At 66.6% G+C, this 83,626-nt stretch carries 85 protein-coding genes, 2 pseudogenes and 2 riboswitches; of the genes and pseudogenes, 53 read left to right on the top strand and 34 right to left on the bottom strand.

Going from position 1 to position 83,626, the window contains the following annotated elements:
- Both ACNJ7E_RS15780 and ACNJ7E_RS15775 read right to left on the bottom strand, forming a co-directional pair.
- Positions 1–936: IS701 family transposase (locus ACNJ7E_RS15780; RefSeq protein ID WP_418338726.1), on the bottom strand; the 936-nt coding region annotated here is incomplete at its 3' end.
- A gap of 43 nt (positions 937–979) precedes the next feature.
- Complete coding sequence (locus tag ACNJ7E_RS15775) at positions 980–2,461, bottom strand: purine-cytosine permease family protein (RefSeq protein ID WP_280779136.1); 1,482 nt, start codon at positions 2,459–2,461, stop codon at positions 980–982.
- A 296-nt stretch (positions 2,462–2,757) separates the two neighbouring features.
- Here ACNJ7E_RS15775 and ACNJ7E_RS15770 point away from each other — a divergent pair, with 296 nt between their 5' ends.
- The 4 genes from ACNJ7E_RS15770 (at position 2,758) to ACNJ7E_RS15755 (ending at position 6,320) form a co-directional block, all read left to right on the top strand.
- Positions 2,758–4,005 carry an MlaD family protein gene (locus tag ACNJ7E_RS15770; protein ID WP_418340338.1) on the top strand — a complete coding sequence of 416 codons (1,248 nt, stop codon included), beginning with the start codon at positions 2,758–2,760 and terminating at the stop codon, positions 4,003–4,005.
- Between the two features lie 80 nt (positions 4,006–4,085).
- Positions 4,086–4,200: riboswitch (SAM riboswitch) on the top strand.
- Positions 4,201–4,251: 51 nt separating this feature from the next.
- Complete coding sequence (locus ACNJ7E_RS15765; RefSeq protein WP_280779134.1) at positions 4,252–5,547, top strand: aminotransferase class V-fold PLP-dependent enzyme; 1,296 nt, start codon at positions 4,252–4,254, stop codon at positions 5,545–5,547.
- A 4-nt stretch (positions 5,548–5,551) separates the two neighbouring features.
- Positions 5,552–5,644 carry a putative leader peptide gene (locus ACNJ7E_RS15760; protein WP_368680942.1) on the top strand — a complete coding sequence of 31 codons (93 nt, stop codon included), beginning with the start codon at positions 5,552–5,554 and terminating at the stop codon, positions 5,642–5,644.
- A gap of 49 nt (positions 5,645–5,693) precedes the next feature.
- Complete coding sequence (locus ACNJ7E_RS15755; RefSeq protein ID WP_105419518.1) at positions 5,694–6,320, top strand: LLM class oxidoreductase; 627 nt, start codon at positions 5,694–5,696, stop codon at positions 6,318–6,320.
- A gap of 5 nt (positions 6,321–6,325) precedes the next feature.
- Here ACNJ7E_RS15755 and ACNJ7E_RS15750 read toward each other — a convergent pair whose 3' ends face one another.
- The 3 genes from ACNJ7E_RS15750 to ACNJ7E_RS15740 all read right to left on the bottom strand — a co-directional run bounded on the left by ACNJ7E_RS15750 (position 6,326) and on the right by ACNJ7E_RS15740 (position 8,599).
- The gene (locus tag ACNJ7E_RS15750) at positions 6,326–6,835 is read right to left on the bottom strand and encodes a flavin reductase family protein (RefSeq protein ID WP_342365522.1); all 510 of its coding nucleotides are present in this window, start codon (positions 6,833–6,835) and stop codon (positions 6,326–6,328) included.
- Between the two features lie 164 nt (positions 6,836–6,999).
- Positions 7,000–7,473 (bottom strand): YbaK/EbsC family protein, encoded by a 474-nt coding sequence (locus ACNJ7E_RS15745; RefSeq protein ID WP_005244991.1) that lies wholly within the window; start codon positions 7,471–7,473, stop codon positions 7,000–7,002.
- A gap of 34 nt (positions 7,474–7,507) precedes the next feature.
- Positions 7,508–8,599, bottom strand: coding sequence for an ABC-2 transporter permease (locus ACNJ7E_RS15740; protein WP_280779132.1), 1,092 nt, complete (start codon positions 8,597–8,599; stop codon positions 7,508–7,510).
- Here ACNJ7E_RS15740 and ACNJ7E_RS15735 point away from each other — a divergent pair.
- Positions 8,592–9,302, top strand: a complete 711-nt coding sequence (locus ACNJ7E_RS15735) for a TetR/AcrR family transcriptional regulator (RefSeq protein ID WP_418340337.1) — start codon at positions 8,592–8,594, stop codon at positions 9,300–9,302. The two genes, ACNJ7E_RS15740 and ACNJ7E_RS15735, sit on opposite strands and share 8 nt — an antisense overlap.
- A gap of 2 nt (positions 9,303–9,304) precedes the next feature.
- Here ACNJ7E_RS15735 and ACNJ7E_RS15730 read toward each other — a convergent pair whose 3' ends face one another.
- Positions 9,305–10,372 (bottom strand): alpha/beta fold hydrolase, encoded by a 1,068-nt coding sequence (locus ACNJ7E_RS15730; RefSeq protein WP_418340336.1) that lies wholly within the window; start codon positions 10,370–10,372, stop codon positions 9,305–9,307.
- Positions 10,373–10,447: 75 nt separating this feature from the next.
- On the bottom strand, positions 10,448–11,767 hold the full coding sequence (locus ACNJ7E_RS15725; RefSeq protein WP_280779130.1) for a monooxygenase: 1,320 nt from the start codon (positions 11,765–11,767) through the stop codon (positions 10,448–10,450).
- 82 nt (positions 11,768–11,849) lie between these two features.
- Between ACNJ7E_RS15725 and ACNJ7E_RS15720 the strand changes: the two genes are divergently transcribed.
- Positions 11,850–12,680, top strand: coding sequence for a crotonase/enoyl-CoA hydratase family protein (locus ACNJ7E_RS15720; protein WP_280779129.1), 831 nt, complete (start codon positions 11,850–11,852; stop codon positions 12,678–12,680).
- A gap of 114 nt (positions 12,681–12,794) precedes the next feature.
- Entirely contained in the window at positions 12,795–14,492 is a 1,698-nt protein-coding gene (locus ACNJ7E_RS15715; RefSeq protein ID WP_280779128.1) for an MDR family MFS transporter, read from the top strand.
- A gap of 85 nt (positions 14,493–14,577) precedes the next feature.
- On the opposite strand, the gene ACNJ7E_RS15710 is transcribed toward ACNJ7E_RS15715, so the two are convergent.
- The gene (locus tag ACNJ7E_RS15710) at positions 14,578–15,069 is read right to left on the bottom strand and encodes an inorganic diphosphatase (protein ID WP_418340335.1); all 492 of its coding nucleotides are present in this window, start codon (positions 15,067–15,069) and stop codon (positions 14,578–14,580) included.
- A gap of 131 nt (positions 15,070–15,200) precedes the next feature.
- Here ACNJ7E_RS15710 and dacB point away from each other — a divergent pair, with 131 nt between their 5' ends.
- The 4 genes from dacB to hpt are packed head-to-tail and all read left to right on the top strand — an operon-like array spanning position 15,201 to position 19,191.
- A complete protein-coding gene (gene dacB, locus ACNJ7E_RS15705; protein ID WP_283336393.1) occupies positions 15,201–16,586 on the top strand; it encodes a D-alanyl-D-alanine carboxypeptidase/D-alanyl-D-alanine endopeptidase in 1,386 nt (461 codons plus the stop codon).
- Positions 16,586–17,632, top strand: coding sequence for a zinc-dependent metalloprotease (locus ACNJ7E_RS15700; RefSeq protein WP_418340334.1), 1,047 nt, complete (start codon positions 16,586–16,588; stop codon positions 17,630–17,632). The genes dacB and ACNJ7E_RS15700 overlap by 1 nt, the downstream gene beginning before the upstream one ends.
- Before the next feature lie 22 nt (positions 17,633–17,654).
- Positions 17,655–18,632, top strand: coding sequence for a tRNA lysidine(34) synthetase TilS (gene tilS, locus ACNJ7E_RS15695; RefSeq protein WP_105419496.1), 978 nt, complete (start codon positions 17,655–17,657; stop codon positions 18,630–18,632).
- A gap of 4 nt (positions 18,633–18,636) precedes the next feature.
- Positions 18,637–19,191: a hypoxanthine phosphoribosyltransferase gene (gene hpt, locus ACNJ7E_RS15690; RefSeq protein ID WP_005244976.1), complete on the top strand. Its 555-nt coding sequence runs from the start codon at positions 18,637–18,639 to the stop codon at positions 19,189–19,191.
- A 15-nt stretch (positions 19,192–19,206) separates the two neighbouring features.
- Here hpt and ACNJ7E_RS15685 read toward each other — a convergent pair whose 3' ends face one another.
- A complete protein-coding gene (locus ACNJ7E_RS15685) occupies positions 19,207–21,345 on the bottom strand; it encodes a protein kinase domain-containing protein (protein ID WP_105419494.1) in 2,139 nt (712 codons plus the stop codon).
- 164 nt (positions 21,346–21,509) lie between these two features.
- Between ACNJ7E_RS15685 and ACNJ7E_RS15680 the strand changes: the two genes are divergently transcribed.
- The 18 genes from ACNJ7E_RS15680 to ACNJ7E_RS15595 all read left to right on the top strand — a co-directional run bounded on the left by ACNJ7E_RS15680 (position 21,510) and on the right by ACNJ7E_RS15595 (position 39,857).
- Positions 21,510–22,856: an amidase gene (locus ACNJ7E_RS15680; RefSeq protein WP_280779123.1), complete on the top strand. Its 1,347-nt coding sequence runs from the start codon at positions 21,510–21,512 to the stop codon at positions 22,854–22,856.
- Between the two features lie 211 nt (positions 22,857–23,067).
- Positions 23,068–25,341, top strand: coding sequence for an ATP-dependent zinc metalloprotease FtsH (ftsH, locus tag ACNJ7E_RS15675; RefSeq protein ID WP_105419490.1), 2,274 nt, complete (start codon positions 23,068–23,070; stop codon positions 25,339–25,341).
- 60 nt (positions 25,342–25,401) lie between these two features.
- Entirely contained in the window at positions 25,402–26,019 is a 618-nt protein-coding gene (gene folE / locus ACNJ7E_RS15670; RefSeq protein ID WP_025431746.1) for a GTP cyclohydrolase I FolE, read from the top strand.
- Entirely contained in the window at positions 26,016–26,873 is an 858-nt protein-coding gene (gene folP, locus ACNJ7E_RS15665) for a dihydropteroate synthase (protein WP_011596822.1), read from the top strand. Before folE ends, folP begins: the two co-directional genes overlap by 4 nt.
- Positions 26,866–27,228 carry a dihydroneopterin aldolase gene (folB, locus tag ACNJ7E_RS15660; protein ID WP_280779122.1) on the top strand — a complete coding sequence of 121 codons (363 nt, stop codon included), beginning with the start codon at positions 26,866–26,868 and terminating at the stop codon, positions 27,226–27,228. The genes folP and folB overlap by 8 nt, the downstream gene beginning before the upstream one ends.
- Positions 27,225–27,737: a 2-amino-4-hydroxy-6-hydroxymethyldihydropteridine diphosphokinase gene (gene folK / locus ACNJ7E_RS15655; protein ID WP_418340333.1), complete on the top strand. Its 513-nt coding sequence runs from the start codon at positions 27,225–27,227 to the stop codon at positions 27,735–27,737. The genes folB and folK overlap by 4 nt, the downstream gene beginning before the upstream one ends.
- A gap of 20 nt (positions 27,738–27,757) precedes the next feature.
- On the top strand, positions 27,758–28,225 hold the full coding sequence (locus ACNJ7E_RS15650; protein WP_192817860.1) for a DUF3180 domain-containing protein: 468 nt from the start codon (positions 27,758–27,760) through the stop codon (positions 28,223–28,225).
- A 70-nt stretch (positions 28,226–28,295) separates the two neighbouring features.
- Complete coding sequence (locus tag ACNJ7E_RS15645) at positions 28,296–29,252, top strand: DUF6779 domain-containing protein (RefSeq protein ID WP_280779120.1); 957 nt, start codon at positions 28,296–28,298, stop codon at positions 29,250–29,252.
- Positions 29,253–29,399: 147 nt separating this feature from the next.
- Positions 29,400–30,326 (top strand): Rossmann-like and DUF2520 domain-containing protein, encoded by a 927-nt coding sequence (locus ACNJ7E_RS15640; protein WP_418340332.1) that lies wholly within the window; start codon positions 29,400–29,402, stop codon positions 30,324–30,326.
- Between the two features lie 5 nt (positions 30,327–30,331).
- Complete coding sequence (panC, locus tag ACNJ7E_RS15635) at positions 30,332–31,270, top strand: pantoate--beta-alanine ligase (RefSeq protein ID WP_009477484.1); 939 nt, start codon at positions 30,332–30,334, stop codon at positions 31,268–31,270.
- A gap of 18 nt (positions 31,271–31,288) precedes the next feature.
- Entirely contained in the window at positions 31,289–31,735 is a 447-nt protein-coding gene (gene panD, locus ACNJ7E_RS15630) for an aspartate 1-decarboxylase (protein WP_005262154.1), read from the top strand.
- A gap of 3 nt (positions 31,736–31,738) precedes the next feature.
- On the top strand, positions 31,739–32,554 hold the full coding sequence (locus ACNJ7E_RS15625; protein WP_009477485.1) for a type III pantothenate kinase: 816 nt from the start codon (positions 31,739–31,741) through the stop codon (positions 32,552–32,554).
- A 122-nt stretch (positions 32,555–32,676) separates the two neighbouring features.
- The gene (locus ACNJ7E_RS15620) at positions 32,677–33,210 is read left to right on the top strand and encodes a cysteine dioxygenase (RefSeq protein ID WP_280779119.1); all 534 of its coding nucleotides are present in this window, start codon (positions 32,677–32,679) and stop codon (positions 33,208–33,210) included.
- Positions 33,207–33,629: a rhodanese-like domain-containing protein gene (locus tag ACNJ7E_RS15615; protein ID WP_005244960.1), complete on the top strand. Its 423-nt coding sequence runs from the start codon at positions 33,207–33,209 to the stop codon at positions 33,627–33,629. Before ACNJ7E_RS15620 ends, ACNJ7E_RS15615 begins: the two co-directional genes overlap by 4 nt.
- A 45-nt stretch (positions 33,630–33,674) precedes the next feature.
- Positions 33,675–35,186, top strand: coding sequence for a lysine--tRNA ligase (gene lysS, locus ACNJ7E_RS15610; protein ID WP_280779118.1), 1,512 nt, complete (start codon positions 33,675–33,677; stop codon positions 35,184–35,186).
- 138 nt (positions 35,187–35,324) lie between these two features.
- Positions 35,325–35,675, top strand: a complete 351-nt coding sequence (locus ACNJ7E_RS15605) for a histone-like nucleoid-structuring protein Lsr2 (RefSeq protein WP_005244957.1) — start codon at positions 35,325–35,327, stop codon at positions 35,673–35,675.
- A 102-nt stretch (positions 35,676–35,777) separates the two neighbouring features.
- Complete coding sequence (locus ACNJ7E_RS15600; protein WP_271209511.1) at positions 35,778–36,713, top strand: esterase/lipase family protein; 936 nt, start codon at positions 35,778–35,780, stop codon at positions 36,711–36,713.
- 606 nt (positions 36,714–37,319) lie between these two features.
- Entirely contained in the window at positions 37,320–39,857 is a 2,538-nt protein-coding gene (locus ACNJ7E_RS15595) for an ATP-dependent Clp protease ATP-binding subunit (protein WP_005244954.1), read from the top strand.
- A gap of 68 nt (positions 39,858–39,925) precedes the next feature.
- Here the strand turns inward: ACNJ7E_RS15595 and ACNJ7E_RS15590 are convergent, their stop codons facing one another.
- Positions 39,926–40,534 (bottom strand): TIGR03086 family metal-binding protein, encoded by a 609-nt coding sequence (locus ACNJ7E_RS15590; protein WP_411194636.1) that lies wholly within the window; start codon positions 40,532–40,534, stop codon positions 39,926–39,928.
- A 37-nt stretch (positions 40,535–40,571) separates the two neighbouring features.
- Here ACNJ7E_RS15590 and ACNJ7E_RS15585 point away from each other — a divergent pair, with 37 nt between their 5' ends.
- The gene (locus ACNJ7E_RS15585; protein WP_280779116.1) at positions 40,572–41,522 is read left to right on the top strand and encodes a helix-turn-helix transcriptional regulator; all 951 of its coding nucleotides are present in this window, start codon (positions 40,572–40,574) and stop codon (positions 41,520–41,522) included.
- A 39-nt stretch (positions 41,523–41,561) separates the two neighbouring features.
- Positions 41,562–41,999: an OsmC family protein gene (locus tag ACNJ7E_RS15580; protein WP_005244949.1), complete on the top strand. Its 438-nt coding sequence runs from the start codon at positions 41,562–41,564 to the stop codon at positions 41,997–41,999.
- 10 nt (positions 42,000–42,009) lie between these two features.
- Here the strand turns inward: ACNJ7E_RS15580 and ACNJ7E_RS15575 are convergent, their stop codons facing one another.
- From ACNJ7E_RS15575 to ACNJ7E_RS15555, 5 genes are read right to left on the bottom strand one after another with little or no spacing between them, the layout of a single operon-like run.
- Entirely contained in the window at positions 42,010–42,345 is a 336-nt protein-coding gene (locus tag ACNJ7E_RS15575; RefSeq protein ID WP_009477493.1) for an SH3-like domain-containing protein, read from the bottom strand.
- Positions 42,342–43,031 (bottom strand): thiocyanate hydrolase subunit gamma, encoded by a 690-nt coding sequence (gene scnC / locus ACNJ7E_RS15570; protein WP_005244945.1) that lies wholly within the window; start codon positions 43,029–43,031, stop codon positions 42,342–42,344. Before scnC ends, ACNJ7E_RS15575 begins: the two co-directional genes overlap by 4 nt.
- Entirely contained in the window at positions 43,028–43,327 is a 300-nt protein-coding gene (locus ACNJ7E_RS15565; protein ID WP_009477495.1) for an SH3-like domain-containing protein, read from the bottom strand. Before ACNJ7E_RS15565 ends, scnC begins: the two co-directional genes overlap by 4 nt.
- Positions 43,324–43,767 carry an SH3-like domain-containing protein gene (locus ACNJ7E_RS15560; protein ID WP_105419464.1) on the bottom strand — a complete coding sequence of 148 codons (444 nt, stop codon included), beginning with the start codon at positions 43,765–43,767 and terminating at the stop codon, positions 43,324–43,326. Before ACNJ7E_RS15560 ends, ACNJ7E_RS15565 begins: the two co-directional genes overlap by 4 nt.
- Positions 43,768–43,789: 22 nt before the next feature.
- On the bottom strand, positions 43,790–43,984 hold the full coding sequence (locus ACNJ7E_RS15555; protein ID WP_005244942.1) for a CbtB domain-containing protein: 195 nt from the start codon (positions 43,982–43,984) through the stop codon (positions 43,790–43,792).
- Between the two features lie 252 nt (positions 43,985–44,236).
- Here ACNJ7E_RS15555 and ACNJ7E_RS15550 point away from each other — a divergent pair, with 252 nt between their 5' ends.
- The gene (locus tag ACNJ7E_RS15550) at positions 44,237–44,902 is read left to right on the top strand and encodes a DsbA family oxidoreductase (RefSeq protein ID WP_280779115.1); all 666 of its coding nucleotides are present in this window, start codon (positions 44,237–44,239) and stop codon (positions 44,900–44,902) included.
- Here ACNJ7E_RS15550 and ACNJ7E_RS15545 read toward each other — a convergent pair.
- Positions 44,899–45,354 carry a hypothetical protein gene (locus tag ACNJ7E_RS15545; RefSeq protein ID WP_418340331.1) on the bottom strand — a complete coding sequence of 152 codons (456 nt, stop codon included), beginning with the start codon at positions 45,352–45,354 and terminating at the stop codon, positions 44,899–44,901. The genes ACNJ7E_RS15550 and ACNJ7E_RS15545 overlap by 4 nt on opposite strands.
- A 142-nt stretch (positions 45,355–45,496) precedes the next feature.
- Between ACNJ7E_RS15545 and ACNJ7E_RS15540 the strand changes: the two genes are divergently transcribed.
- Positions 45,497–46,438: a DUF5996 family protein gene (locus ACNJ7E_RS15540; RefSeq protein ID WP_418340330.1), complete on the top strand. Its 942-nt coding sequence runs from the start codon at positions 45,497–45,499 to the stop codon at positions 46,436–46,438.
- An 11-nt stretch (positions 46,439–46,449) separates the two neighbouring features.
- On the opposite strand, the gene ACNJ7E_RS15535 is transcribed toward ACNJ7E_RS15540, so the two are convergent.
- The 3 genes from ACNJ7E_RS15535 to ACNJ7E_RS15525 form a co-directional block, all read right to left on the bottom strand.
- On the bottom strand, positions 46,450–47,244 hold the full coding sequence (locus tag ACNJ7E_RS15535; RefSeq protein WP_418340329.1) for a CbtA family protein: 795 nt from the start codon (positions 47,242–47,244) through the stop codon (positions 46,450–46,452).
- Positions 47,235–47,429 (bottom strand): CbtB domain-containing protein, encoded by a 195-nt coding sequence (locus ACNJ7E_RS15530; protein WP_005244930.1) that lies wholly within the window; start codon positions 47,427–47,429, stop codon positions 47,235–47,237. Before ACNJ7E_RS15530 ends, ACNJ7E_RS15535 begins: the two co-directional genes overlap by 10 nt.
- A 23-nt stretch (positions 47,430–47,452) precedes the next feature.
- Positions 47,453–47,585, bottom strand: a riboswitch (cobalamin riboswitch).
- Positions 47,586–47,636: 51 nt separating this feature from the next.
- Complete coding sequence (locus ACNJ7E_RS15525; protein ID WP_005262175.1) at positions 47,637–47,951, bottom strand: antibiotic biosynthesis monooxygenase family protein; 315 nt, start codon at positions 47,949–47,951, stop codon at positions 47,637–47,639.
- A 32-nt stretch (positions 47,952–47,983) separates the two neighbouring features.
- Between ACNJ7E_RS15525 and ACNJ7E_RS15520 the strand changes: the two genes are divergently transcribed.
- The 6 genes and pseudogenes from ACNJ7E_RS15520 to ACNJ7E_RS15495 all read left to right on the top strand — a co-directional run bounded on the left by ACNJ7E_RS15520 (position 47,984) and on the right by ACNJ7E_RS15495 (position 52,348).
- The gene (locus tag ACNJ7E_RS15520; protein WP_280779112.1) at positions 47,984–48,739 is read left to right on the top strand and encodes an alpha/beta fold hydrolase; all 756 of its coding nucleotides are present in this window, start codon (positions 47,984–47,986) and stop codon (positions 48,737–48,739) included.
- A 72-nt stretch (positions 48,740–48,811) separates the two neighbouring features.
- A pseudogene (locus tag ACNJ7E_RS15515) lies at positions 48,812–49,235 on the top strand (helix-turn-helix domain-containing protein); the annotation flags it as partial.
- A 41-nt stretch (positions 49,236–49,276) separates the two neighbouring features.
- Positions 49,277–49,606, top strand: coding sequence for a hypothetical protein (locus ACNJ7E_RS15510; RefSeq protein ID WP_280779111.1), 330 nt, complete (start codon positions 49,277–49,279; stop codon positions 49,604–49,606).
- The gene (locus ACNJ7E_RS15505; RefSeq protein ID WP_280779110.1) at positions 49,603–49,932 is read left to right on the top strand and encodes a hypothetical protein; all 330 of its coding nucleotides are present in this window, start codon (positions 49,603–49,605) and stop codon (positions 49,930–49,932) included. Before ACNJ7E_RS15510 ends, ACNJ7E_RS15505 begins: the two co-directional genes overlap by 4 nt.
- Before the next feature lie 144 nt (positions 49,933–50,076).
- Positions 50,077–51,096 (top strand): methyltransferase, encoded by a 1,020-nt coding sequence (locus tag ACNJ7E_RS15500; protein WP_418340328.1) that lies wholly within the window; start codon positions 50,077–50,079, stop codon positions 51,094–51,096.
- A 58-nt stretch (positions 51,097–51,154) separates the two neighbouring features.
- Positions 51,155–52,348, top strand: coding sequence for an ATP-grasp domain-containing protein (locus tag ACNJ7E_RS15495; RefSeq protein ID WP_418340327.1), 1,194 nt, complete (start codon positions 51,155–51,157; stop codon positions 52,346–52,348).
- 25 nt (positions 52,349–52,373) lie between these two features.
- On the opposite strand, the gene ACNJ7E_RS15490 is transcribed toward ACNJ7E_RS15495, so the two are convergent.
- The 5 genes from ACNJ7E_RS15490 to ACNJ7E_RS15470 form a co-directional block, all read right to left on the bottom strand.
- Positions 52,374–53,633, bottom strand: coding sequence for an ATP-grasp domain-containing protein (locus tag ACNJ7E_RS15490; RefSeq protein WP_418340326.1), 1,260 nt, complete (start codon positions 53,631–53,633; stop codon positions 52,374–52,376).
- Between the two features lie 125 nt (positions 53,634–53,758).
- Entirely contained in the window at positions 53,759–54,577 is an 819-nt protein-coding gene (locus ACNJ7E_RS15485) for an aminotransferase class IV (RefSeq protein WP_418340325.1), read from the bottom strand.
- A 37-nt stretch (positions 54,578–54,614) separates the two neighbouring features.
- Positions 54,615–55,541: a hypothetical protein gene (locus tag ACNJ7E_RS15480; protein WP_280779105.1), complete on the bottom strand. Its 927-nt coding sequence runs from the start codon at positions 55,539–55,541 to the stop codon at positions 54,615–54,617.
- Positions 55,507–58,950, bottom strand: coding sequence for an ATP-binding cassette domain-containing protein (locus tag ACNJ7E_RS15475; RefSeq protein WP_418340324.1), 3,444 nt, complete (start codon positions 58,948–58,950; stop codon positions 55,507–55,509). The genes ACNJ7E_RS15480 and ACNJ7E_RS15475 overlap by 35 nt, the downstream gene beginning before the upstream one ends.
- Complete coding sequence (locus ACNJ7E_RS15470; protein WP_280779103.1) at positions 58,944–59,996, bottom strand: cupin domain-containing protein; 1,053 nt, start codon at positions 59,994–59,996, stop codon at positions 58,944–58,946. Before ACNJ7E_RS15470 ends, ACNJ7E_RS15475 begins: the two co-directional genes overlap by 7 nt.
- A gap of 217 nt (positions 59,997–60,213) precedes the next feature.
- Here ACNJ7E_RS15470 and ACNJ7E_RS15465 point away from each other — a divergent pair, with 217 nt between their 5' ends.
- The 3 genes and pseudogenes from ACNJ7E_RS15465 (at position 60,214) to ACNJ7E_RS15455 (ending at position 62,468) form a co-directional block, all read left to right on the top strand.
- Positions 60,214–61,470, top strand: coding sequence for a tryptophan 2,3-dioxygenase (locus tag ACNJ7E_RS15465; RefSeq protein WP_280779102.1), 1,257 nt, complete (start codon positions 60,214–60,216; stop codon positions 61,468–61,470).
- Positions 61,471–61,472: 2 nt separating this feature from the next.
- Positions 61,473–61,664: pseudogene (locus ACNJ7E_RS15460) on the top strand (methyltransferase family protein); the annotation flags it as partial.
- 102 nt (positions 61,665–61,766) lie between these two features.
- Positions 61,767–62,468, top strand: a complete 702-nt coding sequence (locus ACNJ7E_RS15455) for a methyltransferase (protein ID WP_418340339.1) — start codon at positions 61,767–61,769, stop codon at positions 62,466–62,468.
- A 1-nt stretch (position 62,469) separates the two neighbouring features.
- On the opposite strand, the gene ACNJ7E_RS15450 is transcribed toward ACNJ7E_RS15455, so the two are convergent.
- Positions 62,470–63,348 carry an HhH-GPD family protein gene (locus ACNJ7E_RS15450; protein WP_280779100.1) on the bottom strand — a complete coding sequence of 293 codons (879 nt, stop codon included), beginning with the start codon at positions 63,346–63,348 and terminating at the stop codon, positions 62,470–62,472.
- Between the two features lie 100 nt (positions 63,349–63,448).
- Here ACNJ7E_RS15450 and ACNJ7E_RS15445 point away from each other — a divergent pair, with 100 nt between their 5' ends.
- Positions 63,449–64,075: a carbonic anhydrase gene (locus ACNJ7E_RS15445; protein WP_005244926.1), complete on the top strand. Its 627-nt coding sequence runs from the start codon at positions 63,449–63,451 to the stop codon at positions 64,073–64,075.
- A 59-nt stretch (positions 64,076–64,134) separates the two neighbouring features.
- Positions 64,135–64,899 carry a hypothetical protein gene (locus ACNJ7E_RS15440; RefSeq protein ID WP_283334946.1) on the top strand — a complete coding sequence of 255 codons (765 nt, stop codon included), beginning with the start codon at positions 64,135–64,137 and terminating at the stop codon, positions 64,897–64,899.
- Here the strand turns inward: ACNJ7E_RS15440 and ACNJ7E_RS15435 are convergent.
- The 3 genes from ACNJ7E_RS15435 to ACNJ7E_RS15425 are packed head-to-tail and all read right to left on the bottom strand — an operon-like array spanning position 64,892 to position 68,760.
- Positions 64,892–65,854 (bottom strand): asparaginase, encoded by a 963-nt coding sequence (locus tag ACNJ7E_RS15435; protein WP_280779098.1) that lies wholly within the window; start codon positions 65,852–65,854, stop codon positions 64,892–64,894. The two genes, ACNJ7E_RS15440 and ACNJ7E_RS15435, sit on opposite strands and share 8 nt — an antisense overlap.
- A 15-nt stretch (positions 65,855–65,869) precedes the next feature.
- Positions 65,870–67,315, bottom strand: coding sequence for an amino acid permease (locus ACNJ7E_RS15430; protein ID WP_418340323.1), 1,446 nt, complete (start codon positions 67,313–67,315; stop codon positions 65,870–65,872).
- Positions 67,312–68,760, bottom strand: coding sequence for an aspartate ammonia-lyase (locus ACNJ7E_RS15425; protein WP_280779096.1), 1,449 nt, complete (start codon positions 68,758–68,760; stop codon positions 67,312–67,314). Before ACNJ7E_RS15425 ends, ACNJ7E_RS15430 begins: the two co-directional genes overlap by 4 nt.
- Before the next feature lie 220 nt (positions 68,761–68,980).
- Here ACNJ7E_RS15425 and ACNJ7E_RS15420 point away from each other — a divergent pair, with 220 nt between their 5' ends.
- The gene (locus ACNJ7E_RS15420; RefSeq protein ID WP_418340322.1) at positions 68,981–69,700 is read left to right on the top strand and encodes a FadR/GntR family transcriptional regulator; all 720 of its coding nucleotides are present in this window, start codon (positions 68,981–68,983) and stop codon (positions 69,698–69,700) included.
- A gap of 15 nt (positions 69,701–69,715) precedes the next feature.
- Here ACNJ7E_RS15420 and disA read toward each other — a convergent pair whose 3' ends face one another.
- Positions 69,716–70,801 (bottom strand): DNA integrity scanning diadenylate cyclase DisA, encoded by a 1,086-nt coding sequence (gene disA, locus ACNJ7E_RS15415; RefSeq protein ID WP_009477522.1) that lies wholly within the window; start codon positions 70,799–70,801, stop codon positions 69,716–69,718.
- Positions 70,802–70,886: 85 nt separating this feature from the next.
- Between disA and ACNJ7E_RS15410 the strand changes: the two genes are divergently transcribed.
- On the top strand, positions 70,887–71,450 hold the full coding sequence (locus ACNJ7E_RS15410; RefSeq protein WP_037179973.1) for a PaaI family thioesterase: 564 nt from the start codon (positions 70,887–70,889) through the stop codon (positions 71,448–71,450).
- A gap of 20 nt (positions 71,451–71,470) precedes the next feature.
- Here the strand turns inward: ACNJ7E_RS15410 and radA are convergent, their stop codons facing one another.
- Together radA and ACNJ7E_RS15400 are read right to left on the bottom strand one after the other, a co-directional pair.
- Positions 71,471–72,853 carry a DNA repair protein RadA gene (radA, locus tag ACNJ7E_RS15405; protein WP_280779094.1) on the bottom strand — a complete coding sequence of 461 codons (1,383 nt, stop codon included), beginning with the start codon at positions 72,851–72,853 and terminating at the stop codon, positions 71,471–71,473.
- A gap of 46 nt (positions 72,854–72,899) precedes the next feature.
- Complete coding sequence (locus tag ACNJ7E_RS15400; RefSeq protein WP_280779093.1) at positions 72,900–73,532, bottom strand: copper chaperone PCu(A)C domain-containing protein; 633 nt, start codon at positions 73,530–73,532, stop codon at positions 72,900–72,902.
- Between the two features lie 263 nt (positions 73,533–73,795).
- Between ACNJ7E_RS15400 and carD the strand changes: the two genes are divergently transcribed.
- The 6 genes from carD (at position 73,796) to ACNJ7E_RS15370 (ending at position 79,205) form a co-directional block, all read left to right on the top strand.
- Complete coding sequence (carD, locus tag ACNJ7E_RS15395) at positions 73,796–74,284, top strand: RNA polymerase-binding transcription factor CarD (protein WP_005262216.1); 489 nt, start codon at positions 73,796–73,798, stop codon at positions 74,282–74,284.
- An 18-nt stretch (positions 74,285–74,302) separates the two neighbouring features.
- On the top strand, positions 74,303–74,983 hold the full coding sequence (gene ispD / locus ACNJ7E_RS15390; protein ID WP_418340321.1) for a 2-C-methyl-D-erythritol 4-phosphate cytidylyltransferase: 681 nt from the start codon (positions 74,303–74,305) through the stop codon (positions 74,981–74,983).
- Positions 74,983–75,459 carry a 2-C-methyl-D-erythritol 2,4-cyclodiphosphate synthase gene (ispF, locus tag ACNJ7E_RS15385; protein WP_105419436.1) on the top strand — a complete coding sequence of 159 codons (477 nt, stop codon included), beginning with the start codon at positions 74,983–74,985 and terminating at the stop codon, positions 75,457–75,459. The genes ispD and ispF overlap by 1 nt, the downstream gene beginning before the upstream one ends.
- Positions 75,460–75,470: 11 nt before the next feature.
- Complete coding sequence (gene cysS / locus ACNJ7E_RS15380; RefSeq protein WP_280779089.1) at positions 75,471–76,865, top strand: cysteine--tRNA ligase; 1,395 nt, start codon at positions 75,471–75,473, stop codon at positions 76,863–76,865.
- A gap of 2 nt (positions 76,866–76,867) precedes the next feature.
- Entirely contained in the window at positions 76,868–77,836 is a 969-nt protein-coding gene (gene rlmB / locus ACNJ7E_RS15375; RefSeq protein WP_280779088.1) for a 23S rRNA (guanosine(2251)-2'-O)-methyltransferase RlmB, read from the top strand.
- A gap of 172 nt (positions 77,837–78,008) precedes the next feature.
- The gene (locus ACNJ7E_RS15370) at positions 78,009–79,205 is read left to right on the top strand and encodes a fatty acid desaturase family protein (RefSeq protein ID WP_418340320.1); all 1,197 of its coding nucleotides are present in this window, start codon (positions 78,009–78,011) and stop codon (positions 79,203–79,205) included.
- Positions 79,206–79,209: 4 nt separating this feature from the next.
- Here ACNJ7E_RS15370 and ACNJ7E_RS15365 read toward each other — a convergent pair whose 3' ends face one another.
- The 3 genes from ACNJ7E_RS15365 to ACNJ7E_RS15355 all read right to left on the bottom strand — a co-directional run bounded on the left by ACNJ7E_RS15365 (position 79,210) and on the right by ACNJ7E_RS15355 (position 83,069).
- A complete protein-coding gene (locus ACNJ7E_RS15365; RefSeq protein ID WP_418340319.1) occupies positions 79,210–80,091 on the bottom strand; it encodes a 5-oxoprolinase subunit C family protein in 882 nt (293 codons plus the stop codon).
- Positions 80,092–80,148: 57 nt separating this feature from the next.
- Entirely contained in the window at positions 80,149–81,246 is a 1,098-nt protein-coding gene (gene ald / locus ACNJ7E_RS15360; protein WP_280779085.1) for an alanine dehydrogenase, read from the bottom strand.
- Positions 81,247–81,461: 215 nt separating this feature from the next.
- On the bottom strand, positions 81,462–83,069 hold the full coding sequence (locus ACNJ7E_RS15355; protein ID WP_418340318.1) for a PucR family transcriptional regulator: 1,608 nt from the start codon (positions 83,067–83,069) through the stop codon (positions 81,462–81,464).
- Between the two features lie 132 nt (positions 83,070–83,201).
- Here ACNJ7E_RS15355 and ACNJ7E_RS15350 point away from each other — a divergent pair.
- Positions 83,202–83,626 (top strand): aldehyde dehydrogenase family protein (locus tag ACNJ7E_RS15350; RefSeq protein WP_418340317.1); only part of this gene is annotated, 425 nt, incomplete at its 3' end.

Here is an 83,626-nt window from a genome sequence, read left to right as displayed (position 1 = left end):
GGCGAGTTCGGTGAGCGTGGTGCGGCGGGGTCCGGCGCAGATGTAGTACGCGATCTCGGTCGGATCGGAGAGGGATCGGCGGGCGAGCAGCCAGTGCCCGCGCCCGGGTGCCCAGGCGATCCGGATCGGGATCCGCACCCAGGAGTATTCGCGCCGGCCGTGCGCGCCGTCGCCGACGGAGATCCGGCGCCACTGCTTCGCCGGGACCGCGGCGATCATCTCGTCGGCGCGACCGGCGCGACCGTGCGGGGTGAACACGTCGTCGTTGCAGCGCGTGGCCAGGACGTAGGAAATATCGCGTTCCTCGAGCCAGACCCGCAGGTACTTCACCTGCCCGTAGGCCTCGTCCGCGGTGACCCAGGAGAACGGGACCTGTGCGTCGAGGGCGCGTTCGATCATGTGTTGTGCCAGTCTCGGTTTGGTCGCGAACTCGATGTCGTCAGTGATGCCGGCGGCGCGGCACCGGTCGCGGTCGGAGGTCCAGGATTCGGGCAAGTACAGCTCCCGGTCGATCAAGGCGTGGCCGGCGCCGCTGGCGTAGGCGAGGAAGACGCCGATCTGGCAGTTTTCCACCCGTCCGGCGGTGCCCGAGTACTGGCGTTGCACCCCGGCCGAGCGGGTGCCTTTCTTGAGGAATCCGGTGTCGTCGACGATCAGTACACCGGCCGGATCGCCGAGGCGTTCGACCACGTAGTCACGGACGTCGTCGCGGACGCCGTCGACGTCCCAGTCCGCGCGCCGCAGCAACCGTTGCATCCCGTCCGGGCTGATCTCGCCGGCGCGCTCGGCGAGGGTCCACCCGTTCTTGCGTTCCAGACCTGCAACCAAACCCGTCACATATTCACGGACTCGGGACCGCGGCTCCGACCGGGCGAACCGACCGGAGATCCGCTCATGCAACGCTTCCAACTCGGCAGCAACCAGATCGAGGACCACACAATCAGTATCGTCTACCTGTCAAGCAAGTGCCGTTGCAGTACTAGGACCTCGGCGCCTCGACCGGGGCCACATGTTCGGGCCACAGTCGCAGCGCGACGAGGTAGCCGGCCACGGCGATGGCCGACGATCCGACAAGACTGACATCGACACCGTGCGCGATGTCGGCAAGGGGCCCGGAGTACAGCGACGTGTCGACGGCGAGGACGCCGAACACGGATCCGGCCGCCCACGGGATGACGGCGCGCAGGTTCCACCCGCCGGTGAACCAGTAGCGCCCACCCCTGCGGCCCAGATTGAAGACCTGGAGGTCGACGGCGTCGTACTGCCCTCGCCGCGCAACCAGGAAGCCGGCGACGTTGATCGCCACCCACGGCGCGGCGAAACCGTTGAGCACCAAGGTCATCGCGGTGATCGAATCGACGGCGTCGACGACGAACACGCCGATGTAGAGCAGGGCGACCGCGAGCGCCGACGTGATCAGCGTGGTGTGGACGCGGCGCAACCGGGGGATCAGCGCTTCCAGATCGAGACCGCTGGCGTAGACGTTGAGGACGCCCTGGCCGAGTCCTCCTGCGAGGGCGACGAGGACGATCGGCAGCACGTACCAACCGGGCGCCTCCGCCACCAGGTCGGCAACGTAGGAGTCGCTCAGCGTGGTGAACGTCGACGCGGTGAACGATCCGAAAGCCGCGGTCAGGAACAGCCCGAAGAAGATGCCTGCCATGGTGGCCGCGACGATCGTACGGTCGCTGAACCGCACCCGGGAGATCCGCCTGCTGTAGTCGCCGAGCGTCGGGGCGTACGACAGCGGACCGCCGACGGCGAGCACCACGGCCAGAATCCAGGTGGGCCAGAACCCGCCGAGGAGATAGTCGCCGCTGCCCGACCCGCCGTCGAAGCGACCCCCGAACGCGAACACACCGAGCAGGAGCAGCGCGGCGACGACGGGCAGCACGAACTTTTGGAGCGCGACCACCGTGCCGTGGCCGAACAGCGCGACGGCCACGATCTCGGCGGCGATGATGCCGTAGCCGAGGGCGAGCATGCCGTTGTCGACCGGTGTGCCGAGCAGGCGGTGGGCGGCGGCGATCAGCGCGTCACCCGAGGTCCAGACCGCGATCGCGGCGTACGCGAGGGCGAAGAGCAGGGTGAGCCCCGAGCCGATCATCCGTCCGCTCACTCCGAAGTGCGCACCACTCGACACGGTGTTGTTCGTGCCGGTGCGCGGGCCCAGGAGTGACAGGGGAGCGATGAGGAGCGTGCCGAGTCCGATGCCGACCGCGCTGGCCGCGATCGCGCTGCCGAACCCGAGTCCGAACGTGATGGGGAGCCAGCCGAACACGATCACCGAGAACGCCAGGTTGCCGCCGAAGAACACGGCGAGCATGTTGAGCGGTCGCGAATCGCGTTCCGATTCGGGGATGTATTCCACGCCGATCGTCTCGACGTGTCCGAAGCGGTCCTCCGGCGGGGAGGGGGCGTCGTCGTCGAGGGGCGTCGTCGGGTCGAGATTCGTGGACACTGCGGACCTCACATTCCGGGTCGGAGGTGACTGTCATCACGTCCTGTTGGGAACCGAAGATATTCCAAACTGAAAATTCAGTCAAGACCGGCGAGTGACGTGCGCCACCGAGGGTGGTTCGGAGTTTGCGCTGATACGGCGACCGGACTAGATATATGTGTGACCGCTTGTCTCATGTATCCCTCTGTCATCGGAGTGCCTGTGTCTGCCGCCGCCATCAACAGTCGTTTCGCGAACCGGTGCCGGCTCGCCGCAGCGGGGACGGCGTTCGGGCGACGCGACATCGAGGGTCGACGGTGAGGTCGCCGCTCGTCCGGTGGCAGCTGATCGGCTTCGTTCTCGTGGCCCTCACGGGCCTCGTCTACGTGGGTGCCAACTACGTGCGTCTCGACAATCTCCTCGGGTTCGGCGAATACACCGTGCACCTCGAATCGGAGACGTCGGGCGGCATCTTCACCAATGCGGAAGTCACGTACCGCGGCGTGCCGGTCGGCCGCGTCGGGGACATGTCCCTGACCCCGGACGGCGTCGTCGTCGAACTGAGGATCGACACGAGCGCGCCCGACATTCCCGCGTCCGCGAAAGCCGTCGTGGCCAACAGGTCGGCGATCGGCGAGCAGTACGTCGACCTTCGGCCCGCCACCGATCGCGGGCCGTACCTGACGGACGGGTCCCGAATCGCCGCCGCCGACACCTCGACGCCGGTGCCCGTCGAAGAATTGCTCGCCAGCACACAGGGATTGACGAAATCCGTGCCGATCGACGCGCTCCACACCGTCGTGACGGAACTCGGTGCGGCGTTCGACGGCAAGGGCGAAGACCTTCAGTCGCTCGCGGACTCGTTGTCCGGGCTGTCGGCGTCGGGATCCGAATCGCTCGACCGGACACTGGCTTTGGTGCGCGACGGTCGAACTGTACTGGATACGCAGTCCGAACAGTCGTCGGCGATCAAGGATTTCAGTGCCGACCTGGACTCGCTCGCGGATCGTCTGCGCAGCAGCGACCCGGACGTCCGGCGGCTGATCGACAACGGAAATCCGGCGAGCGATCAACTGGGGCAACTTGTCTCGGAGACCGGACCCGGTGCCACGACGAACCTCGCCAACCTGTCCGCCACGGCGAAGGTGATCTCGGTGCAGGCCACCGCCCTGCAGACGCTGTTCGTGTATCTGCCCGGCGTGGCGGCCGCGTCTTCGACCATTGCGCCCGACGACGGAACCGTTCACCTGGGTCTGGTGGCAGAGACCAACAATCCGCCGTCGTGCACCGTCGGCTACGAGGGCACCCAGGCGATCCTCCAGGAGATGAAGCGGAACGACCCGAACTTCGACGACACGCAGCAGGACTTCCCGCAGAACACTGCCGCGTCCTGCGAAGCCCCGCAGGGCAGTCTCACCGGCGTCCGCAGTGCGAACCGGATCGTGTTCGGCGACCCCGCCACCGTTCAGCCGTGGGACTCCACGCCCAAGAAGGACCCGAACAGGCTGGACCTCAACCCGATTGCGAATCAGCTCGCCCCGCTCCTCGGGGTGACTCTCAACTGACGCGAGTTCTCGGTCCCGGATCCGGGACCCTCCGGGTTTCGGGTTGACAACTGCGCGCCGATCCTGCAATCTTCGAAACAGGTCACGAGTACCAGCGTCAAGCCCCGGCTAGCTGGTCGGCAACCCTCCACCGCGGCGGGGTGCTCCGGGTGACGACCAGGCTGAGGTCCATACCGGACCCGGCAAGCGCGGACTCCGAGAGGGCACCGACCCTGCGACGAGTCCCTGACTACGAGGGATGTCGTGATGACTGCTGTACTGACCGCTGACGTGTGTGTTGCCCCCCTGGCCCAGGTTTCGGGCTCCGACCTGCGGGTTCCGCTCGTTCAGGGCGGCGACTGTGCCTACGTCAACTTCGACTACGCCGCCAGTGCGCCGGCGTTGGCGCAGGTGACCGACCGGATCGGGGCACTGCTACCGACGTACTCCAGCGTGCACCGCGGCGCCGGCTACGCGTCGCGGGTCTCGACCGAGTGCTACGAGAAGGCCCGCGACTCTGTCGCCCGGTTCGTCGGAGCGGGGGAGGACCAGGTGGTGGTCTTCACCCGGAACACGACCGACTCGCTGAATCTGCTGGCCGGCTGCGTCCCCGGCAGCACCGTCGTCCTCGACATCGAGCACCATGCGAACCTGCTGCCGTGGAAGAACTCTCGCGTCGTGAGGGCGGCGGACACGCTGGAGGAGACGGTCCGCCTGCTCGTCGCAGAACTGTGCTCCAAGCCCACCGCCCTGCTCGCGGTGACGGGTGCATCCAACGTGACCGGCGAGGTTCTGCCGATCGCCGCCCTCGCCGAGGTGGCGCATCGTTGCGGCGCACGGATTCTCGTCGACGCCGCTCAGCTCGCGCCGCACCGGCGCATCGACGTCGAGGAGTGGGGCGTCGACTACCTCGCGTTCTCCGGGCACAAGCTGTATGCCCCCTTCGGCGCCGGTGTGCTGGTGGGCCGCCGGGACTGGCTGGACGCCGCCGAGCCCTATCTCGCAGGCGGCGGGGCGGTCCGGAACGTGACCGTCGAATCGACCCAGTGGGCGCCCGCCCCTGCCCGGCACGAGGCCGGAACCCCCAACGTGCTCGGCGCGGCGGCGCTCGCCGCCGCGTGCGATGCACTGTCCGAGCTGGACTTCGGCACGGTGGCCGCACACGAGGCGGCACTCACCGGCCGGCTCCTGGACGGCCTCGGCTCCGTCGACGGCCTGGACTTCCTGCGGCTGTGGTCGGACGCCCCCGACACCGTGGGGATCGTGACATTCACGATCGACGGGTTCGAGCCGGGAGAGATCGCCGCCTACCTCTCCGCCGAACATGGAATCGGAGTTCGCGACGGGCGGTTCTGCGCCCATCCTCTGCTGGGCCGCCTTGGCAGGCCTGACGGCGCCGTGCGGGTGAGTGTGGGTCTCGGAAGCTGCTCCGAGGACGTGGATCGGCTGGTCGACGCGGTGCGCACCCTGGTGGCGGGCCGCCGGAGCTGGACCTACGCCAAGGAGAGCGGCCAGTGGAATCCGGTGCCGGAGACGCGTTTTTCGCGGGACGCGCTAGTATGACCGCATGGCATCGCAGGCTGGGAGCACAATGATTGCTCACTGGTGCCGTCGGCATGTCGATCTGTGCCGAACCGCCTCGGGTATGTGTTCGAGCTGACCGTTCTTCCAGCTCCGTTTCATTCACACGTCATTCCCGAGGAACCCCTATGTCTCGAGACAATGCCTTCGTATCCCGTCCCCTTCGCGTCGCCGTCGAACTGACCGGCTCCGGCCACCACCCGGCGGCCGAGGGCGCCACCGGCACGCGGCCGATCAACGGCGCGGACTACTGGGTGGACCTGACCGCCGATTCGACGGATCAGCTCGACCTCACGTCGTTCCCGCCGAACGTCGTCCGGATCCGGGCGTCCGATCTGCGTGAGGCGCAGCAGGAACGCGCACGGATCCGCGCCGAACTCGTCGCCGACGGTCGCGACCCCGACAGCGTCACCGTCCTGGTGGACCTCGAGGTGCTCATCGCCGGGGAGGCCCGCGCCGCCCGCAAGGAGCTGGCCCTCCTCGACAGCGCCCTGGCGACGCCGCGTGCTCCGGTGTCGTTGCAGTACATCGGAACTCCGGTCGGCCTCGCCGGACTCATCGCCGACATCCAGGCGGCAGGCGTCGCCGACGGTGTGACCGTGCTGCCGCTGTCGCTGCCCAGGGTCCTGGAGCAGCTCGTCGACGGCACCCTCCCGTGGCTGGAGGAGCGAGGTCTCGTCACCTCCGCCGACGCCGTCGACGAGGCGCTGCGTCGCTTCGACCTCCCCCTCCGCGAGCGGGTACTGGCGTCCTGAACTGGTCAGTTGCCGTTGTTCGCTGAACCGAGCGGAGTGGGCCGGTAGTACCGGCCCTCGTGATACAGCAGGGGAGCCGAAGCGGAGTCGTCGTCTGCCTCGGCATGAACGCGGGTGACGAGGCCGATGACGAGCGTGTGATCGCCGACGGGAATCAGCTGGTCCACGATCACCCGCAACCAGCTGGGAGTTCCGTGGAGGACCGGTTCGCCGGTGTCGAGTCGCGCCCAGAGCGACTCGTCGGAGAACCGCTGGTCGGCGCTTCGGGAGAATCGCTGAGCCAGGTGCTGCTGGTGCTCGCCGAGGAGGTGAATCACCAGCGAATCCGCGGAATGAAGTGCATCGATGCTGGACGACGTGTTCGCGATGTTGAACGACACCAACGGCGGGTCCAGTGAAACCGAGGAGAACGAGGACGCGGTGAAGCCGACCGGGCCGGACCCCGAATCGAGGGTCACGATGGTGACGCCCGCCGGGTGCCGACGCAGGGCTGCGCGGTAATCCTCGGCGCAGATTCCGGGGGCGAGTCGATGGTCGCGTGGGAGGTCCGAACCATCGACGGTTTCGGCGTTCTCGGCTCTGTCGGACAAATCATTCTCCGGGTCGGCCCGTGCGGGCACTGTGTCATTCTCGTTCACGAGATCTGACGTCAACTATAGGGGCGTCAACCGCCCGGGATTCAGTCGACGTCGATCGCCAGGCCCGCGGTGATCCGCACCAACTCGGAGAACGACGTGCGGAAGACCGTGTCCGGGTGCCCGGCGGCCGCCCACAGTTCCGCGTACTCCGACAGGGCGTTGTCGACGTACGTCGGAAGGTTCGTGGGATGTCCGAGCGGGGCAATACCCCCGATCGGCTGTCCGGTCGCGATCCGCACCATGTCGAGGGGTGCCCGGGTCAGATTTCCCTGCAGTCGTTTGCCCGTGTTCGCCAGATCCACCTCGTGCGCCCCCGACACGAGGAGCAGGATCGGATCGTCGTCCAGGAGGAACACCAGCGACTTGGTGATGGCACCGATATCGACCCCCAGAGACTCCGCCGCCTCGGCCGCGGAGTGGGTGGAGTCGGGCTGGGTCACGATCACCCCATGGTGTCCTCGCGCGATCAGAGTCTCGGCGACATGCGCGGCGTGGGGGTGCAGGGGCGTCGGCATGAACCAAGAGTAGGTCCATTCCTCCGGTACGACATCAAGAAGCGTCGTCCGACACGACATCGGAACGGGGCGTAGTCGATTCCGGCTTCCGGAGGCGCCGGGCGGTGAACCCGAACAGCAGTCCGAGCCCGACCACGGAATAGAGCGCGAGGGCGAGCGCGGGCTGTCCGAGCCCCACGTCGTCGAAGTACACGATGCTTCGAATTCCCTCGGTGCCGGCGCCCGGGGTGATCCAGCGTCCGATGGCCGCGTAGAAGGCGGGAATGACGTTCGAACCGAACGCACCGCCGGCGCTGGGATTGCCGAGAATGACGAAGACGGCGATCGCGAGGGGCACCGCAAGGATGCCGACCGAGGCGCGCAACCCCAGCGTGAACACGGCGGTGCCGAAGACGACACCTGTTCCGAGTAGCCACAGCGGGAACCAATGGCCTGCGAACGTGCCGAGCACGTGAGTGGTGATCAGGGCGCCGAGGGCGCCGGACACCACGGCGTAGCCGAACAGGACAGCCGTGTGCACGGTCGCCTGGCGGAGGCTTCGCGGGGCGCCGATGAACAGGCCGATCGCCGCCGCGAGCAGGTAGCCGCCGACCACCCACCCGACCGCGAGATAGAAGCCGGACAGTCCGCGGTTGTCGTGTGCGCCGACCGGAATTTCGTCGCGGACCGTGAACTGGCGACCCTGGCTGTTCTCCACCTGGGCGAAGACCGATTCGAGCGCGCTGGAGATGGAGCTGCCGCCCGCGCTCGCCGTGATCAGGGTGTCGGGGCCGACGGGGTTCATGACGAACGCACCCTGGATCTCGCGGTCGTGGAGGAGCCGCCGGGCTTCCGCGGTGTCCGAGACGACACGGGCGCGCAGCGGCCTGTCGTCGATCGCATCGAGCCGGTCGGCGACCTGCTGGTCCGTGCCTGCGGGCAGTCCCTCCGCCGCGACGACGCCGATCTCGATGTCGCGGGGCGTGGGCTGATGGAACGCGGCCACGTAGCTGAGGATGAAGCCGAGCTGGAGGAGGAGAACGCCGAAGACCAGCGCGACCATCACCTTGGGTGCGCCGTACTTCGAGACCGGGCTGTCGTGGTGCACGGGAGCCGGGGTGGTGGATTCGCTGTCGGTCATGGTCATCGGACGTCCTCGATCCTTGTCAATACCGTGGGTATTGAATACCCTAGGTATCGTGACTGCAGATCGTCAACCGGACAGTCGTCACACCGAATGGGCGCCCACGACGCGTCCCGGTCGTGACGTCGTGCGTCAGCGCCTCCTCGACGCCGCGGCGGAGGAATTCGCCGAGCGCGGCTTCAGTGCGGCCAGGCTCGCCGAGGTGGCCCGCCGGGCCGGATTCACCAAGGGGGCGGTCTACTCGAACTTCGAGTCGAAGCAGGACCTGTTCGCCGAACTTTTCGCCGCGCGCTCACTCGAACTGGCGGGACGGGTCCTCGCCGAGATCGCCGGCATGAACCCCTCGGATGCCGCGGGCAAAGGCGGCGAGGCGATCGCGTCGTGGATGGTGCGCGAGCCGGGATGGTCGCTGCTGGTACTCGAATTCGGCGTACTCGCGGCACGTGACCCGCAGATCGCGCAGGCCTACCTGCGGGAGCGGCGGCAACTGCGGGGAAAGCTCGTCGAACTGATCGGTGAACGCGCGCGGGAGTGGGGGGTCGACGACACGTTCGACGTCCGCACCACGGCCATCTCGCTGATGGCGCTCATCTCCGGTCTCGTGCTCGAGCACTCCGTGGACCCCGAGGAAGTGGATCAGGCGACGATGGGCGCCGCGGTCACCGCACTGTTCGCGGGCGCAGTCGCGAGGGCCGGGCTGACCTGATCTCAGGCGGTGTGCGCGACGACCCCGTCGAGGAATCCGTCGATGTGGGCCCACGTGGAGTCCTTGGCCTTCGGGCCCGCGACGAGCCCGAGGTGGCTGCCCGGCGCGGACTCGAACCGCACCGACGGAGAACCGGTGAACACGTCCGTCGCCGCCCGGACCGACGGGATCGGGGCGATGACGTCCTCGGTGCCGCCGATCGCGAGAACCGGCACCGCGAGATCGGCCGGCGCGATCGCGCCGTTCCGGGTCTGGAAACTTCCCGCGGCGAGCGCGTTCCCGAGGATCAGCTGGGTGCAGACCTGGCGGAAGAACCGGGCCGGATAACCCGGCATGTCGGACATGAACCGGTCGATGGACTCCATGCGCGCGAGGGTCTCGGTGTCGTGCAGGTTCCGGGCGATGAACCACGGCTTGGTGAGCTCGCGCTGAAGCGCGGTGAAGCGGTAGCTCGCCTGGACCAGCGGCGCGGGGAGTCCGCCCATCGCCGAAGTCGCGGTGGTGAGGGGGCGATCGCCGGTGAACCGGCCGACCATCCGCAGCGGCGCGATCATGGTCACCGACTCGTAGTCGATCGGCGTGCCGATCGCCGTCACGGAACCGATCGGCAGATAGTTCCGGCCCGCCGCCGTGAGCAGCGACATCGTTCCCCCGAGGCTCCAGCCGATCAGGTCGACGGGTGCACCGCCGTGGAGTCGGGACACCCGCTCGACCGCCGCCGGGATGAAGTCGTCGATCCAGTCCTCGAACCCGAGGCCGCGGTCGGAATAGCCCATGGTGCCGTAGTCGACGAGATACGCCGCCTTGCCGGAACCGGCCAGGTGCGCGGCAAGGCTCTGGCCCGGCCGGAGGTCGAAGCAGTGTGCGGGCGCCGCGAGCGGGGGCACGAGAAGGACGGGCCGGCCGCCGTCGGTCTCGGTGGTGTCGAACCGGTACAGGTCTTGATGGGGCGCCTCGTGGATGCGCGTCGACGGGGTTCGCTGGACCGGCGCGATTCCGCCGCCGAAGGACAGCCGCCAGGCGTTGCGGGTCAGCGTGTTCAGCGTCGGGTTCCAGGCGATGTCGAGCACGGATTTCCTCTCGTGGCGGCGCAGATCCTCCAGGTATCTGTGACGTCAACATACAGGTAATCTCGCGGTCGCCCGTCAGCGGGAGGCGAGCAGAACCCGCAACACGGTCGCCGGCCGGAGCAGCGTCCCCGGACGGTCGAGAAGATGCGTCACCCGGAGGAACGCGGACCCCACGGCCGGGTCGACGGACGCCGCCCGATCGAGCCGGGAGGTGTACGCATTGACCAACCGCACTCGCGCCGACCGTCGACCGGGCACGGCCGGGATCCGCAGGTCGTTGTCGACGGTGAGCGTCCACGCGGCATCGATACACCGGTTCGCCCCACGGAGGAACCGGCGACCGAGATGCGTCCGCTCCGACCGCAGGCAGTCCCGCAGGATCGTCGCCTCCACCGCGGCGACGCTCATGCCCTGACCGTAGATCGGGTTGAACGAGCAGATGGCGTCCGCGAACGGCAGGTAATTCGACGGTAGATCGTCTGCGGAATAGTGCCGCCGGACGGTCGTCGGGATCCGGTAGCGCACGCCGTCGTCCACCGGCTCGGCCGTGCGCAGTGCGTCGTACATGTCGGGGGCGGGAAACGACTTCACGAAGTCGAGGAAGCCGTCCGGATCCAGTGGCGGCACGTCGTCCCCGTACCCGGCGAGAGTGACGATCCAGGTGCCGTCCTCCTGCACGCCCATGAATCCGCTGCGCGGACTCGACGGTCCCGGCGCCATCCCGATGCCGGAATCCCCGTCCAGATGCGGCGGGTCGAGCCGGAAGTGCCGCGTCGCGTAGCTGACGTCCACGGCCAGCTGCGTCTCGGCCGGCGGCGCGAACCCCAGCTCGCCGAGCCGGGCGACAGTCTGCGAACTGCGGCCGGACGAGTCCACGACGAGATCGGTCTCGACGACCTCCGGCGGGACGCCGCCCCGGTGCTGCACGGTCACGCCGGTCACCTGTCCGCCGTCGACGGTGAGACCCGTGACGTCGGAGCGGTCCCGTATCCGCACGTTCGGCAGGGCCTCGACCCGGTTGCGCATCTGCCACTCGACGAGCGGTCTGCTCGCGAGAATACCGGGGACGCCACTGATCTCGCGCGCCATCCGATGCCCGTCGACGATCCACCGGATGTCGCCCAGTGCGTCGCCCGCGGTGGCGCCGAGGGCCAGGAGCTCGGACACGAACCCCGGCAGGAGGTCCTCCATCGCGGCCTGCCCGCCTGCGAGAAGCGCGTGCACGTGCCGGGCCTGCGGCACGCACCTGCGCGCGACGGCTGTGTCGGGCAGGATGTCGCGGTCGAGGACGACGACGCTCCGGAACGAGCCGGCGAGAGCCGCCGCGGCAAGCAGTCCCCCCATTCCGGCGCCGACGACTACGGCGTTGCCGGCCGGGGTCGTCCGGTGCGTCATGGCGGCTGTCCGTTCACAAGACGGTGCAGAGACCTCCAGGGTATTTCTCCTGACCTCGAAGAGCGGTGGTTACTCTGGAGTAATGACCGAACAGAAGACCTGGAATGCGTTCACCGTCGAGCGCAAGGATCACGTCGCGCAGGTGACGCTCATCGGACCCGGAAAGGGCAACGCGATGGGCCCGGATTTCTGGAGCGAGCTCCCCGAGATCTTCGGGGAACTCGACACCGATCCGGACGTGCGGGCCGTGGTGATCGCCGGCTCCGGCAAGAACTTCTCCTTCGGTCTGGATCTGCCCGCCATGAGCGGCAGCTTCGGGTCCGTCCTCGCCGACAAGGCGCAGGCCGGCCCGCGTACCGCGTTCCACGACATGATCAAGCGGATGCAGTCCGGCATCAACGCGGTCGCCGACTGCCGCAAGCCGGTGGTCGCGGCCGTCCAGGGCTGGTGCATCGGCGGCGGCGTCGACCTGATCTCCGCGTGCGACATTCGCTACGCCAGCACCGACGCGAAGTTCAGCATCCGTGAGGTCAAGGTCGCGATCGTCGCGGACATGGGCAGCTTCGCCAGGCTGCCCGCCATCATCGGCGACGGCCACCTGCGGGAACTCGCGCTCACCGGTAAGGACATCGACTCCGGGCGCGCCGAGAAGATCGGTCTCGTCAACGGTGTCTTCGCGGACGTCGACGCCGTCCTCGCCGCCGCGCACGCGACCGCGGCCGAGATCGCGGCGAACCCGCCGCTCGTCGTGCACGGCATCAAGGACGTCCTCGACCACTCCCGCGCGGCCGCCGTCGACGACAGCCTCCGCTACGTCGCCGCGTGGAACGCCGCGTTCCTGCCGTCGCAGGACCTGACCGAGGCGATCACCGCCGTCTTCGAGAAGCGCGCCCCCGAATTCACGGGCGAATAGTCCGTCCGCCGACGCGGCCGTACCTCCGGGACGGGGTGCGGCCGCGTCGTAGTCGCTTATCCGCAGGTAAAGCCCAGTTCATCAGTTGCCCGAAACCTCGCCGCCCTCGCATACTTGCGGACTACAAGTAAACGACAGCGCAGCGAGGAAACAGTGTCGAATTCGGTCGAAACGCCGGTGGCCTACACCCACCGGCAGATCCTGGCTGTACTCAGTGGGTTGATGCTCGGCATGTTCCTCGCCGCGCTCGACCAGACGATCGTGGCGACGGCGATCCGGACCATCGCCGACGACCTCGACGGGTATTCGCTGCAGGCGTGGGCCACCACCGCATACCTCGTCACCGCCACCCTGGCGACGCCGCTCTACGGCAAACTGTCCGACATCTACGGCCGCAAACCGTTCTTCATGTTCGCGATCACGGTGTTCGTGATCGGCTCGGTCATGTGCACCTTCTCGACGTCGATGTACATGCTCGCGGCCTTCCGTGCAGTGCAGGGACTCGGCGCGGGCGGTCTGTTCTCGTTGGCGCTCACCATCATCGGCGACATCGTCTCCCCGCGTGAACGGGCCAAATACCAGGGCTACTTCCTGGCCGTGTTCGGCACCTCCAGCGTCCTCGGCCCCGTCCTCGGCGGAGTGTTCGCCGGGCAGGACGTGATCCTCGGAATCGACGGCTGGCGTTGGGTTTTCCTCGTCAACGTGCCGGTGGGACTGGTCGCGCTCACGGTCGTCTCCCGCGTGCTGCACCTGCCGCGACGACCGAGCGGAAGCCGGCGGATCGACTGGTGGGGCGCGATCGCCCTCGCGGTGGGTGTGGTGCCGCTGCTCGTGGTCGCCGAACAGGGGCACAGCTGGGGATGGGACAGCTCGAAGTCGTTGGCGTGCTACGTGATCGGCGTCATCGGTGTGCTCGCCTTCGTGTCGGTGGAACTGGCGATGAAGGACGACGCACTCATCCCGATGCGCTTCTTCCGCAACAGCACCTTCGCGCTCGGTGTCGTGATCAGCCTCGTCGTGGGCGCCGTCATGTTCGGCGGTATCACCCTGCTGCCGCAGTACTTACAGGTGGTGAAGGGCTCGAGCCCCACCCTGGCCGGGTTCCAGATTCTGCCGATGGTCCTCGGCCTCATGGCCGGCTCGGTGGTCAGCGGTCAGATGATCTCGCGGACCGGGCGGTACCGGTACTTCCCGATCCTGGGCACCGCCCTGATCGGGATCGGCGCGTTCCTGCTGCACACGCTGGCCGCCGACACCCCGATGCCCGTCGTGATGGTGTTCATGCTGATCCTCGGACTCGGTCTCGGAAACCTGATGCAGCCCCTCACCCTCGCCATTCAGAACGCACTGCCCCCGCAGGACATGGGGGTGTCGACCGGAGCGGCCACGTTCTTCCGGCAGATCGGCGGCACCGCAGGCGTCGCAATCTTCCTGTCGATCCTCTTCTCCCGCCTCACCCCGGCCATCGGCGAACGCGTGACAGCCGCCGCCGGCACAGCCGACTTCCGTCGAGCCGTGGCCGCGGCCGCACAGAGCAACGACCCCGCGGAGGCCGCCATGGGCCAAGGGATCCTCAGCCCCGACCACGCCGGCGTCAGCGGAGTCCTCACGGACAGCTCGGTGATCGGAAAACTCGACGACGTGCTGGCCCTGCCCTTCCGCGAAGGATTCGCCGACGCCATCGGATCCGTCTTCCTCAGCGTGTCGATGCTCGCCGTCGTCGCCTTCGTCCTCACTCTGCTGTGGAAGGAAGTGCCACTCCGCAGCGAGTCCGGCCTCCAGGCCGCGGCGCGGGGAGACGCGCAGGAGTGAGACGCCAACGGCGCCCACCCCCGCGGGGGTGGGCGCCGTTGCCGTAAATATCGGGAGGCTCAGTGCCAGACGATTCGCCGCCGGCTCAGTGCCCGCCGTTGTCCTTCAGACGCTTGAACGAGGCCTCGACCTCGGCCTTCGCCTCGGCCACCCCGACCCAGTCGGCGGCCTCGACGTGCTTGCCCGGCTCGAGGTCCTTGTAGTGGACGAAGAAGTGCTTGATGGCATCCAGTTCGAACTGCGGAACGTCGCCGATGTCCTGGATGTGATCCCAGCGCGGGTCGCCGGCCGGCACACACAGAACCTTGTCGTCGCCGCCGGCCTCGTCGACCATCTTGAACATGCCGACCGGACGTGCCTCGACGATGACGCCGGGGAACACGGACTCGGGGAGCAGGACCAGCGCGTCCAGCGGGTCGCCGTCCTCGCCGAGCGTGCTCTCGATGAAGCCGTAGTCGGCCGGGTAGCCGAACGCGGTGTAGAGGTAGCGGTCCAGCTTCACGCGACCGGTCACGTGGTCGACCTCGTACTTGTTTCGCTGACCCTTGGGGATCTCGATGGTGACGTCGAACTCCACGCCGATTCCTCGCTGTCGTGTCGATGATGATTCGGGGAGAGGATATCGGGTCGAGGATAAGGTTGGTTGTCTGACCACCCACGAATCACAGTGAAGACGGAGGCGCGTTGCCGAGCCAGGGAAAGAAGAAGATGGGCTCGTTGGCGGGACGCCACCGTCGGAACATGCGAATTCTGTTCGCGTCGGTCGTCGTCGTGGTGCTCGCGATGGCGGCTGTTCTGGTGGTCGCGGTGACCGCGCACAACGCGTCGGCGGGTCGCGGTGAACTGACGATCGCGCCCGAACCGGCACCGATCACGGCGGCCCCGCAGGTCACGCCGGTGCCGGACGACGCCCCGATGCCGACGGCGCAGGGGATCGCCGCCGCAGTCGGTCCGGCCGCCGCCAACCCCGACCTCGGCAAGTTCAGCGGAACGGTCGCCGACGCGGTCACCGGTCAGGTCCTGTGGAGCGTCAACCCGCAGACCCCGATGACCCCGGCGTCGACCACCAAGGTCCTCACCGCGGGATCCGCGTTGCTGGCGTTGCCGTCCGACCGTCGCGTGACGACGAAGGTGGTGCAGGGGGCGACTCCCGGCGAGATCGTCCTCGTTGCCGGCGGTGATCCCACACTCACCGCGAAACCGGTCGGGGAGAACGGCTATTACCCGGGTGCGGCGCACATCTCGCAACTGGTCGATCAGATCCGGAACGCGGGCATCCAGGTGACGAGCATCGTGGTCGACACCAGCATCTACTCGGGCGACACCATGGCGCAGGGGTGGTTCCCGACGGACGTCGGCGCCGGATTCATCACCCCCACCGAACCGATCATGATCGACGGCGGACGGGCCGACCCGCTCGTGGACGAGTCGCCGCGCAGTGCGACACCCGCGCTCGACGCCGGGCGGACGCTCGCCGGTGCGCTCGGCGTCGCCCCGTCGGCGGTCACGTCGGGGGTCGCGGCGCCCGGTGCGGCTACCGTGGCGAGCGTGCAGTCCGCGCCGCTGCGCGACCGGTTGCGGCAGATGATGGAACACTCGGACAATGTGCTTGCCGAAGCGATCGGGCGGGAGGTTGCCATGAATGCCGGCGCGGAAGCATCGTTCGACGGCGCCGTCGCGACCATCGGCCAGACCCTGACCGCGGCCGGCTTCGATCTGTCGGGGTTCACCCTGCACGACGCCAGCGGGTTGTCCGTCGACGACCGCATCGCCCCGCACACGCTCGACCAGGTCCTCACGGCCGCCGCGGGCGACGGCAATCCGGCCCTGCGCCCGATGCTCGACTACCTGCCGGTGGCCGGTGCCACGGGCAGCCTGTCGGACCGGTACGCGTCGGGGAACCGCACGGGCGCCGGATGGGTGCGGGCGAAGACCGGCACCCTGTCCACGGCCAGCGCGCTCGCCGGCTACGTGGTGGACCAGAACGGGCGTGTCCTCACGTTCGCGCTGATGTCCAACGACCGCCCGCCGGAGGTCAGCCGTCCCGCACTCGACGCACTGGCGGCCGCGCTCCGCACGTGCGGGTGCCAGTGATGGCCGCCGAGGGAAATGCCTTCAGCGGCGCCGTCGACTGGAAGCTGGCAGCCAGGACGGGGGTGAAGCTCGCGCGCAGCGGACCGGTGACGTCGCGGTACACCGCCGAAACCGTGGTCGCGGAACTGGCCGATGCGTCGATGCGCGCGGAACTGCCCGTCCGGGAAGTCACCGGCCTCGCCGACGGACTTCCGGTGCCGACCGCCCAGATCCTCGACCGGGCCGGGTGGATCCACGCCGCCGCGCACTCGATGTCGCAACTCACGGGCGGCGACGCCGCTCCCGGCACGCTGGTCGGCAAGCCGGCGGGCATTCAGGCCGGGGCGATGCTCGCGTATTTGTCGTCGGCGATCCTCGGTCAGTACGACCCGTTCACCGGCGACAACGGAACCCTGCTGCTCGTGGCGCCCAACGTGGTGTCCGTCGAGCGCACGTTGCGGGTACGTCCCAGTGACTTCCGGCTCTGGGTGTGCCTCCACGAGGTGACGCACCGGGTGCAGTTCTCGTCCTCACCGTGGCTCACCGGATACATGCAGGAGTCGGTGGAGACCCTCGGATCCGCCGAAGACGAGTCCCTCACCGACATGGTCGGCCGGTTGTCCTCCGCGCTGCGCGCCCGCGGGCGCACGGAGCCGGACGAGTCGGGCGCACCGGGCGGCATCGTCGGACTGCTGCGCGCGACCCAGGCCGAGCCGCAACGTGAAGCGCTCGACCGCCTGCTGGTGCTCGGCACCCTCCTCGAGGGACATGCGGACCACGTGATGGACGCCGTCGGCCCCGCGGTCGTGCCGTCGGTGGCCGCGATCCGGGCAGCGTTCGATCAGCGGCGCCGCCGCAAGAGCAATCCGGTGCAGCGTCTCATCCGGGCACTGCTCGGAATGGACGCCAAGATGGCGCAGTACGTGCGCGGCAAGGCGTTCGTCGACGCCGTCGTGGACAAGGTCGGGATGGACCGGTTCAACGTCGTGTGGACCGGCCCCGACACGTTGCCCCGGCTCGCGGAGATCGACGCGCCGGACGCCTGGGTGTCCCGGGTTCTGGGCTGATTCGAGAAGGGCTGAGCCGGTGATGGTGCTTCCCGAGGAGCCGGCGATCCTCGAGGTTCGTCACGCCGTGCGGCGCTGGATCGCGGCGCACGCCCCGGACGGTGAGATCGCGGTCGCGTTGTCGGGTGGCGCCGACTCACTGGCACTGATCGCGGCGGCCGCCGCCGAGGCACGGTCGGTGTGTGCCCTCGTCGTCGATCATCGGCTGCAGTCGGGTTCCGCCGACGTGGCCGACGAGGCGGCCGCCCGTGCCCGAGCGCTCGGCTGCGCGTCCGCCGAGGTGCTTCCCGTCGATGTGACCGGGTCGGGCGGGCTCGAGGCGGCCGCCCGACAGGCCCGTTACCGCGCCCTCGACTCGGCGCGCGGAACCCGCCCGGTGCTGCTGGGGCACACCCTCGACGATCAGGCCGAAACGGTGTTGCTGGGGTTGTCGCGCGGTTCGGGCGGTCGATCCATCTGGGGGATGAGCGCGTACGACAGCCCGTGGGGGCGTCCGCTGCTGGACGTGCGCCGCGCGGTGACCCGGCAGGCCTGCGCGGAACTGGGACTGAGCCCGTACGAGGACCCGCACAACGCCTCACCCGACTTCGTGCGGGTGCGGCTGCGCGCCGAGGTGCTGCCGCTGCTCGAGGACGTCCTGGGCGGCGGCGTCGCCGGGGCCCTCGCCCGCACCGGGGAACACCTGCGCGAGGAAGGTGCGGTCCTCGACGCGATGGCCGCCGACGCCCAAGCAAAAGTCGTGGTGGACGGCGAAATCGACACCGCCCTGCTCGCGCTGTCGGCGCCGCCCGTCCGCCGGCGGGTGCTGCGCAGCTGGCTCCTCGCGGCCGGTGCGCGCGGTCTCGGAGACACCCAGCTGCGGGCCGTGGACGACCTCGTCGCACGGTGGCGGGGACAGGGGCAGGTGGCGATCGGGGGCGGAACACCGGACGCGAGGTTGGTGGTCCGCCGACGACGTGGCAGGCTGAACGTCGGATTGGACGACCGACGAAGGGTTTGATCGCGTGTACGAAGGCGACATCGCATCGGTACTGATCTCCGAGGACGAGATCCGTCGACGTACCGTCGAACTGGCCGAGGAGATCGCCAAGCGCTACCCGGAGGGCGCCCCCGAAGGGGATCTGCTCCTGGTGGGTGTCCTCAAGGGCGCCATCTTCTTCATGACCGACTTCGCGCGGGCCCTCCCCATCCCCACCCAGATGGAGTTCATGGCCGTCAGCTCCTACGGGTCGTCCACGTCGTCCTCCGGCGTCGTGCGCATCCTCAAGGACCTCGACAAGGACATCGCGGGCCGGCACGTGCTGATCGTCGAGGACATCATCGACTCCGGTCTGACGCTGTCATGGCTGATGCGCAACCTGTCGAGCCGCAACCCCGCGTCGCTCGAGGTCGTCACCCTGCTGCGCAAGCCCGACGCCATCAAGGTCGACGTCAACGTCGCGAACGTCGGCTTCGACATTCCCAACGAATTCGTCGTCGGGTACGGCCTCGACTACGCCGAGCGCTACCGCGACCTCCCGTACATCGGGACCCTCGAGCCTTCCGTCTACGGCGGCTGATCTCCGCGCTGCTCGTCAGCGGACGGGTTCGTGGGACACGGCGAGCTCCAGCGCCCGCAGGTCCTGTTCCAGTTGCCGGAACAGCCAGTACACGCCGACGAACGCGAAGATGCCGCCGACGCACAGGATGCGGACCGCGATGATCACCAGCGTGATCTCGTCGGGCGACAGGAACGTCACCCCGGCCACACCGGCCAGCGGAACCGAGGCGGCCACCGCGAGATACAGCGTGCTCCGGCGGTCGAGACCCCGCAGTTTGTGCGCGTCGGCGCTGCTGGCGATGTCCTGCGGCAGCAGGGTCGGGTAGATGCAGCGCACCGCGAAGAACGCCACCACGAAGAACGGGTACGCCACCGACACGGCACCGCACACGATCAGTGATGCGATGAAGTGCACGTACGCGCCCGGCGGCACGTTCCCCGCCGCGAGTTGCAGGGAAATCGGATAGGCGATACCCGCGATGACCCACAACCCGAACACCACCAGCACGACGCGGTCGCCGAGCAGCAGCGTGTCGGTGCGGGCCCGGGCCAGCGTCTGGCGGTCGTACGTTTTCCCCTTACGCAGACCCCGCGGAACGAGCAGCGGATATCGGCACCAGTAGAGCAGCATGATCGCGCCCAACGGGAACGCGATCGAATTGATCACCAATTGGATCGATTCGAACGAGTGCTGGGCCTCCGGCGTCAGATTGCTGATGATCAGCATCTTGTTGTGGTGATAGTTGTAGGCGCCCGCGAGGGCATTCGGCACCGCGATACCGATCACCAGGATCGGGAGCGCGAATCGGCGCAGCCGCATGCGCCAACTGTTCGGCGGCGGATCGACGAGGTCCCGGGCCCGCGGATTCAGGCACAGGTCGAATTGCTGGGCCAGTTCGGCACCGGACGACCACCGGTCCTCCGGCTTCGGTGCCAGACACGTCAGCAGCACCCGTCTCAGCGACGGCGGGCAGTCGTAGGGCAACTGGTCGAGGAACTCCGGGTCGATGTCGCGGCTGCGGCGGTCCAGCATCGCTTCGAGTGCGACGAGCGACTCGCTCGACACGTCCTCGTCCTCGAACGGACGCCGCCCGCACATCAGCTCCCACAGCATCACGCCGAGCGCGAAGATGTCGCTGCGGGTGTCGAGGTCCGCTGCCGTCCCCGGCATGCCGCGGTGACACGCCTCGAGTTGTTCGGGCGACATGTACGCCAGGGACCCGCCGAAGTAGGCGAGCGGTGACGCCCCGGTGACGGTGTCGCTGAAACTGATGTTGAAATCGGCGAGCTTCGGCACACCCTCGGCCGTCAGCAGGATGTTGGCGGGCTTGATGTCGCGGTGCAGGACGCCGCGCTTACCGGCGTAGTCGAGGGCTTCGGCCAGTCGCCGCCCCAGCCACGCGATGGTCTCCGGCCAGGTGAGTGACGCGATCTCGTCCCGCACACTCGAGTCGGTGGGCCTGATCTCGCCCTTCTCCCGCATCTCCTCGTCGACCACGTCCAGCAGCAGGCTGCCCGTCCGGTCCTGTTCCGGGGTCACACGCACGCGCCGCAGCACCCGCAGCAGGGTGCCACCCGGCAGGTACTGCATGTAGAGGAGGCGCAGCTGGCGGTCTTCGAGCAACCGCTGGTCGAACACACGCACGATGTAGTTGTGGTCGAGCTGCGCGAGGGTCTGCGGTTCGTTCCCCTTGTCGTGCGAGATCTTCACCGCGACGAGTCGCTGCATCGACCGCTGGCGTGCCAGGAACACGCGGCCGAACGCGCCGCTGCCCAGGCCCATCAGTAGATCGAAGTCGTCGACCTGCTGACCGACCTCCACATCGTCGAGAGCCGCATTGCTCGGCGGCTTGGTGATGAGCGTGTCCGGCTGCCTGGCGGTCACGGTCGGACCGGCGGCCGCGGTCTGTTCGGCGGCGGCGGTTTGTTCGGCGGGGGCAGTTTGTTCGGCGGCGGCGGTTTGTTCGGCGGGGGCGGTTTGTTCGGCGGCGGCGGTTTGTTCGGCGGTCATCGTCCGTGCGGACACGGTGTGCGCAGCAACCACCGTCGACGGTCCGGCCGCGACCGTCGCTTCGCTGCTCTCGTGTTCGGAGTTCGTGACTCCGACGGTCCGTTCGGCAGAGTCCGATCCAGCGGCCGATCCGTCTCTGCCCGACCCGTTTCCTCTGGTCATTGCACATCGAGGGTTCTACTGGGCGGGTTCTCTGGGCACATCGAGGTTGTCTGGAGCGGTGTGAAGAGTCCCATCCAGGGACAAGCGAATGGTAACCCCACAGACCTACCGTATCCAGCGCGAATACTCGAAATGACTGCTTCTCCGCACCATATACTCGGGTAATGGGGGACTCCCCGTTCACCTCAGCCGTCGTCGTCGCCGAGCAGGTTCGCTCGGGCGTCTCGAGCCCGATGGAGCATGTCGAGGCCGCGCTCGCGGCCATCGAAGAGCGTGAACCGAAGATTCAGGCGTTCGTCACCGTCCTCGCCGAACAGGCCCGAGCCGACGCGCTCGCCCTCTCCCGCCGGCCGGATCTGTCCACACTTCCGCTGGCAGGAGTGCCCGTCGCGATCAAAGACGTCATTTCGGTGGCCGGACTGCCGATGCGCGAGGGATCGGGTGCGACCAGTGCGGAACCGAAGATTGCCGATCACCCGGTCGTCGCGCGGCTGCGGGCGGCGGGAGCGGTGGTCGTGGGCCTGACCACTCTCCCCGAACTGGCGGTGTGGGGAACCACCGACGCGCCCGGCCACATCACCCGCAATCCGTGGAATCCTTCCCTGACCTGTGGGGGTTCGTCCGGGGGAGCAGCCGCCGCCGTCGCCGCGGGGATGGTGCCCCTGGCACACGGGACCGACGGTCTGGGGTCGATCCGCATCCCTTCGGCGAACTGCGGAGTGTTCGGTATCAAACCGGGCAGGGGAGTCGTGCCGTCCGAACTCGGCGCCACCTCGTGGTTCGGCATGGCCGAGAACGGGCCCATCGCCACGACCGTCGACGACGCCGCCTTGATGCTGTCCGTCCTCGCCGACCGACCCGAACTCGCGCGGATCGGCGCATCGGAACCGTTGCGGATCGCGGTGGCGGCAGGGTCGCCGACGTTCCTGGCCACGGTCGATCCGCAGTGGCGGGACGCGGCCGTGCGCGCGGGCACGGAACTGACCGGCTCGGGTCACGACGTCGAGCCTGCGACGTTGCCGTACCCGGTCAACCTGCTTCCCGTTCTCGCCCGCTGGACCGCGGGAACGGCCGCCGACGCGAAGGGACTCGATCTGCGGCGCCTGCAGCCGCGGACCCGCAGACACGTCGCGGTGGGCCGCGCGCTGGGCCGGTTCGTCCGCCCGGAGCAGGTGGGCAGGCTCGAAGAGTCGCTACGCGCATTCTTCGAGAACTACGACGTGGTGATCACACCCGCTCTCGCGCAGCCACCGCTCGCGGCGACGACGTGGAGCGAGCGGTCGTGGCTGTCGAACATCGTGGCCAACGTGCGGTATGCCCCGCTCAGCGCGCTGTGGAATCTCGTCGGGTGGCCTGCGGCGAGTGTGCCCGTCGGCACGCACTCGCATTCGGGCACCCCGCTGGCCGTGCAGATCGCGGCGCCGCCCGGGGGAGAGGCCAGGATCCTGGCCCTGGCCGCTCACATCGAGCGGGTGGGCGGCGGCTGGCCGAGGGTCGCGCCCGTGCGGTGAACTCCCGCACATTCGGACCCGGATCGAGTCCGAGGGAACCGATGGGCAACCGCATGCGTTGAAAGAAAAGAGACCGCTCCCAACGGCGGTTGGCTGCTACCTGGAGTCGCCGGGGTGCCTTCGCGGTAACCTGGTTTGTCCGGTTGGCAGCCGGAAGGCGCACCCGGAAGACCCGCACTCTCGAAAGGACCGGCCATATCGGCCGACCTGTATGAACCGTAAGACTGTGTTTCGAAACCTGGCGATAGTTGCCGGCATCCTGCTGGTGATCTACGCCTTCAGCTACTTCGGCAACGACACGCGCGGATTCCAGGGTGTCGACACCTCCGTGGCGATCGCGCAGCTCGACGCGAACAACGTCGACAAGGCGCAGATCGACGACCGGGAGCAGCAGGTGCGCCTGTGGCTGAAGGACGGCAACGACGCCACCGACGGCAAGACCGAGATCCTCGCGAAGTATCCGGCGTCGGCGTCCGAGCAGATCTTCAACGAGATCTCCGACAAGGGCCTGCAGAGCTACAACACCACGGTCACGCAGGAGAGCTGGCTCACGTCCATCCTGCTGTTCGTCCTGCCGATGGTGATCCTGCTCGGCATCTTCTTCTTCGTGATGAGTCGCATGCAGGGCGGCGGTCGCGGCGGCGTCATGGGCTTCGGCAAGTCGAAGGCCAAGCAGCTCAACAAGGACATGCCGAAGACCACGTTCGCCGACGTCGCGGGTGCGGACGAGGCCGTCGAAGAGCTGTACGAGATCAAGGACTTCCTGCAGAACCCGATGCGCTACCAGTCGCTGGGCGCGAAGATCCCGCGCGGCGTGCTGCTGTACGGGCCGCCCGGAACCGGTAAGACCCTCCTCGCCCGCGCGGTGGCAGGCGAGGCCGGCGTCCCGTTCTTCACGATCTCCGGTTCGGACTTCGTCGAGATGTTCGTCGGTGTGGGTGCGTCCCGCGTACGCGACATGTTCGACCAGGCCAAGCAGAACAGCCCCTGCATCATCTTCGTCGACGAGATCGACGCCGTCGGACGCCAGCGTGGCGCCGGCCTCGGCGGCGGTCACGACGAGCGTGAGCAGACCCTCAACCAGTTGCTGGTCGAGATGGACGGTTTCGGTGACCGCACCGGCGTCATCCTCATCGCCGCCACCAACCGCCCCGACATCCTCGACCCGGCGTTGCTGCGCCCGGGCCGCTTCGACCGGCAGATCCCGGTCGGCGCCCCCGACCTCGCCGGTCGTCGCGCCATCCTGAAGGTCCACTCGCAGGGCAAGCCGATCGATCAGCACGCCGACCTCGAGGGCCTGGCCAAGCGCACCGTCGGAATGTCGGGTGCCGATCTGGCCAACGTCATCAACGAGGCCGCGCTGCTCACGGCTCGCGAGAACGGCACCGTCATCACGGAGGCCGCGCTCGAGGAGTCCGTCGACCGTGTTGTCGGCGGTCCCCGCCGCAAGAGCCGCATCATCAGCGAGCACGAGAAGAAGATCACCGCGTACCACGAGGGCGGGCACACGCTCGCCGCGTGGGCGATGCCCGACATCGAGCCCGTCTACAAGGTCACCATCCTCGCCCGTGGCCGCACCGGCGGTCACGCGATGACGGTGCCCGAGGACGACAAGGGCCTGATGACACGGTCGGAGATGATCGCCCGACTCGTCATGGCGATGGGTGGCCGCGCGGCCGAGGAACTCGTGTTCCACGAGCCGACCACCGGTGCGTCCTCCGACATCGACATGGCGACGAAGATCGCCCGATCGATGGTCACCGAGTACGGCATGAGCGCCAAGCTGGGTGCGGTGCGGTACGGCCAGGAGGGTGGAGATCCGTTCCTGGGCCGGTCGATGGGTCAGCAGTCCGACTACTCCCACGAGGTCGCGCGCGAGATCGACGAAGAGGTCCGCAACCTCATCGAGGCCGCGCACACCGAGGCGTGGGCGATCCTCAACGAGTACCGCGACGTGCTGGACATCCTGGCTACCGAGCTGCTCGAACGCGAGACGCTCACCCGCAAGGATCTCGAGAAGATCTTCCACAGTGTCGAGAAGCGCCCGCGCATCACCGCGTTCAACGACTTCGGCCACCGGACCCCGTCCGACAAGCCGCCGGTCAAGACGCCGCGGGAACTCGCCGTCGAGCGCGGCGAGCCGTGGCCTCAGCAGCCCGAGCCGGTGTTCGCGCAGCAGCAGTCGCAGCAGGCTCCGCCGCAGCAGCAGTACCCGCAGCCGGCACCCGCCAACGGTTACTCGCAGCCGGCACCGGCCCGGCCGCAGGGTGGGATGACGCAGCCGCGTCCGGACTACGGCGCCCCCGCGGGTTGGTCGGCTCCGGGCTGGCCGCCTCGCGACCCGGGGAACCAGAACAACCCCGAGGGTCAGTACCCCGGTAACCAGGGTCCGGGGAACCAGTGGAACCCGCCGCACGAGCAGCGTGGCACCGGCGACGACGACGCGCAGACGAGGGCCTGGAAAGGACCGGACGGATCGAACTGATCCGCCCGACACTAGGCTGTTGCTTCGGGACGATCGGTCCCGGTACTGGAGGAGTTTCGGTTGTCGGTGAATCATCTCGGTAGTGAGCCCGTGGCACTCGAGACAGGCCGGGTGTTCGATCAGCCGCGTGCCGAAGCCGCGGTGCGCGAACTGCTGATCGCGATCGGCGAAAACCCGGACCGTCCCGGACTCCGGGATACGCCCGCCCGCGTGGCGCGGTCGTACCGTGAGGTCTTCGCGGGCCTCTACACCGACCCGGACACCGTGCTGAACACGACGTTCGACGAGGGGCACCAGGAGCTGGTGCTCGTTCGCGACATTCCGCTGTACTCCACGTGTGAGCACCATCTCGTGTCGTTCCACGGGGTCGCCCACGTCGGGTACATCCCCGGTAAGACGGGCAAGGTGACCGGGCTGTCGAAGCTGGCGCGCGTCGTCGACCTGTACGCCAAGCGTCCGCAGGTCCAGGAACGTCTGACCAGCCAGATCGCCGACGCCGTCATGCGCAAGCTCGACCCGCGCGGTGCGATCGTGGTCATCGAGGCCGAGCACCTGTGCATGGCGATGCGGGGCATCCGCAAGCCTGGTGCGAGTACCACCACCTCCGCGGTGCGTGGTCTGCTCCAGTCCAGCGCGGCCTCACGTTCCGAGGCTCTGGACCTTATTCTGCGGAAGTGACCGTGATCGAGCTGCCCTCGCCAGGCCGAACCGTGGTGATGGGCGTCCTGAACGTCACCACCGATTCCTTCTCCGACGGCGGACGCTTCCTCGATCGTGACGCCGCACTCGCGCGGGGTCTCGAACTGAAGCGTCTCGGCGTCGACATCGTCGACGTCGGTGGCGAGTCCACCCGCCCGGGCGCGGCGCGGGTCGATCCCGACGTCGAAGCTGGTCGCGTCGCACCCGTGATCGCGGATCTGGTGGGCGAGGGCATCTGCGTCAGCGTCGACACGATGCGGGCGTCCGTCGCGGAGGCCGCGATCGAGGCGGGTGCGTCGATCATCAACGACGTCGCCGGTGGCCGCGCGGATGCCGCGATGGCCTCGGTGGTCGCGGACGCCGGAGTGCCGTGGATCCTGATGCACTGGCGTTCGGCTGCCGACTACGTGCACCGCGGCACCGCCGATCACTACGACGACGTGGTCCGTGAGGTTCGGGACGAACTGATGACCCAGGTCGACCTGGCCGTGAAGGCCGGGGTGGATCCGGGTTCCCTGGTGCTGGATCCGGGTCTCGGTTTCGCGAAGAACGCCGACCACAACTGGGCTCTGCTGAAGGCGCTGCCCGAGTTCAACGAGCTGGGATTCCCTGTCCTCATCGGCGCGTCCCGCAAGCGGTTCCTGGGTTCGCTCCTGGCGGATGCGGACGGGGAACCGCGCCCGCCCGCCGGACGCGAGATCGCGACCGCCGTCGTTTCGGCGCTCGCCGCGACCCACGGGGCGTGGGGAGTGCGCGTGCACGATGCGCAGGGTTCCCTCGACGCCATTGCGGTCGCCGAGGCCTGGGCAAAGGGTGCAGCCGGACGTGAGTGATCGAATCGAGTTGCGTGGCTTGAAGGTTCGTGGCAATCACGGCGTCTTCGAACACGAGAAGCGGGACGGTCAGGACTTCTACGTCGACATCACCGTGTGGATGGACCTCGCCCCGGCGGCCGCATCGGACGACCTCGACGACACCCTCGACTACGGCGGACTGGCCGAGCGCGCGGCCGCGATCGTCGCGGGGCCCCCACGGGACCTCATCGAGACCGTTGCCGCGGAGATCGCGGACGGGGTGATGACCGACCCTCGCGTCCGGCGCACCGAGGTGGTGTTGCACAAGCCGTCCGCGCCGATCCCGTTGACGTTCGCGGACGTCGCGGTGGTCGCGCACAGGTCACGACCATGAGTCGCGCGGTGTTGTCGATCGGATCGAACGTCGGCGACAGTCTTGCCCATCTGCAGTCCGTTCTCGACGGGCTGGGTGACGCGGTCGTGGCGGTCTCTCCGGTGTATTCGACGGCGCCGTGGGGCGGTGTGGAGCAGCAGGACTTCCTCAATGCGGTTCTCGTCGTCGACGATCCCGCACTCGACGGATACGGCTGGCTGCGACGCGGGCAGGAACTCGAGGCCGCCGCCGACCGGGTGCGGATCGAACGGTGGGGCCCCCGCACGCTCGACGTCGACGTCGTCACGTGCGACGACGTCCGCAGCGACGACCCGGAACTGACGTTGCCGCACCCGAGAGCACACGAGCGTGCGTTCGTGCTGATTCCGTGGCTGGACGTCGAACCCGACGCCGTGTTGCCGGTCGACGGGAGGACGACCCGAGTGGACGCGCTGCTGCCACTGCTGGACAACGACGAACGGGCCGGTGTGCACCGGACGCAGCTCGTTCTGGACCGGTGGTCGCGATGAAGCCGGAACCGACGGGCACGATGAAACCCACCCGGATCTGGGATCTGCTGTTCCTGGCCGCTCTCGCTGTCGCCGCCACCTGGATTCTGGTCCGCGTGTTCTACGGCTCGTTTCCGCCGATTCCCGTGTACGCCGGGGCGTCGCTGTACCCGGTCGCGCTGATCGAGGTCGTGCTCGCGTTCATGGTGCGATCCCGGGTCAGCAATCATCAGGTGGGCGACGGACCGCGTCAGCTGCACCCGATCACCGCCGCCCGGGTGGCGGCGCTCGCCAAGGCATCCGCGCTCGTCGGTGCCGCAACGGCCGGCGTGTGGGGCGGTTTCCTGCTGTACCTGCTTCCGCAGCGGTCGGTGCTCCGGGCCGCGGTCTCGGACACTCCCGGCGCGTGGGTGGGTCTCGTCGCCGCGCTTGCCCTCGTCGGCGCGGCGCTGTGGTTGGAACACTGCTGCCGCACCCCCGACGACCCCTCGGACGAGCCGGCGCATTAGGGACACGGGGGATCGCCGCAGGTCCGATGGAATGCGCGGCGCACCCTTCACGGCCAAGTACCCTGGCACCATGACGAATCCTGGTCGCCTCAAGTCTGCGCGCCGCAACAGGCGCAGCGCGAGCCAGATGATCGTTGCGGGGTTGCTCGCCCTCGCGGTGATCGCGTCCCTCTTCCTGATCTTCAGTGACAGCGTCCAACTCCTGCGGGTGGGCCTGGTGGCCGCACTGTGGGCCGCCACTGTCGGTGCCATCGCCATGACGAAGTACCGGCGCGAGTCGGCGCTCGACAAGGCGAAGGTCAACGACCTGCAGACCGTCTACGAGTTGCAGCTCGAGCGGGAGATCTCGGCACGGCGCGAATACGAGCTCACCGTCGAGAAGCGGGTGCGCAGCGAGGTGCGCGCCGACGCCGAAGAACTCGCCGCGCTGCGTGCCGAACTCTCGTCGCTCCGCAAGAATCTCGAGGCCCTGTTCGACGGCGCGATGCCGACCGAACGGATCGCGCTGCGGGCGGATTCGACGCGTGTGCAGGAACTTGCCGGCGGGTCGTACAGCAGCTACCAGCCTGCTGCGTCGGGCCTGTACATCCCGGGAGCGGGACATGCCGCCGGGGCGGGGCATCAGAGCGGTTCCGCCCAGTCGTCGCACCATTTCGCGAATCCGGACGACGACCCGGTCACCGCCGAGACGTCCATCGTCGAGCCCGCCTATGCCGGATCCACCGAACCCGAGATCGAGGTCGAGCCGGAACCGGAGCCCGAGCAGGTGGCCGAGACCCGGCAGGCACCCGAGCCGGAGCCGGTCGCGGAGGTCGAGCCCGAACCTGTCGCGAAGCCCGAGCCCGACTCCGAGGCAGAGGCAGAGGCAGAGCCCGAAGCGCGGCCGGGCCGCCGACGGGCGCCCGAGGACGACGAACCGTCGGGTGCACATTCCAACGGGCTGTCCGTCGCCGAGATCATGGCCAACATGCAGTCGGCATCCGGGGCCGCCCAGAGCACCGGAGGCAGGCGTCGCCGGGCCGAATAAGGCCGGACGCGCCCGAGGATCAACCCGCATCGTGTGAGGCATATATCACTCTGCCTGCGCATGGCGGGGTGTGTTCGAGCCGGGCTATCCTCACCCTGGAACGTCTGGTACCCGCCGAGCGGGACTGGAACGAACGAGAGGACGAAGGTGACCTCTTTCGGGATCACTAATAGCCCTGCGCCTGCGAGGTTGACGGTGGGAATCGTCTCCGCCGGCCGGGTCGGTACAGCAATCGGTGCCGCGTTGGAGCGGGCAGGTCACGTCGTCGTCGCCTGCTCGGCCGTTTCCGACGCGTCACGTCACCGGGCGCGGACCCGGCTTCCCGAGACCGAGATTCTGCCGGTGGCAGAGGTCGCGGCCCGCTCCGAACTGCTCGTTCTCGCCGTCCCCGACGCCGAACTGCCGTCGCTGATCGCGGGGCTGGCCTCCACCCGTGCGGTGCCGAGTCGCGCAATCGTGGCCCACACGTCCGGCGCGAACGGCATCGGGATCCTCGACCCCCTCACCGAGCAGGGCGTCGTTCCGCTCGCGATTCACCCCGCGATGACGTTCACCGGGCACGACGAGGACACCGTCCGTCTCGCGTCCGCCTGTTTCGGCATCACCGCTGCCGACGACATCGGTTACGCCATCGCGCAGTCGCTGGTCCTCGAGATCGGCGGCGAGCCCGTCCGGGTCCGCGAGGACATGCGACCGCTGTACCACGCCGCTCTCGCCCACGGCAGCAACCATCTGGTGACGCTCGTCGTCGACGCCGTGGCCGCGCTGCGAGTCGCCCTCGAAGGCCAGGAACTGCTCGGCCAGGAGTTGATCGGCGACGATCCGAACGGCCTGGCCGAACGGGTTCTCCAGCCGCTGCTGTCAGCGGCGCTCGACAACGCCCTGCGGCGCGGGCCTTCGGCGCTGACCGGGCCGGTCGCGCGGGGCGATTCGGAAGCGGTGGCCACGCATCTGCGGGTGCTCGAAGAGGTCGATCCGCGGATCGCGGCCGGCTACCGCGCCCTGTCCCTGAGGTCGGCGCAACGCGCCGGTGCGACACCTGAACTGCTGGAAATCCTGGAAGACCGGAGGTGAGTTCCGTGAGCGACCTGCAGGGCGGATACAAGCGCGGCGAACTGACCGTGCACCACGACCCGAGCGTGCTGACCCGGGTCTCGAAGGCGCTGCGCGGTGTCGGCCGCCAGGTCGCGCTCGTGCCGACGATGGGGGCCCTCCACACGGGTCATCTGGAGCTGGTGCGGCAGGCCAAGCTCACCGGCGCGGTGGTGATCGTCTCGATCTTCGTCAACCCGTTGCAGTTCGGTGCCGGCGAAGACCTCGACGCCTACCCGCGCACCCTCGACGCCGATCTCGAACTGCTGCGCGAGGCCGGAGTCGAGCTGGCGTTCGTGCCCACCGCAGCCACCATGTACCCGGCAGGACCGCGGACCACGATCCATCCCGGACCGCTGGGCGCCGAGTTGGAGGGCGCGTCCAGGCCGACGCACTTCGCGGGCATGCTCACCGTCGTCGCCAAGCTGCTGCAGATCGCGGCGCCCAACGTCGCGTATTTCGGTGAGAAGGACTACCAGCAGCTGACGTTGATCCGGCAGATGGTGACCGACCTGAATTTCGACGTCCGGATCTTCGGCGTGCCCACGGTGCGTGAGCACGACGGACTGGCACTGTCTTCGCGCAACCGCTACCTCGACGAGGCGCAGCGCAGCGCGGCGACGGCACTGTCCGCGGCTCTGATCGCCGGCGCCCACGCCGCCGCCGGTGGCGCCGAGGCGATCCTCGCCACTGCGCGCGAGGTGCTGGCGTCCGTCCCGGAGGTCGAGGTCGACTACCTCGAAGTGCGAGGCGTCGATCTCGGCCCCGCCCCCGAGCGCGGCGACGGCAGGCTGCTCGTCGCCGCCAAGCTCGGGACCACCCGCCTGATCGACAACGTCGGTGTCGCCGTCGGCACCGGTTTCCTCGAACGCGACGCCGAACCACCGTCGGACGCGTCGGCCGCAGACGAACTTCTTTCCCGCTAGAAGAGTAAGGACCACAACATGTTTCGCACCATGATGAAGTCGAAGATCCATCGCGCCACCGTCACGCACGCCGACCTGCACTACGTGGGCTCGGTGACGGTCGACCAGGATCTGATGGACGCCGCCGACCTTCTCGAGGGCGAGCAGGTGTGCATCGTCGACATCGACAACGGCGCGCGGCTCGAAACCTATGTGATCGCAGGCGAGCGGGGAAGTGGCGTCATCGGGATCAACGGTGCGGCAGCACATCTGGTCAAGCCCGGTGACCTCGTCATCCTCATCGCGTACGGCGTCATGAACGAGCAGGAGGTGCGCGACTACGAGCCGCGTGTCGTGTTCGTCGACGCCGCCAACTCGCCGATCGAGCTCGGCGCCGACCCGGCGCACGCGCCGGAGGGCTCCGGTCTCATCACCCCGCGCATGCTGTCGACGCTCGACGCCGAGCGCGAATCCAGTTTGGTGTAACCCATGCTCCTCACCGTCGACGTCCGGAACACGAACATCGTTCTCGGACTGTTCACCGGTTCCGGTGAACACTCGAAGTTGGTGCAGGACTGGCGGATGCGCACCGATGCGAGGATGACGGCGGACGAACTGGCCCTCATCTTCCGGGGGCTCCTCGGCACGCACACCGATCAGATCACCGGTGTGTCCGCGCTGTCGACGGTGCCGTCGGTGCTGCGGGAGATCCGCGTGATGCTGACGCGGTACTGGGGGCACGTCCCGCACGTGCTGGTGGAACCCGGGGTGCGAACCGGTGTTCCGCTGCTCGTCGACAACCCCAAGGAGGTGGGCGCCGACCGGATCGTGAACAGTCTTGCGGCGCATCACCTCTACGACGCACCGTGCATCGTGGTCGACTTCGGGACGTCCACGTGTGTCGACGTCGTGTCCGCCAAGGGCGAGTTTCTCGGCGGCGCCATCGCGCCCGGCCTCGAGATCTCCTCGGACGCACTCGCGTCGCAGTCGGCGGCGCTGCGCAAGGTCGAACTGGTGCGGCCCCGCTCCGTCGTCGGCAAGAACACCGTCGAGTGCATGCAGTCGGGTGCGGTGTTCGGTTTCGCCGGCCTCGTCGACGGGCTGGTCCGCCGCGTGCGCAAGGAACTGCCCGCCTTCTCCGGTTCCGACGTGGTGGTGATCGCGACCGGTGACCGCGCGCCGCTGATCATGCCCGAGACGGAAACCGTCGACGAGCACGAACCGGATCTCACGCTCGAAGGGCTGCGCCTGGTCTACGAGCGAAATCAGGCTCGCCGGGGTGCGCGTCGCAGCCCGCTCGAGTGACGGGTTCCCTCTTCGCGGAAGTTATGTCAGAATGGTCCCCGTGAATCTCTGCACGAGTGCTCAGGAGTGTTGTCGAGGCTGAACGCTGCCTTGACCAATTCACACTTCTGGGAGTCTCTCTCGTGCTCGCAACGTATTCTTCTGCATCTGTACCTACCCGTCTTCGCCCGGCTGACCTGCTGCGCATCACCGATCAGGGTGCATCCGAGGTACTCGACGGCCGCCACGACGTCCTGCTCCCGCAGAGCTGGCCCACCGACGAGCGCTGGTCGACCCGGCTCTACTCGGACGACGACGTCGACGTCTGGCTGATCAGCTGGGTTCCCGACCGGAACACCGAATTGCACGACCACGCAGGCTCTTTCGGCGCGCTCACTGTTCTCAGCGGCGCGCTGTCCGAGTTCCGTTGGGCGGGTGACCGACTGCGTCACCGCATCCTCGACGCCGGCGATCAGGCCTCGTTCCCGCTCGGCTGGGTCCACGACGTCGCGCGGGCGCCGGACGCACCCGGGGCGGAGGTGGTGACGCCGACGCTGAGCGTGCACGCCTACTCACCGCCACTATCGGCCATGTCCTATTACGAGGTCACCGACCACGGCACTCTGCGCCGTACCCGGACCGAGCTCACCGATCTCCCCGAGGGTGGTTCGAAGTGAACATCGACCAGATGCTCGAAGAGGCCCGCACCCAGATCGACCGTATGTACGCATTCGAGCTGCCCGAGGCCGTGGCGCGTGGCGCGATCGTCGTGGACATCCGCCCGCAGGCGCAGCGGGCGATCGAGGGAACGCTGCCCGGCGCACTCGCCATCGAACGCAACGTCCTCGAGTGGCGTTGCGATCCCACCAGCTCGGCGCACCTGGCGCTCGCGGTGGACCACGACGTCGAGTGGATCATCGTCTGCTCCGAGGGCTACACGTCGAGCCTCGCCGCGGCGGCGCTGCAGCAGCTGGGTCTGCACAAGGCGACCGATCTCGTCGGCGGGTACAAGGCGATCAAGGCTGCGGGTTTGCTGGGCTCGCTCATCGCCACGCAGCACTGCGTGCGGGAGCTGGCCACCGTCTCGGCTCACTGACCTCTGAATAGGGGCACGCGCGGGCGTCGATTAGGCTGGTGACCCGTGAGTGAAGTAGCAGCCCAGCCAGTCGACGACACCCCCGAGCAGCTTCGCATCCGCCAGGAGAAGCGTGAGCGCATCCTCGCGGAGGGACGCGAGGCGTACCCGGTGTCGGTGGCGCGCACCCACTCGCTGGCGGAGATCCGGGCCAAGTACCCGGAACTCGAGCCCGACACGGCCACCGGTGACCAGGTCGGTGTCGTCGGCCGGGTGATCTTCGTGCGCAACACGGGCAAGTTGTGCTTCGCGACGCTGCAGGAAGGCGACGGCACCCAGCTGCAGGCGATGATCAGTCTCGCCGCTGTCGGCGAGGATGCTCTCGCGTTGTGGAAGGCCGATGTCGACCTCGGTGACTTCGTGTTCGTGCACGGCGAGGTGATCAGTTCCCGCCGCGGTGAGCTGAGTGTGATGGCCGATTCGTGGCAGATCGCGTCCAAGTCGCTCCGGCCCCTGCCCGTTGCGCACAAGGAGATGAACGAGGAGTCGCGGGTCCGGCAGCGCTACGCCGATCTGATCGTGCGCTCCGAGGCGCGGGAGAACGCGCGTAAGCGGGTGGCTGTCGTCCGTGAGCTCCGGAACGCGCTCGAGCGTCGCGGGTTCCTCGAGGTCGAGACGCCGATGCTGCAGACGGTGGCGGGTGGCGCCGCGGCCCGCCCGTTCATCACTCATTCCAATGCCCTCGATATCGACCTCTATCTCCGTATCGCGCCCGAACTGTTCCTGAAGCGGTGCGTCGTCGGCGGTATCGAGAAGGTCTTCGAGATCAACCGGAATTTCCGCAACGAGGGTGTCGATTCGACGCACTCGCCGGAATTCGCGATGCTCGAGACATATGAGGCGTACGGCACGTACGACGATTCCGCCGTGATGATCCGTGAACTCGTCCAGGAAGTGGCGCAGGCCGCTTTCGGTTCGCAGGTCGTCACTCTCGCCGACGGCACCGAATACGACCTCAGTGGTGAATGGAAGACCCTCGAGATGTACCCGTCGCTGTCGCAGGCGATCGGTGTCGAGGTCACTCCGGAGACCACCGTCGAGGAATTACTGGCGCTCGCCGAGAAGGTGGGCCTGGAGGTCCCCAAGGACAAGGGTTACGGGCACGGGAAGCTCGTCGAGGAACTGTGGGAGCACCAGTGCGGCGACCAGTTGTTCGAGCCGACGTTCGTCCGTGATTTCCCGGTCGAGACGTCACCGCTGACTCGTGACCACCGCAGCAAGGCCGGGGTGACCGAGAAGTGGGACCTCTACATCCGCGGCTTCGAGTTGGCTACGGGCTATTCGGAATTGGTCGATCCGGTCATCCAGCGTGAGCGGTTCGTCGATCAGGCGCGTCTCGCGTCGGCCGGTGACGACGAGGCGATGGCTCTCGACGAAGAATTCCTCGCCGCAATGGAGCAGGGAATGCCGCCGACCACCGGTACCGGAATGGGAATCGACCGTCTGCTCATGGCTTTGACGGGATTGGGAATCCGCGAAACAATCCTCTTTCCCATTGTTCGGCCTTCTTCTCGCTGATTCACCAGGGTGAATTCGCGCGGATAAATTCGATCCATTCCTCGTATTCCGAATCGGAAGAACAGGGGTATGGTTACCTCCGGGTCGTAGCTCACGTTGACGATGAGACGTCGCTTCATTCGAGAGGAATTTCATCCCATGGCTAAGAAGGTCACTGTCACCCTGATCGACGATGTCGATCAAGAGGCGTCTGCCGACGAGACGGTCGAGTTCGGACTCGACGGTGTTCAGTACGAGATCGACCTTTCCTCGGAGAATGCGGCGAAATTGCGCGAGCAGCTCGACGTGTGGGTTTCCCACGCGCGCAAGGTGAGCTCGCGCAAGCGCGGCAAGGCCGTGGCGGCTCCGGCCGCCACCAAGTCCCGAGTTTCGGTCGATCGGGAACAGAGCGCCGCTATCCGGGAATGGGCGCGCAAGAACAACAAAAAGGTTTCTGCGCGCGGACGTATCTCCGCGGAAATTATCGACGCCTACAACAAGGCGAACTGAAAGTTAGCTGGGGACAGAATTCGCTGATTCGCTCCGCGACGTGACCTGGACTGTTACCGTCCCGCACTGATCCGTTAATCGGGAAGTTCGGGGGGGGTAGCTGTGCGGCGCTGCGTGACCGTTTCAGGGATTCTGTTCCTGGCGTTCGTGATGTGGTCCGGGGTGGCGTCCGCAGCGCCGACCTATCCGGTGCCGGATTCCTTCCTCGCCGGAGTGCCCCTCGAATTGGGAAATCCGGGCGGTTCGGCCCCGGGTTCGAACGACTGGTCCTGCGTGCCGAGTGACGCGCATCCCGAACCGGTGGTCCTCGTCCACGGCACGGGAGGCGCACGCCAGACCAACTGGGCGGTGTACGCACCGCTCCTCGCCAACGAGGGCTACTGCGTGTATTCCCTCACCTACGGTAACTTCCCCGAACTGCCGTGGCCGCTCGATGCTATCGGCGGGATGACTCCCATCGACACCGGCACCGCTCAGATCGCCACGTTCGTCGATCAGGTGCTGTCGAGCACGGGGGCCTCGAAAGTCGATCTCGTCGGACATTCCCAGGGCACCCTGCAGGCGAACAACTACGTGAAGTTCTTCGGCGGCGCAGACAAGGTCTCGAAGATCGTGTCACTGGCACCGCCGTGGCACGGCACGTACGGCACCGATCAGATCAGCGTCGGGCGGTCCATGCGGGCGCTCGGTATCGACGACGAGGTGGCGGCAGGTTTCCCCGTCTGTGGGGCCTGTCCCGAGATGTTCCAGGGGTCCGCGTTCATCGACCGCATGCGGGCGGACGGGGTCTACGTTCCCGGCATCGAGTACACGAACATCGCCACCCGCTACGACGAACTGGTCGTCCCGTACACGAGCGGCATCGAGCCGGGCCCGAACACCACGAACATCGTCGTCCAGGACGGTTGCGAGCAGGACTACTCCGACCACGTCGCCGTCGCCGGTTCGGCACGAGCTGCCGGATTCGTGCTCAACGCGCTCGATCCCGCCCACCCGCGAGACGTGCCGTGCCGTTTCGTCGCCCCCGTCGCGGGGTAGCCCTTTCTCGCCTCGTCGCCGGTTACCGGGGGGAGTCCTGAGCAACCCGCTGGGTATCGCCGCCGACGCCGGCGGAAAGGTATGGGTGGCGAACTCACAGCTCATCGACATACCCTGTCCGAACACGCAGGTCTCGCTTCCTTCGGGGAACGGGTCGAAAGCTTCGCGGGCAAGACGTTGTCGCATTTCTGCGACACCACGGTCACGACGCGCCCTGCAGGGTCCCGTCCAGGAACGTCTGGATGGTGAACAACTGGAAAGAAGTGTCCATTCGAGCCAGTCCCGGCAGCTACGAAATGGTGGTCCACATCGGCATCGCGGAACCTGTTCGCTCCAGGCGTACAGCGAAGGGGAAACGATTGCCGGAGCTGGGGCGTTAAATACGGGTAAGCAGGCCTGCACTTCCATCTAAAGGGGTGGAGGGGCAGCAGGTCGATCGGCAGCCAACTAGAGTAATAGCTGGGGTCGTGGAACCTTCGTCGGTTCGGGGCTTCTGCCCTCGGAGCAGGCGCTGGCGATCTGCTTGTAGTGCCGGAGCGAAACGCGGCGAACAGGGACGAGACACCCGGTCTCGTGACTGCACGTCGGAAAGTGTGAGGGAGAGCGATGTTCGAGAGGTTCACCGATCGCGCACGGCGCGTTGTTGTCCTGGCTCAAGAAGAAGCCAGGATGCTCAACCACAACTACATCGGTACGGAGCACATCCTGCTCGGCCTCATTCACGAGGGCGAAGGTGTCGCTGCCAAGTCGCTGGAGTCGTTGGGCATCTCCCTCGAAGGAGTGCGCAGCCAGGTCGAGGAGATCATCGGCCAGGGCCAGCAGGCCCCGTCCGGCCACATCCCCTTCACCCCGCGTGCCAAAAAAGTCCTGGAGCTCAGCCTGCGCGAGGCACTGCAGCTCGGACACAACTACATCGGCACGGAGCACATCCTGCTCGGCCTCATCCGCGAGGGTGAAGGCGTGGCAGCGCAGGTGCTGGTCAAGCTCGGTGCCGACCTCAACCGGGTGCGTCAGCAGGTCATCCAGCTGCTCTCCGGCTACCAGGGCAAGGAGCCGGCCGAGGCCGGCGGCACTCGCGGCGAGGCGGGCACCCCGTCCACGTCGCTGGTGCTCGACCAGTTCGGTCGCAACCTCACCCAGGCCGCCCTCGAAGGCAAGCTCGACCCCGTCATCGGCCGCTCGAAGGAAATCGAGCGCGTCATGCAGGTGCTGTCGCGCCGTACCAAGAACAACCCGGTGCTGATCGGCGAGCCCGGTGTCGGTAAGACCGCCGTCGTCGAGGGTCTCGCTCAGGCCATCGTCAACGGCGAGGTCCCCGAGACGCTCAAGGACAAGCAGCTGTACACGCTCGACCTCGGGTCGCTCGTGGCAGGCAGCCGCTACCGCGGTGACTTCGAAGAGCGCCTGAAGAAGGTCCTCAAGGAGATCAACACCCGCGGCGACATCATCCTGTTCATCGACGAGCTGCACACCCTCGTGGGTGCAGGCGCGGCCGAGGGCGCCATCGACGCGGCCTCGATCCTCAAGCCGAAGCTCGCCCGCGGTGAGCTGCAGACCATCGGTGCCACCACCCTCGACGAGTACCGCAAGTACATCGAGAAGGACGCCGCACTCGAGCGCCGCTTCCAGCCGGTGCAGGTCGGCGAGCCGACGGTGGAACACACCATCGAGATCCTCAAGGGTCTTCGCGACCGTTACGAGGCGCACCACCGCGTGTCCATCACGGACGGTGCACTCGTCGCCGCGGCCACCCTGGCCGATCGCTACATCAACGACCGCTTCCTGCCGGACAAGGCCATCGACCTCATCGACGAGGCCGGAGCCCGGATGCGCATCCGCCGGATGACCGCACCGCCGGACCTCCGGGAGTTCGACGACAAGATCGCCGACGCCCGCCGCGAGAAGGAGTCCGCGATCGACGCGCAGGACTTCGAGAAGGCCGCGAACCTGCGCGACAAGGAGAAGACCCTCGTCGCTCAGCGTGCGGAGCGGGAGAAGCAGTGGCGTTCCGGTGACCTGGACGTCATAGCCGAGGTCGACGACGAGCAGATCGCCGAGGTCCTGGGTAACTGGACCGGCATCCCCGTGTTCAAGCTCACCGAGGAGGAGACCACGCGTCTGCTCCGCATGGAGGAGGAGCTGCACAAGCGGATCATCGGTCAGGAAGACGCGGTCAAGGCTGTCGCCAAGGCCATCCGTCGTACCCGTGCCGGCCTGAAGGACCCGAAGCGTCCGTCCGGTTCGTTCATCTTCGCCGGCCCGTCCGGTGTCGGTAAGACCGAGCTGGCCAAGTCGCTCGCCAACTTCCTGTTCGGTGAGGACGACGCTCTCATCCAGATCGACATGGGTGAGTTCCACGACCGCTTCACCGCGTCGCGGCTGTTCGGTGCCCCTCCCGGCTACGTCGGCTACGAAGAGGGCGGCCAGCTCACCGAGAAGGTGCGCCGCAAGCCGTTCAGCGTGGTGCTGTTCGACGAGATCGAGAAGGCACACCAGGAGATCTACAACACCCTCCTGCAGGTGCTGGAAGACGGCCGTCTCACCGACGGTCAGGGCCGGACCGTGGACTTCAAGAACACGGTGCTCATCTTCACCTCGAACCTCGGTACCTCGGACATCTCCAAGGCTGTGGGTCTCGGCTTCACGTCCGGTAAGGGCGACGAGTCGAACTACGAGCGGATGAAGCTCAAGGTGCACGACGAGCTGAAGAAGCACTTCCGTCCCGAGTTCCTCAACCGCATCGACGACATCGTCGTGTTCCACCAGCTCACCACCGAGCAGATCGTTCAGATGGTGGACCTGATGGTGGCACGCGTCGAGGTGGCCTTGAAGAACAAGGACATGACGATGGAGGTCACCGACAAGGCCAAGTCGCTGCTGGCCAAGCGTGGCTTCGATCCGGTCCTGGGTGCGCGGCCGCTGCGTCGCACCATCCAGCGCGAGATCGAGGACCAGCTGTCGGAGAAGATCCTCTTCGGCGAGGTCGGCCCCGGTCAGATCGTGTACGTCGACGTCGAGAACTGGGACGGCGAAGGCGCGGGCGAGGACGCGAAGTTCACGTTCCGTGGCGAGACGAAGCCGGTCACGGTGCCCGACGAGGTTCCGGTCGACCTGGCGAAGTCCGGCGCAGCCGACTCGGAGTAGACAGGCAGTAACCGAACGACAACGGGCCGCCGGTGGTTTTCCACCGGCGGCCCGTTCGTGTGTGCGGGTCAGATGCTCTTGCGTCCCGACCAGTTGGCGAGGCGCTCGGTGGGTCCGGCGGTGGGGTGCGGTTCGACTACGTCCGCGAACGGCACGTGGCCGCCGCGCGTCTCCGCCGGGATCGCGTGCCGTGCGACGGCGAGCATGGCCTCGGCGAGTTCCGGGTGGGTTTCGGAGGGTTGGCCGGTGGCGACGGCGAGGTCCCACCCGTGCACGAGGGTCTCGTTGATGTAGCCCCAGATCGCGGCGCGGCCGGGGACGGTGCCCCACGGCGCGGTCACCGTCGCGTCGAGCCGGCTGTCGTCGGTCCAGACGGGCCACATGCGGTCCGCGGCGGAGCGGTAGGCGTGTGCGTAGCCATCGTCGGGGGTGTCGGTGACGACGAGCGGAACGGTGCCCGGGTCGCCGCCCTCACCGATCACGCGGGCACGCTCCACGGTGGCGACGAGGTGGCCGAGCAGGGTGCGGACGTCGAAGTCGGCGCAAGGAGTGGATGCCGTCAGCTGGTCGTCGCGGACCTTCTCGATGAGGGCGGTGGTCCAGGAGAGGGCTTCGCGGTACAGGGGCCGGGGGTCGGTCGTGTTGTGTGTCATGAGGCAACTATCGCCGTGAAACATGACATCTCCTGTCATGTATTTCTGCCAGACTTTCCGCATGCGCGCCGACCGCCTGCTCTCGCTCGTCCTCCTGCTTCGTAACCGCGGGCGTATGTCGGCGTCGGCGCTGGCCCGCGAACTCGAGGTGTCCCCGCGCACCGTGCTGCGGGACATCGACGCACTGTCGACGGCGGGGATACCGGTGTACGCCGAACGCGGTCGTGACGGCGGCTTCGAGTTGCTGCCGGGCTTCACCACCGACCTCACGGGCCTGACCGTCGACGAGGCCAAGGCCCTGCTGGCGGCAGGGTCGGCGATGACGTCGGAATCGCTGGGCATGGCGCCGGCGTTCGCGTCGGCGATGCGCAAGGTGGTGGCGGCGATGCCGGACGCGCACCGGGCGGCGGCGACGAAGGTGGCGGAGCGGGTGTTCGTCACCCAAGGATCGTGGCTGACCGATCCGGAACCGGTGGACGATCATCTCGGGCTGATCCAGCAGGCGGTGTTCGTGGGCCGGCGGCTGAGCATCCTGTACCCGTCGCGGGGCAACGATGCGGTGTGGCGCGTCATCGACCCACAGGGGCTCATCCATGCGGCGGGACGGTGGTATCTGGTGGCGACGGACGCCGGCCGCGATCGGACGTACCGGCTCGAGCGCATCGAGGACGTCCGCGAACTCGACGAGCCGGCGCAGCGATCGGCCGACATCGACCTCGCCGCGATCTGGGAGCGTCGCCGTTCTGAGTTCCGGGCGCGCGGGACGCCGGTGGTCGCCGACGTTCTCGTGCGCCGTGAGCGACGCGACGACCTGGTGGAGCGTGCCTACGCCGTCCGCTCCGAGCAGTCGGTCGACGACGACCGGGTGCGCCTGGAAGTGGTGTTCGGCGACGACTCCCACGCACGCGGGGTTCTGTGGGCGTTCGGTGAGGACGCGGAAGTGCTGGCACCGGACGCTCTGCGGGCGGCCCTGCGTTCCCGCGCGCTGCGGATGGCCGCCCGGTACGAGTAGGTTCGACACGTAAACCGAAGAACCACGAGAGGATGTGGCATGCCGACACGTACCGCACGGACCGCTTGGAACGGATCGCTCGAACAGGGGAGCGGCCAGGTGGAACTCACCAGTTCCGGTGTCGCGACCTTCGACGTCTCGTTCCCGAAGCGGGCGGCCGAAGAGGCTGGTGGAACCACCAGCCCGGAGGAGCTGATCGCCGCGGCGCATTCCTCCTGCTATGCGATGCAGCTGTCCGCGCTCATCGCGGAGGCAGGCGGCACCCCGCAGAGCCTCGAGGTGAAGGCGGATGTCTCACTCGGACCGGACAACCCGGGGTTCAAGCTCACCGGCATCAAGCTGACGGTCCGCGGCGAGGTGGACGGTCTCGACGCCGACGGGTTCGCGAAGGCAGCTCAGGCCGCCAAGGAATCGTGCCCCGTGAGCAAGGCGCTCACCGGAGTCGAGATCACGCTGGACGCGGCACTCGAGTCCTGAGTCCAGCCGGCTACTGACGGTTGAACCGTGCGCGCACTTCCTCCATCTTCGCCTGGAGTTCGTCCGGGCTGATGACGCCTTTGTCCATCAACGCGTGAGCGGTGGCGACGACGGACCGGGAGCGGACGGGGAAGTCGCGGTATATGGTTTCGCCCAGTTGGTCCTCGGTGTGGCGCCTGTCGAGATTGTCCCAGGCGCCACGCCAGGACAGGCATTCCGCGGTGGCCTGCATGCTCGATTCCCACGGGTCGGGTTTGCGGTCGAGGTCCGGTAGCGTGACGTCGTCGCGGGTCGTCTCCGGCGTCAGCGTGTTCAGGATGACGTCGTAGGCCTTGTCCGTCATCATCGCGCGGTTCCTCCGTTGTCCGAGGGTGGTGTGGTCGCGGTCCAGTCGACCTGCGGTACGGCGACACCGATCATCGTGTCGCGGGTGACGATCGACGCCAGTTGTTCCTCACTCCACCCCTCGGTGCCCTCCGGGCGCATCGGCATCACCATGAATCGTGATTTCTGGTTCGAATCATGCACGCGCACTTCGACATCCGACGGGAAGTGCAAGCCGAATTCGGCGATCACCTCGCGGGGCCAGCGCACCAACCGGCGGCGATAGTTGGGGGTGCGGTACCAGTCCGGAGACATGCCGAGAACGGGCCGCGGATAGCACGAACACAATGTGCAGACGATGACGTTGTGGACTTTTGGGGTGTTCTCCAGCACGTAGAAGTACGTGTAGTCGCTCGGCGTGCCCGATCCGGTCGGATCGCGCCAGTCGATCCCCACTTCCTTGCAGGTTTCGGTGCCGTCGGCCAGCAGTCGCTTCTTGAACTCCGGGTCGACCCACGCCTTCGCGACCAATTTCGAACCACCCGACGGCCCTACCGATTCGGCCCATTCGGAGAAACGGCGGTGATCCTCGCGGGAGAACAGTCCGTGCTCGATGGACAGTTCCCGAATGGCGGTCTCCAGGATCTCGAACTCGCTGACCTCCTCCGAGGCCTGGATCGGGGCGTGATCGTCGTGCGAATGCGTCATGTGTCCGCCTCTCCTGCCGGCTCGAGCCAGCGCTCGGAGCACTCGGTTTCCAACGTGTCGATCTCGAATCCGGTGTAGCGGGGCCAGAGGTCGGTCTGCCGGAAGCGGACGACGTAGAACGGCTCGGTCCGGCCGTCTTCCACGCGTCCCCACGCCTCGTCCTCGGGAATCACCCACTCCGGGCGGTGTTCGACGACCACGCCGGTGTGCCCGCGGATGAATGCCTGGGTTCGGGTGTGGAACATCGACGTCGCGTCCTTGACGGTGACCCGGTCGCCGATCTCGAACTTCGTCATGACTGGCCTCCAGTCGCGTTCCCGCCACCCGAACGGGCTCGGACCTCGTCGATTTTGGCGGACAGTTCGTCGGGCGTGATCAGGCCCTTGTTGATGAGCGTCTTGGCGGCCACCGTGATCCACCGCGCGTAGTACGGCAACCCGAAGTAGAGCGTGGCGCCCAGGTCGTTCTCGGCGCGGCGGCGCTCCTCGGAGTTCCACACACCACGCCACCCGAGGCATTCGCACGTGACGTATGTGCTCATCTCCCAGTCCTCTTCGACCTTCTCCTCGTACTTGACGGGAAGGGCGTTCTGGCCGCCGACGTCGTGGAGAACGTGCCGCAACGCGTCGAACGCGGAATTGGACAGGTAATACGGCGAATCCATCTCGACGTGATGGACCGGGCCGTACTCCGCGACCCTGTTCGCCTGTGCTTCGAAATCTGCTGGAGAGTTCATCGCGTGCTCCGTCGTGGTGGAACTAGTGACAGGGAACTCCCAGGAGGTGGCGGCCGTCGTGCATCAATTCGTGCAGGTACATGCCACTTCGGGAGATCGCACCCTGGTCGAATCCGACCAGGTAGAGGGTGAGCAGGGCGAGCAGGACGACTCCGACGGCGATCAACACGATTCCGAGTGACTCGACGGACTTGCTCGGTGAGGAGACGTAAACCATGGCTACTCCTGGAGGAGTTCGGGTTCCACGATCTTCGGGTTTTACGATCATCGAACCGCCGATTGTCCGGGCATCGCTACGAGCGCCCCTCACTCAGCGGCACGATCGATACGACGTTACTCTCGCCGTGTCGATCCCTTCACCGTACCGTTCGGTCGAATCCGGCGTGCGGAAATGCAGCGCGGCGAACCAAGACAAACATCTGTCGAACCTGGCGGAACAGAATGCGGCAGCGATTCGTTCCACTGAACTGTGACGACACAGCAGAACGCCGACGGCGACATCGAGATCGAGATCTGGTCCGACGTCGCCTGCCCCTGGTGCTACATCGGCAAGCACCGTTTCCTGTCGGCCCTCGCGGAGTTCGAGGGGCGCGACCGGGTGAACGTGGTGTGGCGGTCGTATCAGCTGTCGCCGGAGACGCCGGTGGGGGAACGGCGCGGTGAACTCGACGCCCTGGTGGAGAGCAAGGGTATGCCTGCCGAGCAGGTCCGTCAGATGTTCGGTCACGTTGCGCGCACGGCGGCCGACGAAGGCCTGAGTCTCGACTTCGACACCGTGATCGCCGCCAATACCTTCGACGCCCACCGGTTGATCCATTTGGCGGGAGATCAGCGAGATACCGTGGTGGAGGCACTGTTCCGCGCCCACTTCGGTGAGGGGGCCGTGATCGACGACCGCGAGGTGCTCGTCGACATCGGGTCGCGTGCCGGGCTCGACGCCCACACCGTGCGCGCCGAACTCGAGTCCGATGCCGGTGCGGACGCGGTCCGCGCCGACCTCGAGGCCGCCCGTCGCCTGCAGGTGTCGGCGGTGCCGTTCTTCGTCGCCAACCGCCGCGTCGCCGTGTCCGGCGCGCAACCGAAGGACGTGTTCCTGCAGCTTCTGACGCAGGCGAGCGCGGCGCCGGTGAACTAGCGGCGCGTGAAGTACGGGTTGGCGTCGGGCCGGAACATGAGTGCCACCGCCGCGATCACCGCCACGAGATGGGTGAGCCGGGCGGTCGCGATCACCGCGACGTCGAGGGTCAGGCCGGAGACGGCGGACATCGGGTCGTTGCCGGCCCACATCCAGGCGATCGGTTCCATCACGAGCGAAGCGACACCGAACACGCCGAGACCGATCGCGAGGGTGTTCCGCGCCCACGCCCGGCCACTGCGGAATCGGGTCATGACGAACAGCACCGCGCCGTAGACGACGACGCGGACCACGAGTTGCCGGGCGAGGCTGCCGACGTCGGCGTCGGGGCCCTCCAATGCCGTCGATGTGTGTGCGATGGCCTCGACCACGCCGGCGAACAGGGCGAGGCCGAGCAGCCAGTACGCGTGCTCGACCGGCTGCGGGACCGAGGGTGCAGTGCGAGTGGTCATGTCCCCATGCTGGTATCGGCGACGTCGCGGCACATCACCCCGGAGAGTGGAGTCCACCCCTACCCGGGTATCGGTGCGACACGCTTGCCATCACCCCGCACGAGGGGCACATTGAAATGCACGTCGTCGGCAGGGAGGCACTGTGCGTGAGCAGACACGATCCGGAGATGCGTGGCCGGCGTTGAAGGTGGACGACTGGACGTCGACGCGGAACACCCTGCACATGTGGACTCAGATCGTCGGGAAGATCCGCTTGGCCCACGCACCGCTGATCAACCACTGGTGGCAGGTCCCGCTGTACGTGAGCCCCCGCGGTCTCACGACGTCGACGATTCCGTACGGCACCGACTGTTTCGACATCGAATTCGACTTCGCCGATCATCGACTGATGATCCGCACCAGCACGGGCGGTACCGGGACGGTTGCCCTCGAACCGAAGTCGGTGGCCGATTTCTATGCGGAGACGATGGACACGCTGGCCGAGCTGGGTGTGGCGACGACCATTCTGGCCCGGCCCAACGAGGTGGACCCCGCCGTCCCGTTCGCGGAGGACACGCAGCACTGTTCGTACGACGGTGAGTCGGTGCACCAGTTCTGGCGGCAGCTTGTGCAGGCCGACCGCGTCCTGCACGAGTTCCGTTCCCATTTCATCGGGAAGGTCAGTCCCGTGCACTTCTTCTGGGGTGCGCTCGACCTGGCCTGTACGCGGTTCTCCGGACGAACAGCACCGACTCACCCTGGGGGAGCGCCGAACTGCGGAGATTGGGTGATGGTCGAGGGGTACTCGCACGAGCTGAGCAGTTGCGGTTTCTGGCCCGGCGGTGGGGTCGAAGGTGCGTTCTACGCGTACGCCTACCCGGAGCCGGACGGGTTCGCCGACTACCCGGTCGGGCCCGACGGAGCGTTCTACAGCAAGGAGAACGGGCAGTTCCTGCTGCCGTACGAGACCGTCCGCACCGCAGACGATCCCGATGCCGCACTGCTGAAGTTCCTGCACAGCACGTACGACGCGGCCGCCGAGCGGGGTGCCTGGGACCGGGCCGCCCTGGAGGCGGACCCGGCCCGATGGGACAAATCCCGCTGACGCCCTGTGGGTCAGGCGGCGTTCGCCGGCGCGGGCGCCGTGGCCCGGGTGGCGCGCTCCGTGAGGAACGCGAATGCCAGTCCGAGAACCAGCCACAACGTGGCCTGCGTCGCGAGGGACGACAGCCGGAACTGCCACAGCAGCACTGCGGGGAAGTCGTCGCCCACTTCGTTGACGGTGGGCAGCACGAGGTAGCCGATGGTCACCACCACGAGGAAGGCGAGAACCGGCGCCGCGATTCGCACCGACAGGAATTCCTGCGCTGCGACGGCCTTCGCCGCGAAGACGGAGGCCACCACCGCGAGCAGACCCAGGACGACGGCGGCGAGCCACAGCCAGGTGCGCTGAGTGATCGTTTCGGGGTCTCCGACAGCCGGCGGGTTGGCGGGGTACTTGAAGAACGGCACCGCCTCGATTGCCAACCAGCCCAATGTGGCCAATGTCAGACCGAGCAACGGTCCCGACAGCATCGTCACTCGACGTGCGTAATTCGCGACGACGGCGAAGATCGCTCCCAGAGCCAGGCCCGCGAGGGACGTGGCGAGGAACAGCCCGAAGCGCTGTCCGTCACGGCTGACCAGTGCGTCTTCCTCGTCGTGCGAGTGCCCGGCCGGCTCGGCTGCCTGAGTGGCGTCGTGCGAGTGGACTTCGGCTTCGGCAGCGCTGTTCGACTCTTCGATCGCGATGGCCGCATCGATGTGCGACTCACCGAGGACGAACGCGACACCACCGGCCAGGATGCCTGCGATCAGGCCGGCCAGCAGACCGCGGATGAGGAGTTTCGCGAAGGAATCGGTCAGTGGCATGGCAGACCCAGGAGGTGGCGGCCGTCGTGCATCAGTTCATGCATGTACATGCCACTGCGCGAAATCGCGCCCTGGTCGAAACCAACGAGGTAAAGAGCGAGCATCGCGAACAGAACGATCGCGAAAGAGATGACGGCGAGACGGGTCGTGTCGACCGACGAGCCGGGTGCGTAGGCGAGTGCCATAGTTCCTCCTGGGATTTCGCGTCCCCTAGGTCCAGGCGATGGCCGCAGTATCTGGCTGTCGAGGTGGCTCCCGTGAAGGACTACTCCGATTTACAGTGGCGCGACCGCTCCGGGATTGCACCGGATTCCTGCCGAACCATCGCTTTGTCCTGCGAACTTTTGCACCCGGCGGGCCGTCGTGTCAATCCTCCCGCTCGGCCCAGTCTCTCAGCCCTTGTTCGCTGCCGCGACGTCGAGAACGACCTCGAACTCGAGCAGCGAAGCTCCGGACGCCACCGGCTTCTTCTGCTCACCCGCGTGCGCTTCTCTGGCCGGACCGTCGCGCCACGCCGCGAATGCCTCTTCGCTCTCCCACTGGGTGACGACGAAGTAGCGGTTCTCGCCCTTGACGGGGCGCAGAAGCTGGAATCCGAGGAAGCCGGGGGAGTTCTCCACGGCGTGCGCGCGCGCTGCGAAGCGCTTCTCGAGTTCGGGGCCTGCACCCTCGGGGATTTCGATTGCGTTGATCTTCACCACTGCCATGCGGGCGAGATTACTCCGCTAGCGTCGGAGGGGTGGCAGGTGAGAGTGCGTTGCACGACGAGGGTGGAACGGGACAGCCGATTCTGCTACTGCACGGGCTGATGGGCAGCGCGCGGACCTGGGGGCGGCACGTGCCGTGGTTGCGTGAGCACGGCCACGTCTTCACGTTCGACGCCGCAGGTCACGGCAGGCCCGCACCGTCGCGGTTGACGACGGAAGCGTTCGTGGAAGACCTCGCCGCCGCACTCGCGCCCTTCGCCGAGCCGTGGGTGGTGATCGGCCATTCGATGGGCGCCCTGCACGCGTGGTGCCTGGCGGCCGAACACCCCGCGAAGGTGTCGGCGCTTGTGCTCGAAGACATGGCCCCCGACTTCCGGGGCCGGACCGCCGCGGACTGGGCGGCGATGATCTCGAAATGGCCACAGCCGTTCGCGACGCGGGAGGACCTCTTCGAGTTCTTCGGTCCGGTTGCCGGACAGTACTTCCTGGACTCGTTCGAGAAACGCGCCGACGGCTGGTATCTGCACGGGGACGTCGACACGTTCCGTGACATCTCCGAGGAGTGGGGTGGCAGGCACTTCTGGGACCAGTGGGCGTCGATCACCGTTCCGGCCCTGCTGATCGAAGGGGAGTTCACGATCACCCCCGACGGTCAGATGCGGACCATGGCGGAGCGGCATCCCGGCGCCGAGTACGTCCGCATCGAGCAGGCCGGGCACCTCGTCCACGACGACCAGCCGGAGCAGTACCGGAAAGTGGTCGAGGAGTTCCTCGACGGGCTGGGCTGAGAGACACCTCGTCCGCTGCGCAGGAGAGTGTGTTCGTTTTTTTCGCTTTATGGTTGGGGTATGGCCGCTCTGATGAACCACACGGTGTTGCCGCCGGGCGCCGACGATGGGACCTTCTCACCGCGTTGAAGTATGTTATCGCTGGTCAGGATGATGTGACGATCTCGACTCCGGAGGGTTCGGCGCCGTTGCCGGACAGTGTCCGGAGGCTGCTCGTCGACGCGGTCACGGCTCTGGATCGGGGGCAGGTGGTGACGGTGGAGCCGCATCGGACGGTGTTGACGACGCAGGAGGCCGCGGAACTGCTGGGCATTACCCCCCGACGTTGGTGCGGTTGCTGGAGGCCGGGAAGATTTCCTACTCGTCGCCGAGCAGGCACCAGCGGGTGGAGTTGGCGGACGTGCTGGCCTTTCGACAACACGAGCGCGCGCGACGCGGTCAGGTGTTCGAGGAGATGGCGCACGAGGAAACCCCAGACCCCGGCGACGCGTCTGACACCCTGCCCCTCGACCCGCGGATCGAGGGGCAGGGCAACCGGTGGCTGCCTGTCGGGTGGTTCTCGACGCGTGCGTCTGGCTTCCCCAGACCCTGAACAACCTGCTGCTGACGCTGGCCGATGCCGAGTTGTTCCGGCCGGTGTGGACGCCGGATCTGCGCGAGTTACTCGGCCGACTGACCCCGCGGTTCCTCGACGCGGTCCGGGCGTTGCTGGTCGACCGGGACGACGCCTCGGACCGCGGTGCGGTGCCGGCGGTGTCCGCCCTTCCGGAGCGGACCGGGATCTGCTGTCGGTATGGCCGAACGTGGATCCCGACTTCCGGGCGGTACTCGCGCAGAAGTGGGTGCGTGACAACCACTATCAGATGACTGTTGACGGTTGGAATGGTGAGGCGGTTGAGGCGGCCCTCGCCGGGCCGCCGGATCATCCGCTGTGGGTGCATCTCGAGCGCGTGCATGTGCGGTCGTTTCGGGCGATGCTGCCAGATCCGGCGACGTGGGGAATCGGTTCAGCCACCAGGATGGTCGCCCCGGGAGTCGAGGCGCTCTACGTACTCGACGCCTCGGCGCTGGAGGGCGGTCTGTGGCAGCCGCACGATCCCCGGTACGTGTGCCCGGTCCTCATGCATCTCGTCGACAGGCGTTGGCTGGTGCGAAATCTGGGGTCGGAATCGGACCCTGCGATTACCACCTGAACCTACTTGGTGCGGGCGGGGGTGGATGGTTGCCAGCCCCTGGGTATCTATCGCGCGACGCGGTGAAACCTCACGCTGGTTGAACGCCCGGGAGTCCGGGAGTTCCACGTACTGCTGTACTCCACGACCTATTCGAAGGCGCACATGTATTTCGACTTCCGTGACAAGCCCGACCGACTCTGTGTCAAAGAAATGGTTCATGGCTACAACATATCCAGCTGCTTGTTCGTAGCCGTCGAGCTGGAGCTCGCCGATCTGCTGGAGGGGGGCCCAATGGCGCTTGCCGACCTCGCACAACGAAGCGGCACTGATCCCGATGCGCTGAAGCGGATCCTCCGCCTACTCATGAGCGTGGGGATCTTCTCCGTGGACGAGCAGGACAGATGCGCACTCACCCCGCGAGCCGAATTCTTGCGCAGGGATAATCCGGAATCGATCGCAGCCGAGGTGGAGCTCTTTGCCGGCGCAGAAACGTACCTGGCCTGGAGCGAGCTGCTCCAATGCGCACGTACGGGACAGACAGGATTCGGCCAGTTCTTCGGCAAATCCCTCTTCGACTACCTGGCCGAGCACCCCGACTCCGCCCAGCGCTTCCATCTGGGCTGGCACGAGATCTCGATCCGCGCCGGTCTCGAGACCGCGGAAGCGATCGATTTCGCGGACAATCGGCACGTCGTCGATGTCGGCGGTGGCTACGGCATCGTGACCGCCCAGCTGTTGCGCAAACACGATCATCTGCGGGGCACGATTTACGACCTGGAGTTCTCGCTGGCCAGGGCCGGTCACACCTTGCGGGAGTATGGCGTCGATGAGCGGTGTGGCATTGTGCCCGGCGACGGTTTCACAGAGGTGCCTGGCGGGGGCGATGTCCACCTGCTCAAGAGCGTTCTCCACACGATGAACGACGACGACTCGGTACGCGTCCTCACCAATTGCGCGAACGCACTCGCGCCCGGCGGCAGGATCCTGGTCCTGGAGCGGGTGATCAGCGGGGACGGCGAATACGTCTGGGGAAATGTGGTGGACGTCGCCATGCTGGTCATGACGGGCGGCCGGGAGCGCACGATTCAGGACTACGCGCGCCTATACGAGCGCGCAGGCCTCGGACTCACCGGCAGTACGCTCCTGCCCTGCGGCTTCAGCGTAATCGAGGGCCGGAAGTGAGACCGGCCGGACGAGCGAGACCTCCGGGAATCAGCGGACCTCGAGGAGCTGGGTCGGCATGGCTCACATTTTGATCGTCGGCGGACATGACGAGACTTTCCGAATGATCGAAGATCTACCGGTCGAGCTGACTGTGTTTCAGAATTCCGAATCGGTCACCGCGCGGCAGGCCAGGCGCGCCCACCGGCTGTGCGTATTCGACTACCGCAACCAGGCAGAGGCGCTCAGCATGGCGCAGGAGCTGCACGAGGTTGAACCCGTCGATGCCGTCGTGTCATTCACCGAGCACGGCCTCATGCCGGCCGCCGTGATCAAAGAGGCATTGGGCATCAAGGGCAATGCGCGGGAAGCCGTCCGGTTGACCCGCGACAAGATCGCCATGCGCGAGCACCTGGCCGGCCGTGATCTCGGAGCTGTGCTGACCCGAAGCTGCGATTCGGCCTCCGAGGTACGGAGCTTTCTTCAGTCAGTTGGCGGCCCGATCATCGTCAAACCGGCTGAAGGCGCCGGCAGCTCCGGTGTTCTTCGCGTCTCCAGCCTTGACCAGGTCGAATCCGCATTCGCCTGCTCTCGCGGCGAGTACCCCGGGCCGACCCTGGTCGAAGAGTTCATCGACGGCCCCGAATACAGCGTCGAATCCTTCACCACGGATGGCCGGCACGACATCATCGCGGTGACCGCAAAAACCACCACCGGCCCGCCACGGTATATCGAAACCGGTCATCTGATGCCGGCCGTGCTCGCGGCATCGGCCCTTGCCGAGCTCCGCGGTCTCGTCACCGATTTCCTCAGTTCGATCGGTCATTCCTTTGGGCCGGCCCATACCGAAGTGCGTATCGGTTCGGCCGGGCCACGGATCATCGAGGGTAATAGCCGTCCTGGAGGCGATTTCATTTGGGAGCTGGTGCACCGTGCGATGGGTCGCGATCTGGTCCGGGAGTCGATCTGTCATCTTGCCGGGCTGCCGCCGCAATCGCGAGCACCCGGGCGCGGTGCAGGCTGCGTCGCATTCTTTGGTTACGAGAATGTGGTGATCGAACGCGTGCAGGGCATCGAAGCCGCGCGTCAGGCCGAGGGGGTCATCCGGTTGCAGTGTTCTCTCGAACCAGGGCAACACCTCGGTCCGCTCCGGTCCTCTGCGGATCGTCAAGGTGTCATAGTCGCGGTCGGCACTGATCTCGTGGACGCCGAGCGCCGGTTGGCTGAGGCACAGGATCGGATTCGGGTGGAGACGAGCGCGCTCCCGCACTGACCGGGCAGATTCACGTTCTGCCCGGTCAGCCAGGTGTGGGGCATTGCGTGGGCTGCTCAATCGGTACGACTTGCACGGTCGTCAGGATTTCGCGAATGAGTGAAGTCACTTCAGAGCTCGACCGGCCGGCGACGATGCCGCTGACGGGCAATTCGAAATCGAAATAGCTCACGGTCTCCGGAAGAGAAGCGCCCGCGTCCAGCTCCTTCCATCGGACAACGTCTGGGTGGGCCTGAAATCGTTCTCCACCCGATATCGCGCAATACCGCGACGGAAGCAGGTGACCCGGGAACATGAAATCCCCGTAGACCGTACTGCTCGACGTACTTTCGAACCACCGTTTCAGTGGATTGATTTCGAGAGGTGACCAATCGAGGTTGCAGGCCAAACCGGCCGCGACCAAGTCGATGCCTGTGGCAAGCCGGAATGTCTCCTTGATATGTCCGCCGCCAGGGCGGGCGCCGACCTCCAGGAAAACCATTCCATCTGCGGCCTCGATCATTTCGAGATGGAATGGGCCATTGTCGATACCCACGGCCCGAAGGTACTCGACCGCTACCTTGCAACGCCCACCGTCGTCGTCGACTTGAATCGATCCCTGCGGAACTCCCTGGGCAAACTCGAGGCAAGTGCCCAGATATCTGCTGGCGACGATCGCCACCGGCGCACCGGCAAGCATCACGCCATCGAAGTGGAAGATCGGCCCCTCCACATATTCTTCGAGCTGGAAGCGTTCCGGATCCCAGTCCTCCAGACCTGTAGGGTGGTTGAGAATCGCAGTGCCGGCGTCAGCGTAGGTGGCGAAAACGAAAACATCCTTGCTGGCGGTTCCATCGAGTGGTTTGAGCACCGTCTTCCCAGCCCAGGGAGTGACATCGGCGGACGAAGCGGTGAGCGCTTCATCGCAGCGAACAAATCTGGGCACGCGAAGTCCGCATCCTGCGACTGCGGCTTTCATCGCTACCTTGTCGTTCACGATGTGGACCTGCTCCGGTGATACTCCTTCTATTCCGAGGCTCCGTCTTATCTGCGCTGCCTCCATCATCTCGTACTGGGAGACGCTGATGACTCGGTCGAAGGCATCGTCGGGGGAGAACAGGGTGCGAACTTCCTCGGCCAGACCTGCTCGACCCGGGCGTTCAACCCTCGTGCAAGGAAGGTCGGGCGGCACGGTCGCAAGTTGCGCGCTCGAGCCCACGTAGACGACATCGTGAATTCCATGGTCGATTACACGATGGTATTCGATGAAGGAATACGGAACGCGATGGAGAATGAGCAGTTTCATTCAGAAGACCCCGCTGGATGGAATATCGTTCGGCGAAATGGACTTTCCCCTTCCAGTACTATCCCGGGCCGACGGCCGTGAAGCTAGGAACCCTGGGGGGAAGGATGACCCACCTTGCTTGGTCGTCATCGGATCGCGGACCGGCCGTTGGTCAAGTGCCGATACTCGGTTGCAATCGCATCGACCACTGCGGACTTCGCATACCGGATCTCGTCGATGCCGGAAACCTCCATGATTTCGATCGCAGTCCCGCACAGAAATGCGGCGTCGAACGATCCGATCTCGCCGTAGGCGATGTCGCGTTCCGTTACCGAGAGCTTCAGTCGCGGACACAGCTCATCGATTATCACCCTTCGGGTAATCCCGTCGAGGGCCAATTCGGCAGTCGGCGTGAACAATGCGTTTCCCTTGACGAAGAACACGTTCGAGCCGCTCGACTCGCACACAGCGTCGGCTGTCGAGAGGAAGAGCACATCATCGTAGCCGTCGGCCCGCCCGCGGTGGCTCAAGTAGCTCAACGCGTAGGTAGACGACGTTTTCGCCTGATACGGGTGGCACGAGGCGGGTGCACGCCGCCACGTTGCCGTCGAGAGCCGATATTGCTCCGCGGCCGAATTCGAAGGAAAGGGCAGGGCAAACAGGACCACCTTGCTGGAAGAGCTCTGCGCCTTGAAACTCACATCGGTGTCGTCATAGAAGACCAAGCACTTGATGTACGCATCGGCCAGATCGTTGGCCCTCACCAATTCGTGGCAGGCGTCGGCCAAGTCCGCATTCGAATAGTGCACGGTGTGCCCGAACAACTCGGCGGACCGCCGCAACCTCGCTATGTGGTCGTCGCATTTGAAGATGCTGCCGCCGTACGTGCGGATACCGTCGAACACCGACGTGGCATACGACAACCCATGGGTGGCAGGTGACAGGATCACCTCGTCGAATTGCACGCATCTTCCATCTGCCCAGGCTATTTCGCTGATCATCTCAGTCTCCATGTCGCGATCTCGCGTAGTTCTGCATCGCCTGTGTACGCTGTGTGTTGACCGGAATCAGCCAGTTGTCCAGGTTGACAATGTGAATTGCGCCCACCCGGACCTTCGCGTCGATGGCGCCTCGGCCGAGACAGACGTCCGCGAAACCCAGCCGATCCGCGAAATGATACATTTGGTAGTAGTCCGCGATATACAGATTCAACCCACGCGGAATTCGGTCATGATCCAGTCCCCGAACGAGTTTCGTAAACACGCCACGGTGATCGTCGGCGTAGCTCAGTGATCCGGCCAACGGAGTATTCGAATACTTGTCGTAGTCCAGCTTCACGAAGTATTTCTCACCTTCGGACGAGCGTGCCAGCATACGCAGCACATCGCTCGTATAGAGGTTCTTGGCGTGTCCGTACTTGGCCACATTCATGGCCTGAAGGCAGGCGAAATCGCGCAGGACCCGATTGTCTTCTGCCACGTCCGAGAGACGGTGTATCTCGGTTGTGCACGCCGCTTCGGCCTTCCTCGTGATCCTGACGATTGATTTGTATTGGCTGGGTCCTACCGCGGTTCGCAGGGCGAGGTCCACACTTCGCGAAGACCGGAAGAATGCCGCCTTCATGAATGGAACTGCAATGACGTCGGCGCGCCGACGGCGATCGGATCTGCGAAGGGAAGGGACCAACAACCAGTCGGCGGTTGACGCCAGGCTCGACAATTCCGCCAATGTCCGATCGTCGGGCTCGTCACACACGGGCATGTAGAAGTATCCGGGTGCGACGTACGCTCGCTCGTGATGCAGGGCGTCATTGCTGCTCACGCTGCCCTGGAGTACCGCGTTCCAGTGCGCGATGTTCCGCAGCGGAAGTTGTGGCCGTGGAACGTTGTGACTGTTACAGAACGCATCGCGTTGGGGCAGCCATTCCATGGTCTTCCTCCTTTCCATTCCAGTTCCGATCGGCTGTCGTGTGCGACTGGCCAGAATTCTCGAGGAGGCGTCGCTCGCCGTTGAAGTGGAAGACTCGGTTGGCAAGTTCGGTCAGCCCGGGATTGTGCGTGATGATGAAGAAGAGCGTGTCCGGCAAGGCAGAGATCACGGCCTGCAATATCGAGATCTCCGCTGTTGTACTCAACTCGGAAGTCGCTTCGTCGAGAATTGCGACCGCCGGGCGATTGATCAACAGGTCGAGGAGCGCCAGCCGCTGCAGTTCCGTCTTGCTCAGATTCAACTGACCGGTGGCAGGGACGGACTCGTCGAATCCGGACGGTAGTCGCCCGACGACGTCTGCCACGTCGAGATAGTCGACGACGCGAGCCAATTCGAGCGGTAACGGGCTGTTGAAGTGTTCGATCAATCTGCCTGGCTTGAAGATCGGACTCGACGTCAGGAGGAGGATGTCTTCGGCGTGGGAATTCGAGACGTATCCCGTCGTCCGGCCCAATGTAGAGAGGACGCCTGTTGTCGGCTGCAGTCTGCCCACAACCAGCTTCGCAAATGTCGACTTACCGACCCCGCTCGGGCCCATGACGACCACGACGTCTCGGCTGGCAAAGGACTCGGAAAGCTCTTCCAGTAGCACCGCCCCGGTGTGCGGCGCGACGTACGTTACCTCCGAAAATGATACGAGCGCTGCGTCTTCAACTGCTGAGCCGGTCCAGCACGGCGCCGGGCAGGTCGGAGGCGTGAGGAGACGATCCGCGCTGTCGAGAACCTGTCTGAGGTCCACCAGGCAACGGCCCACTCGGGCGAAAACAGCGATGAGGCTGTACGAGAGACTGAGCGCGAGAACACCGCTGAGGCCGGGTCCGCCGCCGGCCTGGACAAACACGGTTGAACCGACGACGACCGACAGGAAGAGCACACCCATCAAATCGAGCTTGTAATTGAACCAGCGGCGCGCGCCCGCATTGTCCATCGAAGCGAAGGCGCGATTCATCAAACTCTTGTTCAGCCAATTGACGAGGGCCGAATTGTCGCGTGCCAAGTCGAATCTCGCTGAGCTCCAGGTAATGGCCTCGACCCGCTCCAACACGGTCGACGTCGTCCCGATCTCTCTATCGTTGAAGTCCTGCAGTCGCCTTCCCGATCGCTTCGAACTGTGCCAGTAGGCGAAGCACATCCCGACAAGGGGCAGCAGGACGAAAATGTTCTTGCTCAAAACGAAGGCGGCGGTCGTGAGCAGCAATGTAACCGCACCCAGCGTATTCAGAAGTACTTCTGGCAGAAGTTCGTCGATACGTCGTTGATCCCAAGTCAGTTTGCTCTGATAGTCCTGATCGACCTCGTCGAAGGCCGGCCTGGAGGGCTTTGGACTCATGACGGTCGAGAAGTAATTCCGACAGTTTCGGGATGCCGCCACGATGCTGCGTTTGACTATGAACAGGGAGGTGAAAATCGACAGGAGGGCCCCGGCGGACAGTGCGGCGATGAGGGTTGTCGCTGCTGTCCGCGCATTCGTGGTCGAAATTCCGCTGGCAGCTGTGTAGTCACCGACAATCGTCAGAACGTCGCGGCACGCAAACAGGACGCACGCGACAACCGCGACCTTCGCGACGCCCAGGCTCATCAGACTGCGGCGTGACGAAGTCGAGAACTCCGCTCGGTCCACGCCCTGGGGAGAGCCAGCGACCGAACGATCCTCCTGAGCGAGATACCTTTTGCGTTCTCGAGCAGGATTTGCCGCACGTGGTGTGAGGTTTCGCATCACCTCCACGACTTCGCCTCCGGCCACTACCCATATCTCGTCTGCAGCATCTTTTTCATCGGGCTTGTCCGTTGCATAAATGACCGTGGTGTCGTGCCACGGCCCGCGCAGAAGGGAGGCCAACAGCCCATTCGCCAGGTCGTCGTCCAGCCCTGCTGTGGGCTGATCCAGGTAAACGAACTTCGGTTCGGCCAATATTGCCCGTGCCAGTTCCAGCCGCTTCCCCTGCCCGCGGGACACGTTCCAGCCCTCGTTCCGGTCGCGTGACTTGCTCGAGAGGTAGTCGCCGTAGAAGGTTCCGGGAAGTCGGGACAGTGTCAAGGCTCGACGGGCCTCGTCGTCGGTAAATTCGCTTCGATAGAGACACAAATTCTCGTAGAGCCCGCCAGGGAATATCCACGGTTCATCCGGTACGAAGAACGTTTTGCTGTTCACCTGGCTGCTGTGGCGTGCACCGATTTTCAGAACGGATGTCTTGCCACTGCCTGCGGCGCCGACGACGGCGATGTGCTTCGCCGTTGTTGCCGGTAGGCGCGTTGCGGTCGTATCGGTGTCCAGCGAGTGCGGACTGGATAGGTACTTCGCAACGTTGGTGTGCCCGACAATGCCCTGGGACAGACTCTGAACAATGAAGGGGATATTGTTGGCGACGGATTTCAAGCCTCCGACCAGCGCCATTGTGGACAGCAGGCCTGCTGGATCGACGTAACCAACGTGGGCCAGCTGGGTAAACACCGCGGCAAGCATGGCAACGATCGGAGTGAGTGTCGATATGAGGTTGATCCGAGCGATGAGACGCGCCGCTTTCAGGAGCGCGCGCTCCTCGCCATCTCGCTTGTCGGCATAGCGCCGAAACAGTTCGTCGTTCCAGTTCTTGAGCCACGCGAGCAGGCGATTGTTCAGCGAAAACAGGCCGACTTCGATGCGATCTGCCGCCATCACCGTCAGTGCAGCGTGCGCGGCATTCAATTGTTTGGCGTTCCAGTAGATCACCGCGGAACTGACGAGAATCACCGACAGTGCCGCCAGAGCGCTCAGTCCCAACGCCACGAAGAAGTACGCGGAGGTAAAGGTGATAGTTGCGAGTGCCAGAATGATGAAAATGAGTCCCGACCACGCATTTTCGACGCGTGCTGCCTCCCGGTCCAGAAGCGTGACCAGGTCGGCCGGTTGGTCGGAAGGGGCAATGCTGCGTTTCTTGTGCAGCAGCCTTTGTTCGATGTATGTCCGGGCTCCGATGCCTACCACGTCGGCTTGCATGAAGGTGTGATTCAATGCAAGCCACGCCAAGTAGGTCAGCACGATGCAGGTGATACCAAGCGTGAGGTTCGTCGTGAGTGCTGAATCGCCGGTGACGAGGTGCTGGATCAGCGATTTCAGCGTGATCGCAGCACCAAAGGCGCATCCTGCATTGACCGCGATGGCCACGAGCCCGAGCATGATGTCACGACGAAGTCCGCCGAAGACGGATCTGCTCAGTCGCTCGCCTCGGAGCGCGTTCACGCTGTCCCGCTGCGCCGCGTCACACCACCGCTGCCATCTGGCAAGGTGCGAGGCGTTGGGCACAGGGTCGAGTCGAGTTCGGGGTTTGGGAACCTCGAACCAGACGACTTTCCTGAGGACGCTCAGCATGTGGAGTACGTGGGGACCGCCGTGTCGGCCAGGGCGAGCGACGCGATTCTGTCGCACAATTGCGTGATCATCTTCCATCCCTCGGCGAGTGCTTCGCGGAGTTCTCGAATCTCGGCCGGCGTTGCGCGATCGAGCAGATCGATCCCCATACTCACGTGCTGGCCGTCGTCTTCTCCGTGTTCTTGGAAGTGCGGAATTGCCGGAAACGCTCGCGCCGCTTCCCGGTGCCAGATTTCGCCACTACCTTCAAGCACCACATGCATCAGTAGAGTGCGCACCATGTCGCTCCGGTACAGCATTTGATGCCTGAACCACTCCATTGTCGATACGAACGTCTCATCGGTGACCGGCGCGTGCGCTGATCCTCGTTGGTTGCGCAGGTTGTCGTTATGGCCCAGTTCCTCGCACAGATGGTCGAGCGCCACCTGCTTGTGCGCCGTGTCGGTAGTCATCGCGACACGCAGGTGCAGCAGGTCCTGAAACACGTCCGACCAAGTCTGCTGGCAGTCGAGCAGCCGTTCCCGAACGTGGGGGTCGTCGAACGAGGGGGCATCGATCAGCCGCAACAGGCTGCTGGTACCAAATTGCTGCAGGTACTTCTCGTTGTCCGCCAGGAGCACAGCCGCCCGATTCGGTACCTCGCCTGCAAACACCGCGTTGGGCTTCTCGGCGTCCTCGTAGAGTGCCCTGCCGTTGAACTGGATCGAGAGCGCCCAGAAACCGTCCCGGGTTCCTTCGAAGCCGTGCCAGGAGTCGCCGGGGACGAGGATCATGTCTCCGGCACCGACCTCCTGCTCAGCACTGCCCATCGTTCGTCCGGAACCCTCGCAGATCAGGATCAGACTGGGCTCCGGGTGCTTGTGCACCGCCAGCACCTCACCGCACTCCAACCTGACCCAGCTGATCGCCAAATTGCTGGAAGCAGGAATGAATTGCGCCAACTGAGGGTGTTGGCTGAATATCTTGACGACACCCAGGTTGTGGACGCTCCCGCCGACAACGGCTTCGTTGATCGTCTCGAGTGCGCTTCTGGCGATTATGTGCATAGATTTCTTCCTTCTGTGGGATCGACCTGCCTCGAGTTCTGTATCGCTCCCAATCCTGGGCACGTGCCTGCGGGCGGAACAGGCACCCCAGGGTTGAAAACGTCACCCCCCCAGGGGAAAGGGTGTCGAGAAGTCTCCCTAGGGTGCCTATCCGCATTCGCCGCGCGTCGTCGAAGATAGCTGAACACCGCAGTACGGATGAGAGGCGAGTTCCGCATTGATTTCCGAAACGCTGCTCGAAGCCGAGCAGAAATTTGTTCGTTCCGGCGTGATCGGCGTCGGAGGCACGTGCCTTCAGGCTGCTGACGCGGCGACCGATGAATTGTCTGGACGCAAAATCGAGAATGCGCTCCGGCAATGGGAGGCGGGACACGCGGAGTTTCCCCATGCGGCTGTCGCGGCCCATTATCAGACGGTCGGGCGTAACGGGGTCCGGCCCCACCTGGTCGCCATGCTGCAAAACTTCCATGACAACAACCGTGCGCATCATGTTCTCGGTGCCTGGCTACCGATGACATTCGATGCTCAGAATGGCGACTATCTGTCATATGTCGGGCTCGACTATTTCGACCAGGTCGTCCGGTCCGATGACGCGCAGCGCGTGGACGCATTCGTTGCTGCCGCGGCCATGGACCTCGCGTTGCTGGAGGCGCGAGCACTCGGGAGGTCGGCACACGCCCCCCAGGTGGTCCGGACGCGCGCAGTGACACGGGTCGTGACCCAACTCGACAGGCTCGCACCCGATTTCTCGCTCGATCCTTCCGTCGCTGCGGCCGGTCTTGCGGCGCTAGCTCAGCCGGGCGCCGACTACAGTTCGTTTGCTTCACACGCCGCGCCAGCGCTGAACGGCGTCCCCGAAGAGATCGGAAGTGCAGTTCGGCTGACGTTGTTGCCGACGACGCGCCTGCACGACGAGCAGATGTTCATCCGCTGTATCCAGATCTTCGAAGGTCTGTATCGGCAAGTCGCGACAGCGATTTCGATGGCGATCGGTGACCTGCGCCACGGTCTGGCCGCAGCGGCAAAGAGTCGCCTCGACCGGGCGTCGATCCGCCTCGAAGCGGTGCCCGCGCTCTTCCGGGTTCTCACGACGATGCCGGTTGACGCCTTCTCGATTATTCGCGGCTTCACCCATGGGCGGAGCGCGGTGCAGTCGCGCGCGTTTCGTGAGGTCGAGTTCGCCTGCGCTCCAATCGATCCCCGCGACTTCGAGCATATTGGGAAGTTCGATATCGGGGACACTACGTTGCAGGACGTGTATCTCTCGATGCGGAAGACGCATCCGGATGCACACGTTCTCGAGGAGGCGATGCGGCGCCTGGACCGTGCGTGGGTTGCGATGAAGCGCGGCCACTGGGGCATCACCCTGAAAGTCATCGGAACGGTACCTGGCACCGGCGGTACGGCAGGCGCGTCGTATTTGAAAAATGCTGCGATGATGTCACTCTTCCCGCGGCTGTCCGAGGTGGCGTGAACATGAGCGATGTCAACCACCGAGTGAGAAAACAGATCATGGGATACATCGTTTCCCAATCTATTTCAGTCGTCTGCGAACTGGGTGTGCCCGACCGATTGGCGGACGGTGCGTGCTTGCTCGGCGATCTCGCGGCGAGTGTGGGCGCCGACGCCGACGCACTCGGTCGATTCCTGCGGGTCCTCGTCGCGGAAGGCTTGTTTGCGGAAGTCGGTGGAGGGCGATTTGCGTTGACGGAGGCCGGTGAGCTTCTGCGGGCGGACGCTCCGGGCTCGCTTCGTCACTTGGTCGGCTTGATGTCGAACGAGGCCTACCTCGTGTGGGGGCGCGCAGCGCATTCGATCCGGACGGGGAAGGAATCGTTTTCGGCGGCGTTCGGAAAGCCGTACTTCGAATGGTTGTCCGAGAATCCGTCGGCAGCCGATGAGTTCGCACGGGGCCAAGCAGGGCTGGTCGAGTTGCGTTTGCTGCCTTTGCTCGACCACGACTGGTCTGACGTGGGAACGGTCGTCGACGTCGGTGGCGGGACCGGCGCGCTGATCACCCGGTTGCTCGATCGGCACGCGCATCTACGCGGAATTTTGTTCGATCTGCCTCATGTGGTCGCGGAAGCGCCGTCGACGTTTGGTTCGGCGGGCATCGGTGAACGAACGACAGTCGTGGGCGGAAGCTTCTTCGACGACGTCCCAGGCAATGGTGACGTGTACGTGCTGTCTCAGATTCTCCACGACTGGGATGACGCGTCCGCCGGCAAGATCCTCAGCAGTTGCCGGCAAGCGATCCCGCCGGGCGGACGATTGATGATTGTCGAGCAGGTCCTGCCGGAATCGGCGACAACCCACCCCATGGCTCTGCTGGATCTCCACATGCTGGTTCTCCTGGGAGGTCGTGAGCGCACGATCACCGAATGGCGCCGACTGTTGACCGACCACGGATTCACGCTGGATTCGATCACGCAAGGTCCCCGGTCATCCGTCATCGAAGCGGTTCCGGTGTGAGCTAGCTGCCCTCGCCCGCGAGGGCGAAGAGTCCGTCCTCGGTCTGCTCGACGAGTCCGTCGATCAGCAGGGAGTGGAGGGCGCGGTCGCGTTGGCCCGGATCGCCCGGCCACACCTGGTCGAGCCGCACGCGTTCGACCGGGGCGGAGCTTTCACGGAGCACGGCCATGAGCTTGCCGCGCACCTGACGGTCGGTGCCGGCGAATTTCTGGACCTTCCGGCGCTCACCGGTGTGCGCGGGACGTCCGGCATCCACCCAGGCGCAGCTGGGGAGCGGGCAGCGGGCGCATTCGGGGGAGCGTGCGGTGCACACGGTGGCCCCGAGTTCCATCAGGGCCGCGGAGAACGTGGCGGCCCGCGCGCGGGTGCGGGGGAGCAGCGCGGACACGTCGGCGAGGTCACGCGTCGTCGAGGGATTTCCCGGCTCGGCGCGTCCGTGCACTGCCCTGGCAACCACTCGCCGGACGTTCGTGTCGACGACGGGGACCCGCTGTCCGTAGGCGAAGCAGGCGACGGCGCGCGCTGTGTAGGCGCCGATACCCGGCAGGCCGAGGAGAGTGTCGACGTCGCCGGGAACCACGTCGCCGTGTTCGGCGGCCAGCACGCCTGCGCACTCGTGGAGCCTCAGCGCGCGACGCGGGTAGCCGAGTTTGCCCCATGCGCGCAGTACGTCGGCCTGGCTCGACGCGGCCATGCGGGACGGGACGGGCCAGCGCCGCACCCATTCCTCCCAGATCGGGGCCACTCGGACGACGGGCGTCTGCTGCAGCATGATTTCGCTCATCAGGATGTGCCAGGCGGTGACGCCGTCGCGGCGCCACGGCAGATCCCGGGCCTGTACGTCGTACCAGTTGATCAGCGCGGAGGAGTCAACGGCCACTTCGTCCTCACAAGTCCCTTCGTTCACGGGGGAAACAGATTTTCCGCGGTCGTCACACTCCCGTCGCGACGGTGCGACACGCCCGGTGCACAATGATCCCATGCCTAATTCCAACCCCGTGTCCGCGTGGAAGGCCCTGCGTCAGGGTAACGACAGATTCGTGAGCGGTACCTCGCTCCATCCCAGCCAGGGCATCGCCGATCGCGCGAAGCTCGTCGGCGGCCAGCACCCCACGGCCGTCCTGTTCGGATGCGGAGACTCCCGCGTCGCCGCCGAGATCATCTTCGACCAGGGTCTGGGCGACATGTTCGTCGTCCGCACCGCCGGTCACGTGATCGACGACGCCGTGCTCGGGTCCATCGAGTACGCAGTCGGCGTGCTGAACGTGCCGCTCATCGTCGTGCTCGGTCACGACAGCTGCGGTGCCGTCAAGGCGACGCTCGACGCCCTCGACGACGGTAACGTGCCGCCCGGATTCATCCGCAGCATCGTGGAACGGGTCGCGCCGTCGATCCTCATGGGACGCCGAGAGGGACTCAGCACCGTCGACGAACTCGAGGGCCGCCACGTGGTGGAGACCGGGGCCCTGCTCATGCAGCGGTCGCGCATCATCGCGGAGAAGGTGGAGAGCGGCGCGTGCGCCATCGCGGGTGTCACGTACAAACTGTCCGACGGTCGCACCCACCTGCAGGGCGCCGTTGGTGACATCGGTGAGCTTACGGACTGACCGCGACACGCCGCACCCGCTGAGCCGTTGCCGCGCGACGCCGAACTACCGTTGACGTCGTGCTGGAACCGAATGGACCGTTGCCCCCCGAGATTTACTGGCGCCGCAGGGCGCTGGCGATCGGCGGCGCCATCGTCGTGTTGCTGCTCGTGGTGTGGTTGATCAACTCACTTCGTGGTGGCAGTGACTCCGAGACGGATCCGGCGGCAGCGAGTTCCTCGTTGACCACTCCTGTGTCGATTTCCCCGACAGCCTCGGGTTCGTCCACGTCCAGTGGCGGATCAGGCGGTTCCGGTGGCGGCGGCGGTGGCGCCGCTGCCGCCGGCGGGGAGGCCTCCTCGGGCACGTCCGGTTCGTCCGGGGCGTCGAGCAGCGGTGCCTCGAGCAGCGCTGCTCCGAGCGGTCAGCCGGTCGCTGCGGGACAGTGCCCGGACCAGTCGCTGGCCATCAAGGTGGCCGCCGACAAGCCGACGTACCTGGCGGGTGAGGAGCCGAGCTTCACGACGGTCGTCACCAACATCGGCACCACACCGTGCGAACGTGATCTGGGCAGCAGCCTCCAGCAGGTGCTCGTCTACACGATCGACGGTGCCGTGCGGCTGTGGTCCAACATCGATTGCTTCCCGCAGTCCGCGGCCGACGTTCGGACCCTCGCGCCCGGCGAGCAGGCTCAGTTCACCGTGAAGTGGTCGGCCAAGACGTCCGCTCCCGACTGCCTGACGCAACCGGAACCCCAGCGCGATCCGGTGGGGCCCGGTGCGTACACCGTGGTCGGCCAGCTCGGTCAGCTCCGCAGCGCGCCGGAGCCGTTCAACCTCAGCTGATCCTCGGTGCGGGGTCGATGCGTGAGCGTCGATCGAATTCCTTGTCGAGGTCGGTGTGCTCGGGGTCGGCGAGCAGCGCCGCGAGGAGGATGCGGGCCTGACCTGCTCTGAGGTCGGTGGAGAACAATGCACCCGCCGAGACGAGGTCGTGCCCGCCGCCCCCACCGCCGTACGTGGCGGAGGTCGGGCCGTTCGGCACGCGGGTGGTGACCACGACCGGGATCCCGGCGGACGTGCAGTCCCGCACCGCCTCGACGATCGCCGGGTTCGCGTTTCCGGATCCGAGCCCGTCGAGCACCAGCCCCTGGGCCCCGGCGGCTCGGCACGCGTCGATCTGGACGCGGTCGGCCCCTGGATAGGCGGCGACGATGTCGACGCGGGTTCCGGAGATCGGATGCCACGGCAGTGGATCGAGACTTCGCCGCGGGGTGACACCGGCGGGGTGGACGGATCGGAACGCGTCGAGGGATGTCGTGTCGACCTTCCGCGTACCCGACGCCCGGTGCAGGGCGCCTCCGAACGCGATGATCACACCCGCTCCGCGCAGAGCGGGGTCCGATCCCGCGGCGACCGCGTCGGCCAGATTGGCCTGGGCATCGGATTCCGGGTGGTCGAACGTGCGTTGCGCACCCGTGAACACCACCGGCCGCGGGTCGGCGTGGTGAAGGTCGACCAGGAAAGCGGTCTCCTCCATGGTGTCGGTTCCGTGGAGCACGACCACCGCGTCGAGATCGGGATCGCGCAGTTCCGCGGTGACGGCGTCGCGCACCCGGTCCATATCGGCGAACGTGATGCTCGAACTGTCCTTCGACATCACGTCGACGACACGGAGTTCCGTCCCGGTCCACGCGCTGCCCAGCAGGTCCGGGCCGGTGACCACCGGCCTGCTGACACCCTGCCCGTCCCGCCTGCTGGCGATGGTGCCTCCGGTGGTGACGATGGCGACTTTCGGCACTGTTGTCCTCTCTCGCTATCCGGTCGGGCGGCCCGAGGCCAGGGTGCGGATGCGGTTCCGCGCGCCGAACCAGCCGATCACCAACAGTGGAGCGATGATCGCGATGGACCCGACGGTCCAGGTTCCGACGGGGTGATCGAACGCCATCAGTATCACGACGCACGCGAGGAAGGCCAGCGTCAGGAGCCCGGTGTAGGGGGCGCCGAACATCCGGAAACCGGGCCGGGTGAGTTTCCCTTCCTTGGCGAATTTCCACAGTTTCAACTGGCACAGCACGATCACGGCCCAGGCGCTGATGATCCCGAGCGCGGCGAGGTTCAGCACGATCTCGAACGCCTGCGCGGGGACGACGGCGTTGAGTCCGACGCCGAGCAGGATGACGAATCCGGTGAGGGCGATGCCGCCGTACGGCACTCCTGCCTTGTTCATCCGGGCGGCGAACGAGGGCGCCGATCCGGCCATGGCCATCGAGTGCAGAATTCGGCCGGTGGAATACAGGCCCGCGTTGAGTGAGGACAGCGCGGCCGTGAGCACCACGAGGTTCATGATCGCGTCGGCGCCCTGCACGTTGATGGAGCCGAAGAACGTGACGAACGGGCTCTCGCCGGCGTGGTACTCGGTGTAGGGGAGCAGCAGCGACAGCAGCAGGACGGACCCGACGTAGAAGACCAGGATCCGGATGATGACCGTGTTGATCGCCTTGGGGATGACCTTCTGTGGGTTCTTCGTCTCGCCCGCAGTGGTTCCCACGAGTTCGATCGAGGCGTAGGCGAAGACGACGCCCTGGATCACCACGACGGCGGGCAGGATTCCGTTGGGGAAGAGTCCGCCGTTGTCGGTGATCATGCTGAAGCCCGACGAATGTCCTTCGAGCGGCGTTCCGAACAGTACGAAGTAGATGCCGAAGCCGAGGAACGCGGCGAGGGCGACGACCTTGATGAGGGCGAACCAGAACTCCAGTTCACCGAACACCTTGACGGAGACGAGATTCAGCCCGAGGACCAGTACGACTGCGGCGAGGGCGAAGACCCATTGGTCGACGTTCCCGAGCGGTGCCCAGTACTTCTTGAAGAAGTTCATGTACAGCGCGACGGCGGTGACGTCGACGACTGCCGTCATCGCCCAGTTCATCCAGTACAGCCAGCCTGCGGCGAAGGCCATCTTCTCGCCGAAGAATTCGCGCGAGTACGACACGAACGACCCGGAGGTGGGGCGGTGCATGACGAGTTCGCCCAGCGCCCGCAGGATCAGGAAGGCGAAGAAGCCGCAGAGGGCGTAGACGAGCACGAGTGCGGGGCCGGCTTGCTGGAGGCGTCCGCCCGCGCCCATGAACAGGCCGGTGCCGATCGCTCCGCCGATCGCGATCATCTGGATTTGTCTGGGGCCGAGCGCTTTCCGGTAGCCGAGGTCTTCCTCGACGAAGATGTCGGCGCCGGAGGTGTCGTCCTTCTCGATCGTCACGAGACCACCTCCGCGGCAGCGGCGACGGGTGTCTGCCGTGGCGAACCGGACGCTCTCAGGTTGGCGAGATGCTCGGGGCTGAGGAGCCGGTCGAGTTCCTCACGGTCGAGCAGACCGGCCTCGATCACGAGGTCGGCGACCCTGCGACCGGAGACCAGAGCTTCCTGCGCGATCCGGGTCGAGGCGGTGTAGCCGATGTACGGGTTGAGCGCGGTGACGAGTCCGATGGAGTCCTCGACCCGGGCACGCAGCAGATCGGTGTTGGCCGTGATGCCGAGTACGCAGCGGTCGGCCAGGATCCGGCAGGCGGCGCCGAGGTGGCGCATCCCCTCGGACAGGGAGTGCACGATGATCGGTTCGAATGCATTGAGCTGGAGCTGCCCGGATTCGGCGGCCATCGTGATGGTGACGTCGTTGCCGATGACCTCGTAGGCCACCTGGTTGAGGACTTCCGGGATCACCGGATTGACTTTGCCGGGCATGATCGACGAACCGGCCTGTACCGGTGGGAGATTGATCTCGTTCAGGCCCGCGCGCGGGCCCGACGACAGCAGGCGGAGGTCGTTGCACACCTTCGACAACTTGACCGCGATCCGCTTGAGCACCCCCGAGAGGTGGACGAACTGACCGACATCCTGGGTTGCCTCGACCAGGTCCGTGGCCAGGACGAGGGGGAATCCGGTGAGTTCCCGCAGCGTGTCGCACGCTGCCTCGGCGTAGCCGGCGGGTGCGTTCAGGCCTGTGCCGATCGCGGTGGCGCCGAGGTTGATCTCGTGGACGAGGAGAGCGGCCTCGTCGAGGCGGGTGCGGTCCTCGTCGATCATCACCGAGTAGGTGGCGAATTCCTGGCCGAGTGTCATCGGCACCGCGTCCTGGAGTTGGGTGCGCCCCATCTTCACGGTGTCGGTGAACTCGACCGCCTTGGTCGCGAAGGCCTCCTGCAGGACGCGCATCGCGTCCAGCAGGTCGTCGATCGCGAAGATCGTCGCGATGTTGACCGCGGTGGGGTAGACGTCGTTGGTCGACTGGCTGAGGTTCACGTGCTCGTTGGGATGGAGCTCCGCGTACTCCCCGCGCCCGTGGCCGAGGATCTCGAGTGCCCGGTTGGCGATCACCTCGTTCGCGTTCATGTTGGTCGACGTCCCGGCGCCGCCCTGGATGACGTCGACGACGAACTGCTCGTGCCAGCGGCCGTCGACGATCTCCCGGCACGCCTGCCCGATCGCGTCGGCCCGGCGGAGGTCGAGGATCCCGAGTTTCTCGTTGGCGGTTGCCGCGGCCCATTTGACGTAGGCGAGCCCGCGGATCAGATACGGGTTGGTGGAGATCGGCCGGCCGGTGATGGGGAAGTTCTCCACGGCCCGCAGCGTGTGGATTCCCCAGTAGGAATCCGCAGGCACTTGGCGGTCGCCGAGCAGATCGTGTTCTGTTCGCGTTTCGAGCACTTGATCATTCCTCACGGGGATTCGCGCGAGCCGTTGCTCTGCACGGATGCGGTGGACGGAGTCTGCTGCTCGAAGAGGTAGATTTCTCGGTCGAGCCACCCGGCTATCCACCTGCCAGGCTGTCAGACAGGTGCAATTGTTACCTCGCTCACTCGCAGGCGTCAACCCCAGGGGGTGTCCCGTATTGACGCTGCGGGCGGGGCGTGAGCAGAATATCCCCATGAACCTGTCAGACAGCTGGGCAGCCAGGCGTCCTGTCACGGCGCGGGTCAGCGCCGCGGAGGCGGTCCTCGCGGATCTTCGTGACGCGATCACGTCGGGTGAGCTGTCGGTCGGTGAACGACTTCCGTCCGAGGCATCCCTCGCGGCGCGGCACGGGGTCAGCCGGTCGGTGATCCGGGAGGCCCTGCGGTCGTGCCATGCGCTCGGGCTCACGGAGACGAAGTCGGGCCTCGGGACGTTCGTGGTCAGCGATTCGATCGCCCGCGACCTCGACTTCGGGAACTACGCGGCCAACGAACTCGTCGAGGCGCGCCCGCACGTGGAGATTCCCGCCGCCGGATGGGCGGCGCAGCGGCACACCGCCGAAGACCTGGCCGCCCTGCGCGGCCTCGTGGACCAGATGCGGGACGAGGACGATCCCCTCGTGTGGGTGTCGCTGGATGCACAGTTCCACGCGTTCATCGCCCGGACGAGCCGGAACCGCGTGTTCGAATCCGTGATCGTCGATGTTCGCGAGGCGCTCACCCGGCAGTCCGAAACGCTGAATCTCGTTGCGGGGCGGCAGCAGAAGTCGAACGACGAGCACGACCGGATCGTGGAGGGCATCGCCTCCGGAAGCTACGACAAGGCCGCCCGCGCCATGGCCGAACACCTGGACGCCGTCCGGGTCGCACTGGAATCCGTGGTCGGAGAAGCAGGCCCGGACCGCCGGCAGTAAGGACGAGGACAAGCCCTAGTCGTACGGCCCCGAGATCGACGTCTCGGCGAGCCGGGACAGGCCCTCGCGGATGTGCCGGGCCCACAGCCCGCCGATCCCCTCCACCGACTGCAGGTCGGCGGCGGTTGCGGCGAGCAGTGACTGCAGCGTCCCGAACGAGCCGACGAGCCGGTGAATCTGGTTGAACTGCAGTCGGGGAACGCGGGTGAGGACGCGGTAGCCGCGAGGACTCATCGGCGCCTCGAGCGCTTCGATGGTGCCCGGATAGCCGAACGCCCGGGCCAGCGTCGTGAGGTCGAGAAGGTCTGCGTCCGTGATCCTGTCGAGCGCGGAGAGCGACTTCGCGACATCCTCGGCGGGCGCCGGGCCGGTGCCGGCCAGGTAGTCGCGAACGATGAGTTCCCTCGCCACGTCGTTGTCGCCGACGAGTTCCTCGAGTTGCAGGGCGAGCTGACGCCCGTCCGTGCCGAGTTCGAGCACGTCCTGCTCGATCTCGACGGACACCCGCCGCACCATCTCCAGTCGCTGCACCACGGTCAGGGCGTCGCGGAGCGTGACGAAATCCTCGATCTCGACCACCGACAACTGGCGGGTCACCTCGTCGAGCCGCGCTTTGTACCGCTCGAGGGTGGCCACCGCCTGATTGGCACGGGACAGGATCGTGGCGGACCCGTCGATGACGTGCCGGATGCCACCGACGTACACGCTGACGATGCTCATCGACTGGCTGACCGACACCACGGGGTACCCGGTCTGCATGGCAGTCCGCTCGGCGGCGCGGTGACGCGTGCCGGACTCGACGGTCGGGATCTTGTGGTCGGGGACCAGCTGGACGTTGGCGCGCACGATGCGGGACCCGTCGGTGGACAGGACCACGGCGCCGTCCATCTTCGACAGCTCACGCAGGCGGGTCGGCGCGAACTCCACGTCGAGCTCGAAGCCGCCGTCGCAGATCTCTTCCATCTGCTCGTCGTAGCCGAGGACGATCAGTGCGCCCGTGCGACCGCGCAGAATGCGCTCCAGGCCGTCGCGAAGTGCTGTTCCGGGGGCCAGCCGGGCTATCGTTTCGCGCAGCGCAGACGACGACTCGGCATCGTTCATCGCGCAATACTCCCGCTGAGGTAGACGTCACTTGTCGGGGACCGCCGCGGAAACACGTCCGGACCCGCGTTTAGATTACCTATCCATGAGTAGTACCTGGACTTTGCCCGACGACCTGACCCTGCCCGCACCGGTCGGCAGCTTCCCTGCCGCAGGTCAGCCCGTGCCGCAGCACTGGTCACGGTGCTTCGGGTGCGGCGACCAGTCGCCTGCCGGGATGTCGATGAGCTTCACGGCCGGGGAGGGTCTCGACGTGTGGGGCCGGCTCGAGGTGGCCCCCCGCTACCAGGGCGGTCCGGGAGTGATCCACGGCGGCATACTCTCGACCGCGTTCGACGAGGCGCTGGGCATGGTGTGCCGATCGATCGTCGACGGTCCGGTGGTCACGGGTCATCTCGAGATCGACTTCGCCAAGCCCATCCCGCTGGGTTCGGTCCTCGAATTCCACGCGCGCATCGACGGATCGATCCGCCGCAAGGTGTATGCGAGTGCCGAGGCGCGCATCGTCGAGGGGCCGACGGCCGACCCCGACGTGGTGGTGGCGACGTCGCGGGGGCTGTTCCTCACCGTCACCGCCGAGCACTTCGAGAAGACCAAGGATTTCGTGGACGGCGTGCCGGAGCGCCCGTTCGGCACGTCGTCGATCTGAACGACACCTCGATCCGACCGTCACCGCAGTGACGCGATGGCGGCCCCCAGGTTCCCGACCTCGGTGACCTTCATGCCCTTCGGGGCCGCCCCGGAGTCGAGGGGAACGATGGCGCGGGTGAATCCGAGGCGGAATGCCTCCGCGAGCCTGCGCCCGACGCCGGGTACCCGGCGGACCTCGCCGGCCAGTCCCACTTCGCCGAGGATCACCAGTCCATCCGGAACGGGCTTGTCCTTCACCGCGGACGCGACGGCGAGGGCCAGCGCGAGATCGGCGGACGGCTCGGTCATCCGCATTCCGCCGACGGTGGCCGCGTAGACGTCGTTCTTCGCGATCGGCACCCCGCACCGGCGGTCGAGCACGGCCAGGACCATGGCCACGCGGGCGCTGTCGAGCCCGCTCACGGCACGCCGGGGTGCGGGCATGGACGTGGCGGCCACGAGGGCCTGCACCTCGCCGAGGAGGGGACGTTTGCCGTCCATCATGACGGTGACGGCGGTTCCGGGAACGGCCTCGGCACGGTGGTGGAGGAACAGTCCGGACGGGTCGCTGATGCCGGCGATGCCGTCTTCCCGCAGTTCGAAGCAACCGACCTCGTCGGCGGCGCCGAAACGGTTCTTGACGCCGCGCACCATCCGCAGCGTGGAGTGCTTGTCGCCCTCGAAGTGCAGCACCACGTCGACGAGATGCTCGAGCGACCGTGGTCCGGCGACCGCGCCGTCCTTGGTGACGTGGCCGATGAGGAGCACCGGCACGCCGCTTGCCTTCGCGAGGGAGGTGAGGGCGCTGGTGACCGCCTTCACCTGGGTGACTCCGCCGACCACGCCGTCGACGTCCGCGGCCAGCATGGTCTGCACCGAGTCGACGATCAGCAGGGTGGGACGCACCTGCTCGACGTGGCCGAGGATGGTCGCGAGGTCGGATTCGGCGGCGAGGTAGACCCGCTCGTGGACGGCGCCGGTGCGGTCGGCGCGCAGTCGCACCTGCCCGGCGGATTCCTCACCGGTGACGTAGAGGGAACGGTCGTCCGGGCCGCGGCGGGCCCACTGATGGACCACCTCGAGGAGGAGGGTGGACTTGCCGACGCCGGGTTCGCCGGCGAGGAGAACGACGGAACCGGGCACCACGCCGCCGCCGAGAACACGGTCCAGTTCGTCGATGCCCGTGGGCTTGGCGCGGGTGGACGTGCTGTCGATCCGCGTGATCGGAGTGGCCGGGGTGGACGGAAGTACCGCTCCGGCCCCGGCTTTCGCGAGCGAGGCGCCGGGGCGGCTCGCGACGGACGCCACGATCGGGGCCTCGTCCATCGATCCCCAGCTACCGCACTCGGGGCACCGGCCGACCCATTTGGGAACCGTGCACTGGCACGACGAGCAGCGGAAGCTGGTTTTGAGTTTGGCCACCGGGCCAGCCTAGGTATCGGGTCCGACAGCGGACCCGATCCGGCTGCTAGTGTCCGCCGCCCTCGGCTTCGGATCCGGGCGACGTGTCGGAGACGTGGCGCTCGGTCTCGTGGCCCGCGTCGACGGGAACGGACACGGTGACGTCGCCGGCCTTCTCGAACGCGAACGTGACGGGGAAGGTGAGGCCCGGGCGGACGCCCTCCTTCAGACCGTCCAGGGTGACGAGGACGACGTCGGCCGGTGCGTCGGCACTGGCGTCCTTCTGGCCCGCGGCCTCCGCGCCCTCAGCGGCTTCCTCGCCCGGCAGTCCGGCGACGAGCGCGGTCTGCGGAGCGATCTCGAGGCCGCCCGCCTTGTCGCCGAGAGTGACGGACTGCGCGAAGTCGGTGCTGATCCGGGTCAGCTTATCCGGGGTGTCCTCGTTGTTGTTGATCGCGGTGAACGCGAGGACGGCATTGCCGCCCGGCTCGAGGCTGTACTCGGCGGAGTTGGGGTAGACCACGTGCACGTTCCGCAGGGCGATCGAGCCGACGTTCGCGCTGTTGCCGTTGACCGCGGCGACCTGACTCGACGTCTGAGTGATCTGGCCCGCGCTGCAGGCGGACAGCACGAGTGCTGCGCCGGCAGCGAGAGCGACGGCGGTAGCGACTCGGCGAGTCGACTTGTCGAGAGCAGTCACGAGTTGTCCTCCGGTGTCAGGTTCGCACTTCAACTAGGCAGAGTAGTAGTTCGTCCGCGTGGCCTGCTCGCTGGGTACTCACAATGGTTGTCTGCGTGCGGTTTCGGCGCTGGAGAACCGCCCGATCGGGGTGTCCGGAATGCACGTATCGGGGACCCTGTCAACCCCTACGGTCAGGCCATGATGCCCCTGACCTGCACCGTTGATGCGACCAGCTTCCGGACACGTGTTAAACTCGAATGATCGAAAGGGGCACGGGACAGATGATTTTTAAGGTCGGAGACACCGTCGTATACCCCCATCACGGTGCGGCGCTGATCGAAGCAATTGAAACCCGCACCATCAAGGGTGAGCAGAAGGAATATCTCGTTCTCAAGGTTGCTCAGGGCGATCTCACCGTACGGGTTCCCGCAGACAACGCAGAGTACGTGGGCGTACGCGACGTCGTCGGCCAGGAAGGTCTCGACAAGGTCTTCCAGGTACTGCGGGCACCGCACACCGAAGAACCCACCAACTGGTCACGCCGCTACAAGGCGAATCTCGAAAAGCTCGCGTCAGGTGACGTCAACAAGGTTGCCGAGGTCGTTCGGGACCTGTGGCGTCGTGAGCAGGATCGCGGCCTGTCCGCAGGAGAGAAGCGCATGCTCGCGAAGGCGCGGCAGATTCTTGTCGGCGAGCTCGCACTGGCCGAAGGCACCGACAGCGACAAGGCCGAGACCATCCTCGACGAGGTCCTCGCGGCCGCGTCCTAGACAGTCGCGATACCCACAGTGGCCGACGGAAAAGGTCCTGTAGTCGCGCTGGTTCCCGCCGCAGGTCAGGGAGTGCGTTTGGGCGAGAACAAGCCCAAGGCATTCGTTGATCTGGGTGGGACGACCATGCTGACACGCGCGGTCGACGGGCTCCTGCAGTCGGGGGCTGTCGACCGCGTCGTCGTGATCGTTCCGGAGGAGCTCGTCGAGTCGACGCGAACCCTCCTTCCCGGTGAGGTCACCGTCGTGGCCGGCGGCAGTGAGCGGACCGATTCGGTTCGCGCCGGACTCGCCGTCGCGGACGACGCAGAATATGTGCTCGTCCACGACGCCGCCCGCGCGCTCACGCCACCGTCGCTCATCGCGCGGGTGGTCGCGGAGCTGCGGTGCGGCCGCAACGCGGTCATCCCCGTCCTGCCGGTGACGGACACCATCAAGACCGTCGACGTTCTCGGCGCGGTCACCGGCACCCCCGACCGGTCCGAACTGCGGGCCGTGCAGACGCCGCAGGGTTTCACCGCGGAACTGCTCCGGCGCGCCTACGCCGCCGCCGACGGCATCGCCACCGACGACGCCGGCCTGGTGGAGCGCCTCGGCGAACGGGTGCGCAGCATCGTCGGAGAACCCACAGCATTCAAGATCACCACGCCGCTGGACCTCGTGCTGGCCCGCGCGCTGGTGGAAGAGGGAGCGCACTAGTGCGAGTCGGAATCGGGACGGACGTCCACCCGATCGAGCAGGGACGGCCGTGCTGGATGGCCGGCCTGCTGTTCGAGGACGAGAACGGCTGCGCGGGTCACTCCGACGGCGACGTGGCCGTTCACGCACTCTGCGACGCTCTGCTCTCCGCCGCCGGACTCGGCGATCTCGGCTCCGTCTTCGGAACCGGGCGGCCCGAGTGGTCCGGGGTGAGCGGTGCCGCGATGCTCGCCGAGGTACGCCGTCTCCTCGACGAGGACGACTTCGACGTCGCCAACGCCGCGGTCCAGGTGATCGGGAACCGGCCGAAGATCGGCCCACGCCGAAACGAGGCGCAGAAGGTGCTGAGCGACATTCTGGGCGCGCCGGTTTCGGTGTCCGCGACCACCACGGACGGGCTCGGGCTCACCGGGCGCGGCGAGGGGATCGCCGCCATGGCCACCGCGTTGGTCATTCCCGGTCGAAGCGCCAGGTAGGATCGCTGGTCGTGACCCTGCGCCTATTCGACACCGAGACGCGGGCCTTGCGTGACTTCGTTCCGCTGGCCCCTGGACACGCATCGGTGTACCTGTGTGGCGCCACGGTGCAGGGCGACCCCCATATCGGCCACGTACGCAGCGGCGTCGCATTCGACGTGCTGCGGCGGTGGCTGCTCGCCCACGACTACGACGTGGCGTTCGTCCGCAACGTCACGGACATCGAAGACAAGATCCTGAACAAGGCTGCGGAGGCGGGCAGGCCGTGGTGGGAGTGGGCCGCCACGTTCGAGCGGTCCTTCACCTGGGCTTATCAGCAGCTGGGCGTGCTGCCGCCGTCCATCGAGCCGCGGGCCACCGGGCACGTCACGCAGATGGTCGAGATGATGCAGCGCCTCATCGACAACGGCCACGCGTACGCGGCGGGCGGGGACGTCTACTTCGACGTCCGCAGCTACCCCCGGTACGGCAGCCTGTCGGGGCACAAGCTCGACGACGTCCACCAGGGCGAGAGCGCAGGCGAATGCAAGCGCGATCCCCGCGACTTCACGCTGTGGAAGGCGGAGAAGCCGGGCGAGCCGTCGTGGCCGACGCCGTGGGGCCGGGGCCGTCCGGGTTGGCACCTCGAATGCTCCGCGATGGCCGAGTTCTACCTCGGTGCCGCGTTCGACATCCACTGCGGTGGTCTGGACCTGGTGTTCCCGCACCACGAGAACGAGATCGCGCAGGCCAAGTGCGCCGGCGACGACTTCGCGCAGTACTGGCTGCACAACGGCTGGGTCACCATGGGTGGCGAGAAGATGTCGAAGTCGCTCGGCAACGTTCTCTCGGTGCCGAACGTGCTGAAAAAGGTTCGCCCGCAAGAGCTTCGCTACTACCTGGGCAGTGCCCACTACCGGTCGATGCTCGAATACTCCGACACCGCGCTCGACGAGGGGGCCGCGGCGTTCCGTCGGATCGAGTCGTTCGTCCTGCGTACGCAGGAGCGTGCCGGGGAGGTTCCGGTCGGCCTGTGGACCGAGGCGTTCGCTCGCGCGCTCGACGACGACCTCGCCGTCCCCGCCGCGCTCGCCGAGGTGCACGGCAAGGTCCGCGAGGGCAACATCGCGCTCGATGGTGGAGACCTCGAGGGTGCGCGCGAGATCGCGTCGCAGGTCCGGGCCATGCTCGGAATCCTCGGCGTCGACCCGCTGGACGAGCACTGGACTCAGGAGACCGCGGACGCGTCCGCGGCAACCGATGCCCTGGACGTTCTGGTCCGGGCCGAACTCGAGCGCAGGCAGAGTGCCCGCGCCGAGAAGAACTGGGCTGTGGCCGACGAGGTGCGTGACCGTCTCATCCGGGCGGGCATCGAGGTCACCGATACCCCCAACGGGCCCGAGTGGTCTCTCAAGGCAGGACAGTAGTAATGGCTGGAAATTCGAGTAGGCGCGGAGCCATCCGCAAGGCCGGTACCAAGAAGGGGCAGGTCGCCGGTTCCGGTGGCCAGCGCCGCAAGGGGCTGGAAGGCCGCGGCGCCACCCCGCCCGCGGAAGCCCGCACCAAGCACCCCGCCGCCAAGCGTGCCGCCCGCGCAGCCAGGGAAGCCGACAAGCAGCCCGGCCGCGGTCGTCAGACCGCCGGACGCAAGGCGCTCGACGGCCCCGAGAACGTGCTCGGCCGCAACCCCGTCGTCGAGTGCCTGCGCGCCGGCGTCCCCGCGACCGCGCTGTACGTGGCGGTCGGGACCGAGAGCGACGATCGTCTGAAGGAATCCGTTCAGCGGGCGGCCGATGCGGGCATCTCCATCCTCGAGGTTCCCCGGACCGATCTCGACCGGCTCAGCGCCAACGGCATGCACCAGGGCATCGCGTTGCAGGTGCCGCCGTACCGCTACGCGCACCCCGACGACCTGATCGCGGAAGCCCGCAAGCATCAGGAGGCGCCGCTGCTCGTGGCCCTCGACAACATCACCGATCCCCGCAACCTCGGTGCCGTCGTGCGTTCGGTGGCCGCGTTCGGTGGTCACGGTGTGGTGATCCCGGAGCGCCGCAGTGCGTCGGTCACCGCGGTCGCGTGGCGGACGAGTGCCGGTGCGGCAGCCCGCCTGCCGATCGCACGCGCCACCAATCTCACTCGCACGCTGAAGGATTGGGCGTCCAAGGGCGTTCAGGTGGTCGGTCTCGATGCGGGTGGCGACACCACACTCGACGAGTTCGACGGCAGCGGCCCCGTGGTGGTCGTGGTCGGCTCCGAGGGCAAGGGACTGTCGCGTCTCGTCCGCGAGAATTGCGACGCCATCCTCAGCATCCCGATGGCAGGGCCCGTCGAATCGCTCAACGCGTCCGTCGCCGCGGGTGTCGTGCTCGCCGACATCGCCCGCCGTCGCCGCGGCTAGGCTGCGGAACCGCGAACAGCAGGGCGTCCTCGGGGAAGCCCGCACAACCGGCAGTGGTCCGAGAGCGTCGATGTCGACGCTGTCGGCACCTACCGTAGACCTACAGTGTTGACAGGCTGCTACCAGCGGCGTTCACTGAGATCATCAGTGGCCGCGAGGTTGGAGGCCGGTCATGGCAATCACCGATATCAAGGAGTACGCGCACCTCACCCAGCAGGACGTCGAGGCGCTCGGATTCGAACTCGACGCACTTCGCCGCGACGTCGCGGAGTCCCTCGGGGAGAAAGACGCGACGTACATCCGCCGCACCATCGCGTTCCAGCGCGTGCTCGACGGACTCGCGCGACTGGTCATCCAGGGAAGCCGGACGACCACGGGCGTGGTTCTCGGTACGACGGCACTGGGTACGGCCAAGAGCATCGAGAACATGGAGATCAGCCACAACGTCTCGCACGGCCAGTGGGACTGGATGAACGATCCCGAGATTCACTCGAGCACCTGGGAGTGGGATCAGGTGGGGCCGTCGTCGCAGTGGAAGTATGCGCACAACTTCCGTCATCACAAGTACACCAACGTGCTCGGAATGGACGAGGACGTCGGGTTCGGCGTCATGCGGGTCACTCGTGATCAGGAATGGCGTCCGATCCACCTGCTGCAGCCGATTCAGAATCTCCTGCTCGCGGTGTCGTTCGAATGGGGCATCGCGCTCCACGATCTGCTTCCGCCCAGTGCCGAAGACAGTGCGAGTCGGCGTCTGCGTCCACCGGTGCGGGATCTGCTCGGCAAGATCGCGCGGCAGATGGGCAAGGATTACGTGCTGTTCCCCGTTCTCAGTGGGCGGCGGTGGCGACGAACGCTGAAGGCGAATCTCGTCGCCAACCTCCTGCGGAACGTGTGGTCGTACGTCGTGATCTTCTGCGGGCACTTCCCCGACGGAGCGGAGAAGTTCACGCTCGCGGAACTCGAGCACGAAAGCCGGGCCGAGTGGTATCTCCGCCAGATGCTCGGCACCGCGAACTTCCGGGCCGGCGCCGTCATGGCCTTCATGAGCGGCAACCTGTGCTATCAGATCGAGCACCACCTCTTCCCCGACCTTCCCAGCAATCGGTACGCCGAGATCTCGACCGCGGTGCGCGGCCTGTGCGAGAAGTACGACTTGCCGTACACCACCGGTTCGCTTGCGCGGCAGTACCTTCTGACGCTGCGCACCATTCACAAACTGGCGCTGCCCAACCGGTTCCTCCGGGCGACGTCCGACGACGCGCCGGAGACGGCCTCGGAAGTGAAGTTCCGTGGGCGGTCGGCGCTCGGCGCCGATCCCGTGACCGGACGCCTTCGCGGACTCCGGACCGCCCTGGCCGCGAGATAGACCGTCACCGCGGAATGGTCGACGCCACCGTTCGGTGGAAGCGGACCCGGTGCCCGGGCCGCAACTGCGCGGCCACCGGCAGATCGGCCTCGGCCACCACGGCGATCACCGGATAGCCGCCGGTCACCGGATGATCGGCCAGGAACAGGATGGGCCGACCGTTGGGCGGCACCTGCAACGCCCCCGCCACCATCGCCTCGCTCGGCATCTCTTCCGTCACGGCGCGGTGTAGCGGTCCCGGACCCTCGAGCCGCGCCCCCACACGATTGGTGTCGGAGCTGACCGTCCACGTCTCGCGGAGAAGGGCCGCGACGGACGCTGGTGTGAACCAGTCGTCCCGCGGTCCGAGCCGGACCCGCATCATCAGGGGATCCTCGGGAGCGACGGGTGGGGGGATGATCTCGTCCGCAGGCCAGTCGCCGGCATCCGCACCGACCAGCAGCCGATCACCCTCGGCGACGGGATCGGGGCCGATCCCCGACAGAGTGTCGGTGGACCGGCTCCCCATCACCGCGGGCACGTCGAAACCTCCGCGTACCGCCACGTAGCTGCGAAGTCCCTCCGACGCGAACGCGATCTCCAGCAGGTCGCCGGTAGTCAGGTGCAGCATCGTGTAGCCGGGCCGGGGTTCGGAGTTGACGGTGACGGGGCTGCGGGCGCCCGTGACGGCGACGGAGACGGTCCCGGCCGCACGCACCGCGAGCCCGCCCAGTGTGACCTCCAGCGTGGCTGCGCCGGAGTGGTTGCCCACCAACCTGTTTGCGCTGTCGTGTGCGTCTCGGTCGGCGGCACCCGACTCGCCGACGCCGATCGACGCGTAACCGGGGCGGCCCCGATCCTGCACGGTGGTGAAGGGTCCGGTGCGCACGACCTCGAGCCAAGCCATCGTTTGATTGTCCCGCATCCGCAGGTCTGCTGGATACGCTCTCGTCGGATCAGTCGCTCACGAGACTGCGGTGTAGCCGTGCGCGGCAGCGACTTCGGTGGACAGCAGCTGTCCGTCGTGGGTGGACAGTCCTGCGGCGAGTCCGGGGACGGTCGCGGTGGCTTCCTTCCAGCCCTTGTCGGCGAGCGCGACGACATAGGGGAGGGTGGCGTTGGTGAGGGCGTAGGTGGAGGTGCGGGGGACGGCGCCGGGCATGTTGGCGACGCAGTAGAAGACGGAGTCGTGGACCTGGTAGGTGGGTTCGGCGTGGGTGGTGGGTCGTGAGTCCTCGAAGCAGCCGCCCTGGTCGATGGCGATGTCGACGAGCACCGAGCCGGGCTTCATCCGTGAGACGAGGTTGTTGGAGACGAGGGTGGGGGCCTTGGCGCCGGGGACGAGGACGGCGCCGATGACCAGGTCGGCGTCGAGGACGGCCTGTTCGAGTTCGAGGCTGTTGGACGTGATGGTCTTGACCTGGCCCTGGTAGAGCGCGTCGATCTCCCGGAGGCGGGCGATGGACAGGTCCAGGACGGTGACGTCGGCCTGCATACCGTAGGCGATCGCGATCGCGTTCTTGCCGGAGACGCCGGCGCCGATGACGACGACCTTGGCGGGGCGTACGCCGGGGACGCCGCCCATCAGGACGCCGCGGCCGCCGCCGTGGCGCATGAGGTGGTAGGCGCCGGCCTGCGGGGCGAGACGTCCGGCGACCTCGCTCATCGGGGCGAGCAGCGGCAGGGAGCCGTCGGCGCCGACGACGGTTTCGTAGGCGATGGAGGTGGTCTTCGACGCGAGCAGGGCGTCGGTGCAGTCCTTCGATGCGGCCAGGTGCAGGTAGGTGAACAGCACCTGGTCCTGACGCAGGCGGGCGTATTCCTCGGCGATGGGTTCCTTGACCTTCAGGAGGAGGTCGGCGGTGTCCCATACCTGGTCGGCGGCCTGGAGGATCTGGGCGCCTGCGGCTTTGAAGTCTTCGTCGGCGAAGGACGAGCCGATGCCTGCGCCGGATTCGATGACGACTTCGTGGCCGCGTTCGCTGAGTTCGTGGACACCGGCGGGGCTGATGGCCACGCGGTATTCGTGGTTCTTGATCTCGCGGGGGATGCCGATCTTCATGAGAGCTCCGTGCTGTCGAAAATTCGATTGGTAGGTGCCAATAGTGAAGAAAGCGTGCTTTCGTGCCAAGAGTTGTGAAGATAATTCTCAACATTGAGGTACTGATTCTCGACTATTCGAATGTGGGCACCCTGAGCCGGTCCTCGTCGAACGATGTTCGGAGGGTGGCTCCGCCACCCGTGAGTACTTATTAACCGCCCGACGTTAAGAAGTACTCACGGGTGGCGGAGCCGCAGGATCAGCATGGCCGTGTGCAGCGACGTCCGGGACTCGGCGTCGTCGAGGTCGACACCGAGCAGGCGCTGGATGGTAGCGAGTTTCGCGTAGAGCGTGGGGCGAGAGAGGTGGAGCTGTTTCGCGAGTTCCGTCTTGTTGCCACCGAGTTCGAGGAAGCTGCGCAGGACGTCGACGCTGTCGCCGCCGTGCCGCGCCTGATGCTCCAGCAGGCCGCGGAGTTCGGTCTCGGCGAAGGCCTGCACCCGCGGATCGGTCCGGATGAGGGCGAGGAGACCGCGCAACCGGATGTCGGCTGCACGGTGAAAGACCTTGTCGCCCGGTGGCAACGACAGCGCGACCTCGGCGATGTGAGCGGATTCCGTCAGGCCGCCCGCGGCGTCCAGGAGCCGGGTCGACTCGGGACCGACGCCGATCGTGCACTGCAGGACGCCGTCGAGCCGGGCGAGCGCGGCACGGATCGCCGCGCAGAGTTCGGGCAGCGCGTCGGGTGTGGACGCCGGTGGATGGGACAGGAGCACGTCGATCTGTCCGGCGCGGGTGTTCGCGGTGAGTGCGGTTTGCCGCGACGTCCGGACCGCGTGGCGGACGGCGTCCAGCATGTTCACTCGGCGTCGCTGCGCGAGAACCTGGTCGGCGCTGAGGGTTTCGCTGACCCGGACGGTCATCGGCAGGTATGTTAGTGCCGGCCGGAGGCCGAGCGCATGGGCGCGCGCGGTCGCCTCGGCCTCGTCCTGGATGCGTCCGCGGCGGAGTTCGTCGACGAGTCCGCTCTGGGCCTGCTGCTCGAGTGCGGTCCGGTCCTGCTCGACCATGCGGTTCAGTGCGAGCGCCTGCGCGGCACGCTCGAGGGTCATCCGCGCCCGACCTTCGGCGGCGACGGGGCGAGGGGCGACGAGTCGTCCCCACTCCTGCCGATGTGCGCCGACGGGCGTCGTCGTCCACGACTCCGGGCCGTCGATCGCGGTCTGGTGCGACACGGGCGTCAGCCGCGACCGACGTTCCCACTCGGCGAGGAGGTCCGCCGCCGTGGTTCCCTGCGCCGCGAACGCCAGTACCTGCCGGTTGAGGTCCTCGAGGACGATCGGGGCGCCGAGCATGCCGGCTGCGGCGTCGACGATCTCACCGAGTGACGCCCGCTTCATGCTCAGGTCGGTGAAGACTTCGTGCGCGTGCCGTGCGAAGGCGACCTCGTCGTACTGCTCCGCGACGATCGAGCGGTGTACTTCCTCGGTGACCTCGACGAACCGGATCTGACGGTGCAGTGCGATGACCGGAAACGACAGTCTGTCGGCGGCGCGCGCCACCCCTTCCGGCACGGTGTCGACGTGGACGCCGAGTTCGACGACGAGTCCGGCTGCCCCCGCCGCGGCCAGTCCCTCCAGGTACGCCACGCTCGACGAGTCGTCCGCGAGCGGCTGGCCGGTGGTGAGGACGAGTTCTCCACCCTGGAGGAGGTTCGACAGATCGGGTAGATCGCTGACGTGCACCCATCGGACCGGTCTGTCGAGCGGTCCGCCGCCGATCACCTCGGGTGTTCCCGCCTGCACGACCGGGAGCGCCAGAATGTCGACGATGGTGGGCTGCATTTACGCAGTGTAAATCAGAAGTTGGATTTCCTTACAGATCGTCGGGCTCCAGCGCCTTGTTGGCGGACCAGAGTGAAGACATCGCACTTCGCGCGGAGTTTCCGCGTATCGGCTCTCTCGGTAAGGACACCCATGACACACAGCGATGGCGCAGCGCAGACCCGGACCATCTCGCACTGGTTCGACAATAAGACGTTCACCGGGACCAGCGGCAACACCGCCCCGGTCAACAACCCGGCGACCGGTGCCGTCACCGGTCAGGTCGCCCTCGCCAGCGTCGAGGACGCCCGCGCCGTCATCGACGCCGCCGCCGCCGCGTTCCCCGCCTGGCGCGACACCTCCCTCGCCAAACGCACCCAGGTGATCTTCACATTCCGGGAACTGCTCAACGCCCGCAAGGGCGAACTCGCCGAAATCATCACCGCCGAGCACGGCAAGGTCGTCTCCGACGCCCTCGGCGAGGTCAGCCGCGGCCAGGAAGTCGTCGAATTCGCCTGCGGCATCGCCCACCTGCTCAAGGGCGGCATGACCGAAAACGCCTCCACCAACATCGACGT

The organism is Rhodococcus mengyinensis (assembly GCF_048381435.1).
In the GTDB taxonomy this organism is placed as follows: domain Bacteria; phylum Actinomycetota; class Actinomycetes; order Mycobacteriales; family Mycobacteriaceae; genus Rhodococcus_F; species Rhodococcus_F opacus_D.
Note: the sequence above shows the minus strand (reverse complement) of the source record. Positions and strands in the feature narration are given on the sequence as shown.

Coding starts and splice junctions, on each gene's coding strand:
- ACNJ7E_RS15765 (WP_280779134.1), top strand. CDS start 4,252: ATGACTGCTGTACTGACCGCTGACGTGTGTGTTGCCCCCCTGGCCCAG.
- ACNJ7E_RS15760 (WP_368680942.1), top strand. CDS start 5,552: ATGGCATCGCAGGCTGGGAGCACAATGATTGCTCACTGGTGCCGTCGG.
- ACNJ7E_RS15755 (WP_105419518.1), top strand. CDS start 5,694: ATGTCTCGAGACAATGCCTTCGTATCCCGTCCCCTTCGCGTCGCCGTC.
- ACNJ7E_RS15745 (WP_005244991.1), bottom strand. CDS start 7,473: ATGCCGACGCCCCTGCACCCCCACGCCGCGCATGTCGCCGAGACTCTG.
- ACNJ7E_RS15735 (WP_418340337.1), top strand. CDS start 8,592: ATGGTCATCGGACGTCCTCGATCCTTGTCAATACCGTGGGTATTGAAT.
- ACNJ7E_RS15740 (WP_280779132.1), bottom strand. CDS start 8,599: ATGACCATGACCGACAGCGAATCCACCACCCCGGCTCCCGTGCACCAC.
- ACNJ7E_RS15725 (WP_280779130.1), bottom strand. CDS start 11,767: ATGACGCACCGGACGACCCCGGCCGGCAACGCCGTAGTCGTCGGCGCC.
- ACNJ7E_RS15720 (WP_280779129.1), top strand. CDS start 11,850: ATGACCGAACAGAAGACCTGGAATGCGTTCACCGTCGAGCGCAAGGAT.
- dacB (WP_283336393.1), top strand. CDS start 15,201: ATGGGCTCGTTGGCGGGACGCCACCGTCGGAACATGCGAATTCTGTTC.
- ACNJ7E_RS15700 (WP_418340334.1), top strand. CDS start 16,586: ATGGCCGCCGAGGGAAATGCCTTCAGCGGCGCCGTCGACTGGAAGCTG.
- tilS (WP_105419496.1), top strand. CDS start 17,655: ATGGTGCTTCCCGAGGAGCCGGCGATCCTCGAGGTTCGTCACGCCGTG.
- ACNJ7E_RS15685 (WP_105419494.1), bottom strand. CDS start 21,345: ATGACCAGAGGAAACGGGTCGGGCAGAGACGGATCGGCCGCTGGATCG.
- ACNJ7E_RS15680 (WP_280779123.1), top strand. CDS start 21,510: ATGGGGGACTCCCCGTTCACCTCAGCCGTCGTCGTCGCCGAGCAGGTT.
- ftsH (WP_105419490.1), top strand. CDS start 23,068: ATGAACCGTAAGACTGTGTTTCGAAACCTGGCGATAGTTGCCGGCATC.
- folK (WP_418340333.1), top strand. CDS start 27,225: ATGAGTCGCGCGGTGTTGTCGATCGGATCGAACGTCGGCGACAGTCTT.
- ACNJ7E_RS15650 (WP_192817860.1), top strand. CDS start 27,758: ATGAAACCCACCCGGATCTGGGATCTGCTGTTCCTGGCCGCTCTCGCT.
- ACNJ7E_RS15645 (WP_280779120.1), top strand. CDS start 28,296: ATGACGAATCCTGGTCGCCTCAAGTCTGCGCGCCGCAACAGGCGCAGC.
- panD (WP_005262154.1), top strand. CDS start 31,289: ATGTTTCGCACCATGATGAAGTCGAAGATCCATCGCGCCACCGTCACG.
- ACNJ7E_RS15625 (WP_009477485.1), top strand. CDS start 31,739: ATGCTCCTCACCGTCGACGTCCGGAACACGAACATCGTTCTCGGACTG.
- ACNJ7E_RS15605 (WP_005244957.1), top strand. CDS start 35,325: ATGGCTAAGAAGGTCACTGTCACCCTGATCGACGATGTCGATCAAGAG.
- ACNJ7E_RS15595 (WP_005244954.1), top strand. CDS start 37,320: ATGTTCGAGAGGTTCACCGATCGCGCACGGCGCGTTGTTGTCCTGGCT.
- ACNJ7E_RS15590 (WP_411194636.1), bottom strand. CDS start 40,534: ATGTTTCACGGCGATAGTTGCCTCATGACACACAACACGACCGACCCC.
- ACNJ7E_RS15585 (WP_280779116.1), top strand. CDS start 40,572: ATGCGCGCCGACCGCCTGCTCTCGCTCGTCCTCCTGCTTCGTAACCGC.
- ACNJ7E_RS15580 (WP_005244949.1), top strand. CDS start 41,562: ATGCCGACACGTACCGCACGGACCGCTTGGAACGGATCGCTCGAACAG.
- ACNJ7E_RS15575 (WP_009477493.1), bottom strand. CDS start 42,345: ATGATGACGGACAAGGCCTACGACGTCATCCTGAACACGCTGACGCCG.
- scnC (WP_005244945.1), bottom strand. CDS start 43,031: ATGACGCATTCGCACGACGATCACGCCCCGATCCAGGCCTCGGAGGAG.
- ACNJ7E_RS15565 (WP_009477495.1), bottom strand. CDS start 43,327: ATGACGAAGTTCGAGATCGGCGACCGGGTCACCGTCAAGGACGCGACG.
- ACNJ7E_RS15560 (WP_105419464.1), bottom strand. CDS start 43,767: ATGAACTCTCCAGCAGATTTCGAAGCACAGGCGAACAGGGTCGCGGAG.
- ACNJ7E_RS15555 (WP_005244942.1), bottom strand. CDS start 43,984: ATGGTTTACGTCTCCTCACCGAGCAAGTCCGTCGAGTCACTCGGAATC.
- ACNJ7E_RS15545 (WP_418340331.1), bottom strand. CDS start 45,354: ATGACCACTCGCACTGCACCCTCGGTCCCGCAGCCGGTCGAGCACGCG.
- ACNJ7E_RS15535 (WP_418340329.1), bottom strand. CDS start 47,244: ATGCCACTGACCGATTCCTTCGCGAAACTCCTCATCCGCGGTCTGCTG.
- ACNJ7E_RS15530 (WP_005244930.1), bottom strand. CDS start 47,429: ATGGCACTCGCCTACGCACCCGGCTCGTCGGTCGACACGACCCGTCTC.
- ACNJ7E_RS15525 (WP_005262175.1), bottom strand. CDS start 47,951: ATGGCAGTGGTGAAGATCAACGCAATCGAAATCCCCGAGGGTGCAGGC.
- ACNJ7E_RS15505 (WP_280779110.1), top strand. CDS start 49,603: ATGACTGTTGACGGTTGGAATGGTGAGGCGGTTGAGGCGGCCCTCGCC.
- ACNJ7E_RS15500 (WP_418340328.1), top strand. CDS start 50,077: ATGTATTTCGACTTCCGTGACAAGCCCGACCGACTCTGTGTCAAAGAA.
- ACNJ7E_RS15495 (WP_418340327.1), top strand. CDS start 51,155: ATGGCTCACATTTTGATCGTCGGCGGACATGACGAGACTTTCCGAATG.
- ACNJ7E_RS15490 (WP_418340326.1), bottom strand. CDS start 53,633: ATGAAACTGCTCATTCTCCATCGCGTTCCGTATTCCTTCATCGAATAC.
- ACNJ7E_RS15480 (WP_280779105.1), bottom strand. CDS start 55,541: ATGGAATGGCTGCCCCAACGCGATGCGTTCTGTAACAGTCACAACGTT.
- ACNJ7E_RS15475 (WP_418340324.1), bottom strand. CDS start 58,950: ATGCTGAGCGTCCTCAGGAAAGTCGTCTGGTTCGAGGTTCCCAAACCC.
- ACNJ7E_RS15470 (WP_280779103.1), bottom strand. CDS start 59,996: ATGCACATAATCGCCAGAAGCGCACTCGAGACGATCAACGAAGCCGTT.
- ACNJ7E_RS15455 (WP_418340339.1), top strand. CDS start 61,767: ATGTCGAACGAGGCCTACCTCGTGTGGGGGCGCGCAGCGCATTCGATC.
- ACNJ7E_RS15445 (WP_005244926.1), top strand. CDS start 63,449: ATGCCTAATTCCAACCCCGTGTCCGCGTGGAAGGCCCTGCGTCAGGGT.
- ACNJ7E_RS15420 (WP_418340322.1), top strand. CDS start 68,981: ATGAACCTGTCAGACAGCTGGGCAGCCAGGCGTCCTGTCACGGCGCGG.
- disA (WP_009477522.1), bottom strand. CDS start 70,801: ATGAACGATGCCGAGTCGTCGTCTGCGCTGCGCGAAACGATAGCCCGG.
- ACNJ7E_RS15410 (WP_037179973.1), top strand. CDS start 70,887: ATGAGTAGTACCTGGACTTTGCCCGACGACCTGACCCTGCCCGCACCG.
- carD (WP_005262216.1), top strand. CDS start 73,796: ATGATTTTTAAGGTCGGAGACACCGTCGTATACCCCCATCACGGTGCG.
- rlmB (WP_280779088.1), top strand. CDS start 76,868: ATGGCTGGAAATTCGAGTAGGCGCGGAGCCATCCGCAAGGCCGGTACC.
- ACNJ7E_RS15370 (WP_418340320.1), top strand. CDS start 78,009: ATGGCAATCACCGATATCAAGGAGTACGCGCACCTCACCCAGCAGGAC.
- ACNJ7E_RS15365 (WP_418340319.1), bottom strand. CDS start 80,091: ATGGCTTGGCTCGAGGTCGTGCGCACCGGACCCTTCACCACCGTGCAG.
- ald (WP_280779085.1), bottom strand. CDS start 81,246: ATGAAGATCGGCATCCCCCGCGAGATCAAGAACCACGAATACCGCGTG.
- ACNJ7E_RS15355 (WP_418340318.1), bottom strand. CDS start 83,069: ATGCAGCCCACCATCGTCGACATTCTGGCGCTCCCGGTCGTGCAGGCG.